The sequence below is a fragment of the Pseudomonas sp. NFACC02 genome (assembly GCF_900110765.1).
Classification (GTDB): domain Bacteria; phylum Pseudomonadota; class Gammaproteobacteria; order Pseudomonadales; family Pseudomonadaceae; genus Aquipseudomonas.
In genome coordinates this window covers 83,675-190,456 of the sequence record NZ_FOEO01000005.1, presented here as the reverse complement: position 1 = coordinate 190,456, position 106,782 = coordinate 83,675, and the positions used below count along the sequence as shown (strand labels likewise).

The window sequence follows — 106,782 nt, the reverse complement described above, 5'->3', positions numbered from 1 at the left end:
GGCATGTAGAAGTCGCGGGAATTGGAATGAACCTTCAGTCATGAGCCATACTCGAAAACCCATATCGCCACCTCAACGGAGAACACCATGGCTCGCCCAACAGCAGAGAAAGCCCAGGACATATTGATGGCAGACTTCCAGACACTGGTTGCCGACACGGAAAAGCTGCTGGCGCACACGGCTTCCCTCGCTGGCGATCAGGCTGACGAGCTGCGTGATCAGATCAACGAAAGCCTGCTCCGCGCCCGTGAAACCCTGGCCGTCGCCGAAGCCACCCTGCGTGAGCGCAGCAAGGAAGCGGTGGTAGCGACTGAGGAATACGTCCAGAACAACCCGTGGCAGTCCGTAGGAATCGCGGCCGGTGTCGGGTTCCTTCTGGGCCTGCTGGCTACAAGGCGCTGATTGCCATGACGCCGGGTACAGGTCCATCCGAGACCGATCACACGTCTTCGCCGCGCCGCTTGGGCGCGGCATTTCTGGGTCTGCTGCACAGTCATGTCGAGTTGTTCGGCATCGAGCTGCAGGAACAGAAAGCCCGCACTGTCAGTCTGCTGTTGTTCGCCGGACTGGCGTTGGTATTTGCCCTTCTGTTGCTCATCGGGCTGTCAGCACTGTTGTTGATTCTGGTGTGGGACAGCTATCGCCTGACCGGCATCATCGGTTTGTGCGTGTTCTATACCCTTGCGGCGCTGTTTTGTGCCATGCGCCTCAAGGCAGCGATTTTCGATGAGTCTTCACCCTTCCACTCGACGCTGGAAGAATTGGCCAACGACCGCGAGCGACTGATGCCATGAGCCTGCCTGAATTACCTCAGACCCATAATCGTCGTGAGCTGCGAAAGGCATTGATTCGCCTGCGCATGGAAATGCATCGCCAGGAGATTCGCCACGAGTCGGCCCAATTGATGCGTCCCTTGCATCGCATGCGCGGCATGGCCCATGACTTCCCCGGTTCACTGGGCATCAAACACGCGCCTTTGTGGGGGGTTGGCATCGTTTCCCTGCTCGGCTTCCTGACCGGCAAAGGTGCGCGGAGCAAGCGTACCGGCAGTGTCACGCGCCTGGTCAAGCTCAGCGCGACGCTGATGCCGTTGATCAAACTCATCCTTCAGGGTAGCGGTCGCCGTTCCTGAGCTGGCCATTTGGCTGCATTCTTGCAAACAAACCTGACCCGCGCCTTTGTCCAATGGTTCACATGGGACAACGGCGCGTTGCTGCGTCTTTAAACGTAGCTGCGTCAGAAAATGTCGTGCCAGAACAACAAAGCCAATAACCATTCATGAGGAGGCCATGTGATCGATGGGCAACCGCTAGCTTGCTTTCAGCCGTTCATCGATACCGCCACGGGCCGTATTGCAGGGGTCGAAGCGTTAGGGCGCTTGCGTCAGGATGACGGTCGACTGCAATCGGTCGGTCCACTGTTTGCCGACCCCAGACAACCCGCTGTCGAATTACGCCAGCTGGATCGCCTGATCCGCGATAACGCACTGGGCCGGTTGCACGAAGCCCCGGGCGACTGGTTTTTGAGCCTCAACATTTCGCCCCGCTGGATCAGCCGTCTGCGGCCCGGGCAAGCCCTGCCGAGCCTTAAACAGTTGCAGCGTCACGGCATCGCGGCTCAACGCATTGTGTTTGAAATCACCGAGCTGGGCGGCGACAGCCAGCGCTTGAGTGACGTGGTGGCGCGTTACCGTGAAGCCGGGGCACGTATCGCCATCGACGACTTTGGCGCCGGTTACTCGCAACTGGATCGTGTCCTCGCGCTACAGCCGGATATTCTCAAGCTCGACATGCGCCTGTTTCAGGCCGCTGCACGGGGCGGCCCCAGCAGCGACGTGGTCAAAGCGCTGGCGCAGATGGCCGAAAAAACCGGCTGCTGGATCATTGCCGAAGGGGTCGAGACCGAGGCCGAACTCCACTTCGCCCTGGAGTGCGGCTCACGGTATGTGCAGGGCTTTCTGTTCGCTCAGGCGGAACTGGCGTTTTTCGCAGCCGATGCATTTGTCGAACGCTTCGCCGAACTGCGCGATCGCTACGTCATGCAGAAGGTGGTCGAGCGCGAACGCTTGATGAACCTGCGCAAACAGCTCAGTCAGCTCATGTTGCGGCTGCAGGCCTGGGCCGAAGGCGACGCGCCGTTGGGCGAGTTGCCGGATGTGCAGGAGTACCCCTGGCTGCTGCGGTTCTATCAGTGCGACCGGCACGGCACGCAACTCACCCCTAACCTGGAGCGACGCAACGGCGCGTGGACGGCGGATACACGCTACCTGGGCCATAACTGGTCGTGGCGTCCGTACTTTTATCATCTGCTTGCCGAGGGATGGCATGAACGTCGGTTGACGCTGTCCAACACCTACCGCGACGCCACCAGCAATCAGTACTGCCTCACCGCCGGCCAGTTTTTCGGCAACGGCCAGCGCCTGTTGCTGATCGATATCGATGCCGTCGGTTTTTAATCCAGCCTGCGGCACCCTCTTCTGCTTGCAGCCAGCATGGCGAACCGGGAAGCTAGCCCCGTAATCACCCGATGGAGTACCGGCCTTGGATTGGCAAACCCTGCTCACCCGCGAGCGCCTTGGCAAAACCCTGCACAGCCCCGAAGAATTGGGGCGCAGCCCGTTCCACAAGGATCACGACCGGATCATTTTCTCCGGAGCCTTTCGCCGGCTCGGGCGTAAGACCCAGGTTCACCCGGTCACCAGCAATGACCACATCCACACCCGCCTGACCCACTCACTGGAAGTCAGCTGCGTCGGTCGCTCACTGGGCATGCGTGTCGGCGAAACCCTGCGCAGTGCCCTGCCTGACTGGTGTGAGCCAAGCGACCTGGGCATGGTCGTGCAATCAGCGTGTCTGGCCCACGATATCGGCAACCCGCCGTTCGGTCATTCCGGCGAAGACGCCATTCGCAACTGGTTCAAACAAGCGGCCGGACGTGGCTGGCTGGACGGCATGAGCGAGGTGGAACGCGACGACTTCCTCAATTTCGAAGGCAATGCCCAGGGTTTCCGTGTCCTGACCCAGCTCGAGTATCACCAGTTCGAGGGAGGCACACGGCTGACCTACGCAACACTGGGCACGTACCTTAAATATCCGTGGACGGCTCGACACGCCGACTCCCTGGGGTACAAGAAGCACAAGTTCGGTTGTTATCAGAGCGAACTGCCGATCCTTGAGCAGATCGCTCACAAACTCGGTCTTCCACAACTGGAAGAACAGCGCTGGGCGCGCCACCCACTGGTCTACCTTATGGAGGCCGCCGACGACATCTGTTACGCCCTGATCGACCTTGAGGACGGGCTGGAGATGGAGTTGCTGACTTACCCGGAAGTGGAATCCCTGTTGCTGGGCCTGGTAGGCGACGACTTGCCCGAGACGTACCGCCAACTCGGGCCAGGCGACTCGCGCCGACGCAAACTGGCCATCCTGCGTGGCAAAGCGATCGAACACCTGACCAATGCCGCCGCGCGCGCCTTCGTCGAACAACAGGACGCTTTGCTCGCTGGCACCTTACAGGGCGATCTGGTGGAGCACATGCACGGCCCGGCCAAGCGCTGCGTCTTGAACGCCAAGGACATGGCCCGCAAGAAAATTTTTCAGGACAAACGCAAAACGCTTCACGAGATCGGCGCTTACACCACGCTGGAAATTCTTTTGAACGCCTTCTGCGGCGCAGCACTCGAGCAATTTGGCGGCCTCACCCCGTCTTTCAAGAGCCGACGCATTCTTGACCTGTTAGGCAACAGCGCGCCGGATCCGAAGGCTCCGCTGCACACCTCTTTCCTGCGCGTTATCGACTTCATCGCGGGAATGACTGACAGCTATGCCAGCGAGATGGCTCGCGAGATGACGGGCCGCTCCAGCCCGACCTGAGCGGCCAGGAACGTAACAAACGAAGCCGGCCATCTGTCCAGTAGCCCAAATTCCGTCAGGAATTTGGGCTTTTCTTTCCATGACATCAGGAAAGGAAAACCGAATCTTCGGATGTTTCCCACACATCAATCAGACTTGTCCTATCGCCGCCTCCACACCTCTACCGAATAATCCGCCAGCTCGTTAACGCCGGCAGACTCAAGTCATTACCTGCTTGCCGACCTCATTCGCACCCATTCCTGTCGAGCGCCCGCCCCGTGGCTGCGCCCGCTCAGGGCGTGTCGCTCAGCCTGGGAAGACCGATGTTCAAACGCAACCTTCGAATCCTGCTGGTAGAAGATCACCCGTTCCAGTTGATCGCGCTGCAGATTCTGCTCAACAACAATGGCCTTTATCTGCTGACACCGGCATTGAATGCGCAGGAGGCCCTCGTCGCGCTTGAGCGCAGCGACAAACCCTACGACCTGTTGCTGTGCGACCAACGTCTGCCAGACATGTGTGGCATCGAACTGGTGGAGAAAGCCAGCCAGCAGGGATTGATCGAGCACGCCGTGCTGCTCAGTGGCCTGGATGCCGCTCAACTGGCGGACATCGAGCATGAGGCCAAGGCCCGAGGCATTCCATTATTGGGGTGCCTGAACAAGCCACTGAACACGCTGGAACTGTTACGACTCATTGCGTATTCAGACAATGACCACTGACGCGTCCTGGATATTCACGGATATTTAACCGCGTCCGTCTCGATAACGACTATGTTGTATGTCGAGTCTGTGTGAAATCTGCGGTAGACCCGTCACCTGAAAAGATCAGCCGCTTAGATGCAAAATCACCGATAAACGCCTGCGCATAATCATGACCGCTCGAAATAAACATATTTATTCTGATAACTTTTTCCAACCCGGAAAACCTCGACTTTTTTAAACATTTATGGGCCCGATGGTTATTGACGTACGTCAATGCGGTAATTTTTGTAGGATCTTTCCCATATACCATCGCAGGCCCTTTCTCTTCATGTGCGCCTTCGAACATCTGGGATATGGTGCGCGCATTCTTCGCTGCTTGTTATGGATTGAATCATGAACTCAGTTTTTATCATTGACGATCACCCGGTCATCCGCATGGCCATCCGGATGCTGCTGGAAAACGAAAATTACGAGATTGTCGGCGAGACCGATAATGGCGTGGATGCCATGCAGATGGTGCGCGAATGCATGCCAGACCTCATTATCCTCGATATCAGCATCCCCAAGCTGGACGGTCTGGAAGTGCTGTCGCGCTTCAATGCGATGAACCTTCCCGCGAAGATTCTCGTGCTGACGGCGCAAGCGCCCAGCCTGTTCGCCATTCGCTGCATGCAATCGGGCGCCGCAGGCTATGTTTGCAAGCAGGAAGATCTCACTGAACTTGTCAGTTCGGTGAAAGCCGTACTTTCCGGCTACAATTATTTCCCGAGTCAAGCGCTCGCCTCAGCGAACGCGCTCGTCGGCGACCCTAACGAACTCGAACGCTTCAAGCTGGTCAATGATCGCGAATTGATGGTATTGCAATTATTTGCCCAAGGACGAACAAACAAGGAAATCGCCAAAGGCATGTTTCTCAGCAACAAGACCGTGAGTACTTACAAAACTCGCCTGATGCAAAAACTCAAAGCCAAGACTCTGGTAGAACTTATCGAGATGGCAAAACGCAACGCGCTAGTGTGAGAAACAGGATGCCGAAGGGGATAAAGGACTATTGGGTAGCGGCCGTACTTGTTTGCCTGAGCATTACAACCCAGGCCGAATCCGTTGCGGCCGAACGCTATACCCTGCTGAGTCGCTCCAATCCCGCGCACATGGACGTGACGCTGGACCGAACCCAATGGCAGTGGGTACGCAACAAACGCGAACTGATTCTGGGCACCTCAGCGCCGGACTACCCTCCTTTTGACATGACCCTGACCGGTCACGACTATGAAGGCTTCACGGCGGATTACGTCGGCATCCTCGGGCGCGCGCTGGACCTGCCGGTCAGGGTCTTGCGCTATGACTCTCGCGACCTCGCCATCGAAGCGCTTTCGCGCGGCGAGATCGACCTGCTCGGCAGTGCCAACGGTTACGAAGCGGCAGCCAAAGGCATCAGGTTGTCATCCCCGTATGCGGTCGATCAGCCGGTACTGGTGACACGTATCGGCGAAAGCCGCCCGCTGACCGACGGCCTCAATGCGCTCCGTCTGAGCATGGCCTACCACTACCTGCCGCCTGAGGAGATATCGGCGCTGTATCCCAAAGCCCGCCTGCAGACCTTTCCCTCATTCCAGAGCGCGATCAATGCGGTGGCCTTCAATCAGGCGGATGTCTTCCTGGGCGACGCCATTTCGACGCATTACGTCATCAACAAGGGCTACCTCAACAACGTACAGATGGCCAACTTCGGCAAGCATGAAGCCAACGGTTTCAGCTTCGCAGTGCGCACCGACAATACCCCGTTGCTGGACATCGTGAACCTGATCCTCAAAGGCATTCCCGTCGAAGAGCGCATCGCCATTTCCAAACGCTGGGGCGCGGGCAGCGACCTGATGCTGACCGATCAAAAGCTGCAACTGACCCAGCGTGAAGAGCGCTGGATCGCCCAGCATCCGACGATTCGGGTGGTGATAAACGATGCCTATGCCCCGCTCACCTTCTTCGACGCCAGCGGCAATTTCCGCGGTGTTACCGCCGATCTGCTCGATCTGATCAGGCTTCGGACCGGATTGCGATTCGAGGTCACCCATGCGCCCAGCATGAGCGACATGATGAACCGGCTCAGTCAGGGTCAGGCCGATCTCATTGGCGCGATAGTCCAAAGCGACGAGCGTGAAAATCGCTTTAACTTCAGCCGCCCCTACATGGACAATCCATTCGTGCTGGTGACACGCAAGGAAACGTCCAGCCCGGCAAACCTTGACCAACTGGACGGCAAACGCGTTGCCTTGACCCTGGGCAGCCCCATCCTGCCCTTCCTGCAGCAGGCATACCCCGGCATTTATCCGGTGGAAGTCGACAACCCCGCGCAGGCCCTGGACATGCTCGCTCACGGCCGGACGGAAGGCGCGATCACCTCGCTGTTCAGCGCCAGTTATTTCCTGTCCTCCCGCGCCCTTCACGACGCCTTGCAAATGCGTGTCACGGTGGGTCAGGAGCCCGCGCGCATCGCCATGGCGACCTCCCGGAATGCCACTGAACTCAGCGCCATTATCGACAAGGCGCTGTCGAGCATCGCGCCGGAAGACCTCGCGGTGATCAACAACCGCTGGCGCACCTACATTCCACCCGGACGCGGAGGCTGGCAGGACTACCAGCTACTGGTCTATCAGATCGTCGCCGGCGCCAGCCTGCTGCTGTTCGGCTCACTCGCCTGGAATGCCTGGATGCGTCGTCAGATCAAAGAACGCGAACGCGCCGAGCGAGCACTGAGTGACCAGTTTGAATTCATGAGCGCACTGGTCAACGGCACCCCACACCCGATCTACGTACGCGACCGCAACGGCCTGTTGCAGATGTGCAACGACAGCTACCTGACGGCGTTCTCCGCCAAACGCGAAGACGTGATCGGCAAAACGATCCTGGACGGCGTGCTGAGCGATGCGCAGGAAGCACAACAGTATGTCGCGGACTACCAGACCGTCATGGAAGAGGACACACCAAGAATTAGGATTTAACCTATACAAATCAACAAATTGAGTAACAAATTACCCGAAAAACAGGGCCCATTTTGCGATCACTACAACCCCAATAAAGTCAGTCCTTTTTGGTTGCTTATTGGGGAAGAAATTTATCCCATGCAGGGCATTGACGTGCCCCCCTCACCTACGGCGTTCTGCCGGCATTCATCCCTTCCCATTCAATTGCATTTAACGGTCCAGAGCTGATCCACCTTGGTGGTGAAGCTCTGACTCATCAGGTCCCGCCGCATCGCCCATCCGGGCGCGGCAGGCACACTCGCCGCGCGCAGCGTTCCTCGCCCCCACTTCGCGTTGATCTCATCGAGGACGTTCATCACCTTCTCCGCTTCTACCGGTTGCGAGTGTGCAAACAGGTCGTCGGTGAATTCGCCGGGCTGTCGCAGATCCATCAACAGAACCTCGGCCTTGCTGTACTTGAAGCCTGGCCGGAACAGTCGGTTGACCGCCTCAGTCGCAGCTTTAGTCATCAGCCTGACGTCGTTTGTCGGATACGGCAGTTCCACCAGGGCGCCGTTGGCGTACTTCGCCTCCTCCGGATTGAACATGCCTGTGCGGATGCTGACCCTGATCTTCTTGCACAGAGAGTTCTGCGCGCGCAGCTTCTCAGCCGCGCGCTGCGTGTAGGTGGCCACCGCCTCTTTGATCGGCTCAATCGTGGTCAGGCGATTGCCGAACATCCGGCTACAGCAAATCTCCTGTTTCGGCGGATCGGCTTCGCCGAGTTCAAGGCAGGGCGTGCCGGCGAGCTCGCGCGCAGTCTTTTCGATGACAACGCTGAATTTCTGCCGCAAGGTCCAGGGATCGGCCTTGGCCAGGTCCATCGCGCTCTTGATCCCCATCGCCTCCAGGTGGGCCTTCATCCGCTTGCCAACGCCCCACACTTCCCCCACATCCGTGTTACGCAAAGTCCAGTCGCGGTTAAACGGGTCACAGATATCGACTACTCCGCCGGTCTTCGCCAAAAGCCGTTTGGCGGTGTGGTTTGCCAACTTCGCGAGCGTCTTCGTCCGGGCGATGCCCACTCCGACGGGGATGCCAGTGCGCTTGTAGATGGAGGCACGGATCTGACGGCCGAATGCAGTCAGGTCACCTGGAATGCCCGTAAGGTCCGCGAAGGCTTCGTCGATGCTGTACACCTCGAGCGCGGGCACCATCGATTCGATGATGGTCATGACCCGCTCGCTCATGTCGCCATACAGCGCGTAGTTGCTGCTGAAGGCCACCACACCGTTCCGGCGAAGGTGGTCTTTGATCTGGAAATAAGGCGCGCCCATCTTCACGAACGGCTTGGCGTCATAGCTGCGCGCAATCACGCAGCCATCGTTGTTCGACAGCACCACGATGGGAGTTTTGGCAAGGTCAGGCCGGAAGACGCGCTCGCAACTGGCGTAGAAGCTGTTGCAGTCGATCAGCGCGAAAACAGGTTCAGGCTTTGTCATGATCGCGGACGCTGTATTTCACCACGCCCCAGATCACCAGTTCGTCCCCTTCCATCACATGGCGCGAGGGGTACTTCGGATTTTCCGATTTCAGGATGACCTCGTTCCCGCGCATATGGAGCCGTTTACAGACCGGCTCAGAGTTCAGGGCAGCGATCACGATGTCGCCATGCTCGGCGTAAAGGCTGCGATCTACAATCACCAGGTCACCGCAGTAGATCCCCGCGCCCTGCATGCTGTCGCCCTCGATTTTCACCAGGTACACGTGCGGCGCGCGAATGTCGAACAGCTCATCGAGTGAGATGTGCTTTTCGATGTGGTCCGCCGCTGGCGACGGAAAGCCTGCCGGCACATGGAAGGAGTAAAGGGGCAGCTTTTCGCCGTGCCCTGACAGCGGGCCGAGGATGGAGACGCTCATGATGCAAGCCTTGTTTTGGTTAACTGTATGTATATACAGTTAACGTTCTTGGTCGCTTGCGGTCAATCTCATGTGTAGGACATTTCGACGGGTGACACCATGTGCGGACGCTACTCGATCTACGAATCGATGGACCATTACCTGAAAGAGCTTGCGCCAAAGCAGTTGGTGATCAATGGCTACGACCTCTGGCCGATTGAACGCTACAACGTCGCGCCGTCGACTCGCGTTGAGATCATCCGACCGACCGGGGAAGGTTTGAGCGTCGATAAGGTGAAATGGGGATGGTCGCCGTTCTGGGCGAAGAAGGATGCGAAGCGCCCCGCGCCCATTAACGCCAGGGTCGAGACGGTGATGACGGGAAAGTACTTCAAACAGCTGTGGCCGAACGGCCGCGCACTGGCGCCGGCGAATGGCTGGTTTGAATGGGTGAAGGACCCGGGTGACCCGAAGAAGAAGCAGCCGTATTTCATCAGGCTGAAAGAGGAAGGACCGATGTTCTTCGCCGCGCTGGCTGAAGTGCATCAGGATCTGGAACCTGACCCGCAGGACGGCTTCGTGATCATCACTGCGGATTCGGATCAGGGAATGGTGGACATTCACGATCGGCGACCGGTAGTACTGAGTCCTGAGCACGCACGGGAATGGGTCGATCCGGAAACCACGTCTGAGCGAGCAGCCGAGATTGCCAAAGAATGCTGCAGGCCGACGGAGGAGTTCAGTTGGTTCAAGGTGGGCAAGGATGTCGGGAATGTCCGTAATCAAGGCCCGCACCTGATCGAATCAAAGGATAAGGAATGACTCTTCGTTTCAGATAGCTCCAAACCTCCTTGTGGGACTCGTCTTCATCAAGACTTCAGCTACACTTTTTCATTGCACGGAGCTTTAAAAGAAAAGGAGGGCTTATGCCGTTCAACACTCGATCCCAGAGACAACTGGCCAGCTTGCGCCGTATGCGCGAATGGCATCTGGACCAAGCATTGCGGGCCAAGGTGGATGGCAAGAAGCAGGAAGCGGATTTTCACTTCCGATACTATGACTTGCTCGGACCGGCGGTCGAGGTACCGCAGCGCGGGGATCGCGATTAGCTGAAGCGCTCAACGTGCTGGGTTGCTCAAGGCCTGATATGCCTTTTCACAAGCAAGTCCAGCTATTCGGGCCGCGTCATAAGCCCTTGCCAGCTCTCCCGCTCGCTTGTCAGCCCGCTGGAACAGGTCGGAGAGCACCATGGCGGCGCGGGTGGCTGACGCGCTTCGGCGGGCAGTTCCGGAATTGACGGTGGCGCAACTTGCTCCGGCAGCCAGTTTTCCTGCTTGGTCCCGCACGCGCTCACCAGCAGCATCAGCGCCAGAAGCATCAACGATCGCAGCAGCCTGTTGTTGTCTCGCATCATTTCCCACCTGGTTGACTGCCGCTTGGCGGCGTTGCTCTTCGGCTCGATTGGCCGTGGTCGCGGCAGCGAGGCCTTTCGCCTGCAAGTTCTGCTGATCCGCAAACTTCAACTGCCAGCGCGCGTCGGCTACTGACTCACCGTGGCGATAAGCACCGTAGAGAACCGCAGCGATGATGAGCAGTATCGCCAGCGCGCCGCCGACCTTCAGGTAAAGCGCAGCGGCCTGGCTCATGGCACGTCCTTGAAGAAGATGTGATTCCCCAGGACGAGAGTCTTCTTCGCACCGCTCGCCCATTTCGGCGCCGATGGCATCGTGGTCGCGTAATAGTGGGTTGCCCCGTTGGTAGGGTCTGCGACTTTTCCGTCAATCACTTGGTCAGCGGCGATACGGCATTGCGCGAGCTCGCGGAACGGGATCTGCTTCGCGCCCGTCAGGTACGGTTGATTCGGATCGCCCTTGTTCCAGCAACTGAACTGGTAGGGCTTCTGACAGACGCCGGCATACCCCTCGCCCCACCATGACTTTTCTTTACCATCCTCGACCCGGTTCCGGATCGACCAGGCCACGGCCACCATTCCAGCCAGCCCTTCCCCACGCGCTTCGCCCCACAGAGTGCGCGCCAGCACATCACGATCTTTTTCCGTTACGGTCATCAATTTTCTCCAGACGAAAAAAAACCCGCGGATGGCGGGCCATTGGATAAACTGCGCTCTCCACGCATGGAGGCATTTATGAAATATCTTTTTACTCTCACGATCGCAGCCTTGATGACAGGTTGCGCACACTACAGCGACAGCACTACCGGCTCTGACAGCGTTAACCGACAAGTCGGGAGCAAGGGCTATAACCACAGTTGCGATGCCGAGCCGAAGAACCAGCCAGGCTGCTATGACCCTGCGCCAATCTTTTCATGGGGACTCGTGGACAAATTCAAACTTAAGCTCGGAGCTGAATAGTCCCGTTGCTATCCCGCAGGCTGATCCTGCTCCGGCACGTCCTCGGCGGTGATGGTCACCTGGGCGCGATAGGTCTTCATCAGTTGCGCAGTGCGGATCAGCGATTGCGGGAATGCCCCGAGGATTTCGCGCGCTTTGGCATCAGCCTCGGCTTCGGTTGCGTACTCGATCTGGTTGTTCGGGTCGAATGAATTGCTGCTGTTGATCACAATGAATGGCATTTCTAATCTCCTGCTGTTTGGAAGAATCGTTCAGTTACATACCGGTAACATCTACAAGCAAGTAATTCCCGCTGGTATTGAGGCCGGCATTCGGGGGAGGCCCCGGAAGCATGGTTAAAGTTCTGGTGGGGAAATACTCAATAACAATTGTCGAACCATTGCTGTTTCGACAGTAGGAATTCCAATAAACAGCATCCCACTTTGAAACATCTCCCGATGGCCCAGCAGATACAGTCCTTGCATTGTTATTGGCTACAACAGCTACGGTCTTGCCTGAATAAGAAAATGTGCCCCCAGGGCTATTGTTGTTGACAACAGTCTGTCCGAGTACTTTGCAGTATCTTGCCGCTGCGGAAAACACAATGACACCTTGAGCATTAAACACCTCGAAGCCAAACCCAGCGGAAGGCGGCGGAGATTGGTCAAATACATAAAGCGTCACTGCTGCGCCATCGTCGTTTTCCACGCGGGCGTAGCGGACCCCATTGGAAACGTAGACCGAAACCCAAGTATTGCTAGTGCAGGTATAGGCCACGAAAGGCATTGTACCCGGCAATTGCACATCGACGCGCCGTTGAAAGCACCAGGTGGCGGTATCGACAACGTTTGGCGACACAGTGACTTTCGTGATCAGGCGCAGATTCGAATAATCCGCATCGATTTGTATTATGTTGTTTTGGTTGAACACCTGAAATCCGGCCGGCATCAGTAGACCCCGAACAAGATAGTTATGGCAGCTCCGTCCTGGGACCAAACAAGGTTCGTTCCCTGGACGGCGACATCCTTCGGCTGAAGGGTGTTTATATCGGTTAGGGCGCCTTCCCTCTGTACGAAATAGAATGGCGTGCCGTTTGCGAATCCGGGGACGCTAATTGAACCCGCCCCCGTACCCGTGTAAACAGATCCCAAAACCCTCTGAAGCCGGTCGGTGATATCCATTACCAATGAACCGTCAGCAGCAAAAACCTGCATACCTTGCGGCATATCACCAAACCCCCATCCTTACGCGAAGGACACCGTCAATCACTACGTTGATGCCGTTATGGTGCATTTGGGTATAAGTGTTTGGACGTGTCGCTTGGCGAGCTAGCACCTGCCCCCCACTCATGTCCAAGGTCAATACCGGAAGTCCTTGCGACGTCAATGCGGACGAAGTTATTGCCGATCCCACTATTGCATTCGCAATAGTGGCCTTCTTGATGACAGCGTCTGCAATAAACACTTGCCCACCGTCCACCGTGAACGGTGAGAAAACCTTTGCATTGCCGTCCAAGGTCGAATTCAGGATCGCAAAACGATCAGCGCTGACAATGAACTGCGACTGAGTTACGCCGTTTTCATTGCCAAGCCCTAGCCCAAAACCAGCAGCAACCTTCACACCGTTACTTGTGGTCATCAACTTCACGGAATACGAAGAATTGATATACCCATTGGTATCAGCGATAGCGTTGGCCTGCACTTGGAGCGCTGCGCTTTGGTTACCCACGGTGGTAGTCAGTCCCGTGATCTGCGTAGCCTGAGAGCTAATCGTTGCCCCTTGCTGGGTGACGGTGGTTGTCAATGAAGACAAGGCCTGCGCAGAGCCTGCCGCAGACCGACGGCCGACCGCGATATAGCCTATATCGACCACCGAGTTCGCATCACCTGAGTTGTTCATGTCCAGGCGAATGGCGTAGATGCCGGTCTTGCCGTTCCAGCCGGTGTGCCCGGACAGGTCCAGTTCGATGTCCTGCCAGTCCTCAGTGTTCAGGTTGATCGGCCAATTGAACCGGCGAGCTTCAGCCAGGCCGCCGTCTTCGTTTGCCCAGTACATCGCCGCCGATGCGCGTGTGGTGTTCTTGCGCCGCAGCCGAATGCGCAGAAACGGGTTCTCCGATCCGTTCAAGTTGCCGAAAGAACTGGTCGCCTGAATCTGGGTGTATTTCGACACTGTTGCAAACAGGACGCCGGCGGTGATGGTCGCGCCCGAGACGTTTGCCACCCAGCCCCGCGTTGAACCTGTCATTTCCCACGCATACCCGGCCACGAAGGGCGCGGCACTGCCAATGGTGTTTTTCAGGTTGGTGATGTCGGAGCTTTGGCTGGTCAACGTCCCTTCAACGCTCGTCACGCGGTTTGTCAGCGCCGCGACGGAAGACGCGCTGGCCTTTGTGGCCAGACCGTCAGTAGGGCTGCTGATCGCGTTTTCCAGCGTGGTGGTCCGCCCAGAGACGCTGGATATTGTCGAGCCTTGCTGAGTTACAAGGGACTGGAGTGATCCGACCGCCGAGGATGTCGCTGCGGCTTGTGTTGCCACCGCCTGAACAGAGGGTGAGTAAGCCGTTAATACTGCACCTTCTTGAAGTTGAAAGTTATCCATCTCTATCCACATATCGGTAGTTATACCGGAACGATTCAAGAGTCGGGCAGGATAGATTTGTATTCGAGCTGCGTTTGCGGGCGCCACGGAGGTAACACTATAACGCGCAAAGTTTGCCCCGATAGAGGTTTCTGGGAGTTGCTGTGTGGTGATCAAAGCACCAGCTTCGGTTAGATACTGGATGTAAATAGCCAATCGCCCGCTAGGACTGGAAATCCGCGCATATGCGCTGAGCGTATAACTTTGTCCGGGTACGCACTTAGGCCGCTCAATTGTGGCCGGATCTAAGGCCAACCCTGTATAGCCGCCATTCGGCAAAGTCGCAGCGATGCGTACAGCCTTGGAACTTAACGACAAAGGCGAATCGACGAATGTCAGGCTGGGGGATACGCCAGAACTGGAATCCAGCTTGTAGTTTAGTGGAACGCTCCCATTTGCGGACGCAATATCAAGCGAACTATTCGCTAGTAAGTTATCCCCTCCCATGCTCCCCAAGCTGTTGTTAAGCGTCGTCAATTGACCGCTAACGCTTGTAATACCGGTTTCTGTTTGCGTCACTCGCCCGGTAAGCGCTGCTGTTGCAGCTGCGTTAGCTTCAATGTTTGCGTCTGAAACTTGGTTGTTATCTCGCCATCCCGTCGCAACGCTTCCAGACTCAAGCTGAACTCGGTCATATTCAATGAACCCTGAAGGAACCGACGCGTTACCGACTATGCGCAAGAGTAGGCTCAGAGCTACGGTGTTAGCGGGCATTACATGGGTAAGACTGATCCTCTGCCAACTGTCCGTTAGCGTACCGCCTACACCCTTGGTACCCGTCGCTGCGAGACTCGCATTCAGAGGGTATTGATACATTTCGTACCGCGCACCTGGTGTCCCCCTGATATACGCGGACAGGGTGAAGGTTGCTCCAACTGCGACTACGGGACGGCGCGAGGCGACCGGCGAAACCTCGACGTATGAACCAGAAATGTTAGTCGCTGTAATGCGCTGAGCTTTCCCGGCAGGGTCCAGAGTGGACTGGACCAGCGAGCCGACAGCGTTGGCCACTGCGCCTTGCAAGATCCAGCCGTCTGCGACGCCGGCAGAGCCAACATCAAACGATGGGTTGAATACCAGATTTTGTGAACCAGACGACGCTATGTTCGCGTTGATCTGGGTAATGGCATTCCCCGCCGTAGTCAGGTCAGCCCCCTGCTGGGTGACGGTGTTGCTCAATGCGGCCACGGTCGAGGCGTCGGCCTTCCCGGCTACGGTGTTTTGCAGTCCCGTGATCGCCGTGCCTTGGCTACTGATCGAGTTTTCAGCAGTCGTGACCCGGCTCGACAGGCTTTGCACGACAGACGAGTCGGCCTTTCCATCGAGTGAGGTTTGCAGGCCGGTGATCTGGTTCGCCTGCGCGGTGTTAACGCCCTCGATGCTGGTGATTTTGGTTTCTGCAGTCGTGACGCGCGCGGCCAGGCCATTTGCTGTCTGCACTGCTTGACCAACGTTCAGCCAGTAGGTCGTGTTCGGCGGCGGGGTTTGAACAGGCACACCCTGGATCGCCTGATAGATGATTCCGTCCGCGCCGAGCACGCCTTGCCCAGCCGTGTAGGTCTGGTCAGGCTTGTACGGCATCGAATCGGCCAGATCTGCAATCTGATCGATCTGGGCCTGCAGCTCGCTCTGCACCTCGGCCACGGTGTTGTTGACACCGGTGATTTGGTCGCTCAGGTCTGAGCGTACTTCGCCTAAGCGCTCGTTCACCGAGCCTGGGCCGTCGCCGCCGATCTTTCCGATTTCGCTCAGCACTTCCTGACCGAGATGGCTTTCGGTGACTCGGCCCGTCAGGTAATCGAGGATGTCATCGCCATCGGCACTGGCTTGACCGTTAACAACGGTTGGGGCCTGCGGGAACCACGGACCAACGTTGCCGGTACGGTCGATCAGACGCACCCAGAAGAAGAACGACTGGCCCGCGCGCAGGCCCTGCATGGTGTAGTCGGACTGCGGGTAAGCCAGATCCGCCAGTTTGGTGGCCGTAGACAGGTCAGGTGCCTGGCTGTACCACAGTTCGGTCCGCTGCGTGTCCTCTGCGCCTGGTGGGAAAGTCCACTTCAGGGCGATGCCCATGATCAGGCTTTCAGTGGTCAGCGACGTGACGGCCGGCGGCAGGCCTTCCTTACCATTCAGCTGAGTCAGGTTCGACGAACGCCAGATCGACGAGATGTCGTAAGCGCTTACGGCACGCACGCGAGCCAGGTAAGCGCCCGAATAAATGCCTGTGATATCCACGCTTGTGCTGCCGGTACGCTGGACCCTGATCCAGTTGCCGTTGTCCTTGCGCCACTCGACGTCGTACCCGACCGCGCCATTCACGGCAGGCCATGTGATGGTCATGGTGGTGACCGCAATGCCTTGGTCAATCGCGGAGTTCGAGGTCAGCGTGACGCTCGCCGGCGCAGGGACGACGGTGATCGGAATGACGCTGATCGGGCGCTCTTCCAGCCGAGCGCCGGTGTCGATGAAAGCGAACTTTCCTGGTTCGAACTGGAGAGCAGCGATTTCGTAATCGCCCTCGGTGGTCCGCTTGGTGCTCAGCACGCGGTACAGGGGGATCGCGAGATCATCTGCATCGAGCGCCCACTGAAGCTGCGCCGTCGGAATTTCACTGTACCCCGTGGTCACAGTAACCGCACGGCCAGCCACCGATTGCACCGTGCGCCCTTCCGCTTTACCGCTGGGCAGGTTGATGATCAAACGATCCCCGGCCTTGGCTTGAGTGTCACGATCCAGCGTCACGACGCGCCCGGCTGCAGCAGAGATGCGCCCGCCAATTTCACGGCCCGCCAGCAACGAGTCAGCAATCGGGATGATGTAGCCAGGCAGAGGAATCGCGCCCTCCATCCCAGTCTTGAAGGTGACGGTGCGGTCTTGGTTGTTGCTCATCACCACCCATTTGCCGCGGCGCTGTGCCTCAGACGCGCGGGTGCAACCGATAGCGCTGATTTCTACGGGCTTGTCACCGAATCGACGCTGCAATACTGGGTCGGAATATGCCGTTACATCGGTGTCGTAGTTGTTCGCTGGATTGTCGTAACTGACGATCGCCCGGGTATAGCGAGTTTGGGAGGAGGCGCTGCCATAGGAGAACTTGCCGTCAATGACGTTGGCACGCGTGAAGACGTAGTCAAAGTCTTGCGCGCGCGGCATATCGGCCTGCATAACGAGCTGACCCTGGGCCCAGTAGGTCATCCCGCGGTAAATCGCCGAGATGTCACGCAGCAGCGTCCAGGCCTCGGCTTTGCCCTGCAGGTTCATGTCACAGAGAAAGCGCGGTTCCTGTCCGCCGATGCCGTTCGGTACCAGCTGATCGCAGTACTGAGCGATCCGGTAGAGCTCCCACTTGTCGATCATGAACGGTTTGATGCGTTTGCCCAGGCCGAAGCGGTCAACCGTGCAGATACCGAACGTCACCCATGCCGGGTTGTTGGTCCATGCCTGCTTGAAGGTGCCATCCCACACGCCTGAGTAGGTGCGCGCGACCGGGTCATAGTTGCTCGGCACCTGCCATTTGCGGCCATTGCAATCGACGGTCACGGCCGGGATGTTGGTGAACTGCTCAGCGTCAAACTCGATGTACAGTAGCGCAGTGGTTGGGTAACGCAGTTTCGCGTCGATGACTTCGGTGTAGCCTGCGACCAACATGGTGTCTGCGATCTTGTTGGTGTTCTGGTTCGGAGTGACGCGGCGAACCCGGATCTGCCAGCCAGAGGTCGCCGGCGGCAGATCGATACGGCGCGACCGTTCATAACGGGTGGTAGTCTTGCCGTCGACAGCCTCATCCAGCACCTGCTGATACGCGCCGCCGTCAGTGGCCACATCGACGGCGTACTCGATCCGATAGCCGCCGACGTTACCGTTATCGTCCTGCTGCTGGAGCGCAGGCCAGGCAAAACGCAGGCGCACGGCAGAGAGCTGGGTATTGGTCAGAGAACGCACCCAAGCGGTGTCGCTGCGCAACTCGACGTTGACGGTCGTTTCATTCTCGACCGACGGGATACCCGGGATATAGGTCTGGTCGACTGCGCCGGTGCGCCATTCCCATTTGACGTTCGGGAAGTTGACGTTGCCGCTGACATCGTTGATAGGCGTGTTGTCCAGATAGATGTTCGCAGCCGTCGGCGTGCCGTCGAATTCACCCTCGCCTACAGCGATCAGAATCTTGGCGACGTTGGTAGAGCGCAGGCTATCCACGGCCTCGATAGGAGCTTTCGGGCTGCTGCTTCCGCCTTTGGCGCCGGTGATGTCGATTGCCTGGGAAGCCATGAAACTCTCCGATATTTATGTATTTTTTTGACGTTATTTAAGAAATGAGCTTTATTTTTCTGGAAGCTGGTTTTTTGCGTTCGGCGGGTTTACCACCAAACGGAGAACACGGCCATGAGCACTACACCAGTAAATGTCGACGAAACGCTTTCCCAAATAAAAAAAGCATTAGAAAATTGGTATAGGTGCTTTATATTATGGGCAGTAGCCCACTATGTTTTAGGGGTTAGCTCAACAATATGCGCAGTAATCGCAGCATCGAATATAAACATCGCCACCAAAGATATATTGGTTGTCTATGTTGCAGTCGCAACGGCCGTACTAACTTTCCTTAAAGCTCAGCAGAAAAATAACGCATACATAATTGCGTGGCGAAGTCTGAATTCTAAGAGGATTGACTACTTCGCTGGAAAAGCGTCACTTGATGAGTTAACGCAATGCTACAAAGAGGGTGAAGACATGATCGGAAAATTTGACTAGCTCTTATAATTTATCTTCGGCGTAAATTGCGGCGCTGATGATCGCGCCGCCCCAGCGCCGGCGGCCAATGCAGATCGGGACCGGGTTGCCGCTGGCGGTAGTGTTCTTGGCGCTACCGAAGGCGTAGGACGGGAGGTTTTCGGGCGCGGCGCTTTGCTTAAGGCCGGAGGCTTGGGGGCTGAGCATCTGGATGACGCCGCCTGCTACCAATCCGATACCTGCACCTATCAGTGGTGTGCCGAAAGGGGTAGTCGATAAAAATGCGCCAGCAACGATCAGCACAGCGCCGACTATCGTCTGAAGAATGCCACCTCGTTTGTTTCCTCCGATGATAGGAACGATGCGCAACTCCGACGTACCACCTAGCTCGAATTCCTTTTCGCCCACGTTCCTGCGGTTTCTGAAAATAGCAAAACGCATTCCCAGGCTGTCCAATCGCTTGATTTCTTCCGCAAAGCCATCAAGGGTTGCTTTGAGGGCTCTGAATGCCTCCCATGCCTGTCCAGAGTCGAGAAGCCGGAAATGGGTCCTGCCAAATTTGGAGGCTAAAGACCCTGAAAGTTTTATCGTGGTCATTGGCTGCATGTTTTCTCCGGTCAACAAAAAACCGCCCGAAGGCGGCTTGATATAAAGACATCACTGATAGTCGACGTATGGCCCTATGAAGAAGCCGCTCATGTCTCCGCTGATGCGGTAGAGGCTCTCTTTTCCGCTAGTTACGTTTGCCGAGATCGTGCGAATGGCGGCTCCGGCACATAGCCCAGAACCCGCAAGACCAGCTCCAATATTGGTAGTACCTGGCGGAAGATAGAACGAGGCGCGCTGCGAAGTGCCGACTTTTGCTGCCTTGCGGCCGTCAATGTAAACGACTATGTCGCAACCAGATCCGACCATTCCAGAATCCCGCACCACAGTGAGCTTACCGCTATCGCCCTTTGGCTTTACTTGGAACGCGTAAAGCTCGTCAGGTGGTACAGAGTCTGCTTGGCTTACTGGTATCGCGGTTGACGCGCACCCGGCCAGCAGGGCAACTGCCAGCGCCCCTATCAGAATTCGCATGATGATCCCTCATTGAGAAAGGGCCGAGGGTAGCACCGGGCTGTCTGCCCATCCAGCGCTGGACAAACGATCAGTAACGGGGCACGTACTCGGCATAGTAGTTTTTTGCCTCCAACGAATAGCCCCGGCCCGTTACCTGCAAGCCCATGGACCGGCTCAATGACTTAAGGAAAAGATATGGCAAATAGCAATAAAGTAGTACACGAGCTTCGTGCTGCTGTGCAGAAGATGAACCAGGCTCTGCGCGGCTACGGATCTGGGAGGCCTGACCCTAAGGCGGCAGCGGACTGCTTCAACCGTCTTATGGCCGCAATTTCCGATATCGACGAAAGGCTTGTGGTACTTGAGGAGGCGCAAAAGGCGCGTTCGGTTAGTGACGAGGCGCCGTGAGGTCAACAGTGAACTCGAAGGTGGTGTCGCCGTAGCCTTCAACATTTGGTAGCAGGGTTTCCAGGTGGGCGGCGGTCATGCTTCCCTCATCAAAAGCAGGATCGCTGCCGTACTTTCTTCGCAAGGCGGCGGTGATTTCCTGCTTACTCAGACTGAATCTCTCGATTTTGCAATGGATTATCTCCGTAGATTTACTCATCTCTTCTCCCACGGCTCCGCCGTTTTAAGTTGGCAATCTTGCGTCTTTGTGCCTTAGGATCAGGCGTGTTCTGTCATGCCAAGGCCCGCCGAATACGATGATCTCGGACGGCCTGCCGTACATGTGGTGCAGCAGAAACGGCCCTGCTCCGTGCACCGCCACCGGCTCTCTGGGCAAATGCGGATCAGCACCAAGGAAAATTCCGGCGTGGTTCGGGTGCTTGGTGCGCCCTACTTCCATCACGATCATGTCGCCGCGCTGCGGCGTGCCGACGCGCACAAATCCAGCGGCCTCGTAGGCCTGTTCGTAAAGACTCGGGCCGTCCGCCCGCTCCCACCAACCGTCCTCACGCTTGAAGGCATCGAACTCAATCCCCCATTCGCGCTTGTACCAGTCAGCGCAGACCTGCCAGCAATCCCAAGCGCCGTGCACAAAAGGACGCCCCAATAGCGGTGTGTCTCCGGTGGGCACGATGGTGCGCAGATCGCCTTCCGGCCAGCTCAGGATGTGCCAGGGCAGTTCGGTCGCTTCGCACATGGCCAAGTCGCGCGGTGACGGCCGGCTGGTGGCGTCTGGATGTGAGTGAACAATGCCGATCACCTCGCCCTGGTCTTCAGCCGCGGCGTAATCCTCCGGCGCAATCAGGAACTCTTCGTTCGGCTCGGTCGCGGTATTGGCGCACGGGATGTACTGCTGCTTGCGGCCGACACGTATCAGCAGTCCGCAGCACTCGCGCGGATACTCTGCGGCAGCGTGCGCCTGCACGGCCTTGAGGATGTGTTTCAGCATGGTCAGCTCCGTGCAATCAGGGATACGGCCGGGAAGCCGCCGAAGGGCAATTCGTTGTTCGCGCCCCAGCGAGGCTCGCAGCCGGTAGTGAGCAGACCGTTGCACTCGTCAAGCTCTGGGTTATCAGTCGGATTTCCGTCCTTGTCGAAGTAAGGCCCGGTGTAGCCGCAGTTCGGACCGCGATACCCGCCGGTCATGCACCAGTGGCACAGGGTGGTCATCTGGCGGCCGATCGATTCACCGCCCACATCACCCGGGCTGGCCAGCTCCCAAGAAACGGTCTCCCCGTCCTCATTGGTTTTCTGGTCCAAGTACCAGACTTCAATGGATTCCTGCGTCGGATCTGCATCGGGATTGCCCTCTGGAAAGTTGACCGCGTCGATGTACCGCACCAGCGTGTGCCGCATGGTCAGCTTGAAGTCGAGCAAATCCTCGAAGGCCAGGCACAGCGCGGTGATGCGCCCATTCACGTTTCCGACGGACAACGTTGGACGCACCGCTGTGCCGTCGCCGTTGGCCTCAATGCCCTCAATCTGCATCGGCCAGGCGCCGTACTCCTCGCCCTGCCACCAGATCGACTTCGCCGGCAGTTGGTCGGCGTCATCACCAGCCGCGATGATCTCGGCTTGGGTGTGCGGAATTGAGTGACCGTGAAACCGAAGAACGTCAGCCCCGTAATCAGAGCCGTCCAACTCGAACAACAGCGCTTCACTGCCAGGTTCAAGAACCTGCAGGTCATTGATCAACGGCATGGTGAATCCTTAGGGGTGAAATGCCTGGTCGAAAGTGGCGGTGAGCTTGAACTGCCCGCCGCCCAGAGGCGTCGGAACTGCCTTTTCACAGGTGTAGAGGCCGACTTCGCCCAACGGCGTTGTCCATTTGAAGGCTTTAGCGCCAGCATGGCGATCAAGGAACGCCATGATCTCCTGCACCTTCGCCTTGGTTCCGGTGTAGGTGACTGGGAACGACTGCATCTTATTATTCGGACCATCGCCGACCTTTTGGGCGTAGCCGTTGCCGAACTGCGACTTGCGAACCCGCCAATCAATGTCTGGCGAATCTCCCGTCTGGGTTGGCCAGGTAAACGTTTCGATTGCCATATCAGGTCCTTGTTTGTCGGAAGCTCACGCCGCCCGGGCGCCACGAATCAGCAACGGCTTTTTCGGCCGCCTGTTTCATCTGGATTTGCAGGTTTTGCGCGAGGGCAGTCTGATCGAGCTCCATGCCTTCAGAGCTGCGGTCCTGTGTGACGATGCTCACCGGCGCACTGATCTGGATGTTCGACCCACCGCCGCCGCCGATAGCCCGAACGCCCAAGGCACCGGTTGAAGTCCGAGTCAGAGGCATGACCGCCTCATCACCGGCCTCACCCATGACGCCCAACTTGCCGTTGGCCATGCCAAAAGCAGTCGGCGAGCTGACGACGCTGTTGGTGAATGCCCCGCCATTGGCGAACATATGCACGCCGTTGAGCCAGGCGCCGCCGTCAGCCTGCGGGAAGTAGGTCGACGAGTACCCTGTCTGCGAAGCACCCAGGCTGGACGACGTTGCCGCCGCCGAGCCCGACGAAAACCCATTAGCCCCTCCCGAGAAGTAGCTCAGGCCAGCCCCAAACAGCGAGCTCAGAAGTGACGACGACGCCTGCCGGGTCGCGATCCGAGCCATATCGGCCAAGATCGATTTCGCGAAGTCGGAAAAGCTCAATTTGCCGGTCATGGCAAAGTTGACGATGGCATCTTCCATGCTGCTGAAGGCGTTGGTGAACAGTGTCTTAGTCTGCCCCGCGATATCCCGCGCGCTGTCGAGGTAGTTTTCCCAGGCAGATGTCGCGCCGTTGGTCCAGTCGCCCTGAGCGGTCTGCACGTCCGCGTAGTTCTGCCGGATCTGGTCAGTCGCCTTTTTGTTGGCGTCGGCTAGTGCCTGGGACTTCTTGGCGAACTCCTCATCCGACATATTTCGCGATGGATCGGATTTCTGATTCGCCAGGTCCAGCGACTGCTGAGCAAACCGATCTTGCTGGCTGTTCAGCTCGGCGTTGAGCGCGTTCTGACGATCGCCACGACCAACTCCCAGCACCGCGCGCTGCCCAGCAAGCTCTAACGCTTTCTGCTGCTGATCCAGCGCTTGAACGTACTGGGAGATCGAGCGCGTCTGCTTGTCGATCCGGCCCTTTTCGTTGTTGGCCAGCACTTCCAGTTGGCTGTCAGCATCCTTCTGCGCCTTGACCATGCTGGCTCGGGCGTCAGCGATTTTCTGATCCAGCTGGATGCGCTGTTGGCCCGTGGTCGAAGACTTATCACGCACCGCCTGCAGCGCTGCAATCTCGGCCTCGTAGGCTGCGGTGACGTCGCCTTTCTCCTGTTCAACGATCGCGACGCGCTGGCTGCTGTAGGACTCAGCCGATACCAGCCCCGCTTTCTGCGCCGAATCCAGCTCTTTTTGCAGGTTCTGGTAGTAGCCGGTGATCGACTTGAGGTTGTTCTGAGCATCGTTGAACCCGGTCAGGTTCAACTGGTTGGCCGGGCCTTTTGGGTCCTTGAACTTGTCGTTGATGTTGGCGATGTTCTTGTCGACGGTCGCCTGGTTGAGCCGGGAGTCATTCGGATCGGTCTTCCGGATGTCGTCGAGCCACTTTTTGTATTCCTTTACCGCCTCGGTGCGCTTCTGCTCATTGGTCCAGGAAGACTTGGTGAGCGCGTCGATCTTGGCCATAGCTCCGATCGAGTCTTGTTGAGCTTTCGCCTGGTCGCCGAGATACTTACTGCGTGACTCATCAGCATCTCGCTGCAATAGCAGGAAATTGAGTTGAGACTGACGAAACTGGATGAGCGCATCTTTGGACTTTTGGCTCTGGAACAGGCCGTCCATGTTTTGCGCTTCGAGTAGGTTGTCTCTCGCATTCTGGATATCGGTGTTTAGGTCGCGGCGACCAGCGTTCTTCAACCCATCGGCGGCTTTTGCAACCAGATTGTAAGCACGTTCCCAGTAGCCCAAGTTTTCAAGGATCTTTGGGGTGCGCTCGTTGATCGCGTCCGCGTATTGATCAGTCGCGAGTTTCACAGCCGCAGCGTGATCCCCCTGCTCTTCCAGCGCGGCAATTTGCGAGTAAACGGACGCTGTCAGGTAGTGATACTGCTCGTTGAGCGCGGCAGACGCCTTCACGGGGTCGTCGGCCAGCTTCACGAACTCGGCGATGGTCGCACTAACGGCGGTTCCGGTCGCTTCCTGCATGCCGACAGCGGCCTGGGTGATCGCGCCGAAGCTGTCGCCCGCGAGTTTGCCGTTGGCCGCAAGGGTGGCAAGCACTTCAGCGGCCGCGCCGGTGGTGCCCACGACGGCGCTGACCTGACGGGCCAGGCCGCCAAGTTGGCTGGCACTGACTCCAGCGGCGTTCCCGGTGGTGATGAGGGCCTTGTTGTAACTGTCGGCTTCCTCGCTACCCTTGTACCAGGCGACGCCAAGCGTGGCGACTATGGCTGCCACCGCAGCAATGGGCGCAAGGATTGCGGCCAGACGCAGCGCCGATGTACCAGCGCTTGTGCCAATCTCCAGCAGATTATGCGCGGCGACGCGGAAGTTACCTTCGGCCAGAGCGTTACCGAGCTGAAGCACGTTCTCACGGGCGCCTTTGGTGTTCAGGCTGAACTTCGATGTCTCGTCGCCCAGGCCCTTGATCTTCTGCCGCGCGGTGTCGATATCGGCCGAGTAGGCTTTGAAGTCATCCTCACCAAGATTGCCGGCCGCGCGATGCTTGTTCAGCAGTTCCTGTTGATCGTCCAGTTTTTGCAGCGCGGCGAGCGTCGGGCTGATCTTGCCCAGCAGCGCCTGCAAACCCTCGGCCTGCACACCGGTGGCCGCGGCCGCATCTTTCGCCGCCTTCGCACCCTGCTGATTCGTGCCGACGAGAGCGTCAGATTCAGCCTGCAGGCGTTTTTGCAATGCTGCGAGGCTGGCAGTCGAATCGCGACTGGCATCCATCGCGCCGGAAGTGCTGGTGACGCTCGTCGTCAGCCGCTGGTAATACTCGCTGTTTTGAAGCGAGGTTCTCGCCACCTCGATCAGCCGAGCCTTTGCGTCGGCAGTTGCCTGGGCGGCACGCGCTTCGGCCTCTGCCAGTTTGTCAGCCGCATCGGCGGTCTTCTTGAAGCCGGTGGTGACATCGTCGGCCGCTTTCTCCGCCTTGGCCCCGGCCTCGGTCAGCTTGTCCAGATCGGTCGCGGCTTGAACGGCATCACCCGAATCCACCGCTATCCCGAGTTCAGCGATTGTGCCCGACATGAGTGCTCCGCTATTTCGATTCGCTCATGACGAGCAACGCCTCGGCCTCCATCACCCGAAGGTCTGGAAAAAGCCTGGCAGTCTGTTTTTTGGTAAATCCGAGGAAGGCGGTCACGTCGCGGATGACGCCGTAGTCCAAGCCGACGGCGCCGCCAAAGCCGGTCCGCCACTGCGTGGACATGGCGTTGAACGCCAGGAAGGCGGGCCAGACGTCAGGGAAAACGTCGAACTCTTCATCTGGCACATCTGCCCGAGTCAGGCCGAAGGCCGCCAGATCGGAATCGGACGGGCCCGCTTCGGACATCCGGCGCGCGACCGCTCTCAGTTTCCCAGGCGAGCGACTGAGAAGGCGTTCTGGTAGGCGGTGACGATGGCATCACCGGCGCCGGCGGACGTTTCGACCAGGGCACGAATCGCTTCGGGCGTGAACTTGTCCTCAAAGCCCCAGCCCACCACCAGTTCGCTAACCTGCTCGATTTGCCGCTCGATGTTCGCGTCGGTGATGTCGACCAGGGTGATGTCCTCGCCCTTTTCCTTGAAGCGCTCCTGATCATCTTTTGCCGCCTGCTGCCAGCCCGCGAATAGCGCGGCCAGTTCCTTGCGATTTCGGTACTTGAACTCGAACGACACCTTCACCGTGGTGCCGCCTACGCGGGGGATCTCCACGTCCGCCTTGAACGTGGCGGACTGAGCGATTTTGAATTTGGTCGCCATGATTTAGGCCGCCTTGTAGCGAGTAGGACGCGATGCCAGGGACAGCGTGATGACGCGGGCCATGACGTTGTTGCGGGTGAGCGTTGGAGTTGGGGTGATCGAGACGTAGGCGTTGTAGTAGATGGTCGCGCCATTCGGCAGCGTCAGGCGCAGCACGCGGGGCTCGCGATCATCGTCGGCCGCTTCCACCGCTGCAACGTACGGCAGGCTGTCGTCGTCGGCCACCGTCAGCGTCAGCGTGATCGGGTTCTTGTTCGTCGGAAGCTGACGGTCGTCGGACTCTTCCAGGAAACCGAATGTAGCAAACTGCTGCTCACCACCGGAGCTGTTGTTGTCGGTAATCTGGCTGATCTGGGCCCAGGCGCTGGCAGCGCGCACAGACCCGAGCCCGGAACCAGCCGTGTAAACGGAAGTTTTGGTGGTATCGATCCCGTCCAGCCCGAAACTGTCAGTGTCGGAGCCAATCACACGGACGACCTTGTCGTTCAGGCGGGTCCAGCCCGATGTCACGACCAGCACATCACCATCATCAAAGCCGTGCGCGGCGGAAGTGGCCTCAGGCGGCTTGGCGTTGGTAATGGCGGTGAAAGCCTTCGGCGCGCTGTAGGCCGTAGCGATTTCGAAAATCGAGCCGTTGGGAAGAATGGCACTCATTGGGGTTTCCTCGTACACAAATGAAAAACCCCGCACTTGGCGGGGTTCAGGGTTGCCCAACGGGCGGGTTATGCTCGGTCGGCCCGGTACTGGAACGAAGCCGATACGGTGAGTGTGGTGTCATCGACGATCGCAGGACCGGGCTCGACCGGCGTCAGCACCATCACTGTGAAGTCACCCTGCTTCAGTCGCAGAAATGTGGGGAACAACTCATCGAGGTCATCGACCAGTCCTTCGGCATCGCCTGTGCCGTTACCGGCCGGCGTGACGACGCTGATCTGGAACACGCCGGTGTAGACACGGTCGGCGCCTTCCAGCGTCTGGGTGTCGGTGCCTGCGGGCAGCGTGAAGGCGCGCAGATAGGTCTCGCCGTCACCGGGATCGAATGCCACGCCCTGATAGGCGATCCGCAAGCCGCGCGGCGCCGCCCAGGCTGCAAGCCGCTGCTCGTAGATGCGTCGGATGATCTGGTGGCTCATACCTGGTTATTCCTGATTGCCTCCAGCACGATCTGCTGGAAGCGCGCGACAGTGATGCGGACCATTCCGCCGGGAGCCTGCTGGGAATGTCCAAACTCCAAAGGGATCGCGTACGGCAGAGAGTTGGTGATATAGGCCGTGTCACCTGCCTTGAACTCGATCGCTCCGTCGACGATCCGCGCGGTGGATTTGCGCCCGCTCGGGTCGACTTCCTCCGTCGTGGTGTTGTCCGGCGTACCGATGCTGAACATCCAGTTGCCACGGAAGCGCCCGCCGACGTAGTCCTTGCCGGACACCAGCCCGTTCACATTGAAGTTCTGCACCCGCTCGGCCTTGGTCAGCGGCTTGGCATACTTCACACCCTTGCGCAGATTGCCGGACTTGGTGAAATTGCTGTCGTTTAGGTTGATCAGCGTGTTCCGGACGGCAACCTTGAAGTCGTAGTCTTCGGCGGCGCGGGTGTTCTTCGCTCGATGCGCCACGTTCGCCGCCCAGATCTCCGGGTTGCCAACGGGCGACATGCGAATAACGCTGCTGCCCAGTTCGATGATAATTTCGCGCAGGCTGGCGTCGATGGCTTCCTTGGCCTGCTCGGCAAACTGGGCGAGGCTCAGCGCGAAGCTGCCGGACTGTCCGGCACCCGCGCGGCTCATGACCGCACCTGCAATTCATACAGCAATGGCGTGCCGGCGGGGTTGATCTCTTTCATGGGAGGGACGATCGACAGGGTTTTGCCCTGGACGATAACCTTGCTGAGCAGGCTCGGCGGCGCACTGAGGCCGCTTGCGGCTATCTTCAGCTTCTTGTCGCCGGTCTTGATCAGGCTGTTGTTCTGGAATTCTTGCCCGGTGAAGTCGAGCAGGATGCCTTGGGCAGTTCGGTCGGTGACCGTATCAGGACCGGTCTTGCCGGTGGCAGGGTCGTAGACGCCTTTCAACGTTTCGCGAAGGGTTACTGGCTGACCAAGCTCAGTAATCAGCTCAAGGGCCATCACGGCCATCTCGTCGTAGAAGGCCATGAGGGCTCCTGAAGAATTGCAGGACTTGTAAGGCGAACCTACCTATCAACCCTGGCTAGAATGTTGTAGCCGCCAGCGCTGTAGCCTTTCGATGTGATTTTTGCACCGCCAAAGTACGCATGAAGCCGAGAAAGAAACATTTGATAGATCTGCGGCCCGGCCTTCACTTCTTCCTGGTCAGTAAGGGTGAAGGAATAGCTTATTGTTCGCCTTCCAGGCTCCCGCTGATCACCCTCTTCCACTTGCCGCATGATGTCGTCAACGATCTTTTGGGCCGAGTCACTCATAACGCGCATCCTTTTGAATGGGACGCTGACGCTACCATTACGCCCTAACCGCGAACAACCCACGCTTTTGAAGGTAATCCGCAAACTGTGTCGCGCTCGGTCGATCCGGCGCCGCAGGCAGCAGCCGCGAACTGGTGGTACTGATTGTCGCGAACTCACGCTCCACCGCGCCTTCGACTCGCTCCTTGATCACAGCGCCTTTGCGCTTATCGATGGGGTCGATGTCGTCAGCGTAAATCTCAGCGGCCAGAGCCATCTGGCCGTACTGAATGCGCGCCGGCAGATACCGCTCCGGCTTGTTCTCGCCATCAAGGCGAACCTCTCGGCGAGGCCAGGCCAAAGCCTGGTCGCCGGAGGACTTGCGGCCTTTCCAGGTCATTCCATCCATCGCCAAAGCGGACCGGCGTAGCAGCGCCTCTTGCGCGAGCTCGTCCGCCGGGATAGCTACACCGAACTTGACGGCGTAGGCAGCCAGATCCTCAGCAGATGCGTAACTTTCGGCATTCGATACGCCGGTACCGTCTTCAACGATGAGCATGGGTCAGTCCTTGGTGTTCAGGCGGTCAGCTTCGGCCTTGGCGGCGGCTTCATCACCGGCGAAGTCGCTGAATCGTACACCGTCACGGGTGATGATGATCCACTGGTTGTCCGCTTCCAGCTTCGGAATGTAGACGGGCTCATCTTCGGTACCGTCGTTCTGGGTGCCGTTTGATTCTTGCTTGCTCTGGCCTTTGCCTGGCTTCGCCGGAGCCTTATCAGCAGCTTTTGCCTTGCCCTTGACCGGGGTCTTGCGAGTTTCGACTTCCACATCCACTTCAAGAGCCTTGTAGGCCTCGACGATCTCAGGGTAGTCGCCGACGACAGTGACCTTGGTCACGCCGCGCTCAACGTTCCGGAACAAGTCCGGGTTGCGATAGCGCTTGTTAGGGTCGAAGTCGGCTTTCTGATTGCTGTATACGAGTTCCATGAAGATCTCCATGGCGGCCATTACTGGCCGCGCCGTTGCGGTGGCTTATGGGGTTGCTGGGGTGAGCTCGATCATCACGCCAGCAGTGACCTTGTCGCTGTTGGAGTGCTTGACCCAGTTGGCGGACGAGCCGACAGCGGCCAACGATGGGTTGGCGCCGCCGGAGGACTCTTTCCAGCTGTAGCCCAGCACGTCGATGTTGACGACGCCCTCCGCGCGGTAGCCGATGCCCAAGTTCTCTTCGTCGTTGACTTCATACGAGCGGAAGCCTGGAGCTTGGGACTCGGTGATGGTCACGGCGTTTGGCAGCAAGCCGAAGATCACGTCGACCGGCGCGGTGTCAGTGACCAGGACAGGTTTGCCGAGCGTGCCCGGCAGACCGCCGTAGATCACGACTCCGGCCTCTTCGTACACCTTATTGGTGATCGCCTCGTCGACGATGTCGAAGTAGGCAGATGAGTGCATGACCCACAGCGCGATACGGCCGAACTTGTCGCCGAATTTACGCATGCCGCGAGTCAGGGTCTTCTTGCCGTCTGTTTCGATGCTGGCTTCCACCACCATGGCGGCGTTGGAACCGATCGATGCACGCAGCGCCGCAGTGGCGTACTGAACGAATCCTTCCAGGGTCGCATCAGCCACGTCCTGGCCGATGATCTGGGAGAACTCTTCCACCGGGCGCCCGCGACGCTTGAACGCTTCTTCGGTGGTCTGGTATGGGCCGTATTTCCACGGCGCCTTGACGCCAACGGCTTCCCCGGCCGATATCTTTTTCGCCACGACCTTGGCTTCGGAGTGGACGTCGCGGTGATCCAGCGAGCCTGCCAGCTTGTAGAAGGCACGCTTACGGAAGTCGCCTTCGATCAACTCGTTGTCGAGGATGATCGCGCCGTTGGACGATTCGTTGAAAACGTCCAGGTTGTCCTGGACACGTTCCAGGTATGCGGTCTGGGCTTCATCGTTGTAGATGATCAGATCGCTGTTCACAGTTGTAGCCATGGATTGGTCCCCTTACTTGGGCAATTGCAGGTATGCGGTTTGGCCGTGCTTGCGCTGGAAGTCGCGCTTTTGCGTGGCTGACATTTCGGAGCGCTTCAGTGCAGCCTGGCCGCCACCCCCGCCCGGGGCATTCGTACCCGAAGCCCTTGGCCACAGGTGAGGTGCGCTTTCGCGCAGAGATTCCGCCCATTCGAGCGGAGTCAGAGGGGTTTTGCCGTCTTTACCGAGGATCGGCGAGCCTTCTTCGTCGACCGCAATCGCTTCACCCTCCGCATTCAGGGAGAACACGCCTTTGGCGCGCAGAATGATGTCGTCAGTGGCTTCTGGGAGAGCGCCAGCTTTGAGTGCAGCACCGCGAACAGCGTCGCCCAGAACTTTGCCCTGGAACTTGGCGGCGAATGCTTCGGCCTTCTCGGCACGCTCCCCCAGAGCCTTGAGTTGCTTGGTGTAGTCACCGCGCAAGCGCTCGGTGCGACGATTAAATACCTCGTCGACTTTGCCCTCGGTCAGGAGCTTGGTCTCTTCGTCCTGGCCAGCCTTGCTTAGAAGCCCTTTCACAGCCTCAATGTCGACGCCTTCGAACTGGCTTTCAAACTGAGTCAACTTGCCGGAGGTTTCTTTCAGCTTGCTCAGCAGTTCTGCGTTTTTGGTTTTCAAACCGGCTACTGACGCTTCAGCTGCTTTTTCAATGGCAGCTTTGATTTCCGGGTTTTCCAAGTCGATGGTGTTTTCTTCTGCCACGGTGATGCACCCCTTGGGTTTGGTCAGCCCGCCTGACGGGCATAAAAAAACCGCCCAAAGGCGGTGAATGAATTCAGATACCGGCCCGCTCGAAGGCCAAAGGCTCAAGCGTCTTCATTTGATCCAGCGTGAGCGGCAGAAAATTCCGATCAAGCTGCAGCTCGGAAAAGCGCTCGAGCGTCAAACCGCCATCCCGGAACAATTTCGCTCGGATCGGACCTAGCGCTTGATCCTGAAAAGCGGACGGCTGGAGCTTGAGCCAATCGTAATAGCTGAGGCTGGCAGCGACCTGATCGCCTCCGTTCGGCCCTACAGAGGCGCGTGTGGCGTCCTTGCTGAGAAACTTGGTCCACTTTGTCACAGGGACAAAAGTCGTCCGACAGTTCGGGTGAAATGGTGGTCGCGGTCCGGAATCTACGGGAAATCTGCGCTTGTCCATGGACCTGCATTGCTGACTCGTCTTACTGTCAAGCGTAGCGACCATCTCGATCTCGGACACCACATCGGTGTTTTCCTTGATCGTCTCCATCCGCGCTTGAGATGCAACGTGCTGAATGGCGGTATGGACGACTGTGCTTGCGTTACGACTCGTCGTAGCGAGGATGCCGTCGCTGTAGCCTGCTGCTTTGGTGCCCCGAATCCTTCGGATCAACTTAAAGTTGGTCTGGCCTTCAAAGAAGCCCTGCCGAATGGCGCCGTTGACGCGGTCGCGCTCCGCTGTTGACCAATCCGTGATGAATGACTTCAGCAGCTTGCCACCGCCGGCCCCCCGTACGCTCAAAGGATTGCTGAAGACTGCTGTCCGGATGGCTGCGGCCGTCGGGATCACCCCATCAAACGTCACGCCAACCGGAGCCGCACGCCCCAATGCAGTGGCTTCGAACTGAGCCTCGTAGTTCGCAAGGTCAATGAGATCCAAACTCAGCTGATCAGTGTATCGATCGAAGATTCCTAGCAGCAGGCTGTCGACCTCATCGAGCAGCTTGTTTAGCCGCTTGACGCTGTACTCGGTCAGGTCTGACTTGGTCAGCTGTTCGCGCACAGCGCGATCAATCTCTTTAAGGAATGGTGCAAACTTCTTGACCTCACCGGCCTTCAGCTTCTCCAAGAACACCGAGTGTCGAATCGTGGCATCAAGTACCGCTTGGTTGACCGCCATTATTCAAGTCCTCGTCATCCAGGCCGAGATTATCGGTCTGTTCTTGCAGCTCGCTGTCGATCTGCTGATCAGTGCGCTCTGGTGCGATCAGACCCAGCTTGCGAAGGTAGCCGCGTAGGTCGGCCTTGGCAAAGCCGCCGCTTTGCCACAACGCCACAAGCGCTGTGATCATCTGCGGATCAGCCGTCAGCTCGACGAACTCTTGGTTCACCTGATACGCCGTCTTACCTGATGCTCCAATGAACTGGCCGCACCACATTAATGCTTGGGTGTAGGCCTCATTGATGTTGGACACGCAGATGGCCAGCACAGATGTTGCTGCGGACTGGTCGCCACGGGACTCCGTAGCGGTTTTGGCAGTAAGCGAAGCCACAACAAGGCGCGCTCCAAGCTCAATCATCATCTGGTTCTTGTCGGCCATCGCCTCTTTCACCAGGGTGTTGGGCTGGGGCTGGGCAAATCCGAACTGCTCGCCCGCGGGGACCGGGATAGGAGCGCGGGAGCCGACGTAGACCCCTTCTTTGCGGGCCATCGCAAGCCACTGCTCATCCACGCCACTGATCCATGGCTGGGCTTGTCCACACCAGAAGACACTGTCTTCGTAGTCGGCGCTGTTGCGGAAGTGGCCCAGGTTGATCATGGCGATATCGTAAAGCGGCGCCTCGTCGATGCTCGGGTCGTTATTCTGGGCGCCGATGAAGGTGAACGGGACCTCCTTGAGGCGACCACCCTTCCCTTTGGGCAGGTATTCCTCGACGACCTCCAGTGGTCCGCCTCCACGGGGCCCTTTTCGACGCCAGACACGGCACACGTAAAGACCGTCCTCACCAATCGCCAATTCGCGAAACTGCTCAGTGCACTTAAGACCGAAGCCGTCAGCCTCTTCTTTCATCTCGCGCAGAATCACCATGGTTAGCACGTTGTGCCCATCTACCATGCCGGTTCGCCAATTGATGATGTCCTCGGCGCTGTAGGTAAGGATCACTGCATGCCCGCCAATGCCGCCGTCTTCGTGGAAGTCCACGAACAGGCCATGTCGGCCGGTCTCCAGCACGCGTTCAAGTGAGGCTTGCGACTGCTGGTAAATGCTGACACCCGCGCCGTTGGCGTCGTCCTGTAGATACTCCAGCGCCTTCGGTACCGTCAGCGTCGGGTCCTTATGGAACGCCAGGCCGATCAACCCGTTCCGGGTGTGCCCAGTGGCGTTCTTGTAGACGGCGCGTTCGCGGTACGACTTGTTGCGCTCGATGTTCTCTTCGGTCTTGTCGTGGCGGTTGATGTACGGTAGCCGGTCCACGACGCGGTGCTGGCCCGCGCAAACGTCCCGAACGGTCATCCAGCGGTCCAGCGCCTCGATGTACTCGGGCCGCTTGAAGGAAACGTCGTTTGTCATCGGGCGTATCCAAGTTTGAGGGAGGTAACCGGTTTGATGACCGGAAAATCTTTGTAGATGAAGTAGCCGCCCGCGTCGTTCGCGTGGTCGTTGCCTTGCGTTTTGTCTGGCTCGCCATTCGGCGCCCATATCTGCTGTTCCAGGCCATCGGCGTAGGTTGGGCATGTGAACGGGTTGACCTTGTAGCGGCGCTCACCTTGTGCATTGCAGAACATGGCGTTCATGGCGTTGATCCGGTCTTTCACCGGCGGGTTTGCTGCTGGCGCAATCACTGTGAACCCGGCCTGCTTGAGCATGGCGATGTCCGTCAGGCTGGCGTTCACCGACTTGCGAGAGTCGCCCGAGGCATCCGGATAAATCCGGATCTCGCAGGTCTTCTCGAAGTCGTTGCCGTTGTAGCGCCAGTAGCGCTCTTTGATGCGCTTGATCATGTCCGGCGTGTCGTAGCCGTTCATGAGCTCGTCAACCGCACGCGGCATGCCTTGATCGCGCTTCACATGAGTGATCGCGGCCATCTTGCCGACGTTGAAGTCCATGCCGATGAACAGCGGCTCACCAGCTTGCACAGTGTCGAAGCACTGATTCAGCTTGCGGTCGTACGCGTGGTAGATCGACCCGGACGTCAGGTTGACGAACTGGCCATTCAGGTAAGCGCGGATTAATTGCGCCGGGTACGACTCCATCAGCGATGGGATGTAGTCGTCGGGCAGGTTCAGTTCGTTATCGAACGTGCTGGCTTGGATTAGGCCATACATGGCAGCGAGCGCGGGTTTCTCGCGGATCTGCTTCATGAACTGCTGATAGACGAACTTGAAGCCCTCGGGCGTCGTCGTGACATCTACACCGTTCTTCAGGCCCGGCACTTTGTAACGCATCCGCGCGATGATCTTGCGCCAGGCATGCTGAGCCTTGAGCGCAGGTAACACGTCGAGCTCGTCGACCAAGGCATGCCCGATCTTGAAGCCGACGATTGTCTGTGGCTTCTCCATCGACCGGCAGATCGTGGTGCTGCGGTACTGCTTGCCGCTGTAAAAATCGACCTCTTTGTCACTTTCCTTGGTCCGGACCTTCAGGCCCCAGTCGTAAGCCACTTCCTCGATGGTCGGAAAGAAGATGTCTCGGATCTGCGGATAAGTCGGAGCGAAGTAGCCTGAGTTGATACCAGGCCATTCCCAGACGTGCTTGCAGAGAGCCGCGCAACCCACCCACGTCTTGCCCGAACCGAATCCTGCAACGAACCCACGAAATTTGTGCGGTAGCTGGAGGAAATCAGCCTGGGGAACGTTCAGGCTCGGCATCCCGCTTCCTCGCATCAATCACATGAACCGACACGGCGGTAGGGACAACTGGTTCATCGTCAGCATCGGCTTTCTTCTGCCGGTTGACGTACATGTCGCCTGTTTCTTTGGCGGCCTGCTCCAGAATCTGCATGGCGAGCACGATGTTCTTCATCGTCTCCGCCTTCTCAACGAACCGGTTCATGGCCCGCAACCGGAACGCACGGTTCGCGATCGGTATATCTGCTGTCTCTTCACGAAACCGCTTCCGGGTGTCCTCGAATAGCGTCACCCAGCGCTTCGCCAGGTTCACGCCTGCTCGCTTGGTTGGGTCGTGCTGTTCAACCTGCTGGCGGGTCACATCAACGTTAAATTCCTGCTTCACCGCCTGTGAGACTTGTGTTGGAGTGTCGAAGCACGCCAAAGCCTGAACGATGAAGGCTTTCACATCGCTTTTCAGGGCTGCCATAGATTTCCATCCGTCTCATGCCTGTCTCACTTCAGGCCGACTTGAGCAGACAGGTTCCGCAGGCCCTCGAAATATTCAGTTTCCCCAACTCGGCGGGTTTGTTTGCAGCGTCGACCATGGCCTGCACCTCAGTGCTCGCCCCATAGCGGCGGACCACGCCGACGAACTCTTCGACGTCGTGCCCTTGAAGCTTCAACTTGGGCGCACCGTCTTGGGTGAATGCAGGCTGACCATATTTGTCAGTGGCTTGGGCCAGGTGATAAAGCTCATGCTCGATCAGCGCGCAGAACTCGGTGTCGCTGCAAGTCGAACAGTAGTCGGCAGCGAGAGTGATGATGAAGGTCGGAACATCGCCGAACCAATCACGCATCTGCTGTTCCATCCGGGCTTTCTGCCAACCGCCGGCGCGGAATGCCACCTGCTCGGCCTGGCCCAATACGAAGCGCCCGGCCTTCTCGAAGCTGGACGATGCCCACATCACCGCGATGTCTGCGTCGACCAGGTGCGCGTGGTCTTCGTTGTGAATGCTGCCGATATCGGCAAGGATCTCGGCCTGAATCCATTCCCACACTTCAGGTGCAGGAGTCAGGCGGATACCGAAGTCAGAGAGCTCCGACAGTTCCAGCAGTGATGCCGGCGGTACTGGTCTGCTCATCTGGTTGCCCTACTGAAAGAATCAACAGACGAACCTGCCCGCCCGTGCTCGTGTCTCGCTTCTTAGCCATCTCCACCGCCTCAGCAGCCGTAGCACCCATGTCCATGGCAGTAAGCGCGTGAGCAGTACCGCTGCCGATGGCAAAACTCCGGTCCTGTCGGATGGCGGCCTTCCATAGCCCGTCGGTATCGTTGTGCCCGACCTGCCAAATCGTTTCGCCATCGAACGCCAACGCATTCGCATCTACGTTCTTCTCGACCGCCCCGAAGTAGGCGCTGATCAACCGGGGAAAATCGCCAGTCGCGCCGGTGAGGATGAACTTCACGCCTTGGGCTTCGACCAGCTTTTCGTAGTCGTCGTAATCGATGATGCTGCCGCGAGTGATGCGGGAGTCATAGGCGATGACGCCGTCTTTGTAGGCGATGGTCGTCACAGGATAGGCCCCTCGCCCATTCGAAATGTTTGATTTGACCGTGCGTAGCCACCGCAGTAGATGACTCTCACCTGGCCCCATTCTGCGTGGATGTCGACAGTCTCCCCGTCGCTCGTTTTCAGCGGCAGGTCATGCGCAACGATTACGCCGGCCTTGACGTCGGCGTAAATCACGCTCTTGCGCAGATCGCCATCCAGGATCACCTCCCGCATACCGCGCCCATCGTCGTACCAATGGACGTGCTCACCGTTTTGATCGCCCATAGCTCAGCCCAGCAGCAGCTGCGTCTGCTTCAACGCATGAGCATGGAGAACTGCGACGATATAGCCGTTGGGCAGACCGCCAGCGACGGCCGCGTTGAGGGCGGTCGTAATGGCTCGGTCGAGATGGCCGACCTCCGCGTTCACATCGATGGCCGCTGAGGGCTCTGGTACCTGGGGTTGGGGTACGGCTTGCGGTGCTCTTGGCATTTGGTTGCTCCAATGTGCGCGCCACGAAATGGGCGTAACTGAATATGTGGCGCGGGTTACCTCGGCTTCCGGCGCTCGACCTTTCCCGGCTCGCTGCCGAATCGATCATCACGCAAGCACCCTTCACAACTGAGTCGGGCGCAGATCCAACGCTTCACCGCTGGCCAATACGTGACCATGAACATGTGACGCAATCCGGCCAAAGCCAACGCAACGTGCATCGTTACCCCCGCTGAGTTCGGCGTGAAAAAGAAACGGTCAGACCGGGCGAGAATGGCGTAACCGCTGATGGCGATCACTGCGTACAGGATCTTGCCGATAACACCATCGCGGACCTTCCCACTTAGCGCGCACCAGGTTGCCCAGAATGCGATGAAGCCAGCGGCATACGCGTTCAGGTATTCGAATGTCATTGGCTTGGTCCTCCGAATTTGCTCCGGATAAACGACCACAGGTCTGCGGCTTTGATCGCTCTGGTGATAGCAGCCATGAGCGAACCGCCGAACGTACCCAACAGAAAGCCCACCCCGGCGACACTGCGTGGCTCGATGATTCCAAAATATGAGCTGACCATTCCAGTCAGGTAGTGCGCACAGGCCATGCCTGTGAAAAGAAACAGGAGCCATGACTTTCGATCAGTCAGGTCATCCTTATGCCAGCGTGTGGCAACGAGGGCCCCGAATAGGCCTGCAATCAGCCAGTCGAACTTGTCGAGCAGGCGATGAAAGAATTCCATGCGCTCGACTCCGTGCGGCCACTATGAAATATTTAGTTGCTATCCGGCCGAGTTGGCTTTGGACAGTAAGTGAGGAAAAAATGACGGACGATACCTACATTCTTGATCGAGCCATCTATAACCACTTGTACTATGCTGCGAAATTTGGAAAGCGGAACGTTCCAATACCACTGACCGAAATATGCAATGGGATTGCCAAAAAGTTTGGCGTTGAAGTGACCGAAAAGGAGGTCGCCTCTCAGATCGCCATGACTAAGTTCGGACAGCATGACCATCAAGGGGTTAAGCACAACATTCCGCCCTATCACTACATATCCGAAAGACAAGGAGGGAACCCTTTTGTGATGACGCATGCCTCCCTTATTGAGCAAGCCGTGGACTTTCCAGCGGAGTGGAAATTCAAACCTTACACTTAGCTCCTTCAAGCCAGCAGATCGTGAAAACATTTGCGGCCTTTCTCGCAGTCCGTCAGAGGCTTCACTATCGCTGGCACCCAACTGCACCAGTCTCGACAGATCTCCTCGCGCAGCAACGAAAGCGTGATGGCGTTGCTCGCGGGCTGCCGGTGTTTTATGCAGCACGGCACTACCGGCATATCCGTGTCCAGATGTCACCCGAAGGGCTGCTCTGGCTGCAGGTCGAAAAAAACGGGCACAAAAAAACCCGCTCGATGGCGGGTCTCTCGGAGCAAGTTGCCGCAGGCAAAATACTCAATGTGGCGAAATGATGCCCTCAGCCGTGCGGGAAGTCAATGTATAGATACGTAACGAGACAGATTTAGACAGAACCGGGCGCTAAGCAGCTTCTTTCATCTGATAAATCACCGCTCCGACCGGGCTCAGTGCCATCCGATCCAGATCCTCGCAGCATTCAAAAATCAGCGTGATCACCGGCTCCCAATCCCGCGCCCATGCACAGGATTCCAGCCGCACGCCGTACTCGGCCATCAACCACGACCGGAACGCCTCGGGCTTGATCATCGGGTCATCATTGGCCGACTGCCCGCCCTGATGCATGTACCGATACCGGCGCATCACGCCCTTCACGACATACTCCAGCTTCTCGCGCTTAGCTGCGGTCATACGCTTGGACTTGGAGACGACCATGCCGAACACCACCTCCTCCGCCGCCTCCCGGATGTCGTCGCTCCGGTGCGCGGCGTACATGTACTCACCGAACACGCGGACTTGAGGGTGCAGCTTGGCAATGACGGATTGAATGTGACCCGCCAGCGCGCTATGCACGGCGTGGTTCGCTGTTGGCCCGCGCTCGGTACTCTGGACCACCACGCCAAGCTGAACGACGTCCGAGCTCTGGCCCGGCGCTGGGTTGTAGGTGCAGTCGTGCCATGCCTGACGTGCCGAATTGATCTTCATGCTGCTCTCCCCTTCAGCTCTTTGGTCTTTGCCCGGTACTCAGCCTTGATGGCCTTCAAATCTTCAACGGTATAGCGCTTCGGCTCATGAGGGCCTTCGAGCCGATCGACGCGCTCCTGGCCAATCTTCTGGATCAGGCGTTCGCGGTAGCCCTGTGCGACCGTTCGGCCCTTGGCGGCATATTTCCCCGACCCTCCGTTGCACGTCTTCAGCTGCTTGTGGCAGTTGTCCTCGTCAAAGCGCAGCTCTGGATAAGCGCCACGACTGAGGAAATGGCCTGCATCCCACTTGCCACCAGTCAACCAGTCTTCGTCTGAGCCGTAGCTGCCGCAGCAAATGCATGGTTGGTCCTTATCCCGCTCGCGAATGAATCTGTTGAACTCGGCCTGAGCCTCTTTGGTGTAGTCGCCGACTGACTTCAGCTTCTCCTTGCGAACCTTGATCTCACGACGTTCACGCTGTGCAAGCGACTTGCGCTGCTTCTCCTTCGCCTGGCGGGCCAGCACTACTGCACAATCCGGCGAGCACCATTTCTGGAAGCTGCGCGTCGGGGTGAAGGTGGCGCCACACCCGGAGACACGGCAGCGCTTCGGCCGCATCGGCTTATCGGAGCGAGGGATCACAGCCCACCCCCAAACTGATGCGCGCATGGGTTGGTGTGGTAGCTGTGCTCGAGCATGGTGGCGATGGCCCTGATGAGGGACTTTGCATACTCAGTCATAGCGGCCCTCCCACAGATCCTTCTGCGACCAGCGCACCTGGTGCTCGGCGCCGAAAGCGGAAACCCACTCGATCAACTCGGCGCACTTACTCACGCTGAGCTTGCTGGTACGCTCGTACAGGACGTCGATGCCCTTTCCGTCGATGGCCGGGATCATCTGGATGGTTTCGCCGCTCTCGCGCAGCCAGGCGGCGGTGCAGAGACGCTTCCAGACCGTCACGTCCCACCTGCGGCCGGCGTGTTCAACCTGGCGGGAGATGTCGGCCAGCATGGCGTGAAGCTTTTTGTTCTGCTCTCCGTTGCGGTCCGGCTCCTTGATCACTATCAGCTTCGGCTTGGTGAAGTCCGTGGCGTGCAGGATGCCCATGAGGCGGCTGGTGTCGTCGCGGCTTCGCATGAGGACTTCAGTCATGGCTTCACCTCACACTTCGGACCGTCGCGCAGCAGCAGGTATTTCGCCGCATCGCTGGTTATTTCGTAGTGGAATGCGATGGGCGCCATTGATTCCAATTCGACGTCGCGCGGGTAGCTATATCCGACACCGAAGCCGGCTGCGCCAACGGTGATAACCAACAGGGCAGCAAGGCGTAAACCTGGCTTTAAATCGGGATGAACGCTCATCGAAACACCTCCTGCAGATTCGCAGGCGCAGTGACCCGCTGAACTTTGTGATGCATGCCGTAACCGGCTACCACGACGATGATGGTCAGGACGATCCAGATCCGGTTGGTCATGACGCCATACCCTTCAACAGCGCCTGCAACTGCTTGAGCTTGCCGAGCGCTTCCGCATTGCTCTCTTGCTCGGCTGCAACAGACAGCGCGACTTCTTCAATGCGGGCGGCCATCGACTTCATGCGCTTGCTGAACTCATCGGAAAGGTTCACCACTTCGCCAGACAGGGCTGCCAGAGCATCCAGCGCGCCTTCAGGCTTCTTGATCGCTACTACGTTCGGCTTGGCTACCTGGTTCATCACTGGCTCCTTCTTGGTCTTTTGGGTTGCTGCGTCACGCTGAAACTTGCCGCCGACTGGCTCGCGGATCAGCCCGGCGTCTTTGAGCTCTCCCAAAGCGCGGCGAACGGCATAGGAAGAAACACCCGTGGCGTTTGCGGTAACGGATGCGTTGTGAATGTCGTGTGTGCTCCATGCGTCCTGAATCGGGACGAACTCGAAGACCTTTCTGGCGATTGAGGATTGGCCTGCGAGCAACTGGAGTTGACGGGATTGGGTGATAGCCATCAGGAAGCCCCCCGCTTTTGAAGCTCTTCGACAGCTGCCAGGTGCTTGATCACGCGCTCGTTGAGGTCGCGACGTTGCCGGCGGCGACGGTGAGCCTCGACCAGCTTGCGTTTGGTGTTTTGCAGGTGCATGGCCTGCTTCAGTTCGCGAAGCTTTTGAGCGACGTTTGCGGATGGCTTCGCGACTGTGCCGGTGAGCAAGCCGGCTATGGCCCGGCCGTCTTCGGTAACCGGCTCATGGCTCATGTCGGCGATCAGCAGTTGTGCGCGCTCTTGCGGAATGCGCTGCAGCTCGGCAGCTTTGTTGATGGCGGCCACGCGGCGGCCAGCGTCAAATCCAAGCGAGATGTGCCAGTTCACCGCCTGAGCATTGGTGCGAGCCCCGGTGACGAACCGGTCGTAAGCGCTGAGAAACGCCATGCGCGCACCGATCTTGTCGCCTACGTCCAGCACCGGGCGGGCGGCATTCAGGGCCAGTTGGATTTCGTCAGTCATCACGACGGTGTCGAATTCATCGTTCGAGGCCAGCGCGATGGCCCATGCCTCATCGCGACCTGGACGGCCGTCCTTGACCTCGATCCGCTGCAGAATCGCTTGCAGCGAAAGCTTGCCAGCCACTTCGCGACGACAAGCCTGCAGCGCGTCGATCAGCGTGCCGACATCGTAGAGCTCAAGATCATTGGCGATCATCGCGGCGGCAGTGGCCGACAGAGTTGAACCCATCGCCTCGGCTGTCGCGCACAGCGCATCAACCAGGCCCAGCTTATCGGCGGAGGAAAGCATTCTGGACGCCCCCGTTCAGGATGATTGCCTTGGCCTGTTCGGCGGCGTTCATGTTGGCCTGGGTGTTTTCCATCTGGCGGGCTGTAGTCCCATTCATTTGGGTCTTGGTGGCCCATTGGGTGTGATAGGCCTCGGCCTTGGCGATCAGGTTGGTCAGGCTATGGCAGTCGTTGATCAGGCGGGCGTCGTTGATGGTCAGGTAGTACGCCGCGACACTGTGGGCGACATCGATGCCGAGACGGTCAACCAGCTTGCCGAGGATTCCGCCAGCGGTAGCGTTCCAAACCGGCCAGCACTGGTAGCGCTTGCGGTAGGCCATGGCGTAGTTCGCCCAAGCCTTGAAGGTTTTGCAGGTCTGATCTTTGGGTCCCGGCATGTCGGCGGGGATCTCGACACGGGGAGCGTCTGGGCGATCAACCACAAGCACCAAACTCCCGGACTGGGTCGGCACCGCCGCACCCTCCGGCAAGTCCTGACTTGTACCCTGATTGGTATCCTGATGATTGGTATCCTGATTTGTCGGAGATTTTTCCGACCCTTGCTCGGATTTTTTTCCGACCTTGCTCGGAGATTTATCCGAGGTAGATCGGATTTTTTTCCGACCTTTGTTTTCAGGTGGGGTCGGATATTTTTCCGACCCATCGAGTTTCTGATTCCACTCGGCAGCTTTCGGGGTCAGGCGGAAAAGCGTGATGTTCGAGGTACTCGACAACTGGATCAAACCTGCCTCGTCCAGCGCCTTCAGCATGCGGTACGCGGTGTCGGGTTTATCGGTCAGCAGCGGCAACTCTTCGACGATCTTCGCTTTGCTCAGCGCAAAGAAAACGCCGTCGTCAGTGGTGACCGGCTTGGTCCAGCTCGGGCAGCCGTAGATGAAGGCGAACAGCAGAGCTTGCTGCGAGTTAAGCCCCCACTCCAACGCCTTCACCTGGTTGATGGTTACGGTGAATTGCATGTCAGGCCTTCCCGACCATTTTGGCCAATTCGAGGAAGCGATCGACGTACCAGTGAGGTTGCGTTTCGCGGGGGGATTGAGGGCTGGTCAGGTTCTTGCCGTAGGCGAGGCCCTTTTCAGTGATCGACCAGAACGGAACGACCTCCTGCTTAGAGTTCTTGCGGGTCAATACCTTGAGGTAGCCGGCGGCTTCGAGCTTCTTGTTGAATGACACGACTGAGCCGCCCAGGCCGAAGTCCTTCAGCAGTGCGGTCGCAGACTTGGTGGGCATGGAAGAGCCGCCAACAGCATCCGGTGCAGCGTCCACGGCATAGCCTGGGAGAAACTTCGGATCAAGGCCGTTGTTCTCGGCGATCTTCGTCAGCATGAGCATCTGGCTGGACGGTGCAGGCTTCAGCAGGCGCGTGAAGCATTCCATGATCGCGATTTCGCCGATGACCTTCGTTCCGTTCGCTGTGACGGCCTCACGTGACGCCGATTGCTGCTCAAGTTCGTGCCAGCGGCGGATGACCTTCATGCGCAAGCCAGCGCTGTAACCAGTGAGCAAGCAGTCTGTGTGCTCACGATCAAGCAGATATTCGGTTTGCTCGCGGTTCCGGCCGTCGAGGTAGATGTGAGCAAAATTGCTCACATTAACTTTCAGCTCGGAAGCCATGGTTTGAATGTCGCGCTTAACGTCTGGATGACGTTTACCGGTCAGGTTCGCAATCTCACGCGAAGACATCGTGCGCGCCACGTTTTGCTGATTATGAAAACGTGGCGCGGCTTCTGGGGTATTGATCAAGGTTTGATGGCTGTGCATACTTGCCTCACTCGTTTTGCAATTAGCCACCCTGCCCGGTGGCTTTTTTGTGTCTGAATCTCAGGCGACCTTCACGGACTGCTTGAACACTTCCAGGCTGACGATCACCTCGTCGGCTTCCTTGATCAGTTCCGACTTCTCACGCGAGCAAACGCGGCCGTCGGCCTGGGCGTCGTAGGCGAGACGAGTCACGTCAGCCAGGTCGACGTGCAGGCGCATCAGCGCGGAGTTGAGGTCGGTAGGTGCAGGCTTCTCTTTCGGAACCAGGTCAAACCCGAAGTGCTCTGCCCAAGCCTTCAGCGGGCGGAAGTCTTCGGTGTATTTCATGATCCGGTGCAGCTCCTGCACGTTCATCTTGTGGCTGTCGTAGTCCGGGTTGGCTTTCTGCGACAACAAAGTGCGCGAGGGGAAGCTCGCGCCTTCGGCGATCCGGCTTGCACCGTGGGTGTCCACCACGTCGTAGATGGCCTTCATCAATTCCTGCATGTCACACCTCGATAATTGTTACGTGGCGTTACGCCACCGGCGACGCGATCATTTGCTTACCGACCGATCAAGGACGTATCCATGACCGACTCTTCCGAACTGCGAGGCGAGATAACTGCCATCTGCTGCTTTGTGGGTGCCCTGGCATCCACCCTGCCCCTGTCTTCTCAGATGAGGCTCTGGCCTGCGTTCGAGCTGAAGGCCAGTCAGTTGCGTGATCAGTTGAGTCAAGAGGCTCTGCGCGGCTTCGAGCAGGCGAAGATCTCGCTCAGCTCGAAGCCCAGCTAGGCAGCGGACTTCTGTGGCGGGAGCTGGCAGGGAAATGGGCGAATCTCTTCCGCCGTTAGCTTCCCGTCTTCATGCTCGATCACCAGGATTTCCCGTGATGCCTTGAGGGCCTTCGAAATGGCCGGAGCACTGACGCCAAGACCTTTGGCGACCGCTGATTGACCAATCCGCTCGACCAGCTCTGGCAATGGCGTCTTTTTCATTTCTTTGCCTCAACAGACGATGTATGTCCGAGATATTAACCGGCGGTTAGCATTTGAGCAATACCGGCGGTTAGCGCAAATAACTTAACCAACGGTTAAATTTCACGGATGACGAAAAAGAAAGAGCTGTCCCCCGAACTCAAGGCTGAATGCGACGCCGCCAAGGCGCTTTTCGTGTCTAAGAAGAACGCCCTCGGCCTGACCCAAGCCAGCTTGGCCGAAGCGGCCGACATCTCGGCTGCGGCGGTTGCTATGTACCTGAACGGTACGAATCCTCTGAACGCGAAGTTCGCCTCAGTGCTTTCGCGCGTGCTCGGGGTGCCGGTTGAGAAATTCAGCAAGCGCCTAGCGAAAGAAATAAGCGGTTTGACCGCCGCAGCCGAGCAGCCAGCCGCTACTAACGAGCCAAGCTCTGCCGCAGAACTGGTTCGACAAATGCTGGCCAAGCAAGGGAAGAATCTTCCGGAGGAAACCCGCCAAGCACTTCTTGCAGTCGCTGAGGGTGATGAGCCAGAAGGCACCAGTGAAGTGCTGGTGAACGACGCCTACAAGCCTGGCATCGGCAAGGTCGGCGACGAAGTGTGGATCGCGCACTATGACGTGCGAGGCGCGCTGGGCGGCGGTGAGGTAGCTCACGACTTCCCGGAAATGCTTCAGGATGTGCGCGTCAGCCCTTCCCAGCTCAGATCGATGGGCGTTGAGTTCAAAGAGCATTACCACCTGAAGGTCATCACCGGCTGGGGTCAGTCGATGACGCCGACGATCAAGCATGGCGACCCGTGCCTGGTGGACATCAGCATCAAGGAATTCATCGGCGACGGCATTTACTACTTCTCGTACCAGGGCTTTCAGTACATCAAGCGGCTGCAGATGAAGGGAAAGGACAAATTCAAAATGATTTCCGACAACCGGAAGCACAAGGCTGAGGACATCTTCATCGACGAGACGTACATCCAGGCACGCGTACTGTTCGTCTGGAACGGGAATCTGGTCTGATCGTCTGCACGTAAAAGACGCCAAGTGGCCGAGTAGGTGCTGGATCGGTGGGCTATGCGAATGGCCTGAGTGAGGGGTGCACCGGCAGGGTACGTAATAGGTAAGCTAGACTTCGATGTTATGCATAAGTTACAAAAACGCACTCGTAATCAAGGAAGCAATATGAGCGATGACGATTTAACATTTGATGACGTACCGGTATTGGCAGATATAGACTCTATTATAGGCCGCCCTAATTATAACGCTTCTTTATATTTCAAGCCGAAGCACAAAGAGCGATCTTTCGGTAGAATCGTTGCACCCTACCACCTGAAAGGCGCACAAATTAAGTGCGGCATCGCAGATTGTGGAACCAAACATCTTCACGGGTACCTGATAACAACCAGCGACAACCTAGAAACAAACATAGGCAAAGACTGCGGAACGCTGCATTTCAAAGCAGACTTTGCAGCCGAAATGAAGCGTCACGATACGCTCTATAATAGAAGACTAAAAGTCAATCGAATACTTGAGTTGAAGAAAGACGCACCATTAATCCTCGCTGAAATGATCGGACTTAAAAGCGAGTTCGATTTCTTGAAGTCACTCAGATTCAAGCTGCGCGGAGCCTTGTCTTCTGCGGAGAGCGCTAGGTTGGCACATAAGATCAAAACCCGAGACCCTGGGGTCTATCGCTACGAGACAAGGACCAAGGAGGAGCGCGAGATTTATTTCGAGACTAATCCAGCCGCTAGAAAGACAGGTTCAGTGCCGCCTAAGGAAATAAAAATAGGCCAGATAGAGGGATTTTCTTTTCTTGCGTCAACCTATAAAGATGAAGATGTCTTTGGTTACATATCAACATTAGAATCGGTAGTGACCTCTAGCGTAGAGGAGATCTATTTATGGCGCGCTGGAGAAATCAACAAACACCACTCATGGATAGGTAATGCATCTAAAGGAATTGAAAATATTAAGAATCTTGTGATTAGCGGAAAGGAACTATTCAATCCTGATAACATAATGCAGCTTTCGTACTTCGACATATCTGCCAAAAGCTTGGAGCACGCGCTTGTGGATATCAAGATGGCAATCCCTAAATCATAGAATAACTTATGATATCATGATTGCAGATCATCATCGCAGATGTGCTATCTGCTCGCTGGTGGGAAGCGCCGCCCAAATCGGGGTTAAGTCATGGGGAAGCGGTTCATAAGTCCCGAATAGATAGAAGCCTTGGTCGCCACCAAGATTCTTCCAGGTGGCAATCATAAACCCCTCGCAAGGGTTATGAATAAGACACTCTTGATAGTCTTCTGGTTTTTCCGCCGCCGTGCGCTTGAAATTGAGCTTGTGTTGAAAACCACGCATAGATAACCACCAGGAATGTTAAACCTATTATTCATTCCAGACAAGAATACATAAATTCCCAGCCCAGCGCCGGGCTTTTCGTACCCGTCTACTGCAGTGTCTGGTTGGTCGGCTTTCTGGCTCGGCTTGTCCTCGCCGGATTGACCAGGGAAGCGTCGAGACTTCCTTCCTCGCCCTCTTTCGCAGCAACCAATGATACCCCCGTTACCGCGATTGCCAGACCAGGCAATCCGGCACCGGCCTGCCCCGTGGGCGAGACCGTGGTGCCGGAAGCATTGAAGTGAACAGTGAGGCCCCAGTGGCCAGCGTGGATATTTTGGTCCCGCAATAGGGCAATGATGAGGTCGCGCACTGGAAAGGTCCTATCCTTTGTCGCCATCTTTCTACCTCCTTTGAATGATGCTCCAAGCGTAGGCAATTTGGGCCGCAGGCGCTTCGGAAAGCGCCGGGCTTTTCGCATCCACTCTCCTCTTCTAACACTTATGCTCGTCAGAAAGGCGCCGGCTCCGCCGCCTCGAATGGGTCCACTACTTCAGTCTGCGTCTCATCGCCCTCCATAGGCTCCCATCTCAGTGTCACTGACTCGTCCTCGTTGAAGGACATGTCGATTCCATCTACTTCAGACAGCACGCCGATCACCTCCCCCCACTCCCTATCCCGGTCCGTATCCAACCGATGGATCGTCACCCAGCGCTGAAGCTGCGCTATCGGGTGATTGATCATGTTCGAGACCCTTAGGCTCAACCTCTCAATCCCCGTCAGCTCAACTCGCTGCTGTTCTTTTTCTTGCTGCATTGCGCCCATGTACACCTCCTTGAATGCTGTACATCCATACAGTTGTATAAAAAGCATACCCCACCCGCAAGAAAAATAAATTAACCGCCGGTATTGACGACGAAGAAACCGGCGGTTAATTTAATCCCATCGCAGCGACACGCCGCTCCGAACCGCTCTTTAACAACCAGCGCCATGAACGACTACCCGGCCAATCCGGTTAGGTCACTCCCGGCACCATCGGTGGGAGGTCAGTAAACCGAAGGGAACAAACCGCTGCGCTTGTGAGGCGACCGGCGCCAGATGAAAGCCATTGAGGGGCTGATTCTGGCGAGGTGATGACCGAACTGTGCGAATGACCCTGACGGGCGCAGTGAGTGACAAGACCGAGAGATTCACTGAAGCACCTGGGCGACCGGGTGCTTTGGGAATATCAGGAGAAGCGAGATGAATGCGTCGGATTTTCAAGCAAGCGAAGAGGTAGTAAACGAGGCTGCGGCCTCATGCGCCAGACTGTTGGAGAAGTGGTTCGGCGGCGTCGACGAGGCGATCGCTGCCCTCGAAGCTGATCCTGCTGACTTGGCTGATCTTGTGATGCGCAGCCACATCAAACAGCGCCACGCCATGACAGTTAAAACGCACATGAACATTCAGGCTTTCAGCCGTGAGGTTTTAGGACAGGTCGCATGACGATTTCACTGGCTGGCCTTCGAGGTTGAGGGCCAGACGGGAAGTCAATTGGAGGATAGAAGACTGAGATTTCGCGAACTGGCCCAGCTAGGAAACGCTGGGCCAGAAGGGTGAGTTAGAGCAATACAGTGGCAAGCATTCCCAAGGCCCCCAAGACGCAGCCAATGAGCGCCCCCCGCCCGGGCGCTTCATGGAAGAGCGACCAGACCACTACAGGCTCGATGAGTAACAGAGACGTGACTGACACCACGGTGACGATCCATATATCACCCACCACGACGTATCCAAGCCAGTAGGCTGCCAAGAGAAACAACCCAGCGAAACACATCAGTACCAACGGCATGACGAATGTTTCCCAGGAAGCGCTTCCTGATTGGGCAAGTTTCGCTACCACTACCTCACTGTAGATTGCACAGAACTCACCGGCCACCATTAACCCTAGAGCAGAAACTCCGAGTAGTTCTTTGGACATATCAAAAACTCCTTTGTATTTAAAGCAACGTTTTTGCGCTGCCAGCTGCTGATCCCGCTGACTCGGACGTCGCGGCACGGATACAAAGGAGCCTTGAATAAGCCTGAATTACCGAAGTTCTTCGCCATGTTTATGCCCTTAATAGGTTGTGAGTCTTGGCTTCAAACCGAGACACCGTTTTGATCATAAGGTCCCCTAAGCGTCTCGCACAATCAGCGGCAACGTCAGCCTAACGAAAATTGCCCGATAACCTGGTACTGCCCAGCACTAGGCCGCATCGGAGAGTGAGCGAAGCGTGCCCGAGCGGGCTGCAGCGCTAGGATCGCAAAGCCCCGTGAATGTCCTGGGCCGGTATGAGCAAGACGGCCAATACCAAAAACGCGGCGGGAAGCAAGCAGGCGTAGCGACCTGGTGTTTCGATCACTCTCCGATGCGGAAGAGCACTCACCGCGAAAGCGGCCCCCTGCTCCGGCTGCCAGAGGATATTCCCGCAGCCGACACCCAAAACGGAGGATTTGCAGCCATGCACCAGTAAGCGATTCACCTGCGTGGCGCCGTAAGCCTGAAGGCGGCGCCCAACACCTGGACAGGCAGCGGAAAGCAGGGGCGTCAATGTCACCGCGCATTGGCCGGAAGGTAGGCCCACCCCTCGAAGAACATCGGAACAGTGCCCGCACATGCGGAACCCCCTCCCTATATCGACCGCATCGACAGGTGCCCGCGTGCTTCACGGCACGGGTTGGTCACCTGCGCGGGCATCTGATCAATGCGGTCCACCTGTTCGCCACGGAGGCGACCATGAACTCATTCGCAAGAGCACAAGCGCGCTGGGACAACATGCAGCCAGATGACGACTCGGGGCATGAAGAAGCGGCGCGAGTTTGGATTGAAAACACGGCTGAGAACCTGATGCGCGGCTGCGACCTGGTGATTCGCCGTCGGTTTTCTTCGCCGATCGTGGTCGAGTATTCAGCCTACCTGAACGCGGTTCAGCTGCATCTCAATCAGCGTCAGATCGACGGAGAGGACAACGAAGACTTCTTCGCGCAGTTGGTCATCGCCGCCATCACCGGCGGGCCAGTGAAGACGTTTGGCGAGGCTCTGCTTGGCGAAGGCGAAACGTCGATGGGCAAGCTGTTCGATATCGCCGTTGCGCTGGTCGAGCCGCACGCCGAGGCAGGCCTTCAGGCTGAAGCAGAGGATGCGGAACTATGAGCCCTCACATCCTGATCGACGTAGCCCTTGAGGGTCTGGCCGATGACGACTGCCCTCCTGGAAACGAGGTACTGGTCCAGCAGATCATCACCAGAATGCTGACCGACTGCCTCATTACCATCCCCGAATTCCACCACTACTGTGAGCGCCTGGTGAAGATTCTCCAGCAGCGCGGGAGGCTTGCAGCATGAGTACGTCCATCGTTCTATCCCTGGTCGACGAACAGATTGCAGAGTTGCCGGATCACATGGCTGTGCCCGCTGATCGCGTGCTGATGGTGTTCAAAGGCCGCACGATGTGGGAAGCCATGCAGGCCGCTGAGCGCGCTCACATCTCTAACCCCGAAGCGTGGAGCCGTCGCGCTTGCCTGTGCGGCGAGTGGACGCTGGCTTATGAGGTGAGAGCGTGAGTTTCTACGAAGACAACGTCGCCGACGGCTCGCACTGCATGAATTGTTGCGAATTCATCGGCGATGACGTGGCCTACCCGCGCACTTGCCGAAACTGCGACGGTGAAGGCAGCGAGCCGAATGAGCCAGGGCATAAAAAGCGCGTCAAGGCTGAGGCAATGGCTCAGTTTGACGGCTGGCTCTCACGTACAGGCATTGCTCACAAGAAGCACAACAACGGCTTCCACGTCGTTCTTATGCTTCCGGATGGCCGATACATCGACGTCTGGCCCAGTACGAAGAAATGGCAACTGCGCGGCGACCGTATCAGCCGAAACGGAAAGGCTCTGCATGAGCTGGTGTTGAAGCAACTGAGGCCGTGGTCATGACTCGCTACCAGCATGCCAAGCGCATCGCATTCTGGCGCGGCAGTTTCTTCACCCTTCTCTTCTGCAGCGTCTGGATGCTCGCAAGCGCCTACGCACCGCATTAATCCCACCCCATTCAATCGCAGCGCCCCGGTAACGGCATGGCGCAAGGAGCTACCGTGTCCGCACACAACCCCGCGCCAGTGGCGCACGAGCAACAGCTTCACATCATTCCACACGCAGCGACCAGCACCAGTGCCCTCGTGCTGGATGGCGACAGCCTGGACAAGATGATGCGCTTGGCAGATGTCATGGCCACCGGCCGCGCAACATTGCCGAAGCACTTCAACGGCAACTCCGCCGACTGCCTGGCTGTGATCATGCAATCGATGCAGTGGAAAATGAACCCCTTCGCGGTGGCGCAAAAAACGCACCTGGTGAACGGCGTCCTCGGCTACGAGGCCCAGCTCGTGAACGCCGTAATCACCACCTGCGCGCCGGTCGTGGATCGTCTGCACTATGAGTGGTTTGGCGAGTGGGAAAGGGTGATCGGCAAGTTCACGATCAAGACTGGCGACAAAGGCGAGTACCGCGTCCCAGGATGGAAGATGCAGGACGAAGAAGGCTTGGGCGTGAAGGTCTGGGCCACCTTCCGCGGTGAAGACGAACCGCGCGTGTTGGAGCTACTGCTGGCTCAGGCACGAACTCGAAACAGCACGCTCTGGGCAGACGACCCACGCCAGCAACTAGCGTACCTCGCGACTAAGCGCTGGTCTCGCCTCTATTGCCCTGATGTGATCCTCGGCGTTTACAGCCCTGACGAGCTGGAGGAAAGCGCCCCGCGCGTTCGCGACGTTTCCCCGACTCGTGAACCAGAGACGGCGGGCATGCCTCCCTACCCTGACGACAAGCTCAGCGAGAACCTGCCCAAGTGGCAGAAGTCCGTCGACGCTGGAAAGTCCTCTCCCGAGCACCTGATCGCAACTATCAGCAGTAAATACACCCTGAGCGAGCAGCAGATCGAGCAGATCAAAAACCTCGCGCCCATCGAAGGAGAATCCGCATGAAGATCCATAACGTCGCCCAGGGGACTCCCGAGTGGCATGCGCTGCGCGCCAACTATCACACTGCATCCGAAGCGCCCGCCATGATGGGTGACTCAAAGCAGATGAAGCGCACCGAACTGCTGCACGCCAAGAAGACCGGGCTTGATCGGGACATTTCGTGGTGGGTTCAGAAATACCTGTTCGATAAGGGCCACGATTCAGAAGCGCGCGCTCGGCCGATCCTTGAAGCGCGTATCGGCGAAGACCTCTTCCCAGTTGTCGGCACCGAAGGCGACCTGCTCGCGTCCCTGGACGGCTGCACCATGCTTGGCGAAATTCTGTTCGAGCACAAAATGTGGAATGAACAGCTCGCCGCTGACGTGCGCGCCGGCGATCTGGACGCCCATTATTACTGGCAGCTGGAACAGCAACTGCTTGTGTCCGGCGCGGAGAAAGTGATTTTCGTCTGCTCCGATGGCACCGAGGAGAACTTCGTGTCGATGGAGTACTTCCCCGTGCCCGGCCGCGCCGAAAAGCTTGTTGCAGGCTGGAAGCAGTTTGAAGCTGACTTGGAGACCTACGAACCTGTCGAGGCCATTCCAGAGGCAGTAGGCACCGCGCCAGAAACCCTGCCCGCTTTGCGCATCGAAGTCACCGGCATGGTGACTGCCAGCAACCTTGAACAGTTCAAGGCGCGGTCATTGGCCGTAATTGGCGCCATTAACACCGACTTGCAGACCGATCAGCACTTCGCCGACGCGGACAAAACGGTGAAATGGTGCGGCGAAGTCGAATCGAAGCTGGCAGCTGCGAAACAGCACGCCCTCAGCCAAACCGAGTCGATCGATCTGCTGTTCCGCACAATCGACCAAATCAGCGAACAAACCCGGACGAAGCGACTGGAGCTCGAAAAGCTGGTCAAGGCTCGCAAGGTTGCGATCCGCGACGAGATCGTCACAAAAGCGCAAGCGGCTCTGAGGTCGCATATCGATCAGATCAACGCATCGCTCGGCGGCCGCGTGCTGCTGCCTCAAGTCTCATCTGACTTCGCCGGCGCCATCAAAGGCAAGAAGTCGATAGCCAGCCTGCGTGATGCTGCGGAAAGTGAACTTGCCCGCGCGAAGATCGATGCCAGCCAAAAAGCCGACGCGATTCGCCTCAACCTCGCCAGCTTGGCTGAACTGGCTGTCGACCATAACTTCCTGTTCAACGATATCCAGCAATTGGTGATGAAGGCCAACGATGACCTGGTGACGTTGATCAAGGTCCGCATCGACGAGCACAAGAAAGCCGAGGAAGACCGGCTGGAGAAACAGCGCCAGCAGATCCGCGAGGAAGAAGCCAAGAAGCTTGCCGATGCCGAGTCCGCAAAGCTTGCTGAGCAAAACAAGGCCGCTGAGGAAGCAGCATCGGCCCTATCGGCTTCAACACCAATGTCAAAACCCCAATCTGCGGCGCGGGTATCGACGGTAGCGCCATCTGCCAAGGTACCGCCGAAGCCAATGAAGCTCGAAGCTCAGGTGACCGATCTCGAGGCGCTGGTAAAGGCTGTCTACGAAGGCCGTGCACCCATTTCGGTGCTCACCGTCCACTGGGGCGCACTCGACGACCTCGTTCACATCCACGGTGAAGCGTTCAGCATGGACGGGGTTGTCCTGCAGCAGGTGGCGGCATGATCAGCTTGAACCTTAGCAGTGTGAAAGAAAAACAGATCGAATCAGAGCGCCTAGCAAATGCGATGAACGATTTCTGGAAGCGTCCTGGTGGGTCATTTCAACTCCTCGAGTCGTTTCAGTCGAAGCCAAGGCCCGCGCGAAGGAATTGGATTGACCCTGAAACGGTGCTCAAGCGCAAACCGCCGCGGATCTCGGCAGCAGAGCGCAAGCGGCTCCGGCAAATGACGGAGTCGATATGAGCAAACGCAAATCCTGCAACCGCAAAGCCCAAATTGAGCGCAGTCTTCGCGCTCTGCTGGGCACCAACCATGCCGCCGTGATCAGCATCGACCCAAGCGGGCTGCAGATCATGATCAACTGGAAAAACGGAAAGCAGATCACGTCGCGGCAGGTCGCCGACGCCCTCTGCGATATCTCGCACCGCTGGACAATGCACATCGCTGGGATCTGCATTCAAAGCGACGGCGCCCAGTACATCAAGATGACAGTCTTCACGCCCGACGGCATTCATCGAGTGGAAAAGCTGTCGGACGTCGTCGAGCACTTCTACGAAGAAGTGAAGGCCGAGTGCAACCCGAACCACCTGGTCGGAATGGGGTGGCTTGCAGTGCCTGGCACGGTCGAGGTGAGCGAAAAGCAAGTCGCTGCCCTGCTCTCTTCAATTGGTGCTTGGAACCAGGTCAAGGCTGCAGCATGAAGCGCCTATTCAAATCCCCGCAACAACGAAAACGCGATCCTCAACACCACCTCCCACCCAGCGGGCTGCAGCCCATCTCGGAGAAAGCACCATGCCCACACCAACGGATACCACCGAGTTCTTCGAAGAACTGAATGGTGGCGCCTTCGCCAGCCAGATCGGCCACGCCCTTTCCGAAGTCGCCGCGGGCGTCGTCGATCACGGCAAGGCTGGGAAGCTGGTCATCACTCTGGACTTCAGCCAGATCGGTGAATCCCACCAGGTAAAGATCAAGCACAAGCTCGACTACAAGGTGCCGACCAAACGCGGCACCCGTAGCGAGAACACCAGCCTCGACACGCCAATGCATGTCGGCACCGGCGGCAAAATCTCGCTGTTCCAGGAGAAGCACGACCAGTTGTTCACGCGCGACGAAGCCCCGATAAAACCGCGCGACTGATCTACCCGCTGCACTCCCTCCCCTCACGAAGAGACCTGACGAATGTCACTGACCAAAGAAGCGATTCAACTCATCACCGACACCGCGCTGGAAGCCACCGGCAAGGCGCTGCCAACTTTCACGCCTACCGCGATTCTGCCGGAAGGTGCGAAGGTTCTTGATCTGGAGAAATATCAGGAGGGGCGTAGCCGCTTCCGCGGCACCTACTCTACTCACGCTCTGGCTGATTTCAGCGATTACGTGGCGGACCGCGCCGAAGCTGGCGCACGTGGCTTCATCAATCAGGACGAGATGAGCTGTGTTCTGTTGTTCAACCTCGGCACCACCGAAGAGCCAGGCCACGCCGACGACCGTGCGGTACTGAAGCTCAAGGCAACCGCCGGTTATGCCGCTGCGCAGGCGATTTCTGACAGTCGACTGAGCCAGAAAGACCTCAGCGACTGGATCGAAGACTGGCACCAGTATCTGACGCCGGTGGACGACGAAGGCAACAAAATCCCGGTCGCCAAGGCCATCGCTGCGGTTCGCACGATCACGGTGAAGGCCACCAGCGAGTCAGAAACCACCGTTGGCGACACCAGCGCCAGCCGCAGCGCCATGGATCAGATCGAGGCGCGCAGCAAAGAAACCCTTCCTGCCGCCCTGCAGTTCCACGTCGTTCCGTTCGAAGGTCTGACCGAGCAGCAGATCACTCTGCGCATTTCTGTGATCACCAGCGGCTCTGTGCCGGTTCTGAAGCTGCGCTGGGTGGGCGAGGAGGTGCAGCGCGAAGCGATCGCGCAAGAGTTCAAAGCAGTGCTGGAAAACGCTATCGGAGAAGCCGCCAAACTGTCGCTGGGCAGTTTTGCTGCCTAAGTGTTACCCATACGTGACATCGGGCATCTGATGTCACGTATAGCTGCCATCAACCTATTCGCCGCCGAGCGTTCGGTGTCTGGAGATAAACCATGGAAAAGCTTCAAGTCCTTACTGAGCGTGGCTGGGAGCTGGTCGTTGGCTACGTTGGTCAGCACATCGAGACGACCCCCAATAGAGTCGATGCCCTACCAAGAAAACATCCCGATATAGCTCATCGAATCCTCGAAGAATTCCAAAAGGATTTTCCGAATCGCGAATTTCGCTTGGCCTGATCACACCATCGCATCCACCGCCACCTCAATCTCACTTATGGCCATCGGCACATGCTGAGCGTCGTATTGCCGGTACTGCAACAACTCATCGGCTGCGGCTTCGGACAGTTCGTCCAAGTCCAGCCCACGCTTTCTTGCGACGCTTAGCACCGCTTTCAGTGCCAACACCAGCGATGCAGCTCTTTCCTCCCTCATGACTCTTTCTCCCCCGTGAAGACTTGAGCGTAGGCCAGTTGGAGACGATCACGTCACTTTCTTTCGCCATGGTCCAGAGCATCTGCGGCAGCTTCGATTTCTCCGATAGCCGCAACAACCGCGGGTGATATGTTTTTGGGTACCAGCGTCAGTGATTCAATTGCCTTCTCACAAAGCTCATAAACGTCCACGTCCAGGCCGCGCGCTGCATTCAGAATAGCTTCTAACGCGATCGACACCGCCAACTCCCGCGTCTCGCTCATCACCTTGCCCCTCCTGAGAAAAGTCGGGTTAAACGAAGTCAATATAAGACTGCTCAATCTTCGGGCGATTGCTGACGCTTGAGGTCGTAAGCCAAGCGCTGAATAGTCGTAGCGGCAAGGGTTGTCCGCTGGTCGTACCCGTAGGTATCGCCGAGCCAATCGACCGCGCCTTCGCATAGCGCGTCGACGTGAATCCCTTGGGTATACGCCGCCTGAAGAATCGCTTTAATCGCAAGCTGCATTGCAACCTCCCTGTCTTCGCTCATGACCCTCTCCCTTCCTGTGGAGAGGTAAGCGTAGGCCATATTCTCCATAGCACGGAATCGGATCAAGACATACGACTGAACCTGGGCGATTGCCTAAACGTGAGGCGCGGCACGACCGCATTGCGTTGTGTCATGCCTTGTTCAAATCCAATAATATCGGCTTTGCTCCGAAAGCCATAGGCTTCACATAAAAGTGCTTCACCTCGAGAGAAATCGAATTTTTGACATCGTAGTTTTTCAATAATGAATATTTTTCAACCATTGACTTCAAAGCCTCGCCATCCGGAGTTACACAGTACAAGAACAACAGATGAAGTTCTGCCGAACTTAGCACAGCCCGTACAATTCTAGCGTACCGCTGGCGGATCTGTGTCTCAGGCGATGGCCCCGTTAACTCGATTATGAAGGGACGGCGCCTGAGTTCTACACGGCCATAGCTATCAACGTAATCTAAGAGCTCCAGTAGCGTTCCAAAGTAATGCGCCATCCTCTCTCCATTCGCGACCATAAACTCTTTCGCTACGACGGCGACCGCTGATGTCTCATCTAACGATTCGGCCGAAAGAAATCTGGATCTAACATCATAGTGATCAGCCACTAGGCTGAAAAAGGCCAACCCAGCCGCCCCATTAGTTTTCCGCCTCATGCTCTCCATATTTTTTGAATGCAACTCTAGCAAGCCAAAGAAGACAGACTCAAAACTTTGCCGTTCATAAACTTTAGTCTGAACATTCTGTGCGTTCAACGACTTAGTCGCCTCTTCACGCGCGGACTTGAGCTCAGTAGTCTGAGATCTGAGACTAAGGCTTACAGCGATTAAGGCAAGAAAGCTGAGAAACGGATTGAGTATGCCGCCAAAAAAATCTCCAATTTGCCCCCAGTATTGAGCGCTCTCAGGATTTTTTATCTCTAGCCAAGGTAAGTTCCCGCCATATTGAAAATGCCAAAACACTGCGACTAACAGTAAAACAAGAAGCGCACCCGCTCCGCCCAGCAACATAGACGAAGTGGTGTCTTCACCGAGTTTCCTTAATAGCTTTTTTATCATCATGCATATTCCGTCAGAAAGCGGACCGGCTCGGCTCTTAGCTTCGCGGGTCAGAAGTGCATGACCAATACCCGAATTTTCTTATCAACGCCACTGGCGAGGATCAGCCATGCCTTCAGACAAACCACGCATCGTCTGCCAGTTCAGTTGCGGCGCTGCCTCAGCAGTCGCAACCAAGCTGGCTATCGCCCAGTACGGCGCCACGCACGAGGTGGTGATCGTAAATGCCTACCTCGCAAATGAGCATCCGGACAATCGCCGCTTTGCGGATGAATGCGAGGCATGGTTTGGCCAGCCGATCACGGTGCTCCGCAACGAAAAATATGGCGCGGACATCATCCAGGTGTTTAACCGTGAGCGGTACATCAAGAACCGCTATGGCGCTTGCTGCACGAAATTGCTCAAGCGACGAGTACTTGATCAGTGGAAACAGCCAGGTGACGTGATGGTGTTCGGATTCACTGCGGAGGAGCGAGGACGGTTCGAAGAGTTCTGCGAACGGAACCCGGACCGACCAGCGATCGCCCCACTGATCGAGCGCGGGCTGGGCAAAGAGGACTGCAAAGCAATGGTCGAGCGCGCCGGGATCGACATCCCGGTCATGTATCGGATGGGCTATGACAACGCCAACTGCATCGGATGCGTGAAAGGCGGTGAAGGATACTTTCGTGCCATCCGCGAGGACTTCCCCGAGCAGTTCGAGGCGCTGTGCAAGGTTCAAGACACGCTTGGCTCTGGCGCTTTCTTGCACCGGCACCGCGATACAAATGTGCGGTTCTCGCTGCGCGACCTTGGCGACGGTCCAGTACGGCGCAACGAGAAAATCCCTGCCTGTTCTTTTTTTTGTGAACTGGCAGAGGCCGACATTATTGCCAGCGCGTAACACACCCCCACTTCCAACCCATCACGCCACTGGCGAGGATCCCGCATGTCTCCCTATAAAATGTCCGGGACGACGGTCGTCAGCTTCTCCGGCGGCCGGACCAGCGCCTTCATGCTGCGCCAAGTGCTGGACAACAACGCCGATCTGAGCGACCTGATCGTAACTTTCGCCAACACCGGCAAGGAACACCCAGCCACTCTGGATTTCGTTCAGGAATGCTCAGTCCGCTGGGGCGTGCCGATTGTCTGGCTTGAGTTCCGGGACGACGAGCGAGGTTTCGCCATCGTCGACTACGAGACAGCCTGCCGCGACGGCGAGCCATTCGAGGCGCTGATCCGGAAGCGCAGCTACCTGCCGAACCCGGTCACTCGCTTCTGCACCATCGACCTGAAGATCAGGGTCATCCACAAATATCTGCGCATGGTTGGCTGTTCGACTGAAGAGACGCCGGTTGACATGATGACAGGCATACGCGCCGACGAGCCCCGTCGAGTCGCAAAGATCCGGCATCGAAAGACGACGAGCGAGAGTAAGCACGCCACGATGGTGATGCCATTGGCGGACGCCGGCGTTGGCGTCCAGGACGTGACTGAGTTCTGGAAGGCTGAGCCGTTTGACCTGATGCTGCCGACCATCAACGGCCGAACGCTGGAAGGAAACTGCGACCTTTGCTTCCTAAAGGGTGCGAACCAGATCTATTCGATCATCGCCAGCGACCGTGGCGAGCCGGTACGCAAAGCTGAATGGTGGGCACGAATGGAACGCACAGCAGTAGCCAGCAGCGGCATCACCGGAAACGGCGCCCTCTTCCGCTTCGACCGGCCGAGCTATCAGCAGATGCTCGACTACTCGGACACACAATTCGACATGTTCGCCGACCACGACGAAGCCATTGCGTGCTTCTGCGGTGATTGAGCCAGGCTTCACCCCTGCACCCACACCCCGTCCCAAACGACATTGGATGTAGTGATGAGTGGAGACTCCACCCCGTCTCGGCGTTGCTCTTCGAGCCATTGTTGGCTAGCAGCAGTATCAAGCCACCTGCCGCGCTCCAGCTGACCAATCACTGTTCCGCTAATACGGTAGCGACCACAGTCGGTGCAATCCACAGCGACGTAATCGCCAACGCTATCGCCCTCTTCCGCCGCCTGATTACAAACGTGGCATTCCATAACCTACTCCATGATTTTTCGGATAACCGGAAAGGATCTTACATGTCCGCTCATCACAAGAAACACCCCTTCGATTTCAAAACTCAGTACGGCCTTGGCTTCGATCCGCAAGACGATGAGATCGTCGTGGACTTCTTCTGCGGCGGTGGCGGCGCCGGTACCGGGCTGGAAATGGGCCTCCGGCGTAAGGTCAGCGTGGCGAAGAACCACAGCGCCAAAGCGATCAGCATGCACACCATCAACCACCCGGGGGCGAAGCACTTCACCACCGACGTGTTCGAGGGTGATCCGGATACTGAGTGCGGCGGCAAAGCAGTCGGCTGGTTTCACATGTCACCGGACTGCACGCACCACAGCCAGGCGGCCGGCGGGCAACCGCGCAAGCGCGAGATCCGTAACCTCTCGTGGATCGGTCTGAAGTGGGCAGGCAAGAAGAAGCCTCGAGTCATCAGCCTGGAAAACGTGAAGCAGATCCTGCAATGGGGCCGACTTATTGCGAAGCGCGACAAGGCTACCGGTCGCGTCATCAAGCTGGGCGGCGCGATCGCCGCACCTGGTGAGGTCGTGCCTGTAGACCAGCAGTTCCTGATTCCAGATCCGAAGCAGCGCGGGCGCACCTGGCGCCGATTCGTCGCCCTGCTTGAAGGCATGGGTTACGTTGTCGAATGGAAAGTGATTAAAGCCTGTGACTTCGGCGCGCCGACCAGCCGGGAACGCCTGTTCATGATTGCCCGCTGCGACGGGCAGCCGATCGTATGGCCGGAGCCAACCCACGCCAAGAACCCCGCCAAAGGCCAGAAGAAGTGGAAAACAGCTGCTGAATGCATCGACTTCACCGACCTGGGCAAAAGCATCTTTGGCCGCAAGAAGGACTTGGCCCCGGCCACCCTGCGCCGCGTTGCCAAAGGCATGAAGAAGTTCGTCATCGACAGCGCGGCGCCATTCATTGTTCCGATCGCCAACTGGTCCGGCGAGGCAGTGCAGTCAGCCGAAGAGCCGCTGCGCACGATCACCTCCTACCCAAAGGGCGGCGCCTTCTCGGTGGTCAGCCCGATCATTGCCCCGGCCACACATCAGGGCAGCGACCGGATCAACAACCCACTCGAACCGCTGCCGACAGTGACCTGCGCGAACCGCGGCGAGCTGACTCTGATCAGCCCGTTGATGGTTGGGGCCGGCGGCCCTGAGTACTCAGGCAAGCCGGTGGGCATAGAGCAGCCGGTGGGAACGCTGATGACGCAGAACCACCGCGCGCTGGCTTCCGCCTGCATCGTCCAGGCTGGGCACGGCGAGGGCTCTGGCGCAAACAAACGCCGATCCCATGGGGTGAACGACATCTGCGGCCCGATCGGCACCGTCACTGCAAGCGGCGGCGGTCAGTCCGTCAGCGCCGCGGTGATGGTTCAGGCCAATGGCGGATTCAACACCACGCACGCCAAGGGCATGCACGAACCCATGACCACGGTAACCAACACCGGCAGCCAGCAGCAGCTGGCCGTGGCGAACCTTGTGCACCTGCGTGGAAACTGCGATGCACGCGACGTTAATGACCCGCTGCACACCGTCAGCGCCGGCGGTCAGCACCACGGGTTGGTCAGCGCATTCATGGAGCGGGCATTCGGCGGCAGCGTGGGCCAAAGCCTGGAAGAGCCGGCGCCTACAATCACCGCCGGTGGCGGCGGCAAGAGCTCGCTGGTGTCGCTCACCCTGTCGCCAGAGCATGAAGCGGGAGCCCTGCGGGTTGCCGCCTTCCTGATCAGCTATTACGGAACAGAGAACATCAGCGCTTGCGGTGCGCCAGCGCCGACGATTACCACCAAAGACCGCCTTGCAATGGTCACCGTGATGGTCAAGGGCACGCCCTACGTGATCGTCGACATCTGCCTACGGATGCTTAAACCGGCTGAGCTATACCGGGCGCAGGGTTTCCCGCCGGACTACATCATCACGCACGGCGCCGATGGCAAACCGTTCACCAAGACTGAGCAGGTCCATATGTGCGGCAACAGCGTCAGCCCGCCGCCGATGGCCGCCCTCGCCCGCGCCAACGATCCATGGCGCGCGGCTCAATGCCAGGCCGTCGCTGCCTGACCAACCTCACAGTAACCTCCAGAGGTTACATCTCGAAAAGTAACCTGTATGGGTTACAGGAATATCGCCATGCCCGTATACGTCGATAACGAAGAGATCCCCTACCGGCGCATGAAGATATGTCACATGCTCGCCGACACCGAGGAAGAGTTGAATGCCATGGCCGATAAAATCGGCGTGGCCCGCCGGTGGCACCAGTTCCCCGGCACGGTAAAAAGTCACTACGACATCTGCCTGACCAAGCGCGCCCACGCTGTCCGGTTGGGCGCCAAGGAAATCGACCGGCACGAACTGGTCGCGCTTATCAAATCTCGCCGCGAGGCAATCATCCAAGCAGCCAACGCCGCCGACCAGTGCGAAGTGGGCACGTATCCGTTGGAGGAGTTATGAGTAAACGATGCCAACAACCACAGGCACATCCAGCTCGGTGCGGCTGTGAGCAAATGCAACAGCGGCTTCTGCCTCCCGCCATCGTCCTACCCCACCCTCCGCGCCACTGGGGCTTCCTTCAGCCTGAACGCGAAGTCCCCGGCTACACGCTTGAGCAGATGAAGGAATACGGCGCCTTGTGCGCTGCTGAAGCCTTGCGCCAGAACAAGTAACCCCGCCGCCCGTTCGGCCCCACCCTATCCCTATCCCTATTGCCTGCTGCGTATGCGGCGAGGAGATCACGTGTCCGCAATAAAAGAACGCCCGATACTTTTCTCGGCGCCGATGGTGCGCGCCATCCTGGAAGGACGAAAGACAGTCACACGGCGGGTGGTGAAGGTTCAGCCACGATCAAAGGCCGGCATCGGCAGCTATGGCCTGGGCCAACCGTTCATCCGTAACGCTGACGTGACGAAGCCAAATCCCGAATGCCCATACGGTAGACCAGGCGACCGGCTGTGGGTGCGCGAGGCATGGGCGGCCGATGCACAACTCAACGCAGTGCCGCCCCACGAGCTAAGTCGAGGCGAACCGATTCTCTATCCAGCCGATGGCGTCACACGCACGTCGGGTTGCTCAATGATCTCTGCCGGCCGGGTCCGCCCTAGCATCCATATGCCTCGCTGGGTGAGCCGCATCCTGCTAGAGATCACCGACGTTCGCGTTGAGCGGCTGCATGACATCACTGGCGATCAGGCAGAAGCGGAAGGTGTCGATGCCGCGATGTGTCAGCAGTTTCTGGAGAGCGCCCCCAGCCGATACGAATGCAAAGAGGCTGTCATTCACGGCTTCTCTGGACTGTGGGCATCTATCAATGGTGCTGAAGCATGGAACGCCAACCCTTGGGTCTGGGTCGTCGAGTTTAAGCGGCTGACACCATGAACCGAAGCTCAGCGCTTATCTTTCCGCTTCATATCAACCAGAAGCGGTTTTGACCTGCTCTGGAACACCGGATCTTTTCTGATATACCGGAGCCAGGACCCAAATGCGTCCTGTTGACGACGATGCGCGATTTGCCACTGCGCACCGCCAAAGAAAATTTCGTTGATCGACATCAGCTCTTCTGTGGCCTGGTTGAGCTCTTTCAGCAGGTCCTCACTGTTTTCCGAGTGCATATCTATGGCAAGCATAATTTGGCTCGTAACAAAGGGTTAACTGTGACCCCGATGTCGACGCTTCATTGCAATACGCCATAAAGACCTGACCGGCGGTAGCCATTTGCCGCTACAAAGCCTTCCCTTCCCATTTCTCAAAATGTCCGCCGGTGTACGGCGGGCGAGGAATTCCTGTGTCCGAGCCAACCTTAGTAAATACGCCCGAGGTGTCGGGTGCGGCACTCTTGATTTTGACTAAGCACGCCAGCGGCTTGAACGTGCCATATCCGCATTGGATCGGCGGCAATGGTGTTGACCAAGGGCCCTCCTACTGCCGCCCTTGTGCCGATGCAAAGGTTGCAGCGGGTGAAGCCGAGTACGTTGATGGCGGATGGCAACAAGAAAACGATGGTTGCTGCCACTGCGAAACCTGCGGTTGCCTACTCGAATACACCCTGACCGAATACGGCGCGGCAGAAGAGATTGATCATTATCTGACGACGGAACTGTCAGCCCCGGTCTCGACAGAAGAGGCATTCCACATCGCCAAAATGCTCGAACACGACGAAACCAATGCTGACGCAATCACAATAGCGATCAAGGCGGCGGAGTTGATCAAGTCAGCAGCAACACTGCAACCACTCAACCCCGCATAGACCCCGGACGGAGGTAGCCAATGCCAAAAATGACACTGGAAGAATGGGCGACAGAGCAATTTAAAACGCCCCCCAGCATGAATACCTTGCGGACCTGGGCGCGAGAGGGCCGGATTTCTCCGACACCGGTCAAACACGGCAAGCGCTATTACGTCGACTCCGACGCCTGCTACCGTGAACCTGATAAACAAGAACGAATCCCGCTCGGCGGGAGCCTGATCAGTCGTATAGAGAGTGCTCGTCATGGTGCCAAGGCCGCGTAACCAAGGATCAAAAGACCTGCCTCCGAATCTCTACCGGAAGACAGATCGCCGTAACGGGATCACCTATTACTCCTATCGAGACCCCGTTACCGGCCGGATATTTGGCCTTGGCAAGGACAAGGAAACCGCTATCCGTGAGGCGGTGGCGGCTAATTACGCCGATGTGTTGAAGCCTTCACTCGCAAGCAGACTGGCAGAGCCTATCAAGGAGAAGGGCCGCACGTTCGCTCAATGGATGATCGAATACAAGGCCATCTATGAAGATAAGGACCTGAGCTCAAGTACTAAGCACAACTTCAAGAGCCGGAGTAAACGCCTTGAGGACGCCTTTGGTCACCTGGAAATTAAATGTGTCAGGACAATGGACGTGGCCACGTTTCTGAACGGCATTACGAAGGACGGGAAGGCTCACATGTCCAAGGCATTGAGGTCGTTGCTGCGCGATGTATTCGTTGAGGCGATCGCTGCAGGTTGGTGTGATCTAAATCCGGTCGATGCCACCAAAGCGGCTCGAACAAAAGTGAAGCGCGAACGACTGAGCCTTACCCTGTGGAAGGCCATGCACGCAGAGGCTGACCGACCTTGGTTGAAGAGAGCGCTGGAACTTGGCGTTCTGACCGGGCAACGGCGTGAGGACATCAGGGAAATGCTGTTCAAAGATGTGCACGACGGCTTCTTGCATGTCATCCAGTCCAAAACAAAGGCGCGGGTCAGGATCAGCACAGAGTTACGCCTGGAAGCAATCGGCCTCGACTTGGCAACAGTTATCAAGGAGTGCCGAGGCAGAACTCTTTCGAAACACCTGATCCACCATGCGAAAAGTATTGGTGGTCACACTAAAGCCGGCGCGCCTCTCAAGCTGGACACGTTGACGAATGCGTTTTCTGAACTGAGGGACCGGGCCGCGGCTAAGCACGGCATTCCAATCAGCGACAGCCCGCCGACCTTCCACGAGATGCGATCGCTGGCGGCTAGGCTTCACGAGGCCGAAGGAAGAGATGCACAGAAATTGCTTGGGCACCGGACTGCCGCGATGACCGATCTGTACAAGGACAGCCGAGGGGCCGAGTGGATCGACGTCGCGTGACCGACGTTGAGTTTTGGCGGGATATTGGGGAGGTTTTGGGGAGGAATTTCTAACCCATGAAATCAAGGGTTTACGCTTCCGATGTATCTTGGAAGAGGACACACCGTTGATCCTTGACCGGTCACTGCACATTGGCGACCGCTCACTGACCATCTATCACTGGATCCTGCCTTTCCGCGACTCGCTCGGAAAGGTGCAGGGCATTATCGGCGGCTGGATAGACATCAGTGAACGACGCGAGTTGATCGAGGAATTGCAGACCGCCAAACAGCAAGCCGATGACGCCAACCGGGCCAAAAGCACATTTCTCGCCACCATGAGCCACGAGATACGCACGCCGATGAATGCCGTCATCGGGATGCTGGAGCTCGCGCTCAAACGGGCGGATCAAGGTCAGCTCGACCGGCCCGCCATCGAAGTCGCCTACAGTTCGGCCAAGGACCTGCTGGAATTGATCGGTGACATTCTCGACATCGCCCGCATTGAATCCGGACGCCTGACCTTGAGCCCCGAGCGAGCCAATCTGCGTCAGCTCGTGGAGTCGGTTGTCCGGGTATTCGACGGGCTCGCGCGTCAGAAGAGCTTGACCTTGCAACTGGATCTGGACAGCCGGATCAACGTCGACGTGCTGATCGATCCACTGCGCTTCAAACAGATTCTGTCCAACCTCATCAGCAACGCGATCAAATTCACCCAACAGGGCCAGATCCGCATCAGCCTGCAGGTTGAGGACGCGCCCCATGAGCAGCAGATCCGCCTTGAAGTCATCATCCAGGACAGCGGTATCGGCATCACCGAAGAGGACCAGTCGCGCCTCTTCGCTCCTTTCGCGCAAGCTGACAACAGCGGTCACCTCGCCAGAACCGGCGCAGGGCTCGGCCTGGTGATTTGCCGTAGCCTGTGCGAGATGATGGGCGGCACGCTCACCCTTAGCAGTCAGCCGGGCCAGGGCACCCAGGTTCGAATGTTGTTCGAACTGACGTCCCTCGACCCCATCTCCAGTCTGGCGCCCGTGCGCGAAACCGAAGAGCCCGCCTCGGCAACGCTGGACATCCTGGTGGTCGACGATCACCCGGCCAATCGCCTGCTGCTGTGTCAACAGCTGGGCTTCCTGGGTCATCGTTGCGACGTCGCCGAACAAGGTGCTCAGGGGCTGGAGCGCTGGCTGGCCCGCCCTTTCGATCTGGTGATCGTCGACTGCAACATGCCGGTGATGAATGGATACGACCTGACCCGGGCCATCCGTGCCCACGAGCGTGAGCACGCGCAGGCACCGTGTACCGTGCTCGGTTTTACCGCCAATGCCCAGCCAGAAGAGACGCAACGCTGCCGGGACGCCGGAATGGACGACTGCCTGTTCAAACCGATCAGCCTGACCGCGCTCAACGACAGACTGTCTCGAGTGAGCGCCAGACCGGGGAGCCAGCACCCAACCGCAGACGCGCCTGCGTTCGACATGGCAAGCATCGTGGCATTGACCGGTAATCGCCCCGAGATGATTCAGCACCTCATCAGTCAGTTGATCACCAGCAGCCGGGATGACGTCGAAGAACTGCGCGAGGTGAGCGCGCGAGGCAGCACCGGAGCGATCAAGGACGTAGCGCACAAGATAAAAGGCGCGGCGCGAATCATCAGCGCTTCCACCGTCATAGACCTGTGTGAGCAACTCGAAGAGGCATGTGACGCCACCGCATCAGCGACGATCATCTCGTCCCAGGTACAGGCGCTGATGACGGCGATGGCCGCGCTCGAACAAGGACTGTTAAAGCACCGGCTGCCGGCAAGCTAACGTTTTACGGGCGGTCCAAATGTGAAAAAGGGAAGCAGGCTCATCGCCTGCTTCCCTTTTTAGCAACGCACCTGCGATCAGACAGGTTTGTTGATGGGCTTTTCCGGGTACCAGGCGTCCAGCAGCGGGCTGACTTCGACCTTGGTCAGCTCTTCACGAGCCTTCAACCAGTTCTCAACAGTCGCGCGTTGCTCTTCAGTGACCGAACCACGGTTTGCGAGGCAGACCAGACCGAAGTCATCGCCACCGACGTAATCCAGACCGTTGGCATCCATCGCTTCTGCCAGGAAGGCGTCGAGGAACGCGTCGATCGCCATGTCGTCCAGGTTCTCCTTGAACTCCAGGTTCAGTTCAAAACCCAGCTCCTGGAATTCATCCACGCAGAGTTTTTTGCGCAGACGGCGGGAACGGTTAGTCGCCATGGAAACATCCTCAAAAGTAAATATCGGGCGGCACTCTACCAGCTTGGGCGCACAAAAGCCCGAAACCGGCGCTATTGGCCGACGACGCAGCCCAGAAAAACGTGTTTTAACGTGCCAATCCGGCGGCATTTAAAAAAATAGCCGGATTTGACGCCGGTCCCCCGGCGCAAGTCACGAAAGCTTGGGGCATAATGCCGCTTTGTGAGGTCGCCATCTTTCAGCCCTTCGGGCACGGAGATTATTTTCGGCTTCCTGTTTTCACGTCACGAGGGAATCCATCCCCTCATGTACTCCCCTCTTCTCGCAGTAGGGTTTTAATGAATGATCAAGTCTTTACGTCCACTGTTTCTCGCCACCCTGCTTCTGCCGATTTCACTCTCTGTTACTGCCGCTCCGATCAACACCGCCCTGCCTCCCAAGGTTCAAGCAGCCCTCAAGGCGAGCAAACTCGATAACAACGCCTTGTCGCTGGTCATGCTGCCTGTCACCGGTCCCGGCACCCCCACCGTGTTCAACGCCGACGTTTCGGTTAACCCTGCTTCGACCATGAAGCTGGTGACCACGTACGCAGCGCTGGAAATGCTCGGGCCGACCCATCAGTGGAAAACCGAGTTCTACACCGACGGGACCCTGAGCAACGGCGTGTTGCGCGGCAATCTCTACCTTAAAGGGGGCGGAGACCCCAAGCTGAACATGGAGAAACTCTGGCTGCTGATGCGCGACCTGCGCGCCAATGGCGTGCAACAGGTCACGGGCGATCTGGTCCTGGACCGCAGCCATTTTGTTCAGCCGCAGTTGCCAGTGTTCGATGACGACGGCAATGACAAGAACAAGCCGTTTCTGGTCCGCCCGGATTCATTGATGGTTAACCTCAAGGCCCTGCGTTTCGTGACCCGCAACGACGGCGGCAAGATACTGGTGTCGGTGGAGCCGCCTATTGCGGCGATCCACATCAACAATCAGGTCAAGGCGCTGTCCTCGAACAAATGCACAGGCGATGTGCTGTACAACCCGGTCCCGGATGCCAATGGCGGCGTCACAGTGACGGTATCGGGTCAGTTGGGCGATGGCTGCAACTCGCAGACCTATTTGTCGCTGCTCGATCATCCGACCTACACCGCAGGCGCCGTGCGCGCGATCTGGCAGGAACTGGGCGGCACGATTCTCGGCAAGGACCGTCTGGATGTCGTGCCTGGCGGCGCCAAATTGCTGGCCAAAGCCTATTCGCCAGACCTGGCCGAGATTATCCGCGACATCAACAAATTCAGTAACAACACCATGGCCCAGCAGTTGTTCCTGAGCCTGGGGTCGGAGTTTCGCAACGAAGCCGACGGCGATGATGCGAAAGCCGCGCAGCGCGTGATTCGGCAGTGGCTCGCGAAAAAAGGCATCATCGCGCCGCATCTGGTCATGGAAAACGGCTCAGGCCTGTCCCGTGCCGAACGGGTGAGCGCCCGAGAGATGGCACAGATGCTACAAGCCGCGTGGAACAGTCCATACCAGGCGGAGTTCATGAGTTCGCTGCCGCTGGCTGGCATGGACGGCACCATGCGCAAGCGCCTGAAGCGGACCGCTTTGCGCGGCGAGGCGCACATCAAGACCGGCACCTTGAACACCGTCCGTGCGATCGCCGGCTTCAGCCGCGACAGCAACGGCAACACCTGGGTCGTCGTCGCCATCTTGAACGACCCACGTCCCTGGGGCGCGTCGTCAGTCCTCGATGAAGTGCTGGTGAGCATGTTCAATCAGCCAAAGCTGGCCAATACCGCCATCTCGCTGCAGCAGTAGGCCTCACGCTCCCTGTGCGCCACTCGCGCGCACTCGAGCGTTTCTGACAGGGATGTCATCCACGCCTCGTGCGGGCAGCGCTAAGCTCAGTGCTCGTCAATCCACAGAGGACTGTGCCCTTCATGAAAACAACCACTGTCAAACGCCTGCGTGACACCTTTCTGATTTCGAGCCTGCTGGTGTCGTCGATGATGCTTGCAAGCCCGTCGCAGGCCGAGGACGCCAAGCCAACCCGGGTACGCGGCGCCATTACCGCCGTCGAGGGCAACCTGCTCAAGATTCATAGCAACCGGGGTGAGGACCTGCAGGTCAACCTGACCAGCGACACTCAGGTACGCGGCGTGACGCTTGCTCAAGTGTCGGACATCAAACCGGGCAGCTACGTCGGTTCCGCCGCGATTCCACAACCGGATGGCACGCTCAAGGCCCTCGAAGTCCACGTCTTCCCGCCAGAAATGGCTGGCACGGGCGATGGTCACCGGGCATTCGATCTGGGTAAGGACAGCACCATGACCAACGGATCGGTGGGCGATCTGGTGACGAGTAATGGCCGCACTATCACAGTGAACTACAAGGGCGGGCAAAAGAAGATCGTCATCCCGGATGACGTGCCAATCGTCAATCTGGTGCCGGCGGACCGAAGCCTGCTCAAGCCTGGCGTAAAAGTCGTGCTGCAGGCGAAGAAAGCCGACAACGGGGCGCTGAACGCCCTTTCGATTTCCGCAGGAGAGCATGGCGTGACGCCGCCGATGTAAGGAGGGCAACGTCACGGGTCAGCAGGAGCGTCGACAGCCGGCCGATGGCCTGGCGGCTGCATTCATTCGCGGGAATCACGATCATGCGATACGCAGACATCGGCGTAGCATGACCCCGCGAATAAACATCATGTGCCTGGAGGGATGATTACAGGCAGGTGGCCAATACGGCACCGCGCTGGTCGACGGCCTTGGTGCCTTCTTTCGCGTAGAAATTGATCGTCGTGGACGCACCTTTACCCATCACGTCGGCGAAGTATTCGCCTTCAGTGGTATAGACGGTGAATTCGCCCGGGTTGCCTTTGTCCATGAATACATCGGCCACGTCACCGAACAATTGCACATTGGCCCAGGTCACTTTGATGCATTCAGCGACCGCAGCGGCTGGTTTCTGGCTGGAATACACCTGCGCCGGGCCCGTCGAACGCGTGTGATTCAAGCTCATGCAACCCGCCAGCATGACCAGCGCTACAGCTCCCGCCCAGTGTTTCATGACAGTCCTTTCGATAAAAAAGGAGCGATAGTAGCAGCAAAGGCCAGGCGCGGCGCTGGCAGGTGCGTCGATTTACAAACTGTCAATCATCGGGCTGCGCGGCAGGCGCCGCCGGAGCAGCCTTGCCTCCCTTGCCGGGTTTCCCGCCCTGCGCTGTCGATTTAGGTTCGGCGGCGGGTGGAACGGGCGCTGGGGCGGCGGCCTCTTTCTCGGCCATCGGCATCTGGTCGATGGTGCTGAAGATTTCCTTGGGATCGATGTTGCCCTTGTGGTCGATCTTGGTTTCTCCGTCCTTGCCGACCAGAATCACCTGCGCTTGATCGCCCGGCCGGGCGCCCAGCTTCAGGTCACGAATCAGCGCCATGGTTGACTGGGCGTCCATGTCTTTGCCGTTACGCTGGCCGATCATGTTGACGATCGTATAGAGAACCATGCTGCGTTTGGCGAAAGCCTCTTTATTGGCTGGCTCGTCAAGGCTCTTCTTGAGGCTCACCAACGTCGGATCTACCGAGCTCGAGGCAATGATGATCAACGGGCGAGTCCTGCCCCGCTCCTGGCCCAGCGGGGTATCACTGTCCGCCGCCAGCAACGGGCTGGACACGGCAAACAGAATAGCGAGGGTCAGTGACCGACTTAACATACGCACCTCCTTTCGATAACCATGCACTGATGATCGCGCATCGTGGCAAAAGGTCCAGTCGATAGCTTGAAAAATCAGGATTTTTTTCTGAAGCACGGGCGGAAAAAACGCAGGAAAGCCGTGAGAGGACCGGCACGGTTGAACGTGGGCGATGAGTATGAGGAGAAAATAGCGGCCAACAAAAAAGGGCGAATCTTTCGATTCGCCCTTTTTTAGACCGCCCAGCAGAGCGGATTTGTTTGGTAGGCGCGATTGGACTCGAACCAACGACCCCCACCATGTCAAGGTGGTGCTCTAACCAACTGAGCTACGTGCCTGCTGTGGGTCGGCATTCTACGGATATTCAGAGGGGTGTCAACGTCTTTTTTCCCACTAACCCTATGAATATGCGAATTTTTTGCAGCCGCCCATGCTTGCCAGGAAAGGCAGCGTCAACCGTGCACACGCCGCCCTGTGCTTTTCGCCTCCTATACTGAAAAAACCGCCGGGCGACACGCTGATCAACGTCGGCGAATCCATGACCCCGACACCTCCAAGGGATGGCCATCGTGAACGTGCGCGCCGAAATGGAAGAGCAACTGCGCAACAGCCTCTATGCCGCGCTCAACGAGAAGAAGCGCACCCTGATCGACAACCCGGTGTTCGGTGTGATGGCCGGGGTATATCACGTAGCGGGTCAGATCGAAGGCAGCCTGGGTGACGCCCCTCTGCTGCCTTCACCGCTGTACCGCGCCAGCACATCGACGGCACGTTGAGCGTGACTGCCGCTGGTCGCCATGATGGCACTATGTAGGAAGTTTGACGGCCCAATGTGCAGTTAGGACCAAAGACATGGAGATCACCTGATGAACAGATCACTGGCCGCATTGGCGCTGGGTTGCACGCTCACGTTGACTTCACTGGCAGCCGTCGCAGGCTCCACCTCACCCGACATGGGTCCCCCGCCGTCGCAAACCGGCCTCGACCCGAGGACGCAGGGCAACGATATCGAACGGCAAGGCACTGACATGGACAAAGGCGACCCCGCCATCGGCATTCGCCGCGGCATGAACACGGGCGCTATGAGCAACGGCACTGGCGGCAGCAATGAGGTTGACTTGCCAGGAGGGGAATCGACCGGAGGCGGCTCGACGGGCAGCGGGTCGAAAGGCTCGTCAGGCGGAGCCTCCTCGGCGGGTGGCGCTGGGGGCTAAAATCGAACAGCGGGCGATCCTGTTACCCTCGATAATCTTTTTCGGAATGGCTACCGCTCAAAACCGACAGCAGGTCGCGTATCATCACGCGTCTGTTATAAAGCGCTGTTAATCAAGGAGTGGGGCGGATTCGGTGCTGCCCCGCCCTTTCGGTTTTGAGGAAGATGACCGTGGGAATAAAGAAATCCGCGCTGGAGCTCAAGCGCGATCTGAACGCGATTGCCGTCAACCTGGAAAGCACGGCTGGCGAGATCAGTCGCCTGGCCGAACGCGTCAAAGACGTGGACGTGGTCGCTGTGCTTCACCTGATGAATCAGCAGTACAAGGACGCAGACCGATTGCGCGCGTACGTCGACGAGATCAAGTCCGGACGGATCACACGCAGCAAAGCAGAGTGATTGCGCGTCGCATGACGCGAATCGACATGAAAAAAGGGCTGCCCTTTCGGGTCGCCCTTTTTTTGTCACCGCCCAGCAGAGCGGATTTTATCTGGTAGGCGCGATTGGACTCGAACCAACGACCCCCACCATGTCAAGGTGGTGCTCTAACCAACTGAGCTACGTGCCTGCTGTGGATGGGCATTCTACGTATATTCAACAGTCTGTCAACCGCGCCGTTTCTATAACCTCATGAAATACCTGATCTTTTAATTACCCTGCTCATCAAGTGGCATATATCTAGGACACTTTATCCTCTAATCCCGCTGGTGGCGGCTTTTTATCTCAGGTAGGATCGGCCCATTCGTAAAATATATTAGACAGGGCTTTCAGGATGACCAACACCGCATACCCGCAGTCCTATTACGCTGCGTCCGCTAATCCCGCCCCTGCTCGTCCGGCGCTGCATGGTGAAGTTGAGACTGATGTGTGCGTCATCGGCGCCGGTTACACGGGACTGTCGAGTGCCCTCTTCCTGTTGGAGAGCGGCTTTAAGGTCACGGTGCTGGAAGCTGCCAAAGTCGGCTTTGGCGCATCCGGTCGAAACGGTGGACAAATCGTCAACAGTTACAGCCGCGACATTGACGTGATCGAGCGTACGGTCGGCCCTCAGCAAGCGCAGCTGATGGGCAGGATGGCTTTCGAAGGCGGTCGTATCATCCGCGAGCGCGTTGCTCAATATCAGATTCAATGCGACTTGAAAGACGGCGGCGTATTCGCGGCGATCACCGGCAAGCAGATGAGCCATCTGGAGTCGCAGAAAAAACTCTGGGAGCGCTACGGCCACACGCAGCTGGAACTAATGGATCAGCGTCGAATTCGCGAAGTGGTGGCGTGTGATCAGTACATTGGCGGCATGCTCGACATGAGCGGCGGCCATATTCATCCGCTGAACCTGGCGCTGGGCGAAGCAGCCGCCGTGGAGTCGTTGGGCGGCGTCATTTACGAGCAGTCCGCCGCGATTCGCATCGACCGTGGCGCCAATCCGGTGGTCTATACGGAGCACGGCAAGGTCCGCGCGAAGTTCATCATCGTTGCCGGCAATGCCTATCTGGGTAATCTGGTGCCGGAGCTGGCCGCGAAATCGATGCCATGCGGCACACAGGTCATCACCACCGAGCCGCTGAGCGAAGAACTGGCCAGCACACTGCTGCCTCAGGATTACTGCGTCGAAGACTGCAACTACCTGCTCGATTACTACCGGCTCTCGGGGGACAAGCGCCTGATCTTCGGCGGTGGTGTGGTCTATGGCGCGCGCGACCCGGCGAACATCGAAGCGATCATTCGGCCGAAGATGCTCAAGGCATTTCCGCAATTGAAGGACGTGAAGATCGATTACGCCTGGACCGGCAATTTCCTGCTGACGTTGTCGCGTCTGCCCCAGGTGGGGCGACTGGGCGACAACATCTACTACTCACAAGGGTGCAGCGGACACGGCGTCACGTACACGCACCTGGCGGGCAAGGTGCTGGCCGAAGCCCTGCGCGGACAGGCAGAGCGTTTCGATGCGTTCGCCGGCCTGCCGCACTACCCCTTCCCGGGCGGACAACTGTTGCGCACCCCGCTGACCGCGTTGGGCGCGTGGTACTACACCCTGCGGGACAAGCTAGGGTTTTGAATCGAGATGCGAAGTAAATAACGCGCATCCTTAATGCGCGTTATTGAGCGCCTTGACCGCTTCCCCTGCCGCCTGCTCCTGTCCGGCCTGGGCCAGATCATTGGCAGCCTTGAGCCAGCGCTCCCGATCGACCGGCACCGGAAGCTGACGAGGGCTTTGCACCAGCACGGCCCAATTCCCGGCGTTGTTCCAATCCGAGGTGAACGCTTCGAAGCTCTCGGTCAGGCGACCCAGCCCGGTGTAGATCAGCACGGTGCGCTTGTTCTGGTCGAAGCCCACCAGCACACCGTAGCGTTGGTCCTTCCACCACATCGAGCCCTCGGAGAACCGCAGCAACACCGGGTAGCCCGCAGACACTTGAGCCAGAAGGTCGGGAAACTGCTGATCGACGGGGTATACGACGAAACCGTATTCGCGTGCCAGATTCGCCATGTTCTGGTCCAGCTTTTCTTCAGCGCCGGGCAGTTTCAACGGTTTCTCCAGCAGCCCTGGCGTCGTTTGTACGCCGTGTACGCTCAGCATGCTCGCGAGCGCGAACGGTCCGCTTTGATAGGCCTTGCCCCTGAAGAAGGGCACTGAGTTGATCTCGACGCGATCTGGCAGGCGCTTGTATTGGGCCGGAACGCCGGGTTTATAGGCGTGCGGGTCTGCGCAACCGGCCAGGGCGAGTACCATGCCCAGCGCCAACCATTTCCTTTTGGTTCCAGAGACATCCGATCGAGACATTCTTCACTCACTTGTCAGGTGCCGGGCAACCCACGACCCAGCCTGGACGCCGATCATAGAGCCGCCAACGCCCCGGGTATACCCTCAGTACGCAGTCAACGCGCGCCGATAGAACAAATCAGTCGTGCGATTCATACCATTGGTCAATTTTCAGCAACAACCGGCGTACTAGACTGTCGGTTACAAAGAGACGAAAGCGAAGAAGCCGGAGGAACCCATGAGCCTCGGAATGACCCTTGTGATGTTGATCGTTGGCTGGCTGGCGGTTGCCGCGGCCATGCTGTGGGGGGTGCTGCGAATTTCGCGCCGCCATCATCCGCAATACCGGAGTCCCGATGCAGCGAAGGCAGCACATACCGTGGACCGTAAACATCGTCACGCCACCGCGCACTGACGACTGCCTCTTTCTTAAAAGCGCCATCAAAAAAAACGGTCGGTGATGAACCTCATCCCCGACCGTTTTTTATTTACGCGCGCTGTCAGGCTTTTTCTGCTTGAGCCTCGGCTTCGAGGCGCCTTTGCCGGGCGCGTCGTACCAACATGTTCAGGACCTCGATCAAGGCAGAGAACGCCATGGCGGTGTACACATAGCCTTTGGGTACGTGTGCGCCAAAACCCTCGGCGATCAGCGTCATGCCAATCATGATCAGGAAACCCAGCGCCAACATGACCACGGTCGGGTTGTCATTGATGAACTTCGCCAAAGGCTCCGAGGCCACCAGCATCACGATCACGGCGGAAATCACGGCGATGATCATGATCGGCAGGTGTTCAGTCATGCCGACAGCGGTCACGATGCTGTCGATGGAGAACACTAGGTCCAGCATCAGGATCTGACCAATCGCAGCGGCCATGCCCATGACGACGGTGTTGGATACCGCTTTCTCTTCTTCGCTCTTGATGTCGACACTGTGGTGGATCTCGGTCGTCGCTTTCCAGACCAGGAACAGGCCACCGGCAATCAGGATCATGTCTTTCCAGGAGAACATCTGGCCGAAGACTTCAACCACCGGCTCGGTCAACTGAACGATCCACGCTACGGTGGTCAGCAGCCCCAGACGCAGGATCAGCGCCATGCTGATACCGATGCGGCGCGCCTTGGTGCGCTGATGGACAGGCAACTTGTTGGTCAGGATGGAGATAAAGATCAGGTTGTCGATACCCAGTACGACTTCCATAACCACCAGGGTCGCCAAGGCTACCCAGGCCGTGGGGCTTGCCGCCAATTCGAGAAGATATTCCATATAACGATTGTCCAGGTTCAGTTGGAGGAGATAAGCCGGCAGTTTAGAGAGACAAACACTTCAGTAAAATTCGTATTTTTAAGGCGTATACTTCGTTTTTTACGAAGTATTCAACCTCTAAGTGAAGACAGATGCTCAATTACCGACAACTGCATTACTTCTGGGTGGTGGCCAAAACCGGCAGCATCGTGAGGGCGTGCGAGCAGTTGAACCTGACACCCCAGACAGTGAGCGGGCAGGTCAGCCTGCTGGAGCAGACCTACGGCGTGGAGCTGTTCAAGCGCGTCGGGCGCCAGCTGGAGCTGACTGAAACCGGTCGCACCGCCCTGCCCTATGCCGAGCAGATGTTTCAACTGGGCGGCGAGCTCGAGGCCTTGCTGCGCGCACAGCCGGAAGAGCAGCAGATCCTATTTCGCGTGGGCGTCGCGGATGTCGTGCCCAAATCGATCGTCTATCGACTGATCGCGCCTACGATGACGCTGAGCGAGCCGATACGCATCACCTGCCGGGAAGACCAACTGGAACGCCTGCTGGCAGACCTGGCCATCCAGCGCCTGGACCTCGTTATCTCCGACAGCCCGATGCCGTCGCACCTGGACATCAAAGGGTATAGCCAGAAACTGGGGGAATGTGGGGTCAGTTTTTTCGCGACCCGCACCCTGGCAGCGACGTATGGTCAGAATTTCCCCCATGGGATGCAGGGCGCGCCCCTCCTGATCCCCGGCCAGCAGACGGTCGTGCGCAGCCGCTTGATGCGCTGGTTCGCCGAGCAGAACGTGCAGCCGAAAATCGTCGGTGAGTTCGATGACAGCGCGTTGATGAAGGCATTCGGCAAGTCCGGGAGCGGCATTTTCATGGCGCCCAGTGTGATCGCGGATGAGGTAATGGAGCAGTACGACGTTGAGCTGATCGGGCAGACCGACGCGGTGACCGAATCGTTTTACGCGATCTCGGTGGAGCGCAAGGTCAAGCACCCCGGCATCGTGGCCATCACCGAGGGCGCACGACGCCAGTTGTTCACCGACTGATCAGGCGCCGCAAGCAGCGGATCTTGGCTTGGCCGCCATCAGCAACAGTGCCAGCAGGATCGACAACAGAATGATCCCGGCAGCCGCGAAGCCCAGACTGGCCAGACCCAGGTGGTCGATGACCCGACCGCCAATGATCGCGCCGATACCAATGCCCAGGTTGGCCCCGGCAATGTTCAGCGACGCGGCGAAAGCCGGGGCCTGGGGCGCAGCCTTCATCAAGCGCACATGGCTGACGAGGAACAAGGCGGCCTGCGTCACGCCCCATACCGCAAGGGCCAACGCCAGCGCCGGGAGGGAATGCATGCTGGGCACCACCATGACCATCCCGCCAATCATGAACGTGCAGAACGTCAGGCTCGCAATCAGCGGATGGCGATCCACCAGGCGTCCGCCCAGGGAGTTGCCCAACAGGCCCACGGCACCGAATCCCATCAAACACCAGCCCACGACAGTACCGTTGAAACCGGCCAGACGCTCGAGCATGTCCGCCAGATAGGTGTACGCGGTGAACATGCCGCTGAACACCAGAACCGATAACAGGACATGGCCTTGCATCACCGGACTGCGCAGGATGCGGAACTGGCTGCGGAACGATGCCTGATCCTTGTGCACACTCTTGGGCAGATAGATGAACAGCAGCAGGGCTTTGGCGAAGGCCACCACCGACAGGATCGCAAACGCGCTGCGCCAGCCGAACGCATCGGAGATCAGCGTACCGACCGGAATGCCGAATACCGTGGCGCAGACGATGCCGAAGCCGATCTTGGCAATCGCACGTCCGGCGTGGTCCGGTCCGACAATGTCAACCGCGGTCTCGCTGGCCAAGGCCCAGAACACCGGGAGGCCGAGCGCCGGTATCAATCGGGCAATCGCCATCACCCCGATGTTCGGCGCTATCGCCGCCACCGCATTGGCGACCCCGAACATGATCAGCACCGAGATAAACAGCCGCTTGCGCTCGAAGCGCGAAAAGTACGCCGTCAGGAAGGGGCCGAAACTGGCCACGGTGAACGCGAACAAGGTGACCAGCAGGCCGGCCTGGGGGATTGTCACGGCCAGATCGCGAGCGATGGCGGGCAACAGGCCGACAATGACGAACTCCGTGGTCAGCACCGTGAAACCGGCCGCCGACAACAGATAGATGGGGAAAAACATTAAAACTCCAGAACGACAAAACGACCCGTCAGTGAAGAGAGGTCGGTCAGGATGACAAATAGCGGAACGCAGAGGGTATCAGAGTCAGGCACCGAGCGGGCCGGCGACTCCAGAGCAGTGAGCATAACCGCCGCCTGAAAAGGTTCAGACGGCGACGCCGTTCAGACGTTCAGTCCGGGCTGCCGGGACAGCCGGTCAGAACGAGCCCATGTAATCACGCTTGCCGACTTCAACGCCGTTGTGGCGCAGCAGGTCGTAGGCGGTGGTGACGTGAAAGAAGAACTGCGGCAGCGAGTAATGCAGCAGGTAGTTCTGGGTGCTCAGACGCTTCTCCTTGTCGGTGCCTGGACGCAGAACGATTTCGCGCTCTTCGTTGCCGTTGACCTGATCAGGCGTGACGGTGTCGAGAAATGCCAGGGCTTTGGACAACAGCGCTTGCAGGTCGGCAAAGGTCGTTTCGGTGTCGTCATACTTCGGCGGCTCAATGCCGGACAGACGCGCGCCTGCGCCCTTGGCGAAATCGACGGCGATCTGCACCTGACGAACCAGCTGGAACATGTCCGGGAACAGGCGTGCTTGCAGCAGTGCGTCCGGCTGGATGTTTTTGGCGGTGGCGTGGGCTTCACCCTTGGCCAGGACAGCGCCCAGCGCGGTCAGCATTTGCTTGAAGACAGGAATCGAAGCGGCGTACAGGGAAATAGTCATGGGCAGTTCCTGATAGAAAAAATTGCATTGATGGGCATGCCGAGCATGCGAACGCGGCTTGTCTTTTACCTCATCCAGCCCCTACCCTCATAGCCTTTTCACCGCTTAGGGAAAGCGCCATGTCAACCGAGCCGGATTTCAACAACAACGCCGAGAACACTGCCGACGGTTCAGACGCGCTGCAACTGAACAGCGTCGAGGTCCGTATACTGGGTTGCCTCATCGAGAAACAGGCGACCAACCCCGAAACCTACCCGCTGACACTCAACGCACTGGTGCTGGCCTGCAATCAGAAAACCAGCCGAGAGCCGGTGATGAACCTCACGCCGGGCCAGGTCGGGCAGAGCCTGCGCGCGCTAGAGAGTCTGCAGTTGACCCGCCTGGTCATGGGCAGTCGCGCCGACCGTTGGGAACACCGGATCGACAAGACACTGGAACTGGTGCCGGCCCAGGTCATCCTGACCGGGTTGCTGCTGTTACGGGGACCACAAACGGTCAATGAATTGCTGACCCGCAGCAACCGCATGCATGACTTCGAAGACACTGACGCGGTCGTTCATCAACTGGAACGCCTGATCGGTCGCGGCCTGGCGGTCCTGATTCCGAAACAGGCCGGCCAGCGCGAAGACCGCTACATGCATGCACTGGGCGATCCCGCCGACCTGGCGGCCATTCTGGCAGCCCGCCAGAACCCGTCCGAGCGCTCAAGCGGCGGTGGCTCGGCGCTGGCGGACAAGGTAGAAGAACTGGAAGCCAGGATTGCGGCCCTGGAAGAGCGACTGGCCCGACTGGAAGGCTGATCACGCGCCGGCACGTCAGGCGACGCGGGTCAGACGCCCCGCGCAAACGCCGCCGCCGCTTGATACTGCGCTTGCGTCGGTGTGACGCCGGTATACAGGATGAATTGTTCCAGCGCCTGGATAGCCGCCACTTGATCGCCCGTAATCAAACGTTTGCCGCACCGCTCGGCGTGGAGGATGAAAGGTGTACGTGCAGGGGTCGCCACGACGTCGAATGCGGTGTCAGCCGCCTCGATGGCCGCCACCTCGAAGGCCAGTGTGTCAGCTTGATCGCCTGCCATTCCCAGCGGGGTAACGTTGACCAGCAACGGCGGCCGTTCACTGCCCAGATCGGCTTGCCATTCGAATCCACAGGTTCGCGCCAGCGCCCTGCCCGCCTGTTCATTGCGGGCCACGATCAGTCCGTCGCTGAACCCCGCATCGCGCATGGCGCATGCCACCGCCTTGGCCATCCCGCCGCTGCCGCGCAGGGCAAACCGCGTGCGTGGCACGTTGTGGGTGTCGAGGAGTTGCGCGACAGCAATGTAGTCCGTGTTGTAGGCCTTTAAATGGCCATCGGTATTGACGATGGTGTTGATCGAGTCGATGGCGGCCGCCGACGCATCCATTTCATCAACCAGGGCAATGCTCGCTTCCTTGAAAGGCATGGAGACGCCGCACCCACGGATTCCCAATGAGCGCATGCCGGCAATGGCGGCGGGCAGGTCGCTGGGCGAAAAGGCCTTGTAATAGAAATTGAGTCCCAACTGTTGATACAGATGGTTATGAAAACGCACGCCGAAGTTACCCGGACGGCCGGCAAGCGACATGCACAACAGCGTTTCCTTGCTTGCAGTAACAGACATGAAATCTCCTGAGCGGTATTAGGTAACGTCTTGAGAAAGGCGTAGAATTCAGTTGCTTGCGCCTGTTCACGCAGCAACGGTCATTATGTTGTCGAATACCTTACACAAAATTTACGCAACGGCTTCGCAGATATTCCGGAATTCGTTGTCTGAGTAGTTATCCCGTGGCAGTGCCTGAGCGTAACGCAGGCTCGCGACAACGGGACTGAAGATCGAGGATTAGTCATGATTCGTCACATCCCCAAGGTTGCCTTGTTGTTAGGTGCCCTCGCCCTCGCAGGTCAGGCTGAAGCCCATGGCGGCGGCCCAGGCTGGGGTGGGGCTGCGGTCATTGGCGCAGTCGTCGGCGGCGTGGTTGGCGCGGCAGTGGCTTCCGGTCCTGTTTATGCTGCACCGGCTCCGGTTTACGCAGCCCCTGCACCTGTTTATGCGGCGCCCGCACCGGTTTATTACGCGCCGCCACCACCACCGGTTTACTACCAGCCAGCTTATGTGGTTGAACGTCCAGTCGTGTATGGTCCCCGCTACTACGGCCCTCGTTACTATGGCCCGCCACACGGTTATTACCATGGCGGCGGTCGCTGGTAACAGCGCCCACGCCATGACAACGGTCGGTCGTCAACCAACAGTCTGAATACATGACCCCGCTAACAGGCGGGGTCATTGTTTTTCAGGCCGTGCGTTCGGGTATTCCTTGAATATCGATAACCGTCGGGATGAAAGAAGTTTCATCTTCCGCACCACAGGCGATCACTGCGATGTCACAGGTCGCGACCAGAACAGTCATGATCGTTTGGAATCTTCATACTCGTGATGGTTGCACTTACTGTTGCCGCTGGATCAGTCATCGTTAAGAAGGGATGCCCATGCCGACCCAAAACCCGCATCGCGCCACCGGACTCTGCACCTCAAGCAAGGTTTACAGCGCCCTCACCGAACTCAAGAGTCTGGAAGGCCATCGCACCGCCAAGTTCGTGTCCCTGCTGACGCAGAATCTGGTGGAAAAAGGCCTGCTGTCCGAACAAGAAGTGATCGCCATGCTGGATCAGGTCGTTGACTGACGGTGTGACACGCTCAGTGTTGAGCTATTCGTCAGCACGGACATTTTCTGAAGTCAGCGACAGGTAACCGTGTGACACCCGGCACATCCTCAGGTGGGGTTCTACCAAAAACCTGACCTCTGGCTCATCAATGACGACTATCGAGCGCAGTGATTTCCTGCACGTTGTCATCGCGCCGTAAAGTAGCCCCATAGATTGATGGAGGCACTTATGACCAAGGTTCAAATCATGTCGGTCGTTGGCAGCGCAGTCCCCGCCCCGCTTCGTGAGCGTGGTCTGCTGGCGTGCTGGTACCTGATGCAGAACGGCGAGCCCGTCAGTGGTCCACTCCTGTCCTTGCCAGCCGCACAAGCGCTGTCACAGCAGATGGAAACCCGCAAACTCGATAGCTGAAACCGAATTCGCTCTTCCTCCTGGAATCGTGCGTTGCTCCGCACATCCCTTTAGCCCGCCTCCCTTGACGCGGGCTTTTTTTTTCCCTGGACTTGAGCGCTTGTCTTCAGATTCTCTCGGCTTGAGTGGCGTTAACCTGGCAACGGTGGGCCAACTTCTGCAAGCGCTTTTCCAGTGCGCCCAGCACCACACGGTCGGAGCGGCCACTTTCCAGTTCTTCGATCATCTCATTCGCCACCAGCCGCAGCTCATGAGCAATGACCACGCGATCGTCGTTCTGGTCAATCTTGTGCGACTCGAACAGACGGTGCAGGTAATCCTCCAGCGTGCGTTGCAGGCGATGGCGATCCGACGCGCGCAGATGAACGAGGTTGACCGTGATTCTGGCCAGCAGCTCATTGAGTTCGCCGCACAGGTATTGCATGCGCCGGGCATAGCCGGTTTCGCGGTCACGTAGCTGTTTCTGCTGCGCTGCCAGCTCCTGACGACGTTGAATCGCCGGCACCGCAACGGCCATCATCAGCCCGACGATCAAGCCGATCGCCTGAATCCAGCCCGCCCAGTCGGAAGGTCTCACGAACAGGCCAGTGACAAGCAAGAGCACCGCAACGATCGCCGCGACGAATACCAATGCGGCGTAATCCTTGCTGATAAACCCTTTGGGCATTGCGCAACTCCTAGGTCAACGTTGAGTGATGAGCATCGATGGCGTGGAATGCTAATGGGTGACCGGCTGCAGTGCCATGAATATCGAAGCCACCCGTTTAAATACAGGCTTTTTGGATCGTTGAGCTGAACGAATGCCATACAACCTGCTTTTATTACTTAAACCGCCTGCCCACCCCATCGACATACTTGGAAACATGCTCCTAAAATGCGCCGATCTTGTTGTTGCTCTTGATAAAAGAGCTACCGTCCACGCTGTCTTCATTCATAAGTGAGCTTTGCTCTTGAAAATTCGCGCAACCCTTATCAGCCTATTATTTGCACTTACAGGCTCCGCACTTTCCACCTGTGCGCTTGCGAACCAACCCGCTGCTTTCAACCGTGACCCCGCCAATCTTCACCTGGCATCCGGCAGCGCGATGATCACCGACCTGAAAACCGGTCAGGTGCTGTACTCGAGCAATCCGGACGTGATCGTGCCGATTGCTTCGGTGACCAAGCTGATGACCGCCATGGTCACGCTGGACGCCAAGCTTCCCATGGACGAGATGATCAAGGTCGACATCTCGCAGACCCCAGAAATGAAGGGGGTATTCTCCCGGGTCAAACTGGGCAGTGAACTCAATCGTCGGGACATGTTGCTGATTACCCTGATGTCCTCGGAAAACCGTGCGGCGGCGAGCCTCGCTCACAGCTATCCGGGCGGCTATCCGGCGTTCATCAAGGCCATGAACGCCAAAGCCAAGGCGCTGGGCATGACCCACACTGTCTATATGGAGCCGACCGGCCTGTCGGTGTTCAACGTGTCCACCGCGCGCGACCTGACCAAGCTGGCGCTGGCCGCACGCAACTATCCGATGCTGAGCGAGCTGAGCACACCCCCCGAAAAAACCGTGACGTTCCGCAAGCCGACCTACAGCCTGGGCTTCAGCAACACCGACCATCTGGTCCGCAAATCCAACTGGGACATCAAGCTGACCAAAACCGGCTTCACCAATCAGGCAGGCCATTGCCTGGTGCTGTTGACCAGCATGGCTAACCGTCAGGTGTCGGTGGTGATTCTCGATGCGTTCGGCAAGTTCACGCACTTCGCCGACGCCAGCCGCATGCGTTTGTGGATGGAAACCGGCAAGAGCGGTCCTGCGCCGGAAGTGGCGCTGCAGTACAAAAAGGAGAAGAACCTGATGATGAAGCAGAAAGGCCTTCAGGCGTCCGAGTGACCGGCCGGGCATGAGCCATGGGGTTTGATTCTGATGGGGGGGTGAACACACTCCCCCACCGGATTTAAACAGTCTCGGCCTTAGCCCACTGTCTCGGCCACCACCGCCAGCGTATCCCCGCACTGCACCAGTCCGGGAAAATGCCGGGCGGCGAGCAGGCCGCCGCGACGGGCACGATACTCCACGGGCGCCGCCCCGGTGCGTTTGATGTCGTGCACGCGCGCGATCACCTCGCCTTTGCGGATCTCCTCGCCCAGATCGCGACACATTTCCAGCAACCCGTCATGTTCACTGGCCAGGAAGCAATCGCCATCGGGCATGTCGAGCATCACGGTGGGGCGCCACGCGATGTCACCCTCCACGATCCCCGCATGCACCAGCAGGTTGCGCACCCCGCGCTCGGCAATGGCCACGCTGCGGGCACTGGACGAACCGCCGCCCCCCAGCTCTGTGGTCACGAACACCTTGCCCTGCCGTTCGGCCGCCGTGTCGTACATCGCGCCGGCGTCAAGCTCCAGCATACGCATGCTGTAAGGTGCATTGAACGCGCGCATGGCCGCTTCGCATTGCTCCTGCTGGTGTTTGTCCGGCAACACATGGCAGGCGGCAAATGGCAGGAAATCCAGGGTCCGCCCGCCAGAATGGATGTCCAGCACAATGTCAGCCAGCGGCACCAGGGTCCGGCAAAAATAGTCGGCGATCTTTTCCGTGACCGTGCCATCCGGCTTGCCGGGAAAACTGCGGTTGAGGTTGCCCTTGTCGATCGGCGAGGTACGCCGCCCCGCATGAAAGGCCGGCGTGTTCATGAAGGGCACGACGATCACGCGGCCACTGACCTCGTCGGCACTGAGCTGCTGCGCGAGCTTGCTCAGCGCCACTGGACCTTCGTACTCGTCGCCGTGATTGCCTCCGGTCAACAGGGCTGTCGGCCCCGCACCGCGCTTGATCACGGTGACTGGAATCATCACCGCGCCCCACGCCGAGTCGTCTCGGGAATAGGGCAGCTTGAGAAAACCGTGCTGCACGCCGTCACGCTCGAAATCGACGGAGGCGCTGATCGGGTTGTCGGTCAAATCATTCATGAATCAGGCCTTCACCAACAATTGACGCGGTACGTTGCATAGAGTTTCGACGCCGGTTTCGGTGATCAGAATGCTTTCGGTGATCTCCAGCCCCCAATCGTCCATCCACAGGCCCGGCATGAAGTGGAAGGTCATGCCCGGCTGCAGCACACTGGTGTCGCTGGGGCGCAGGCTCATGGTGCGCTCGCCCCAATCCGGTGGGTAACTGATACCGATCGGGTAACCGCAACGGCTGTCCTTGTGAATATTGAATTTCTCCAGCACGGCGAAAAACGCCCTGGCGATATCACCTGTGGTATTGCCCGGCTTGGCGGCTTCCAGTCCTGCGGCAATACCTTCGACGACGGCCTTTTCACCTTCAACGAAATGCGCAGGCGGCGTGCCGAGGTAGATCGTCCGCGAGAGCGGGCAGTGATAACGCTTGTAACACCCGGCAATTTCGAAAAAGGTGCCAGCGCCCGTCTCGAACGGCGTGTCGTCCCACGTCAGGTGCGGCGCGCTGGCGTCGGCCCCGGTCGGCAGCAACGGCACGATGGCCGGGTAATCACCACCATGCCCGTCGGCGCCGAGAATACCGGTGCTGTAGATCTCGGCGACCAGTTCGTTCTTGCGCATCCCCGGTTCGATGCGTTCGTAGATGCGCGCATGCATGTTTTCGACGATGCGCGCAGCGATGCGCATGTACTCGATTTCCTGAGGCGACTTGACTGCCCGCTGCCAGTTGACTAGCCCGACAGCGTCGATCAGCGTGGCGTTGGGCAGATGCTTTTTCAGCGACAGATAGGCGGCGGCGCTGAAATAGTAATTGTCCATTTCCAGACCGATGTTCAACGCCGACCAGCCGCGCGGCGCCAGCACTTCCTGGCACAGGTAGTCCATCGGGTGGCGCTCGCGGGACTGCACGTAGAAGTCCGGGTAGCCGACAATATTGTCGTGCTGCATGAACACCGTACGCTTGGCGCCATTGGCGTCCTGACCACGGCCGAACCACACCGGTTCGCCGTCCAAGGCCAGCAACACGCATTGGTGAACGTAGAACGACCACCCGTCATAGCCGGTCAGCCAGGCCATGTTTGACGGGTCGGTCACCAACAGCAACTCGATGCCCTGCGCCTGCATCGACTGACGAACCTTGGTCAACCGCTTGGCATATTCATCCCTTGAGAAAGGGAGATTGACGACTATCTGAGACATGCAGATGCCCTCTGTAAATGACGCACTGATGAAAAGGATTGGAGCGAGTCAGCCACCGAAGCGCAGGCCCTTCCCCGCCTCCAGGGCCCGTTCGAAGGCCAGGTTGGCGATCGCGGTGTCCTGAGCGCCGGTACCGGTGAGGTCGCATAAAGTGATTTGGTCATCATCGCTGCGGCCTGGCTTCTGACCGGCGATGACCTGGCCGAGCTCGGCGAAATTCGACTCATCGCTGACGGCACCGGACACCAGCGCGTGATGCAGCTCGCCCAGCACGCGGGTCTGGCTCAAACGGTCGGCGACATAGCGGTCCACCTGTGCGAGCGCCTTCGGCGATATTTCGTTCTTGTGTTCGGCATCGGAGCCCATGGCCGTGATGTGCAACCCCGGCTGCAGATGGCGTGCGTGAATCAGCGGCTCGCGGCTCGGCGTACAGGTGATCGCGATGTCGACACCGTCCATGGCGTCATCCACGCTCTGGCACACCCGAACCGTCAGGCCGGATTCATCACCCAACTGCGCGGCGAAACCTTCGGCCTTGGCGGGATCCCGCGCCCAGAGGCGGACCTCGTCGATGGACCGTACCAGGCGCAACGCCTGCAACTGCAACGCGGCCTGCTCTCCCGCCCCGATCAGCGCGACGCTGCGACTGTTGTCCCGCGACAACCAGCGAGCCGCAACGGCGCCTGCCGCTGCTGTCCTGACGGCGGTGAGGTAGCCGTTGTCCAGCAGCAATGCGTCCAGCAGGCCGGTGCGCGCCGAGAGCAGCATCATCATGCCGTTCAGGCTCGGCAGACCGAGTTTGGGATTGTCGAAAAAGCCTGGGCTGACCTTGATCGCGAAGCGCTCGAGTCCCGGCAGATAGGCTGTCTTCACGTCGACTTCGCCGTTGTGCTCAGGGATGTCCAGTCGCAGGATCGGCGGCATGGCCACCGCCGCCGTGGCCAGCAGCAGAAAGGCGCGTTCGATGGTGTCTACACTCGCGATATCCAGCGCGATACTGCTGCGCAGATCGCTTTCGCTCAACAGGGTGACTTCGCTCATTGATTGGCTCCGGCCAGTACACGCAGGTGTTGTTCGAGGTCGACATTGCGCCCGCTGACGACCACGACGATCGGCCCGGCCGGTTTGATCAGCCCGTCGAGCAAGGCGCTGATGCCGACCGCCGCGGCGCCTTCGACGACTTGCCGCTCTTGAAAGTAGGCGTGCCGAATGCCGTTGCCGATGGAGGCTTCATCCAGCAGATGAACCTGATCGCACAGCGCGCGAGTCATGGAAAAGGTCAGACGGTTGTCGAGACCCACGCCGCCGCCCAGCGAGTCGGCCAGGGTCGGCAACTCCTCGACGTCAACTGGACGCCCGGCCTGAAGACTGGCGTACATCGCTGCACCGCGCTGCATGGAGAGACCGTGCAGACGAATGTTCGGGCTGGCGGCCTTTAGCGCCAGCGCCACACCGCTGAACAGACCGCCACCGGACAGTGGAATCAGTACCTGCGCCACCTTCGGGACCTGCTCAATGATCTCCAGCCCCAGCGTGCCCTGACCGGCAATGATTGCAGGGTGATCGAATGGAGGCAGCAGGACCGCGCCTTGTTCCCGGGCAATTCGCTCGGCTTCACGCTGAGCGTCATCCTGAGAATGACCGACAATGCAGACCTCGGCGCCGAGATCCCGAATTGCTTGCACCTTGTTGGGCGGTACCAGGTGCGACAGGCAGACGGTGGCTTTGACATTCAGCCGGGAAGCGGCATACGCCAGCGCGCGGCCGTGATTACCCGTCGATGCGGCGACCACGCCTTTGTCACGCTGATCAGCGCTCAGTTGCGCGACAGCGTTGCTCGCCCCGCGCAACTTGAAGCTGCCGGTGATCTGTTGCGACTCCAGCTTCAGATAGACCGGGACGCCTATCCGCTTCGACAGACTTGGCGAGTGCTCCATGGGCGTAACCCGCACCTGCGACCCGATGCGCTGGCGAGCGAGATAAACATCGTTGAGTTGCAACCCTGACATGACCGCGTCCTGACTGGCGTGTTGGTCGCAGTCTAAAAGCGGCGAATTGTGCTGATGAATGTACTAGGGCAATTTTTCGGGAAATCTTTTTTGCATCTCGCGTGGTCTGTCGATAACCGCATTACCACGCGGAGCGTGGGAACGATCAACGCCACCCATCGCGACTTGAGTGCAGGCATGGATGCCGCGAGGGCACGGATGTCACCTTAACCTGTGGGAGTCAGCGTGCTGGCGAAGACGGCAGGTCATTCACCCGTAACATGCCTGACCCAATGCTGGCTAAAAATCATGAATGCTCGGGTACTGCCCGAAGATCTCGCGCATGCTGTCCAGCGCATTGCGCATCTCGTCGTCGGTGCACTCGGCGCCGACACACAGCCTGATGCCACGCGCCCTTGGCACACCGCGCACGGTGAACGGGTCGGGCGAGGCCACGGCGATATGCCGCTGGCGAAGGGTTCGCACCAGACTGTCCACTTCCCAATGCTTCGGAATGCCGAGCCAGGTGTTCAGCGAGTTGGGGTGTTGGCCCTGAATGTATTCGCCCAGGTACTCACTGACCATCGCCTGCCGACCGTTCAGCAGGCGGCGTTGCAGACGCAGCAAGGTGTCGGCGCGACCGTCGCGAATCCAGCGCGCGGCCACTTCGGCCATCATCGGCGTGGCCATCCAGCTGTTCACCCGCAGGATGCTTTCGGTGCGCAGCGCCAGACGCTTGGGCACGGTGAGAAATCCGATGCGCATGCCGGTGAGAATCGACTTGGTCATGCTGGTGCAGTAGAACGACAGCTCCGGCAGGTAATGACTGATGGGCGGCGCGCGGTTTTCGTCGAGCAGGGGACCGTACACGTCATCTTCGATGATGTGCACGCCGAAACGCCGGGCAATGTCAGCGATCTCTCGGCGACGACCGTCGGGCATCAGGCTGGTGGTGGGGTTGTTCAGGTTAGGCGTGCAGACCAGTGCCGTGATGCGTTCGTTGCTGCACATGTCCTCGAAATGCTCCGGATCAATGCCGTGCCGGTCCATTTCCAGGCCCTTGAGCGTAAACCCCAGCACTTGCGAATCACCGATCACGCCGTGGTCGGTCAGGCCTTCACAAAGCACCACGTCGTCGGGACCGGCCAGCGATGCCAGGGCCAGGAAGATACCGTGGGCCGCGCCGTTGGTGATCAGGATGTCCTCACGCTCGACGCTCAGGCCCTGTCGCCCGATCCAGTGCGCAGCGGCCTCACGATGAGATTCGAACCCTGCAATCGGCCGGCAGGCGCGGATCCACGGTTGGTCCTCTTCGGTGCTCAGTTCGGCGCAGGTGTCTCGCCAGAAGCGGTCATGTTCCAGGGTGTGCATGATCCGTGCGGTGGAGAAGTCGACCAGCGCGCGCTCGGGGCTGTCGAGAATGTACGTCGCGACCCGGTCGCTCATGCGTCGCGAGACAAAACTGCCGCGCCCGACCTCACAGCGCACCAGGCCCTGCCGCTCCAGCTCTTTGTAGGCATTGGTCACGGTCTGCACGCTGATGCCGACAGCATCGGCCACCTGCCGCTGCGGCGGCAGGCGCTGATCGTCGACCAGCACGGCCTTTTCAATGTCACTGGCAATGGCCTGCACCAGAATCTTGTATTTGGATTCGCCGCCCCGGGCCTGATCCACGGCTGCCCGCCACTTCTGCATCATTGTCAGCTGCCCTCAGATCATCATGCGCACAGCATCTCCCGAGAGTACGCCTCGGGCAATTGTCCTAGTGCAATGCCATGACTGGCAGACCTTTTGTATGCTCGATCACAGGTCGATGCAAACCTGCCGTCAACGCAGTCAAACAACGTCATATCGACCGGTACTGATACGGCCCCGCCGTACGATCGGCAAACAACCGCCGGCTCCAGTACGTTTTGCGCTTAGCGTCACTGCCTCCTAACACAGAGCCGTTTGCAACGGGTCCACAACAAACAGGAGATTTTATCGATGAGCCATTTTGCACACAGCGTCACCCTTCCCTTGCGTCGCCTGTTCGTGGCTTGTGCGTTGTTCGGCTTGACGGCCGGCGCGGCGCAGGCGGCGACCACGCTGGAAACGGTCATGGCCAACAGCGAAATCCGCATCGGCTATGCCAACGAATCGCCATTCGCTTACACCGAAACCAATGGCAACGTCACCGGCGAATCGCCGGAAATCGCCAAGATCATTTTCGCCAGAATGGGCATCAATAAAGTCGATGGCGTGCTCACCGAGTGGGGCTCGTTGATTCCCGGTCTGCGCGCCGGACGCTTTGACGTGATTGCAGCGGGCATGTACATCACCCCTGCCCGCTGCAAGCAAGTGCTCTTCACCGACCCGCAGTACCAGTTGCCCGACGCGTTGCTGGTCGAGAAAGGCAACCCGAAAAAACTTCACAGCTACGAAGACATCGCCAAGAACCCTGACGTGAAACTGGCGATCATGGCGGGCACCGTCAACCTGCAATATGCCCGCGACAGTGGCGTGAAGGACTCGCAGATTCTGCAAGTCCCGGACACCACCGCGCAGTTGCAGGCCGTACGCGCCGGCCGTGCCGATGCCGCCGTCGGTACTCAACTGACCATGAAAGGACTGGCCAGCAAAGGCGGCGAGAAAGTGATGGCCGAGACCGACTTCAAAGACGATCCATCGCACATCGGTTATGGCGCCCTGGCGTTTCGCCCGGAAGACAAGGACCTGCGCGACGCGGTCAATGCCGAGTTGAAGAAATGGCTGGGCACCGAGGATCACCTCAAGACCGTGGCCCCGTTCGGCTTCGACAAGGACAACATCACGACCAAGACCGCCGCCGAGTTGTGCGGCCAGTGAGCCGGTTGGTCTGAATCCCGCCGGGCGCGGCTCCTGTGAACCGCGCCCATTCCCTGCGTAAACCTGAGCAGTGGTCGAGTCATGGGCGAATTACTACCGTTGTTGCTACAGGGCGCCTGGGTCACCCTCCAGGTCACGTTCTACGGATCGGTGCTGGCGATTGTCGCCGCGATCCTCGCTGCGCTTGGGCGAATGTCGCCCTGGCTGCCGGTGCGCTGGTTCTCCATCGCCTACATCGAACTGTTTCGGGGCACATCGTTGTTGGTGCAGTTGTTCTGGCTGTTCTTCGTGCTGCCACTTCCACCCTTCAATGTCGAGATGAGCCCGTTCGCGGTCGCAATCGTCGGCCTGGGGCTGCACATCGGCGCTTACGGGGCCGAGGTGATGCGTGGCGCTATCAGCTCGGTCGCCAAAGGCCAATATGAAGCCTCGGTGGCGCTGAACTTCACGACCTACACGCGCTTTCGCCGGATCATCCTTCCGCAGGCCCTGCTGGCAGCGATTCCTCCGGGCACCAACTTGCTGATCGAACTGCTGAAAAACACGTCACTGGTGTCACTGATCACCCTGTCGGACCTGAGCTTTCGTGCACGCCAGCTCGATCAGGCCACCTTCGAAACCCTGAAGATTTTCAGCCTGGCGCTGATCATGTATTTTGTTATGGCGCAGCTGATCAACTTCGCGATGCGTCGTCTAGAGGGCCGCTTGAGCCGGGGCCGGATGCGCGGAGGTCTGTCATGAAGAACTTCTTTGACTGGCCGTACGCGATGCAGCTCCTTCCGGAGCTGTTGCGCGCCTCCCTCAACACGCTGGGCATCACCCTGATCGGTTTCCTGATCGCCATCGTGCTCGGCCTGTTCCTGGCCATCGGGCGTCGCAGCAAACACTACTGGCTGTCCTGGCCAACCACACTGGTGATCGAGTTCATTCGCAGCACGCCGCTGCTGATTCAGGTGTACTTCCTGTACTACGTGCTGCCCAACTACGGGGTCAGCATGAGCGCGATGCAAGTGGGCATCATCGGCATCGGCGTGCATTACGCCTGCTACATCGCCGAGGTCTATCGCAGCGGCCTGGACGCCGTTCCTCGCGCTCAATGGGAAGCGGTGACGGCATTGAACATGACGCCCTACATCGCCTACCGCAACATCATCCTGCCCCAGGCGTTCCGGCCGATCCTGCCGCCGCTGGGCAACTACCTGATCGCCATGCTCAAGGACACGCCGGTACTGTCCGCGATCACAGTGGTGGAGATCATGCAGCAGGCGAAAAACATTGGATCGGAAAGCTTCCGTTATCTGGAGCCGATCACCCTCGTCGGCCTGTTCTTCCTGGCTTTGAGCATCGTTCTGGCCTATCTGGTACGGCGCCTCGAATTGCGCCTGGAGCTACGCTAATGACTTCTACCGTATCCAACGCATCGGCCTCGTTCGCGCACCTTCAACAGCGCTCGCCGATTGCGCACCCACATGAGGCCCACGCCATGCCCCTGCCCGACACGGCCCAGCCTCTGGTGAGTTTCAAGGACGTGACCAAGCGTTACGGCAACTTCACCGTGCTGGACACCCTCAACCTGGACGTTGCACCTGGCGAGAAAGTCGCCATCATCGGCCCCAGCGGCTCGGGCAAATCCACCCTGCTGCGCGTGTTGATGACACTGGAAGGCATCGACGAAGGGCAGATTTACGTCGATGGTGAGTCCCTCACACACATGCCGGGTCGCGGCGGGCTGCTGGTCCCGGCCAACGACCGGCACATACGCAAGGTGCGCGGCAAGATCGGCATGGTGTTCCAGAGTTTCAACCTGTTCCCGCACATGACGGCGTTGCAGAACGTCATCGAAGCACCCGTGCATGTGCTGGGCATCAATGCCAAGGAAGCCCGCGAGCGCGCCGCCGACCTGCTGGAACTGGTCGGTCTGGGCGCCAAGTTCGATCATTACCCTTCGCAGCTTTCCGGCGGTCAGCAACAACGTGTCGCCATCGCCCGCGCACTGGCGATGCGCCCCAAGGTGATGCTGTTTGACGAGGTCACTTCGGCCCTCGACCCCGAGCTCTGCGGCGAAGTGCTCAACGTGATTCGCAAGCTCGGCGCCGAGCACAAGCTGACCATGCTGATGGTCACTCACCAGATGGGGTTTGCGCGGGAGTTCGCTGATCGGGTGTGCTTCTTCTACAAGGGACAGATCCACGAGCAGGGTTCGCCGTCGCAGATTTTCGAGAACCCACAACAGGAACGGACGCGCGCATTCCTGAGCGCAGTGAAAGAGGCGAACTGAGCGAAATGTCAGGGTGTGGCGTTTCGGCTTTTAGCGCGATTTCGCCCCCGCGAGTCGCGAGCGGAGTGCCGCCAAACATGACAGATGACAACGATTTGCATCAGACCCTTTCAATAACGACATTGGGCAGGCCGCCACAGGGCATAACCTCAATCACCCGCTAAGCTTGCTCTGTTGACGCTTGCTTTAGACATCGCTCGGGGGAGATGAACCATGCTCATCAAATGGGTTGTGGCTGCGTTGCACGTGTTGGCATTCGGCTTCGCACTGGCGGCGGTTCTGGCGCGGGGACGGGCGTTGCGGCGACTGCGCACCGACGACCCGCGCTCTTTTCGCGATGTGTTCGTGGTCGACAACATCTGGGGCGTGTCGGCCGGCATACTGCTGATCACCGGTGCGTTTCGGGCCTTTGGCGGACTGGAAAAAGGCTCGTTCTACTACCTGCATCAGCCGCTGTTTCATCTGAAAATGACGGCATTCGTCGCGATTCTCGCGCTGGAAGTCGTGCCGATGTTCGCCCTGATCAAATGGCGCATCGCGTTCAAGCGAAACCAGCCCATCGACACCTCACGCTCAAGACGTTTCGCGCGGATCAGCCACATGGAAGCGGCATTGATGGTGGTCATCGTGATCGCCGCGACCGGAATGGCGCGCGGAATTCTGTTGAGCTGATGACGCCGTTTGCTGAGGACGCGGAGCGTCCGGAGCGGCGTTACCACGCGGAGCGTGGGAACGATCAACTCGCCCAGAAAAACATTGATCGTGCCCACGCTCTGCGTGGGCATGCAGCCCCTGACGCTCTGCGTCAACGCGCCTGGGAAGCAGACCGTCCGTACTGGCGTCGCCACGCGGAGCGCGGGAACGATCAGCCCGTCTCAGCTCACCCAGAAAAACATCAACGCCAGGTTCGCGGCCGAGATCAGGCCGAACAGGCCCCAGGCCAATGTTTTGGTCAGGGCATTGTTGGCGAACGGGCCCATCAGTTGTTTGTCGCTGGTGAAGCGAATCAGGGGCCACAAGGCGAAGGGCAGTTGCAGGCTGAGCACGACCTGGCTGAGCACCAGCATCCTGCCCACCGCGCCGTCGCCGAACCAGATGACGCCAGCCAGCGCCGGGATCAATGCCAGTGCGCGGGTGATCAGGCGGCGCTGCCAGCAGGGAATCTTGGTCTTGAGGAAACCTTCAAGTACGACCTGACCGGCGATGGTGCCAGTAAACGTCGAGCTCTGCCCCGCTGCCAGCAACGCGACACCGAACAGCACGCTGGCAAGCGCGCCACCCACCAACGGGTCGAGCAGGTGATAAGCATCCTGGATTTCCACCACATCCGCATGACCGGTCCCATGGAACGCCGCAGCGGCGAGGATCAGGATCGCGGCGTTGATCACCAGCGCCATGCTCAACGAAGCAATCGTGTCGACCCGCGCATAGCGAATCGCACTGGCCTTGCTCTCCACCGATGTGCCGTTGACCCGGGTCTGTACCACCGATGAGTGCAGATACAGGTTATGCGGCATGACGGTGGCGCCCAGAATACCGATGGCAATGTACAGAGGCTCCTGTTGACTCAGTACATCCCATGACGGTTTCAGACCCGCGGCGACGTCCGGCCAGAACGGTTTGATCAGCACCAGTTCGATAAAGAAGCAGGTGGCGATGGTCGCGATCAGGCCCATCACGATAGCTTCCAGACGGCGAAAGTTGGCGCCCTGAAGGGCGAGCACGATCACCGTATCGAAGGCAGTCAACGCCACGCCCGTGGTGATCGACACCCCCAGCAACAAGTGAAATGCCAGCGCCGCGCCGAGCACTTCGGCCAGGTCGGTCGCCAGGATCGACAGCTCGGCGAGCATCCATTGGCCCATCCCTACCCGATGGCTGTAGCGCTCGGCGGACAGTTGGGCGAGGTCGCGGCCGGTGGCGATGCCCAGTCGCGAACACAGGTTCTGCAAGACCATGCCCGACAAGCTGGCTAAGACCACCACGAACAGCAATGCATAACCGAAGCGCGAGCCTGCTTCGATTGCCGTGGCCCAGTTGCCGGGGTCCATGTAGCCGATGGAGATCAGCAGGCCGGGGCCGACGAACAACATCAATTTGCGAAGAAAGGAGGCGTTGGCCGGGATGGCCACGCTGTCAGTCACGGCCGAGGGGCAGAACGGAGCGGTTGCGGTGGTCGGGAGTCTGTATTTCACGGGAGTCCGGCGAATGCAATTCATCAGCCGCGAAGCTTAAACTCGTAGAAATGTTTTGTCTTGAATCTCTGTAAAAGCTCTAACATGCGTCGTCCCACGGATCTGGAAAACAATAAATGTCCTCACCTTCCCAAGCCTTTGGCACCGCTGATGCCCCACAAAAACCCACCGATGGCGTCGACCCGGTTCGCGCCGCACTGATCTCCGCCCGCATTGACCGTCTGCCCGCCGTGGCCACGATCTGGAAGCTGGTCGCGCTGCTCTCCATTGGCGGGTTCTTCGAACTGTACGACTTGTTCCAGACCGCCTACATCAGTCCCGGTCTGATTCGCGCCGGCCTTTTTGCGACCGGTGCGCAAGGCGTTTTCGGTTTCTCCGATCAGGCAGCCTTTGCCTCGGCGACCTTTCTGGGCCTGTTCCTCGGCGCCAGCTTGCTCAGCCCGATCGCCGACCGCTTCGGTCGCCGCGCCATTTTCACCTTCGCGCTGATCTGGTACACCCTGGCCACCGTGCTGATGGGTATGCAGACCTCGGCGTTGGGCATCATCTGCATGCGCTTTCTGGTGGGCATCGGCCTGGGCATCGAGCTGGTGACCATCGATGCCTACCTGTCGGAGCTCGTGCCCAAACGCATGCGCAGTTCGGCGTTCGCGTTTGCGTTCTTCGTCCAGTTTCTGTCGGTGCCCTCGGTGGCGCTGATGTCCTGGTGGCTGGTGCCGCAAGACCCGTTCGGGATTGCCGGTTGGCGCTTCGTGGTGCTGGCCAGCGCGGTGTTCGCGCTGTTCATCTGGTGGCTGCGCTCGCGCTTGCCCGAGTCGCCCCGCTGGCTGGCGCAGCATGGGCGGTTCGCCGAAGCCGAGAAGATCATGGATGACCTCGAAGCCCGCTGCGTGAAAGACCACGGCAAGGCGCTGGACGAGCCGGAAACGCACAACGTTGCGGTGGAAGGCAAAGGCCGCTTCGCCGATATCTGGCAACCGCCCTATCGCCGCCGAGCCCTGATGCTGATCGTGTTCCATGTGTTTCAGGCCATCGGTTTCTTCGGCTTCGGCAACTGGCTCCCCGCGCTGCTTTCGGGGCAAGGCGTGAGCGTGACCCACAGTCTGGCGTATGCCTTCATCATCACCCTCGCCTACCCGCTGGGCCCTTTGCTGTTCGTGAAGTTCGCCAACCGTTTCGAGAACAAATGGCAGATCGTCGGCTCCGCTCTGGGCGCCATGATCTTCGGCACCCTGTTTGCCCAGCAAAGCTCCGCGGCAGGACTGATTGTCTGCGGCGTGATGATCACGTTCTGCAACGCCTGGCTGAGCTTTGCGTATCACTCGTATCAGAGCGAACTCTTTCCCACCAACATCCGCGCCCGCGCGGTGGGGTTCTGCTACTCGTTCAGCCGACTGTCCACGGTGTTCAGCAGCCTGCTGATCGGTCTGTTTCTCGACCACTTCGGCACGCCAGGGGTGCTGACATTCATCGTCATCAGCATGCTGATCGTGATCATCACCATCGGTGCCTTCGGTCCACGGACGCGCAACCTGGCACTGGAAGACATTGCCCATCGCTGATGTTTTTTTATCCCACGACCGGGGCCAGGATGTGCTTGACTCCTCCTACCCTTGTCACCTTTGGCTGGAGGAGATCATGAGCGGTTCACGCCCCGAAAACCCTGACGCAGACGTACAGGACGTGACATTTCCGGAAACGGTTCCCGACCCGGTGGAGACCGACTGCGACCCCGTCGACGAGGGCTGCAATCCCGAGACAGGCTTCGAGCCAGGCACCGAGATGGTCCCGGAGAAAGGGGATTTCCATACCCGACCGGAACACTGAGCATCTTCAAAGCAACGGCACCCTGCCGATAATTCAACTGCTTGCGGCCCTATAGGAGTGAGCTTGGTCTGGGCGGCATTCCGACGAACGCGGTGGGTCAGCGACATCAATGCTGAATGCCCCTCCGCCTTCGCTGCCCTCGTAACCTCGGACGTCTCCCACAGGGTTCGCGTCGTTCCGATTCGGCGGTTGAAGGCACCCGTCATGGTGTCTGGAGAGAATGCGCCTAACGAATACCCAACCGCTTTGCCAGCCGGCTGAGGTTCGCACGATCCAGTTTCAACTCGCGCGCGACCTCGGCCCATTTGCCCTGATGGCGTGCCAACGCGTCGTTGATGACCACCGCCTGAAATGCATCGACGGTCTCCTTCAGCCCTTCCCCCGGCTTGACCACCGGTGAAGCGTCTGCGAGCACTGCCGGCATTGGGGCCGGAATCTGCACACCTTCATCCAGCCCGAGCGCCTCTGGCTCGATGGTGAGGATGCGCGGCCGTTGCGCGTGACGGGACAGCGCCTTGAGGACGGCACGGCTGATCAAATGCTCCAGCTCGCGGACGTTGCCCGGCCACGGATACGCCAGCAGCACCTTCTGCGCCTCGGGGCTTATGCGCAGGCTGCGCAATCCCATCCGTGCGCGGTTCTCTTCCAGAAAGTAACCGGCCAACAGCAAGGCATCGCGGCCACGCTCGCGCAAGGGCGGGACCACCAACGGGTACACGCTCAAGCGGTGATAGAGGTCGGCGCGGAAACGCCCGGCCCGGACTTCTTCGGCGAGGTCACGGTTGGTCGCCGCGATGATGCGCACGTCAACACGATGCTCCTGATCGGAACCGACGCGCTGCAATTGCCCGCTCTGCAACACCCGCAGCAGCTTGGCCTGCACCGGCAGTGGCAACTCCCCGACCTCATCCAGAAAGATCGAGCCGCCATCGGCGAGCTCGAACTTGCCGCTTCGCCCACTCACGGCGCCCGAAAAGGCGCCTTTGACGTGCCCGAACAGCTCGCTCTCGACCAGCATCTCGGGCAACGCGGCGCAGTTCAGGCTGATCAGCGGTTTCTGTGCGCGGGGGGATTGCAGGTGAATGGCCTCGGCGACCAGTTCCTTGCCGACACCCGTCTCTCCGGTAATGAGAACGGTCAACGGGCTGTTGCCCACCAACTGGATCTCTTGTTGCAGGCGCCTATGCACCGCGCTCTGTCCGATCAGCTCACGCGGCCCTCGCCCACCCGCCGCCCGCTTGTAGACCTCGGTCAGTTGCCGCTGGTCTTCGAAACTGCGCGCCAACTGATTGATGCGCTCACTGGCCATGACCGTGGCCGACGCCAGACTGGCAAACGCTTGCAGGTTGTCCAGATCGACGCTGCCAAAACGGGAGGGGTCCAGCGAGTCCAGCGTGATCAACCCCCACAGGGTGTCCTGCACATACAAAGGACAGCCCAGACAGTCATGAACTTCCAGTTGCCCGTGCAGCCCCTCCACCAGCCCGTCATAGGGGTCCGGCAAGTCGCAGTCAGTAGAGAAGCGCGTCGGCTCGCGGTTTTGCGAAATGATGTCCAGACGCGGGTGTTCGCCCAGTCGGAAGCGGCGCCCCAACGTGTCCGGGCTCAGCCCCTCGACCGACAGCGGCACGAACGCATCGCCCTCAAGCTTGAGCAGGGCCACGGCATCACACGGCAACAGCTGACGCAACGAGCGCAGAAGACGGCGGTAGCGTTCGTCATCCGGAAGGTCACGAGACAGGTCGGCCACCAGAGGGACAAGCGCCAGTAACAAGGGATGGGTCATGCGGACTCCAGACACAGCGATCCAGATCAGGAAGGCAAAAACGCGGTCATTATGACACCGGCTCAGGTTAAAACGACAGCGGCCAGCGGCCGTCTTCACAGTCAGTGATCAGTCGCCAATTAACCGCCGCAGGGTGTTGCAAAACTGAAACGAATGAGGCGAATAACACGGTACTGGAAGGCCGTTTTATTCTGACGCCAACCGAACGCCGGGGTTTGGCGGGTCGGTTAATTTAAATGAAGTTGTGAAAAAAAGTTTTTGTTTATAGTCGTGTCGACTCGCTACGGAGCATTCGACATGGCAAGAATTCAGGGAAGAGTTCAAGAGACTTTCCCACCCTTGGTAGTTGATCTGGACGGAACGCTGCTGCGTTCCGATCTGCTCATGGAAACGGCGATGGCTTTCGTCAGAAGCCAGCCATTGAAGGTGTTCAAGCTGCTGGGCTGGCTGCTCAAGGGCAAAGCCGCGCTCAAGGAAGGCCTTGCGCTGGAGACGCAGATCGACGTCTCCGTGCTGCCATACGACCCGCAGATCATTGAGCTGATCAATGCCGAGAAAGCCACCGGGCGGATGATTGTACTTGCCACGGCGAGCCATGTAAGTCTTGCCGAGCGTATTGCCGAGCATTTGCAGTTATTCGACCTGGTATTGGCTTCCAATGCCAACCGAAACTTGTCCGGCAATAATAAGCGCGACCTCTTGGTTGCACATTATGGCGAAGGCGGCTTCGACTACATCGGCAACTCAAAAGATGATTTGCCGATCTGGACTGTTTCGCGCCAGGCCTACGTGGTCAACCCGGATCCCGGCGTGGAACGGCGCGTCAAGGCAATGACTCAAGTCGAGCCGACCCTGCGCACCAACACCGCCAGCCTGCGTGACTGGCGCAGGGCGACGCGCTTGCACCAGTGGCTGAAGAACGCGCTGATCTTCGTGCCCTTGCTGGCGTCTCATCGATTCACCCAGTTTGACCTGATGCGGGACGGTGTCTTCGCCTTCTTGTGCTTCGGCCTCTGCGCCTCCAGCGTTTACATCCTCAATGATTTGCTGGACCTGGGCGACGACCGACACCACAAGAGCAAATGCAATCGTCCTTTCGCCAGCGGCCGCCTGTCGATCAAGGCCGGGCTGATCGCCGTGCCGACGCTGTTGCTCGCGGCCTTCGGCGCAGCGCTGTTGCTTCTGCCGTGGCAATTCTCAGCGGTCATGGCGGCGTACTACGGCCTGACCCTCGCCTATTCGCTGCAACTCAAACGCCTGATGGCCGTGGACGTGATCGTGCTGGCCATGCTGTACACCTCTCGAATCATCGCCGGGGTCGCGGCATTCAACCTGACGCTGACCTTCTGGATCCTCGCGTTTTCAATGTTCATCTTCCTCAGCCTCGCCATGGTCAAACGCTACGCCGAATTACGCGATGCGCGAGTGCGTGAAGTCACCACCATGGCCCGCGGTCGTGGTTACTACCCGGGAGACCTGGACATGATCGCCTCGCTGGGGGCCTCGTCGGGGTACCTGGCGGTGATGGTTCTGGCGCTGTACATCCAGGATGCCAAGACCACGGCCCTGTACGTCACCCCGCACCTCATCTGGCTGGCCTGCCCGTTGCTGCTGTTCTGGGTGACCCGCGTATGGATGCTGACCCATCGTGGCCAGATGAACGAAGACCCGGTGGTGTTCGCGATCCGTGACCGCACCAGCCAGGTGATCGGCGCCGTATTCCTCCTGATGTTCTGGATTGCCGCATGAGCGCACCGCTGTATTCCTGGGGCCGCTTTCCCGACAATCCGCAGCGAGGTCACAGTTGCGTGTGGCTGGACGACCTGCCCACGCACCTGGACAAGGTGATTGGCGAGCACAGCACCAGCCTGCCCTATGGCAACGGCCGCAGTTACGGCGACAGTTGCCTGGCGTCCAGTGATCAAGTCCTGCACATGCGCTCGCTGGATCGGTTGATCGACGCGGATTGGGACACAGGCCTGCTCAAGGTCGAGGCCGGCATCACGCTCGCCGACGTGCTGACGGTGGCCATCCCTCGCGGCTGGTTTTTGCCGGTGACGCCGGGCACTCAATACGCCACGGTCGGCGGCGCCATCGCCAACGATGTGCACGGCAAGAACCACCATGTACGCGGTACCTTTGGCCGCCATGTTCGCAGCTTCGGCCTGTTGCGCCACGGCCAGCCGGAAGTGGTCTGTTCGCCCAGTGTCAACGCGTCGCTGTTTTCAGCAAGCATTGGCGGGCTGGGGCTGACCGGGGTCATTCACTGGGCACAACTTCAGTTGATGCCGATCCGCACCAGCCAGATCGACACCACGACGGTGCGTTTCGCCAACCTGGCGGAGTTCTTCAGCCTGTCCCACGAACTCGACGACCAACATGAATACAGCGTGGCCTGGGTCGACTGTCTGGCCAAAGGTGCCGACACCGGACGTGGGGTATTCATCGTCGGTGACCACGCGCAATACGGCTCGCTTGAAGTCGGTCGGCGGGCAAAGCTCAGCCTGCCGCTCACACCGCCGGTGTCATTGATCAACAAACTGTCGCTAAGCGCCTTCAACAACCTCTATTGGCGCATGCACCCGAGCCAGAGGACGGTTGGACGCAGTGCTTACGAGCCGTTTTTCTACCCGCTCGACCGGATCCTGCATTGGAACCGCATCTACGGTCGTCGGGGCTTTCAGCAGTATCAATGCGTGATTCCAACGGCCAATGCCGAGCCTGCGATGGGTGAACTGTTGCGGGCCATTGCCGATTCAGGCCAGGGCTCGTTTCTCGCCGTGCTCAAGCGCTGCGGTGACGTGGCTTCGCCGGGCCTGCTGTCGTTTCCGATGCCGGGCACGTCACTGGCGCTGGACTTTGCGCAGAGCGAGCACCTGGAAAACGTTGTATTCCCGCGTCTGGACGACATCGTCCGGGCGGCGGGAGGCCGCTTGTATCCGGCCAAGGATGCCCATATGAGCGGCGCGGACTTTCGTCAGGCATACCCTGCCTGGGAGCGACTGGAAGCGCTGCGCGATCCCGCCCTGATGTCCCGTTTCTGGAGCCGCGTACTGTCATGACAAACGCATCGAAAAAAGTGCTGATCATCGGCGCAACCTCGGCCATTGCCAGCGCCTGCGCCCGGTTGTGGGCCAGTGAAGGCAGCGATTTTTTCCTCGTCGCGCGCAACGTCGACAAACTGCAGCAGACCGCCGCGGACCTCAAGTCGCGCGGTGCGAAGAACGTGACCCTGCACGAGATGGACGCCAACGACATCGACGCTCATCCGCTGATGCTCGGGCGATGCCTGACGGCCCTCGGCCAGATCGACATCGCGTTGATCGCCCACGGCACCCTGCCCGACCAGAAAGCCTGTGAGCGCGACGTGAACCTCGCGTTGCGCGAGTTCGCCAACAACTGCACCTCGGTGATCGCCCTGCTGACCTGCCTGGCGATGCAGTTCGAAACCCAGCGGTGCGGCAGTCTGGCGATCATCTCGTCGGTGGCAGCCGATCGCGGACGGCCTTCGAATTATCTGTATGGCAGCGCCAAGGCCGCCGTGTCGACCTATTGCGAAGGTTTGCAGGCGCGCCTGTTCAAGGTCGGCGTTCACGTCACCACGATCAAACCGGGGTTCGTCGATACCCCGATGACCCAAGGCCTGTCTCTGCCCGCCGCACTGCTGGCGCAACCGGCACAGGTTGCCCAACGGATCGTCAAAGGCATCGCCAACAAAGTGCCGACCCTTTACGCACCCGGATTCTGGGCCTTGATCATGCTGGTCATTCGCTCCATCCCGCAGCCGCTGTTCAAGAGGCTCAACCTGTGAACCCCGTTGATGCTCACGAACGGTCGCACTTGTCGGGCTGGCGTTACCGGGCGGTGTTGCTGTCGGTGGTCGGGTCAGCGCTGGGCTATCTGGGCTTTTCGCTCTGGGGCGGCTGGCACGCGGTCGGCGCGGCGGTCAGCGAAGTCGGTCTGGTCGGCATCGTCATTGCGCTGTTCATGTCCTCGGTCAACTACGGCCTGCGTTTCATGCGCTGGCAAACTTACCTCAGGGTACTCGGCCACCCCATGCCCTGGCGCCCTAGCCTGAACATTTACCTTGCCGGATTCGCCTTGACCACGACGCCCGGAAAAGCCGGTGAAGCGTTGCGCGGCGTCCTCCTCAAGCGTTGGGGGGTGCCTTATCCGCAGAGCTTCGCGGCGTTCTTCAGCGAGCGCCTGTCGGACCTGTTCGCGGTGGTGCTGCTGACGCTGTTTGGCCTGTCGCTGTACCCCGAAGCGCTGCCCATGATCGTGGTGGGCGTCGCACTGGTAATGGTCGGTCTACTGGTGCTGTCGCAGCGGCGCTTGCTCGAACGCCTGACCCGGAGTGTGCCGACTGGGGGCGGCAAAGTCATGGGCCTGCTTCGCCACCTGCTGCAGGTGTTGCTGCACGCACAACAGTGTCATCGACTGCGCCTGATGTTCGGCCTGACGATCCTGAGCGTAATCGCCTGGAGTGCCGAAGCCCTGGCCTTTGACTGGATTCTGAAATGGATGGGCGCCGACATTCCGCTGACATTCGCGGTGTTCGTCTATGCGCTTGCAATGTTGGCCGGGGCCGTCAGCTTCATGCCGGGTGGCCTGGGTGGCGCGGAAGCGGTGATGGTCGGCCTGCTGGTCTGGAAAGGCATGAGCAGTGCCGACGCGGTGGCCGCCACCGTGTTGATCCGCCTTGCCACGCTGTGGTTCGCCGTGGCCATCGGCGCCCTGATGTTGTTCAAGCTCAATGGCGAGAAAACGCCGGAAAGCCAACCGCTTCAATCACACGATTCATGAGTAAAACAGGGACAGGAGTGCAGTTCATGGTGGCAGCAGTACGTAATCGAGCAGCGACAGTGATTCCCCTGCTGCTGGTGATCGGGGCAATCATCGCCAGTTTTCTGGCATCAAGCGGGCCCATTCAATGGATGGACAATGGCGTGTTCCTGGCCGATGCCGCGCAAGGCGTGTATTTCAGCCAGACGCTCGGCCCGCTGGACCATCCGCTTTACCTGTTCGTGACCACTGCGCTGTATGCCGGTTTCGGTCCCTTGGTGCTGAGCTTCATGAACTCGCTGCTGCTGATTCCATTGGCGTGGGCGATCTACCGGCTGGCAAAGGGCGTTGGCGCCACGACGCAGCTTGCGCTGCTTTGCGCTGCCGCCGCGATCCTGTGTCATTGCGTGTTCTGGGTCTCGACCAAAGCGGAGGTGTACATCCTCCACGTGGTGTTGGTGACGCTGGCGTACATGCTGCATTTCGACGAAAAGTTCAGGCTGGGCGCGCTGCAGAAGCTGTTCCTGATCGGCATGCTGACCGGCCTCGCCGGGGCGATTCATCAACTGACCTTCATCGTGCTGTTTCCGCTGTACGTGCAACTGCTGTGGCAGCACAAGTGGCGCATGCTGATCACGTTGCCGGGTTTTGCCCTGGGCTTCAGCGTGGCGTTTCCGGGTATCGCCAACGAGCTGCACGCCGGTGTCAGCCTCTACGACATCGGGCATCGTTACCTGATCGGTATCCCTGACAGAACCGCTGAGCAGAGCTGGCAAGGGTCGCTGTTCCGCTTCGATGACATGTGGCACGAGAAGAACTCGGTGGCGCTGATGATGCTGTCGCTGATCGGGCCACAAGTGGTGGGGTTGGTGATGTTTCCCAAAAACCCGAAACTGCGCCTGTTGTGGTGGGCGGCGATGATGAACTTCATCTTCGCGGTTTCGTATAACGTCACCGACCGGTTCACCTTTTTTCTGCCAGGGGCTGTGTTGTTGAGCGTCATTGGTGTGATGCAGTTGCAAGCGCTGCTGCAACGCACCGCAGCGGCCCCGCTGGTGAACGCTGCACCGCTGGCTGCGCCGGTGACCATCCTTGCGGTCTTTGCAATCTATTCCAGTGGCGTCATCGACCTGCCGACGCACAAGGAAGCGTTGCCCTTCAGGGATGACATTCACTATTTCATGGCGCCTTACTTGCGTGACCGCTCCGCCGAGCAGTTTGTCCTCAGCTATGAAAAATCCGCCCCGCAAGGCGCGCTGATCATCTCCGACTGGACCCCCAACGGCGCCCTGCGCTCGGCCCAGGCGGCGGGCCTGTTGCAGAACCGGACGTTCGAGCTGTGTGAGGAAGTGCAAAACATCGACGCCTACCTGAAAGGCCCGGGCGCGTACCTGGCGCGCACCAGCTACTGCGACGTGATTGCTGGCCGGTTTGATTTGCAGACGTTGCCGGTGGGGTACGAGTTAAGGGCCAAGTAGCCCGGACATGCTTCTGCACGAAGGGGTGAGCGACACGTTTCAGGCGTTTGATTCTGGCCGCAGGAACGCGCCTACCCGGAGGGCGTGGTAGGAGCGTGGCTTGTCCCGCGATCTGGCGCGAAGCGGCAGTAACGTCAGGCAACCCGGTGGGTCAGAAAGACCGCATCAGCCGGGTCTGCTGCCGGTGCCCGGCAGATCGCGGGACAACGTGGAGCGCCACCCCGGCACGTCCTACTCCTCCGGCAGAATCAAAAGCGACGCAGCGGTCTGCCTCTGATCTCGCTTCTGATCTGCTTACTGTTTTGAGGTTCGCGGTTGGTGGGTTTGTTGGGTTTGTTGGGTTTGGCATTGGGAGGGTGGGCAGATCCATTTCCTGGGGTGGGGCCGAATCACCTTTCCGCCCCTCCGGCGGGTCACTTTTGAAAAGGCACCAAAAGTAACCAAAAGTGCCCGGCTCCTGGTTGGGCCCTCGTTCCTC

131 protein-coding genes, 2 tRNA genes and 2 pseudogenes are annotated in these 106,782 nt (G+C 58.7%); 65 read left to right on the top strand and 70 right to left on the bottom strand.

The features are described 5' to 3' along the window. Positions 1-87: 87 nt before the first annotated feature. The 8 genes and pseudogenes from BMY73_RS07195 to BMY73_RS07160 all read left to right on the top strand — a co-directional run. Positions 88-402, top strand: coding sequence for an ElaB/YgaM/YqjD family protein (locus BMY73_RS07195; RefSeq protein ID WP_062387415.1), 315 nt, complete (start codon positions 88-90; stop codon positions 400-402). A 5-nt stretch (positions 403-407) separates the two neighbouring features. Beyond that, entirely contained in the window at positions 408-794 is a 387-nt protein-coding gene (locus tag BMY73_RS07190) for a phage holin family protein (protein ID WP_062387418.1), read from the top strand. Continuing rightward, positions 791-1,132: a hypothetical protein gene (locus tag BMY73_RS07185; RefSeq protein WP_062387421.1), complete on the top strand. Its 342-nt coding sequence runs from the start codon at positions 791-793 to the stop codon at positions 1,130-1,132. The genes BMY73_RS07190 and BMY73_RS07185 overlap by 4 nt, the downstream gene beginning before the upstream one ends. Before the next feature lie 159 nt (positions 1,133-1,291). Beyond that, positions 1,292-2,455, top strand: a complete 1,164-nt coding sequence (locus BMY73_RS07180; RefSeq protein ID WP_092406095.1) for an EAL domain-containing protein — start codon at positions 1,292-1,294, stop codon at positions 2,453-2,455. Positions 2,456-2,540: 85 nt separating this feature from the next. Beyond that, positions 2,541-3,872 (top strand): deoxyguanosinetriphosphate triphosphohydrolase, encoded by a 1,332-nt coding sequence (locus BMY73_RS07175; RefSeq protein WP_092406093.1) that lies wholly within the window; start codon positions 2,541-2,543, stop codon positions 3,870-3,872. Positions 3,873-4,174: 302 nt separating this feature from the next. Beyond that, a complete protein-coding gene (locus BMY73_RS07170; RefSeq protein WP_092406091.1) occupies positions 4,175-4,573 on the top strand; it encodes a response regulator in 399 nt (132 codons plus the stop codon). 375 nt (positions 4,574-4,948) lie between these two features. Then, a complete protein-coding gene (locus BMY73_RS07165) occupies positions 4,949-5,575 on the top strand; it encodes a response regulator transcription factor (protein WP_062387433.1) in 627 nt (208 codons plus the stop codon). A gap of 8 nt (positions 5,576-5,583) precedes the next feature. Continuing rightward, positions 5,584-7,545 (top strand): annotated as a pseudogene (locus BMY73_RS07160) (transporter substrate-binding domain-containing protein); the annotation flags it as partial. Between the two features lie 191 nt (positions 7,546-7,736). Here BMY73_RS07160 and umuC read toward each other — a convergent pair. Both umuC and BMY73_RS07150 read right to left on the bottom strand, forming a co-directional pair. Next, entirely contained in the window at positions 7,737-9,017 is a 1,281-nt protein-coding gene (umuC, locus tag BMY73_RS07155; protein ID WP_092406087.1) for a translesion error-prone DNA polymerase V subunit UmuC, read from the bottom strand. Further along, positions 9,004-9,435: a LexA family protein gene (locus tag BMY73_RS07150; RefSeq protein WP_092406085.1), complete on the bottom strand. Its 432-nt coding sequence runs from the start codon at positions 9,433-9,435 to the stop codon at positions 9,004-9,006. Before BMY73_RS07150 ends, umuC begins: the two co-directional genes overlap by 14 nt. Positions 9,436-9,534: 99 nt before the next feature. Between BMY73_RS07150 and BMY73_RS07145 the strand changes: the two genes are divergently transcribed. Continuing rightward, on the top strand, positions 9,535-10,236 hold the full coding sequence (locus BMY73_RS07145; RefSeq protein WP_092406083.1) for an SOS response-associated peptidase: 702 nt from the start codon (positions 9,535-9,537) through the stop codon (positions 10,234-10,236). 104 nt (positions 10,237-10,340) lie between these two features. Continuing rightward, positions 10,341-10,523, top strand: a complete 183-nt coding sequence (locus BMY73_RS07140) for a hypothetical protein (RefSeq protein WP_092406081.1) — start codon at positions 10,341-10,343, stop codon at positions 10,521-10,523. A 9-nt stretch (positions 10,524-10,532) separates the two neighbouring features. On the opposite strand, the gene BMY73_RS07135 is transcribed toward BMY73_RS07140, so the two are convergent. The 5 genes from BMY73_RS07135 to BMY73_RS28760 all read right to left on the bottom strand — a co-directional run bounded on the left by BMY73_RS07135 (position 10,533) and on the right by BMY73_RS28760 (position 18,676). After that, on the bottom strand, positions 10,533-11,060 hold the full coding sequence (locus BMY73_RS07135) for a DUF2514 domain-containing protein (RefSeq protein WP_092406079.1): 528 nt from the start codon (positions 11,058-11,060) through the stop codon (positions 10,533-10,535). After that, complete coding sequence (locus BMY73_RS07130) at positions 11,057-11,482, bottom strand: cell wall hydrolase (RefSeq protein WP_092406077.1); 426 nt, start codon at positions 11,480-11,482, stop codon at positions 11,057-11,059. The genes BMY73_RS07135 and BMY73_RS07130 overlap by 4 nt, the downstream gene beginning before the upstream one ends. A gap of 311 nt (positions 11,483-11,793) precedes the next feature. Continuing rightward, a complete protein-coding gene (locus BMY73_RS07120) occupies positions 11,794-12,006 on the bottom strand; it encodes a hypothetical protein (RefSeq protein ID WP_092406073.1) in 213 nt (70 codons plus the stop codon). A gap of 34 nt (positions 12,007-12,040) precedes the next feature. Beyond that, on the bottom strand, positions 12,041-12,694 hold the full coding sequence (locus tag BMY73_RS27855) for a hypothetical protein (RefSeq protein ID WP_139214143.1): 654 nt from the start codon (positions 12,692-12,694) through the stop codon (positions 12,041-12,043). Positions 12,695-12,991: 297 nt separating this feature from the next. Further along, complete coding sequence (locus BMY73_RS28760; RefSeq protein ID WP_092406069.1) at positions 12,992-18,676, bottom strand: TipJ family phage tail tip protein; 5,685 nt, start codon at positions 18,674-18,676, stop codon at positions 12,992-12,994. 114 nt (positions 18,677-18,790) lie between these two features. Between BMY73_RS28760 and BMY73_RS07105 the strand changes: the two genes are divergently transcribed. Further along, a complete protein-coding gene (locus BMY73_RS07105) occupies positions 18,791-19,156 on the top strand; it encodes a hypothetical protein (protein ID WP_092406067.1) in 366 nt (121 codons plus the stop codon). A 3-nt stretch (positions 19,157-19,159) separates the two neighbouring features. Here the strand turns inward: BMY73_RS07105 and BMY73_RS07100 are convergent, their stop codons facing one another. After that, complete coding sequence (locus BMY73_RS07100) at positions 19,160-19,741, bottom strand: tail assembly protein (protein ID WP_092406065.1); 582 nt, start codon at positions 19,739-19,741, stop codon at positions 19,160-19,162. A 51-nt stretch (positions 19,742-19,792) separates the two neighbouring features. Further along, positions 19,793-20,215, bottom strand: coding sequence for a hypothetical protein (locus BMY73_RS07095; protein WP_092406063.1), 423 nt, complete (start codon positions 20,213-20,215; stop codon positions 19,793-19,795). A 177-nt stretch (positions 20,216-20,392) separates the two neighbouring features. Between BMY73_RS07095 and BMY73_RS07090 the strand changes: the two genes are divergently transcribed. Continuing rightward, complete coding sequence (locus tag BMY73_RS07090; RefSeq protein WP_092406061.1) at positions 20,393-20,605, top strand: hypothetical protein; 213 nt, start codon at positions 20,393-20,395, stop codon at positions 20,603-20,605. On the opposite strand, the gene BMY73_RS07085 is transcribed toward BMY73_RS07090, so the two are convergent. From BMY73_RS07085 to BMY73_RS06980, 22 genes are all read right to left on the bottom strand, one after another. Then, positions 20,586-20,804: a hypothetical protein gene (locus BMY73_RS07085; protein ID WP_092406059.1), complete on the bottom strand. Its 219-nt coding sequence runs from the start codon at positions 20,802-20,804 to the stop codon at positions 20,586-20,588. The two genes, BMY73_RS07090 and BMY73_RS07085, sit on opposite strands and share 20 nt — an antisense overlap. 24 nt (positions 20,805-20,828) lie before the next feature. Next, positions 20,829-21,593 carry a C40 family peptidase gene (locus tag BMY73_RS07080; protein ID WP_092406057.1) on the bottom strand — a complete coding sequence of 255 codons (765 nt, stop codon included), beginning with the start codon at positions 21,591-21,593 and terminating at the stop codon, positions 20,829-20,831. A 2-nt stretch (positions 21,594-21,595) separates the two neighbouring features. Next, positions 21,596-22,345, bottom strand: coding sequence for a phage minor tail protein L (locus BMY73_RS07075; RefSeq protein WP_092406055.1), 750 nt, complete (start codon positions 22,343-22,345; stop codon positions 21,596-21,598). A gap of 9 nt (positions 22,346-22,354) precedes the next feature. Continuing rightward, entirely contained in the window at positions 22,355-22,693 is a 339-nt protein-coding gene (locus BMY73_RS07070) for a phage tail protein (RefSeq protein ID WP_092406053.1), read from the bottom strand. 1 nt (position 22,694) lies between these two features. Next, on the bottom strand, positions 22,695-25,871 hold the full coding sequence (locus BMY73_RS07065) for a phage tail tape measure protein (protein ID WP_092406051.1): 3,177 nt from the start codon (positions 25,869-25,871) through the stop codon (positions 22,695-22,697). A 10-nt stretch (positions 25,872-25,881) separates the two neighbouring features. Continuing rightward, the gene (locus tag BMY73_RS07060; RefSeq protein WP_092406049.1) at positions 25,882-26,175 is read right to left on the bottom strand and encodes a DUF1799 domain-containing protein; all 294 of its coding nucleotides are present in this window, start codon (positions 26,173-26,175) and stop codon (positions 25,882-25,884) included. 17 nt (positions 26,176-26,192) lie between these two features. Further along, complete coding sequence (locus BMY73_RS07055; protein WP_092406048.1) at positions 26,193-26,585, bottom strand: phage tail assembly chaperone; 393 nt, start codon at positions 26,583-26,585, stop codon at positions 26,193-26,195. 3 nt (positions 26,586-26,588) lie between these two features. Beyond that, positions 26,589-27,239, bottom strand: coding sequence for a phage tail protein (locus tag BMY73_RS07050; RefSeq protein ID WP_092406046.1), 651 nt, complete (start codon positions 27,237-27,239; stop codon positions 26,589-26,591). Between the two features lie 68 nt (positions 27,240-27,307). Beyond that, positions 27,308-27,718: a phage tail terminator-like protein gene (locus BMY73_RS07045; protein WP_092406044.1), complete on the bottom strand. Its 411-nt coding sequence runs from the start codon at positions 27,716-27,718 to the stop codon at positions 27,308-27,310. Beyond that, positions 27,715-28,371, bottom strand: a complete 657-nt coding sequence (locus tag BMY73_RS07040; protein ID WP_092406042.1) for a hypothetical protein — start codon at positions 28,369-28,371, stop codon at positions 27,715-27,717. The genes BMY73_RS07045 and BMY73_RS07040 overlap by 4 nt, the downstream gene beginning before the upstream one ends. After that, positions 28,368-28,736 carry a hypothetical protein gene (locus BMY73_RS07035; protein WP_092406040.1) on the bottom strand — a complete coding sequence of 123 codons (369 nt, stop codon included), beginning with the start codon at positions 28,734-28,736 and terminating at the stop codon, positions 28,368-28,370. Before BMY73_RS07035 ends, BMY73_RS07040 begins: the two co-directional genes overlap by 4 nt. Positions 28,737-28,774: 38 nt before the next feature. Beyond that, the gene (locus BMY73_RS07030; RefSeq protein WP_092406038.1) at positions 28,775-29,023 is read right to left on the bottom strand and encodes a hypothetical protein; all 249 of its coding nucleotides are present in this window, start codon (positions 29,021-29,023) and stop codon (positions 28,775-28,777) included. A gap of 37 nt (positions 29,024-29,060) precedes the next feature. Next, positions 29,061-29,561, bottom strand: coding sequence for a DnaT-like ssDNA-binding protein (locus BMY73_RS07025; RefSeq protein ID WP_092406036.1), 501 nt, complete (start codon positions 29,559-29,561; stop codon positions 29,061-29,063). Between the two features lie 3 nt (positions 29,562-29,564). Then, the gene (locus tag BMY73_RS07020; protein WP_256571041.1) at positions 29,565-29,990 is read right to left on the bottom strand and encodes a CTP synthase; all 426 of its coding nucleotides are present in this window, start codon (positions 29,988-29,990) and stop codon (positions 29,565-29,567) included. A 45-nt stretch (positions 29,991-30,035) separates the two neighbouring features. Further along, the gene (locus BMY73_RS07015; protein WP_092406032.1) at positions 30,036-30,989 is read right to left on the bottom strand and encodes a major capsid protein; all 954 of its coding nucleotides are present in this window, start codon (positions 30,987-30,989) and stop codon (positions 30,036-30,038) included. Between the two features lie 12 nt (positions 30,990-31,001). After that, the gene (locus tag BMY73_RS07010; RefSeq protein WP_092406030.1) at positions 31,002-31,730 is read right to left on the bottom strand and encodes a hypothetical protein; all 729 of its coding nucleotides are present in this window, start codon (positions 31,728-31,730) and stop codon (positions 31,002-31,004) included. A 73-nt stretch (positions 31,731-31,803) separates the two neighbouring features. Beyond that, a complete protein-coding gene (locus BMY73_RS07005; RefSeq protein ID WP_092406028.1) occupies positions 31,804-32,889 on the bottom strand; it encodes a minor capsid protein in 1,086 nt (361 codons plus the stop codon). Beyond that, the gene (locus BMY73_RS07000; protein ID WP_092406026.1) at positions 32,864-34,282 is read right to left on the bottom strand and encodes a DUF4055 domain-containing protein; all 1,419 of its coding nucleotides are present in this window, start codon (positions 34,280-34,282) and stop codon (positions 32,864-32,866) included. Before BMY73_RS07000 ends, BMY73_RS07005 begins: the two co-directional genes overlap by 26 nt. Beyond that, positions 34,279-35,580 (bottom strand): terminase large subunit domain-containing protein, encoded by a 1,302-nt coding sequence (locus BMY73_RS06995; RefSeq protein ID WP_092406024.1) that lies wholly within the window; start codon positions 35,578-35,580, stop codon positions 34,279-34,281. The genes BMY73_RS07000 and BMY73_RS06995 overlap by 4 nt, the downstream gene beginning before the upstream one ends. After that, entirely contained in the window at positions 35,552-36,028 is a 477-nt protein-coding gene (locus BMY73_RS06990) for a DUF2280 domain-containing protein (protein ID WP_092406022.1), read from the bottom strand. Before BMY73_RS06990 ends, BMY73_RS06995 begins: the two co-directional genes overlap by 29 nt. A gap of 31 nt (positions 36,029-36,059) precedes the next feature. Continuing rightward, positions 36,060-36,683, bottom strand: coding sequence for a putative metallopeptidase (locus BMY73_RS06985; RefSeq protein ID WP_092406020.1), 624 nt, complete (start codon positions 36,681-36,683; stop codon positions 36,060-36,062). Further along, positions 36,631-37,116, bottom strand: coding sequence for a proteasome subunit beta (locus BMY73_RS06980; RefSeq protein ID WP_092406018.1), 486 nt, complete (start codon positions 37,114-37,116; stop codon positions 36,631-36,633). The genes BMY73_RS06985 and BMY73_RS06980 overlap by 53 nt, the downstream gene beginning before the upstream one ends. A 131-nt stretch (positions 37,117-37,247) precedes the next feature. On the opposite strand from BMY73_RS06980, the gene BMY73_RS28275 reads away from it, so the two are divergent. Beyond that, complete coding sequence (locus BMY73_RS28275) at positions 37,248-37,538, top strand: hypothetical protein (protein ID WP_175500143.1); 291 nt, start codon at positions 37,248-37,250, stop codon at positions 37,536-37,538. Between the two features lie 104 nt (positions 37,539-37,642). On the opposite strand, the gene BMY73_RS06965 is transcribed toward BMY73_RS28275, so the two are convergent. Together BMY73_RS06965 and BMY73_RS06960 are read right to left on the bottom strand one after the other, a co-directional pair. Further along, complete coding sequence (locus BMY73_RS06965; protein ID WP_092406012.1) at positions 37,643-37,999, bottom strand: hypothetical protein; 357 nt, start codon at positions 37,997-37,999, stop codon at positions 37,643-37,645. Then, positions 37,996-38,322, bottom strand: coding sequence for an MFS transporter (locus BMY73_RS06960; RefSeq protein WP_092406011.1), 327 nt, complete (start codon positions 38,320-38,322; stop codon positions 37,996-37,998). Before BMY73_RS06960 ends, BMY73_RS06965 begins: the two co-directional genes overlap by 4 nt. Positions 38,323-38,402: 80 nt before the next feature. On the opposite strand from BMY73_RS06960, the gene BMY73_RS06955 reads away from it, so the two are divergent. Both BMY73_RS06955 and BMY73_RS27845 read left to right on the top strand, forming a co-directional pair. Further along, positions 38,403-38,738, top strand: a complete 336-nt coding sequence (locus BMY73_RS06955) for a hypothetical protein (RefSeq protein WP_092406009.1) — start codon at positions 38,403-38,405, stop codon at positions 38,736-38,738. Further along, positions 38,714-39,049: a hypothetical protein gene (locus tag BMY73_RS27845; RefSeq protein ID WP_139214135.1), complete on the top strand. Its 336-nt coding sequence runs from the start codon at positions 38,714-38,716 to the stop codon at positions 39,047-39,049. The genes BMY73_RS06955 and BMY73_RS27845 overlap by 25 nt, the downstream gene beginning before the upstream one ends. Positions 39,050-39,116: 67 nt before the next feature. On the opposite strand, the gene BMY73_RS06950 is transcribed toward BMY73_RS27845, so the two are convergent. From BMY73_RS06950 to BMY73_RS06910, 9 genes are all read right to left on the bottom strand, one after another. After that, complete coding sequence (locus BMY73_RS06950; protein ID WP_092406007.1) at positions 39,117-39,698, bottom strand: hypothetical protein; 582 nt, start codon at positions 39,696-39,698, stop codon at positions 39,117-39,119. Then, positions 39,695-40,297, bottom strand: coding sequence for a recombination protein NinG (locus tag BMY73_RS06945; protein WP_092406005.1), 603 nt, complete (start codon positions 40,295-40,297; stop codon positions 39,695-39,697). Before BMY73_RS06945 ends, BMY73_RS06950 begins: the two co-directional genes overlap by 4 nt. Before the next feature lie 114 nt (positions 40,298-40,411). Continuing rightward, positions 40,412-40,831, bottom strand: coding sequence for a recombination protein NinB (locus tag BMY73_RS06940; RefSeq protein ID WP_092406003.1), 420 nt, complete (start codon positions 40,829-40,831; stop codon positions 40,412-40,414). After that, entirely contained in the window at positions 40,828-41,040 is a 213-nt protein-coding gene (locus BMY73_RS06935) for a hypothetical protein (RefSeq protein WP_092406001.1), read from the bottom strand. Before BMY73_RS06935 ends, BMY73_RS06940 begins: the two co-directional genes overlap by 4 nt. 109 nt (positions 41,041-41,149) lie before the next feature. Continuing rightward, complete coding sequence (locus BMY73_RS06930) at positions 41,150-41,659, bottom strand: hypothetical protein (protein ID WP_256571026.1); 510 nt, start codon at positions 41,657-41,659, stop codon at positions 41,150-41,152. Then, positions 41,659-42,441: a hypothetical protein gene (locus BMY73_RS06925; RefSeq protein WP_092405999.1), complete on the bottom strand. Its 783-nt coding sequence runs from the start codon at positions 42,439-42,441 to the stop codon at positions 41,659-41,661. Before BMY73_RS06925 ends, BMY73_RS06930 begins: the two co-directional genes overlap by 1 nt. After that, entirely contained in the window at positions 42,422-43,396 is a 975-nt protein-coding gene (locus tag BMY73_RS06920; RefSeq protein WP_092405997.1) for a phage replication protein, read from the bottom strand. Before BMY73_RS06920 ends, BMY73_RS06925 begins: the two co-directional genes overlap by 20 nt. A 1-nt stretch (position 43,397) precedes the next feature. Then, positions 43,398-44,120, bottom strand: a complete 723-nt coding sequence (locus tag BMY73_RS06915; protein ID WP_218190149.1) for a Rha family transcriptional regulator — start codon at positions 44,118-44,120, stop codon at positions 43,398-43,400. 138 nt (positions 44,121-44,258) lie between these two features. Continuing rightward, positions 44,259-44,684: a phage regulatory CII family protein gene (locus BMY73_RS06910; RefSeq protein ID WP_092405993.1), complete on the bottom strand. Its 426-nt coding sequence runs from the start codon at positions 44,682-44,684 to the stop codon at positions 44,259-44,261. Between the two features lie 81 nt (positions 44,685-44,765). On the opposite strand from BMY73_RS06910, the gene BMY73_RS06905 reads away from it, so the two are divergent. Next, a complete protein-coding gene (locus tag BMY73_RS06905; protein ID WP_092405991.1) occupies positions 44,766-44,972 on the top strand; it encodes a hypothetical protein in 207 nt (68 codons plus the stop codon). On the opposite strand, the gene BMY73_RS06900 is transcribed toward BMY73_RS06905, so the two are convergent. After that, positions 44,969-45,175, bottom strand: coding sequence for a Cro/CI family transcriptional regulator (locus tag BMY73_RS06900; protein WP_092405989.1), 207 nt, complete (start codon positions 45,173-45,175; stop codon positions 44,969-44,971). The genes BMY73_RS06905 and BMY73_RS06900 overlap by 4 nt on opposite strands. 108 nt (positions 45,176-45,283) lie before the next feature. On the opposite strand from BMY73_RS06900, the gene BMY73_RS06895 reads away from it, so the two are divergent. After that, positions 45,284-46,171 (top strand): S24 family peptidase, encoded by an 888-nt coding sequence (locus BMY73_RS06895; protein ID WP_092405987.1) that lies wholly within the window; start codon positions 45,284-45,286, stop codon positions 46,169-46,171. A gap of 162 nt (positions 46,172-46,333) precedes the next feature. Continuing rightward, positions 46,334-47,257 (top strand): hypothetical protein, encoded by a 924-nt coding sequence (locus BMY73_RS06890; RefSeq protein ID WP_092405985.1) that lies wholly within the window; start codon positions 46,334-46,336, stop codon positions 47,255-47,257. 30 nt (positions 47,258-47,287) lie between these two features. Here BMY73_RS06890 and BMY73_RS06885 read toward each other — a convergent pair whose 3' ends face one another. The 3 genes from BMY73_RS06885 to BMY73_RS06875 all read right to left on the bottom strand — a co-directional run bounded on the left by BMY73_RS06885 (position 47,288) and on the right by BMY73_RS06875 (position 48,325). Beyond that, positions 47,288-47,521: a hypothetical protein gene (locus tag BMY73_RS06885; protein WP_092405983.1), complete on the bottom strand. Its 234-nt coding sequence runs from the start codon at positions 47,519-47,521 to the stop codon at positions 47,288-47,290. An 88-nt stretch (positions 47,522-47,609) separates the two neighbouring features. Continuing rightward, positions 47,610-47,873 carry a hypothetical protein gene (locus BMY73_RS06880; RefSeq protein ID WP_139214133.1) on the bottom strand — a complete coding sequence of 88 codons (264 nt, stop codon included), beginning with the start codon at positions 47,871-47,873 and terminating at the stop codon, positions 47,610-47,612. A gap of 137 nt (positions 47,874-48,010) precedes the next feature. Further along, a complete protein-coding gene (locus BMY73_RS06875; RefSeq protein ID WP_092405979.1) occupies positions 48,011-48,325 on the bottom strand; it encodes a DUF1654 domain-containing protein in 315 nt (104 codons plus the stop codon). A 417-nt stretch (positions 48,326-48,742) separates the two neighbouring features. Here BMY73_RS06875 and BMY73_RS06870 point away from each other — a divergent pair, with 417 nt between their 5' ends. After that, a complete protein-coding gene (locus tag BMY73_RS06870; protein WP_092405977.1) occupies positions 48,743-48,985 on the top strand; it encodes a hypothetical protein in 243 nt (80 codons plus the stop codon). Between the two features lie 115 nt (positions 48,986-49,100). Here BMY73_RS06870 and BMY73_RS06865 read toward each other — a convergent pair whose 3' ends face one another. After that, on the bottom strand, positions 49,101-49,457 hold the full coding sequence (locus tag BMY73_RS06865; RefSeq protein ID WP_092405975.1) for a hypothetical protein: 357 nt from the start codon (positions 49,455-49,457) through the stop codon (positions 49,101-49,103). Between the two features lie 798 nt (positions 49,458-50,255). Here BMY73_RS06865 and BMY73_RS06860 point away from each other — a divergent pair. The 11 genes from BMY73_RS06860 (at position 50,256) to BMY73_RS06810 (ending at position 56,416) form a co-directional block, all read left to right on the top strand. After that, positions 50,256-50,672 carry a hypothetical protein gene (locus BMY73_RS06860; protein WP_092405973.1) on the top strand — a complete coding sequence of 139 codons (417 nt, stop codon included), beginning with the start codon at positions 50,256-50,258 and terminating at the stop codon, positions 50,670-50,672. Next, a complete protein-coding gene (locus tag BMY73_RS06855; protein WP_092405971.1) occupies positions 50,669-50,863 on the top strand; it encodes a hypothetical protein in 195 nt (64 codons plus the stop codon). The genes BMY73_RS06860 and BMY73_RS06855 overlap by 4 nt, the downstream gene beginning before the upstream one ends. Continuing rightward, a complete protein-coding gene (locus tag BMY73_RS06850) occupies positions 50,860-51,081 on the top strand; it encodes a hypothetical protein (protein WP_092405969.1) in 222 nt (73 codons plus the stop codon). Before BMY73_RS06855 ends, BMY73_RS06850 begins: the two co-directional genes overlap by 4 nt. Further along, positions 51,078-51,449 carry a hypothetical protein gene (locus BMY73_RS28525; protein ID WP_256571023.1) on the top strand — a complete coding sequence of 124 codons (372 nt, stop codon included), beginning with the start codon at positions 51,078-51,080 and terminating at the stop codon, positions 51,447-51,449. Before BMY73_RS06850 ends, BMY73_RS28525 begins: the two co-directional genes overlap by 4 nt. Before the next feature lie 158 nt (positions 51,450-51,607). Beyond that, complete coding sequence (gene recT, locus BMY73_RS06840; protein ID WP_092405967.1) at positions 51,608-52,495, top strand: recombinase RecT; 888 nt, start codon at positions 51,608-51,610, stop codon at positions 52,493-52,495. Then, positions 52,492-54,150, top strand: a complete 1,659-nt coding sequence (locus tag BMY73_RS06835) for a YqaJ viral recombinase family protein (RefSeq protein ID WP_092405965.1) — start codon at positions 52,492-52,494, stop codon at positions 54,148-54,150. The genes recT and BMY73_RS06835 overlap by 4 nt, the downstream gene beginning before the upstream one ends. After that, positions 54,147-54,389: a hypothetical protein gene (locus BMY73_RS06830; RefSeq protein ID WP_092405963.1), complete on the top strand. Its 243-nt coding sequence runs from the start codon at positions 54,147-54,149 to the stop codon at positions 54,387-54,389. Before BMY73_RS06835 ends, BMY73_RS06830 begins: the two co-directional genes overlap by 4 nt. Beyond that, positions 54,386-54,847: a hypothetical protein gene (locus BMY73_RS06825; RefSeq protein ID WP_092405961.1), complete on the top strand. Its 462-nt coding sequence runs from the start codon at positions 54,386-54,388 to the stop codon at positions 54,845-54,847. Before BMY73_RS06830 ends, BMY73_RS06825 begins: the two co-directional genes overlap by 4 nt. A 91-nt stretch (positions 54,848-54,938) precedes the next feature. Beyond that, positions 54,939-55,286 carry a hypothetical protein gene (locus BMY73_RS06820; RefSeq protein ID WP_062382012.1) on the top strand — a complete coding sequence of 116 codons (348 nt, stop codon included), beginning with the start codon at positions 54,939-54,941 and terminating at the stop codon, positions 55,284-55,286. A gap of 42 nt (positions 55,287-55,328) precedes the next feature. Then, on the top strand, positions 55,329-56,141 hold the full coding sequence (locus tag BMY73_RS06815) for a DUF2303 family protein (RefSeq protein ID WP_092405959.1): 813 nt from the start codon (positions 55,329-55,331) through the stop codon (positions 56,139-56,141). A gap of 92 nt (positions 56,142-56,233) precedes the next feature. Further along, positions 56,234-56,416: a hypothetical protein gene (locus tag BMY73_RS06810; RefSeq protein WP_092405957.1), complete on the top strand. Its 183-nt coding sequence runs from the start codon at positions 56,234-56,236 to the stop codon at positions 56,414-56,416. Here BMY73_RS06810 and BMY73_RS06805 read toward each other — a convergent pair whose 3' ends face one another. From BMY73_RS06805 to BMY73_RS06790, 4 genes are all read right to left on the bottom strand, one after another. Beyond that, complete coding sequence (locus BMY73_RS06805) at positions 56,417-56,611, bottom strand: hypothetical protein (RefSeq protein ID WP_092405955.1); 195 nt, start codon at positions 56,609-56,611, stop codon at positions 56,417-56,419. It lies immediately after the preceding gene. 53 nt (positions 56,612-56,664) lie between these two features. Then, positions 56,665-56,874 (bottom strand): hypothetical protein, encoded by a 210-nt coding sequence (locus tag BMY73_RS06800; RefSeq protein ID WP_092405953.1) that lies wholly within the window; start codon positions 56,872-56,874, stop codon positions 56,665-56,667. Positions 56,875-56,927: 53 nt separating this feature from the next. Beyond that, entirely contained in the window at positions 56,928-57,140 is a 213-nt protein-coding gene (locus tag BMY73_RS06795) for a hypothetical protein (RefSeq protein WP_139214131.1), read from the bottom strand. A gap of 130 nt (positions 57,141-57,270) precedes the next feature. Beyond that, positions 57,271-58,191, bottom strand: a complete 921-nt coding sequence (locus BMY73_RS06790) for a putative phage abortive infection protein (RefSeq protein ID WP_092405949.1) — start codon at positions 58,189-58,191, stop codon at positions 57,271-57,273. A 106-nt stretch (positions 58,192-58,297) separates the two neighbouring features. On the opposite strand from BMY73_RS06790, the gene BMY73_RS06785 reads away from it, so the two are divergent. The 6 genes from BMY73_RS06785 to BMY73_RS06760 all read left to right on the top strand — a co-directional run bounded on the left by BMY73_RS06785 (position 58,298) and on the right by BMY73_RS06760 (position 63,645). Beyond that, positions 58,298-59,071 (top strand): hypothetical protein, encoded by a 774-nt coding sequence (locus BMY73_RS06785; protein ID WP_092405947.1) that lies wholly within the window; start codon positions 58,298-58,300, stop codon positions 59,069-59,071. A gap of 45 nt (positions 59,072-59,116) precedes the next feature. After that, positions 59,117-59,986 (top strand): phosphoadenosine phosphosulfate reductase domain-containing protein, encoded by an 870-nt coding sequence (locus BMY73_RS06780; protein WP_092405945.1) that lies wholly within the window; start codon positions 59,117-59,119, stop codon positions 59,984-59,986. 299 nt (positions 59,987-60,285) lie between these two features. Beyond that, positions 60,286-62,334, top strand: a complete 2,049-nt coding sequence (locus BMY73_RS06770; protein ID WP_092405941.1) for a DNA cytosine methyltransferase — start codon at positions 60,286-60,288, stop codon at positions 62,332-62,334. Between the two features lie 69 nt (positions 62,335-62,403). Beyond that, a complete protein-coding gene (locus BMY73_RS06765; protein WP_092405939.1) occupies positions 62,404-62,724 on the top strand; it encodes a DUF4031 domain-containing protein in 321 nt (106 codons plus the stop codon). A 53-nt stretch (positions 62,725-62,777) separates the two neighbouring features. Next, a complete protein-coding gene (locus BMY73_RS28270; protein ID WP_175500142.1) occupies positions 62,778-62,936 on the top strand; it encodes a hypothetical protein in 159 nt (52 codons plus the stop codon). Positions 62,937-63,006: 70 nt separating this feature from the next. Continuing rightward, positions 63,007-63,645 carry a hypothetical protein gene (locus tag BMY73_RS06760; RefSeq protein ID WP_092405937.1) on the top strand — a complete coding sequence of 213 codons (639 nt, stop codon included), beginning with the start codon at positions 63,007-63,009 and terminating at the stop codon, positions 63,643-63,645. An 8-nt stretch (positions 63,646-63,653) separates the two neighbouring features. On the opposite strand, the gene BMY73_RS06755 is transcribed toward BMY73_RS06760, so the two are convergent. Continuing rightward, a complete protein-coding gene (locus BMY73_RS06755) occupies positions 63,654-63,893 on the bottom strand; it encodes a hypothetical protein (RefSeq protein WP_092405935.1) in 240 nt (79 codons plus the stop codon). 158 nt (positions 63,894-64,051) lie between these two features. Here BMY73_RS06755 and BMY73_RS06750 point away from each other — a divergent pair, with 158 nt between their 5' ends. The 4 genes and pseudogenes from BMY73_RS06750 to BMY73_RS06735 all read left to right on the top strand — a co-directional run. Beyond that, positions 64,052-64,513 (top strand): hypothetical protein, encoded by a 462-nt coding sequence (locus BMY73_RS06750; protein WP_139214129.1) that lies wholly within the window; start codon positions 64,052-64,054, stop codon positions 64,511-64,513. 20 nt (positions 64,514-64,533) lie between these two features. Next, positions 64,534-64,776, top strand: a complete 243-nt coding sequence (locus BMY73_RS06745; RefSeq protein WP_092405931.1) for an excisionase — start codon at positions 64,534-64,536, stop codon at positions 64,774-64,776. Then, positions 64,757-65,863 carry a phage integrase Arm DNA-binding domain-containing protein gene (locus BMY73_RS06740; protein WP_092405929.1) on the top strand — a complete coding sequence of 369 codons (1,107 nt, stop codon included), beginning with the start codon at positions 64,757-64,759 and terminating at the stop codon, positions 65,861-65,863. Before BMY73_RS06745 ends, BMY73_RS06740 begins: the two co-directional genes overlap by 20 nt. A 76-nt stretch (positions 65,864-65,939) precedes the next feature. Then, positions 65,940-67,652 (top strand): annotated as a pseudogene (locus BMY73_RS06735) (ATP-binding protein); the annotation flags it as partial. Positions 67,653-67,729: 77 nt separating this feature from the next. Here the strand turns inward: BMY73_RS06735 and BMY73_RS06730 are convergent. Further along, complete coding sequence (locus BMY73_RS06730; RefSeq protein WP_062387438.1) at positions 67,730-68,074, bottom strand: YggL family protein; 345 nt, start codon at positions 68,072-68,074, stop codon at positions 67,730-67,732. Between the two features lie 321 nt (positions 68,075-68,395). Here BMY73_RS06730 and dacB point away from each other — a divergent pair, with 321 nt between their 5' ends. Further along, positions 68,396-69,862, top strand: coding sequence for a D-alanyl-D-alanine carboxypeptidase/D-alanyl-D-alanine endopeptidase (dacB, locus tag BMY73_RS06725; RefSeq protein WP_092405925.1), 1,467 nt, complete (start codon positions 68,396-68,398; stop codon positions 69,860-69,862). Between the two features lie 122 nt (positions 69,863-69,984). Continuing rightward, entirely contained in the window at positions 69,985-70,617 is a 633-nt protein-coding gene (locus tag BMY73_RS06720; protein ID WP_092405923.1) for a DUF5666 domain-containing protein, read from the top strand. Between the two features lie 148 nt (positions 70,618-70,765). Here BMY73_RS06720 and BMY73_RS06715 read toward each other — a convergent pair whose 3' ends face one another. From BMY73_RS06715 to BMY73_RS06705, 3 genes are all read right to left on the bottom strand, one after another. After that, positions 70,766-71,110 carry a hypothetical protein gene (locus BMY73_RS06715; RefSeq protein WP_092405921.1) on the bottom strand — a complete coding sequence of 115 codons (345 nt, stop codon included), beginning with the start codon at positions 71,108-71,110 and terminating at the stop codon, positions 70,766-70,768. 82 nt (positions 71,111-71,192) lie between these two features. After that, positions 71,193-71,750 carry a DUF4174 domain-containing protein gene (locus BMY73_RS06710; RefSeq protein ID WP_092405919.1) on the bottom strand — a complete coding sequence of 186 codons (558 nt, stop codon included), beginning with the start codon at positions 71,748-71,750 and terminating at the stop codon, positions 71,193-71,195. Positions 71,751-71,990: 240 nt separating this feature from the next. Further along, positions 71,991-72,067 (bottom strand) — tRNA-Val (locus tag BMY73_RS06705). A gap of 231 nt (positions 72,068-72,298) precedes the next feature. Here BMY73_RS06705 and BMY73_RS06700 point away from each other — a divergent pair. The 3 genes from BMY73_RS06700 (at position 72,299) to BMY73_RS06690 (ending at position 73,341) form a co-directional block, all read left to right on the top strand. Next, positions 72,299-72,505 carry a hypothetical protein gene (locus BMY73_RS06700; protein WP_139214127.1) on the top strand — a complete coding sequence of 69 codons (207 nt, stop codon included), beginning with the start codon at positions 72,299-72,301 and terminating at the stop codon, positions 72,503-72,505. 90 nt (positions 72,506-72,595) lie between these two features. Next, complete coding sequence (locus tag BMY73_RS06695; protein WP_062387453.1) at positions 72,596-72,943, top strand: hypothetical protein; 348 nt, start codon at positions 72,596-72,598, stop codon at positions 72,941-72,943. Between the two features lie 170 nt (positions 72,944-73,113). Next, entirely contained in the window at positions 73,114-73,341 is a 228-nt protein-coding gene (locus tag BMY73_RS06690; protein ID WP_062387554.1) for a hypothetical protein, read from the top strand. A 92-nt stretch (positions 73,342-73,433) separates the two neighbouring features. Here BMY73_RS06690 and BMY73_RS06685 read toward each other — a convergent pair. Further along, positions 73,434-73,510: transfer RNA gene (locus tag BMY73_RS06685), tRNA-Val, on the bottom strand. A 204-nt stretch (positions 73,511-73,714) separates the two neighbouring features. On the opposite strand from BMY73_RS06685, the gene BMY73_RS06680 reads away from it, so the two are divergent. After that, positions 73,715-74,998, top strand: coding sequence for an NAD(P)/FAD-dependent oxidoreductase (locus BMY73_RS06680; RefSeq protein WP_092405915.1), 1,284 nt, complete (start codon positions 73,715-73,717; stop codon positions 74,996-74,998). A gap of 30 nt (positions 74,999-75,028) precedes the next feature. Here the strand turns inward: BMY73_RS06680 and BMY73_RS06675 are convergent, their stop codons facing one another. After that, on the bottom strand, positions 75,029-75,724 hold the full coding sequence (locus tag BMY73_RS06675; RefSeq protein WP_062387459.1) for a hypothetical protein: 696 nt from the start codon (positions 75,722-75,724) through the stop codon (positions 75,029-75,031). A gap of 217 nt (positions 75,725-75,941) precedes the next feature. On the opposite strand from BMY73_RS06675, the gene BMY73_RS28265 reads away from it, so the two are divergent. Next, a complete protein-coding gene (locus BMY73_RS28265; protein WP_162770546.1) occupies positions 75,942-76,118 on the top strand; it encodes a hypothetical protein in 177 nt (58 codons plus the stop codon). 85 nt (positions 76,119-76,203) lie between these two features. Here BMY73_RS28265 and BMY73_RS06670 read toward each other — a convergent pair whose 3' ends face one another. Next, complete coding sequence (locus BMY73_RS06670) at positions 76,204-76,968, bottom strand: TerC family protein (RefSeq protein ID WP_092405913.1); 765 nt, start codon at positions 76,966-76,968, stop codon at positions 76,204-76,206. A gap of 131 nt (positions 76,969-77,099) precedes the next feature. Here BMY73_RS06670 and nhaR point away from each other — a divergent pair, with 131 nt between their 5' ends. Further along, positions 77,100-77,996 carry a transcriptional activator NhaR gene (gene nhaR, locus BMY73_RS06665; protein ID WP_092405911.1) on the top strand — a complete coding sequence of 299 codons (897 nt, stop codon included), beginning with the start codon at positions 77,100-77,102 and terminating at the stop codon, positions 77,994-77,996. Here nhaR and BMY73_RS06660 read toward each other — a convergent pair whose 3' ends face one another. Beyond that, a complete protein-coding gene (locus BMY73_RS06660; protein ID WP_092405909.1) occupies positions 77,997-79,154 on the bottom strand; it encodes an MFS transporter in 1,158 nt (385 codons plus the stop codon). A 195-nt stretch (positions 79,155-79,349) separates the two neighbouring features. After that, entirely contained in the window at positions 79,350-79,859 is a 510-nt protein-coding gene (locus BMY73_RS06655; protein ID WP_062387471.1) for a DUF1993 domain-containing protein, read from the bottom strand. Positions 79,860-79,978: 119 nt separating this feature from the next. Here BMY73_RS06655 and BMY73_RS06650 point away from each other — a divergent pair, with 119 nt between their 5' ends. Continuing rightward, positions 79,979-80,659 (top strand): YceH family protein, encoded by a 681-nt coding sequence (locus BMY73_RS06650; RefSeq protein WP_092405907.1) that lies wholly within the window; start codon positions 79,979-79,981, stop codon positions 80,657-80,659. Positions 80,660-80,688: 29 nt separating this feature from the next. On the opposite strand, the gene BMY73_RS06645 is transcribed toward BMY73_RS06650, so the two are convergent. Continuing rightward, on the bottom strand, positions 80,689-81,504 hold the full coding sequence (locus tag BMY73_RS06645; protein ID WP_092405905.1) for a shikimate 5-dehydrogenase: 816 nt from the start codon (positions 81,502-81,504) through the stop codon (positions 80,689-80,691). Positions 81,505-81,729: 225 nt separating this feature from the next. Between BMY73_RS06645 and BMY73_RS06640 the strand changes: the two genes are divergently transcribed. The 3 genes from BMY73_RS06640 to BMY73_RS06630 all read left to right on the top strand — a co-directional run bounded on the left by BMY73_RS06640 (position 81,730) and on the right by BMY73_RS06630 (position 82,958). Continuing rightward, positions 81,730-82,092, top strand: coding sequence for a hypothetical protein (locus BMY73_RS06640; RefSeq protein WP_082060937.1), 363 nt, complete (start codon positions 81,730-81,732; stop codon positions 82,090-82,092). A gap of 278 nt (positions 82,093-82,370) precedes the next feature. After that, positions 82,371-82,565, top strand: coding sequence for a hypothetical protein (locus BMY73_RS06635; RefSeq protein ID WP_062387484.1), 195 nt, complete (start codon positions 82,371-82,373; stop codon positions 82,563-82,565). 210 nt (positions 82,566-82,775) lie between these two features. Then, complete coding sequence (locus BMY73_RS06630; protein WP_062387486.1) at positions 82,776-82,958, top strand: hypothetical protein; 183 nt, start codon at positions 82,776-82,778, stop codon at positions 82,956-82,958. 106 nt (positions 82,959-83,064) lie between these two features. Here BMY73_RS06630 and BMY73_RS06625 read toward each other — a convergent pair whose 3' ends face one another. After that, positions 83,065-83,625: a DUF5336 domain-containing protein gene (locus tag BMY73_RS06625; protein WP_092405903.1), complete on the bottom strand. Its 561-nt coding sequence runs from the start codon at positions 83,623-83,625 to the stop codon at positions 83,065-83,067. Between the two features lie 283 nt (positions 83,626-83,908). On the opposite strand from BMY73_RS06625, the gene pbpG reads away from it, so the two are divergent. Next, on the top strand, positions 83,909-84,844 hold the full coding sequence (pbpG, locus tag BMY73_RS06620; RefSeq protein WP_371914953.1) for a D-alanyl-D-alanine endopeptidase: 936 nt from the start codon (positions 83,909-83,911) through the stop codon (positions 84,842-84,844). An 80-nt stretch (positions 84,845-84,924) separates the two neighbouring features. Here pbpG and doeB read toward each other — a convergent pair whose 3' ends face one another. The 5 genes from doeB to BMY73_RS06595 all read right to left on the bottom strand — a co-directional run bounded on the left by doeB (position 84,925) and on the right by BMY73_RS06595 (position 90,803). Next, positions 84,925-85,926, bottom strand: coding sequence for a N(2)-acetyl-L-2,4-diaminobutanoate deacetylase DoeB (gene doeB, locus BMY73_RS06615; protein WP_092405899.1), 1,002 nt, complete (start codon positions 85,924-85,926; stop codon positions 84,925-84,927). Positions 85,927-85,929: 3 nt separating this feature from the next. Beyond that, positions 85,930-87,120, bottom strand: coding sequence for an ectoine hydrolase DoeA (gene doeA / locus BMY73_RS06610; protein WP_092405897.1), 1,191 nt, complete (start codon positions 87,118-87,120; stop codon positions 85,930-85,932). Between the two features lie 48 nt (positions 87,121-87,168). Next, positions 87,169-88,161, bottom strand: coding sequence for an ectoine utilization protein EutC (gene eutC / locus BMY73_RS06605; RefSeq protein ID WP_092405896.1), 993 nt, complete (start codon positions 88,159-88,161; stop codon positions 87,169-87,171). After that, complete coding sequence (gene eutB / locus BMY73_RS06600; protein ID WP_092405895.1) at positions 88,158-89,129, bottom strand: hydroxyectoine utilization dehydratase EutB; 972 nt, start codon at positions 89,127-89,129, stop codon at positions 88,158-88,160. The genes eutC and eutB overlap by 4 nt, the downstream gene beginning before the upstream one ends. A 279-nt stretch (positions 89,130-89,408) precedes the next feature. Next, positions 89,409-90,803, bottom strand: coding sequence for a MocR-like ectoine utilization transcription factor EhuR (locus BMY73_RS06595; RefSeq protein WP_092406153.1), 1,395 nt, complete (start codon positions 90,801-90,803; stop codon positions 89,409-89,411). A gap of 291 nt (positions 90,804-91,094) precedes the next feature. On the opposite strand from BMY73_RS06595, the gene ehuB reads away from it, so the two are divergent. The 5 genes from ehuB (at position 91,095) to BMY73_RS06570 (ending at position 94,905) form a co-directional block, all read left to right on the top strand. After that, on the top strand, positions 91,095-91,955 hold the full coding sequence (ehuB, locus tag BMY73_RS06590) for an ectoine/hydroxyectoine ABC transporter substrate-binding protein EhuB (protein WP_092405894.1): 861 nt from the start codon (positions 91,095-91,097) through the stop codon (positions 91,953-91,955). Between the two features lie 81 nt (positions 91,956-92,036). Then, entirely contained in the window at positions 92,037-92,696 is a 660-nt protein-coding gene (ehuC, locus tag BMY73_RS06585) for an ectoine/hydroxyectoine ABC transporter permease subunit EhuC (RefSeq protein ID WP_062387510.1), read from the top strand. Next, positions 92,693-93,352, top strand: a complete 660-nt coding sequence (gene ehuD / locus BMY73_RS06580) for an ectoine/hydroxyectoine ABC transporter permease subunit EhuD (RefSeq protein WP_062387512.1) — start codon at positions 92,693-92,695, stop codon at positions 93,350-93,352. The genes ehuC and ehuD overlap by 4 nt, the downstream gene beginning before the upstream one ends. Before the next feature lie 86 nt (positions 93,353-93,438). Then, positions 93,439-94,233: an ectoine/hydroxyectoine ABC transporter ATP-binding protein EhuA gene (ehuA, locus tag BMY73_RS06575; protein ID WP_092406151.1), complete on the top strand. Its 795-nt coding sequence runs from the start codon at positions 93,439-93,441 to the stop codon at positions 94,231-94,233. 213 nt (positions 94,234-94,446) lie between these two features. Continuing rightward, the gene (locus BMY73_RS06570) at positions 94,447-94,905 is read left to right on the top strand and encodes a DUF2214 family protein (protein ID WP_062387515.1); all 459 of its coding nucleotides are present in this window, start codon (positions 94,447-94,449) and stop codon (positions 94,903-94,905) included. A 203-nt stretch (positions 94,906-95,108) separates the two neighbouring features. Here the strand turns inward: BMY73_RS06570 and BMY73_RS06565 are convergent, their stop codons facing one another. Continuing rightward, positions 95,109-96,428: an Nramp family divalent metal transporter gene (locus tag BMY73_RS06565; RefSeq protein ID WP_092405893.1), complete on the bottom strand. Its 1,320-nt coding sequence runs from the start codon at positions 96,426-96,428 to the stop codon at positions 95,109-95,111. A 116-nt stretch (positions 96,429-96,544) separates the two neighbouring features. Here BMY73_RS06565 and BMY73_RS06560 point away from each other — a divergent pair, with 116 nt between their 5' ends. Beyond that, on the top strand, positions 96,545-97,990 hold the full coding sequence (locus BMY73_RS06560; protein WP_062387522.1) for an MFS transporter: 1,446 nt from the start codon (positions 96,545-96,547) through the stop codon (positions 97,988-97,990). 76 nt (positions 97,991-98,066) lie between these two features. Continuing rightward, the gene (locus tag BMY73_RS06555; RefSeq protein WP_139214125.1) at positions 98,067-98,255 is read left to right on the top strand and encodes a hypothetical protein; all 189 of its coding nucleotides are present in this window, start codon (positions 98,067-98,069) and stop codon (positions 98,253-98,255) included. Positions 98,256-98,481: 226 nt separating this feature from the next. Here the strand turns inward: BMY73_RS06555 and norR are convergent, their stop codons facing one another. Next, positions 98,482-100,041 carry a nitric oxide reductase transcriptional regulator NorR gene (gene norR, locus BMY73_RS06550; protein ID WP_092405892.1) on the bottom strand — a complete coding sequence of 520 codons (1,560 nt, stop codon included), beginning with the start codon at positions 100,039-100,041 and terminating at the stop codon, positions 98,482-98,484. 297 nt (positions 100,042-100,338) lie between these two features. Between norR and BMY73_RS06545 the strand changes: the two genes are divergently transcribed. The 5 genes from BMY73_RS06545 to BMY73_RS06525 are packed head-to-tail and all read left to right on the top strand — an operon-like array spanning position 100,339 to position 106,304. Beyond that, complete coding sequence (locus BMY73_RS06545; protein ID WP_092405891.1) at positions 100,339-101,790, top strand: UbiA family prenyltransferase; 1,452 nt, start codon at positions 100,339-100,341, stop codon at positions 101,788-101,790. Then, entirely contained in the window at positions 101,787-103,103 is a 1,317-nt protein-coding gene (locus BMY73_RS06540) for an FAD-binding oxidoreductase (RefSeq protein ID WP_092405890.1), read from the top strand. The genes BMY73_RS06545 and BMY73_RS06540 overlap by 4 nt, the downstream gene beginning before the upstream one ends. Then, positions 103,100-103,852 (top strand): SDR family oxidoreductase, encoded by a 753-nt coding sequence (locus tag BMY73_RS06535; protein WP_062387573.1) that lies wholly within the window; start codon positions 103,100-103,102, stop codon positions 103,850-103,852. Before BMY73_RS06540 ends, BMY73_RS06535 begins: the two co-directional genes overlap by 4 nt. After that, on the top strand, positions 103,849-104,847 hold the full coding sequence (locus BMY73_RS06530) for a lysylphosphatidylglycerol synthase transmembrane domain-containing protein (protein ID WP_092405889.1): 999 nt from the start codon (positions 103,849-103,851) through the stop codon (positions 104,845-104,847). Before BMY73_RS06535 ends, BMY73_RS06530 begins: the two co-directional genes overlap by 4 nt. Before the next feature lie 26 nt (positions 104,848-104,873). Next, complete coding sequence (locus tag BMY73_RS06525) at positions 104,874-106,304, top strand: DUF2723 domain-containing protein (RefSeq protein ID WP_092405888.1); 1,431 nt, start codon at positions 104,874-104,876, stop codon at positions 106,302-106,304. The last annotated feature ends 478 nt before the right edge of the window (positions 106,305-106,782 follow it).

Excerpts from the sequence above, each read along its gene's own strand:
- BMY73_RS07195 (WP_062387415.1), top strand. The coding sequence starts at position 88 with ATGGCTCGCCCAACAGCAGAGAAAGCCCAGGACATATTGATGGCAGAC.
- BMY73_RS07190 (WP_062387418.1), top strand. The coding sequence starts at position 408 with ATGACGCCGGGTACAGGTCCATCCGAGACCGATCACACGTCTTCGCCG.
- BMY73_RS07185 (WP_062387421.1), top strand. The coding sequence starts at position 791 with ATGAGCCTGCCTGAATTACCTCAGACCCATAATCGTCGTGAGCTGCGA.
- BMY73_RS07170 (WP_092406091.1), top strand. The coding sequence starts at position 4,175 with ATGTTCAAACGCAACCTTCGAATCCTGCTGGTAGAAGATCACCCGTTC.
- BMY73_RS07165 (WP_062387433.1), top strand. The coding sequence starts at position 4,949 with ATGAACTCAGTTTTTATCATTGACGATCACCCGGTCATCCGCATGGCC.
- umuC (WP_092406087.1), bottom strand. The coding sequence starts at position 9,017 with ATGACAAAGCCTGAACCTGTTTTCGCGCTGATCGACTGCAACAGCTTC.
- BMY73_RS07150 (WP_092406085.1), bottom strand. The coding sequence starts at position 9,435 with ATGAGCGTCTCCATCCTCGGCCCGCTGTCAGGGCACGGCGAAAAGCTG.
- BMY73_RS07145 (WP_092406083.1), top strand. The coding sequence starts at position 9,535 with ATGTGCGGACGCTACTCGATCTACGAATCGATGGACCATTACCTGAAA.
- BMY73_RS07140 (WP_092406081.1), top strand. The coding sequence starts at position 10,341 with ATGCCGTTCAACACTCGATCCCAGAGACAACTGGCCAGCTTGCGCCGT.
- BMY73_RS07135 (WP_092406079.1), bottom strand. The coding sequence starts at position 11,060 with ATGAGCCAGGCCGCTGCGCTTTACCTGAAGGTCGGCGGCGCGCTGGCG.
- BMY73_RS07130 (WP_092406077.1), bottom strand. The coding sequence starts at position 11,482 with ATGACCGTAACGGAAAAAGATCGTGATGTGCTGGCGCGCACTCTGTGG.
- BMY73_RS07120 (WP_092406073.1), bottom strand. The coding sequence starts at position 12,006 with ATGCCATTCATTGTGATCAACAGCAGCAATTCATTCGACCCGAACAAC.
- BMY73_RS28760 (WP_092406069.1), bottom strand. The coding sequence starts at position 18,676 with ATGGCTTCCCAGGCAATCGACATCACCGGCGCCAAAGGCGGAAGCAGC.
- BMY73_RS07105 (WP_092406067.1), top strand. The coding sequence starts at position 18,791 with ATGAGCACTACACCAGTAAATGTCGACGAAACGCTTTCCCAAATAAAA.
- BMY73_RS07100 (WP_092406065.1), bottom strand. The coding sequence starts at position 19,741 with ATGCAGCCAATGACCACGATAAAACTTTCAGGGTCTTTAGCCTCCAAA.
- BMY73_RS07095 (WP_092406063.1), bottom strand. The coding sequence starts at position 20,215 with ATGCGAATTCTGATAGGGGCGCTGGCAGTTGCCCTGCTGGCCGGGTGC.
- BMY73_RS07090 (WP_092406061.1), top strand. The coding sequence starts at position 20,393 with ATGGCAAATAGCAATAAAGTAGTACACGAGCTTCGTGCTGCTGTGCAG.
- BMY73_RS07085 (WP_092406059.1), bottom strand. The coding sequence starts at position 20,804 with ATGAGTAAATCTACGGAGATAATCCATTGCAAAATCGAGAGATTCAGT.
- BMY73_RS07080 (WP_092406057.1), bottom strand. The coding sequence starts at position 21,593 with ATGCTGAAACACATCCTCAAGGCCGTGCAGGCGCACGCTGCCGCAGAG.
- BMY73_RS07075 (WP_092406055.1), bottom strand. The coding sequence starts at position 22,345 with ATGCCGTTGATCAATGACCTGCAGGTTCTTGAACCTGGCAGTGAAGCG.
- BMY73_RS07070 (WP_092406053.1), bottom strand. The coding sequence starts at position 22,693 with ATGGCAATCGAAACGTTTACCTGGCCAACCCAGACGGGAGATTCGCCA.
- BMY73_RS07065 (WP_092406051.1), bottom strand. The coding sequence starts at position 25,871 with ATGTCGGGCACAATCGCTGAACTCGGGATAGCGGTGGATTCGGGTGAT.
- BMY73_RS07060 (WP_092406049.1), bottom strand. The coding sequence starts at position 26,175 with ATGTCCGAAGCGGGCCCGTCCGATTCCGATCTGGCGGCCTTCGGCCTG.
- BMY73_RS07055 (WP_092406048.1), bottom strand. The coding sequence starts at position 26,585 with ATGGCGACCAAATTCAAAATCGCTCAGTCCGCCACGTTCAAGGCGGAC.
- BMY73_RS07050 (WP_092406046.1), bottom strand. The coding sequence starts at position 27,239 with ATGAGTGCCATTCTTCCCAACGGCTCGATTTTCGAAATCGCTACGGCC.
- BMY73_RS07045 (WP_092406044.1), bottom strand. The coding sequence starts at position 27,718 with ATGAGCCACCAGATCATCCGACGCATCTACGAGCAGCGGCTTGCAGCC.
- BMY73_RS07040 (WP_092406042.1), bottom strand. The coding sequence starts at position 28,371 with ATGAGCCGCGCGGGTGCCGGACAGTCCGGCAGCTTCGCGCTGAGCCTC.
- BMY73_RS07035 (WP_092406040.1), bottom strand. The coding sequence starts at position 28,736 with ATGGCCTTCTACGACGAGATGGCCGTGATGGCCCTTGAGCTGATTACT.
- BMY73_RS07030 (WP_092406038.1), bottom strand. The coding sequence starts at position 29,023 with ATGAGTGACTCGGCCCAAAAGATCGTTGACGACATCATGCGGCAAGTG.
- BMY73_RS07025 (WP_092406036.1), bottom strand. The coding sequence starts at position 29,561 with ATGCTCATCGTTGAAGACGGTACCGGCGTATCGAATGCCGAAAGTTAC.
- BMY73_RS07020 (WP_256571041.1), bottom strand. The coding sequence starts at position 29,990 with ATGGAACTCGTATACAGCAATCAGAAAGCCGACTTCGACCCTAACAAG.
- BMY73_RS07015 (WP_092406032.1), bottom strand. The coding sequence starts at position 30,989 with ATGGCTACAACTGTGAACAGCGATCTGATCATCTACAACGATGAAGCC.
- BMY73_RS07005 (WP_092406028.1), bottom strand. The coding sequence starts at position 32,889 with ATGGCGGTCAACCAAGCGGTACTTGATGCCACGATTCGACACTCGGTG.
- BMY73_RS07000 (WP_092406026.1), bottom strand. The coding sequence starts at position 34,282 with ATGACAAACGACGTTTCCTTCAAGCGGCCCGAGTACATCGAGGCGCTG.
- BMY73_RS06995 (WP_092406024.1), bottom strand. The coding sequence starts at position 35,580 with ATGCCGAGCCTGAACGTTCCCCAGGCTGATTTCCTCCAGCTACCGCAC.
- BMY73_RS06990 (WP_092406022.1), bottom strand. The coding sequence starts at position 36,028 with ATGGCAGCCCTGAAAAGCGATGTGAAAGCCTTCATCGTTCAGGCTTTG.
- BMY73_RS06985 (WP_092406020.1), bottom strand. The coding sequence starts at position 36,683 with ATGAGCAGACCAGTACCGCCGGCATCACTGCTGGAACTGTCGGAGCTC.
- BMY73_RS28275 (WP_175500143.1), top strand. The coding sequence starts at position 37,248 with ATGCGCAACGATTACGCCGGCCTTGACGTCGGCGTAAATCACGCTCTT.
- BMY73_RS06965 (WP_092406012.1), bottom strand. The coding sequence starts at position 37,999 with ATGACATTCGAATACCTGAACGCGTATGCCGCTGGCTTCATCGCATTC.
- BMY73_RS06960 (WP_092406011.1), bottom strand. The coding sequence starts at position 38,322 with ATGGAATTCTTTCATCGCCTGCTCGACAAGTTCGACTGGCTGATTGCA.
- BMY73_RS06955 (WP_092406009.1), top strand. The coding sequence starts at position 38,403 with ATGACGGACGATACCTACATTCTTGATCGAGCCATCTATAACCACTTG.
- BMY73_RS06950 (WP_092406007.1), bottom strand. The coding sequence starts at position 39,698 with ATGAAGATCAATTCGGCACGTCAGGCATGGCACGACTGCACCTACAAC.
- BMY73_RS06945 (WP_092406005.1), bottom strand. The coding sequence starts at position 40,297 with ATGCGGCCGAAGCGCTGCCGTGTCTCCGGGTGTGGCGCCACCTTCACC.
- BMY73_RS06940 (WP_092406003.1), bottom strand. The coding sequence starts at position 40,831 with ATGACTGAAGTCCTCATGCGAAGCCGCGACGACACCAGCCGCCTCATG.
- BMY73_RS06935 (WP_092406001.1), bottom strand. The coding sequence starts at position 41,040 with ATGAGCGTTCATCCCGATTTAAAGCCAGGTTTACGCCTTGCTGCCCTG.
- BMY73_RS06930 (WP_256571026.1), bottom strand. The coding sequence starts at position 41,659 with ATGGCTATCACCCAATCCCGTCAACTCCAGTTGCTCGCAGGCCAATCC.
- BMY73_RS06925 (WP_092405999.1), bottom strand. The coding sequence starts at position 42,441 with ATGCTTTCCTCCGCCGATAAGCTGGGCCTGGTTGATGCGCTGTGCGCG.
- BMY73_RS06920 (WP_092405997.1), bottom strand. The coding sequence starts at position 43,396 with ATGCAATTCACCGTAACCATCAACCAGGTGAAGGCGTTGGAGTGGGGG.
- BMY73_RS06915 (WP_218190149.1), bottom strand. The coding sequence starts at position 44,120 with ATGTCTTCGCGTGAGATTGCGAACCTGACCGGTAAACGTCATCCAGAC.
- BMY73_RS06910 (WP_092405993.1), bottom strand. The coding sequence starts at position 44,684 with ATGCAGGAATTGATGAAGGCCATCTACGACGTGGTGGACACCCACGGT.
- BMY73_RS06905 (WP_092405991.1), top strand. The coding sequence starts at position 44,766 with ATGACCGACTCTTCCGAACTGCGAGGCGAGATAACTGCCATCTGCTGC.
- BMY73_RS06900 (WP_092405989.1), bottom strand. The coding sequence starts at position 45,175 with ATGAAAAAGACGCCATTGCCAGAGCTGGTCGAGCGGATTGGTCAATCA.
- BMY73_RS06895 (WP_092405987.1), top strand. The coding sequence starts at position 45,284 with ATGACGAAAAAGAAAGAGCTGTCCCCCGAACTCAAGGCTGAATGCGAC.
- BMY73_RS06890 (WP_092405985.1), top strand. The coding sequence starts at position 46,334 with ATGAGCGATGACGATTTAACATTTGATGACGTACCGGTATTGGCAGAT.
- BMY73_RS06885 (WP_092405983.1), bottom strand. The coding sequence starts at position 47,521 with ATGCGTGGTTTTCAACACAAGCTCAATTTCAAGCGCACGGCGGCGGAA.
- BMY73_RS06875 (WP_092405979.1), bottom strand. The coding sequence starts at position 48,325 with ATGGGCGCAATGCAGCAAGAAAAAGAACAGCAGCGAGTTGAGCTGACG.
- BMY73_RS06870 (WP_092405977.1), top strand. The coding sequence starts at position 48,743 with ATGAATGCGTCGGATTTTCAAGCAAGCGAAGAGGTAGTAAACGAGGCT.
- BMY73_RS06865 (WP_092405975.1), bottom strand. The coding sequence starts at position 49,457 with ATGTCCAAAGAACTACTCGGAGTTTCTGCTCTAGGGTTAATGGTGGCC.
- BMY73_RS06860 (WP_092405973.1), top strand. The coding sequence starts at position 50,256 with ATGAACTCATTCGCAAGAGCACAAGCGCGCTGGGACAACATGCAGCCA.
- BMY73_RS06855 (WP_092405971.1), top strand. The coding sequence starts at position 50,669 with ATGAGCCCTCACATCCTGATCGACGTAGCCCTTGAGGGTCTGGCCGAT.
- BMY73_RS06850 (WP_092405969.1), top strand. The coding sequence starts at position 50,860 with ATGAGTACGTCCATCGTTCTATCCCTGGTCGACGAACAGATTGCAGAG.
- BMY73_RS06835 (WP_092405965.1), top strand. The coding sequence starts at position 52,492 with ATGAAGATCCATAACGTCGCCCAGGGGACTCCCGAGTGGCATGCGCTG.
- BMY73_RS06830 (WP_092405963.1), top strand. The coding sequence starts at position 54,147 with ATGATCAGCTTGAACCTTAGCAGTGTGAAAGAAAAACAGATCGAATCA.
- BMY73_RS06825 (WP_092405961.1), top strand. The coding sequence starts at position 54,386 with ATGAGCAAACGCAAATCCTGCAACCGCAAAGCCCAAATTGAGCGCAGT.
- BMY73_RS06820 (WP_062382012.1), top strand. The coding sequence starts at position 54,939 with ATGCCCACACCAACGGATACCACCGAGTTCTTCGAAGAACTGAATGGT.
- BMY73_RS06815 (WP_092405959.1), top strand. The coding sequence starts at position 55,329 with ATGTCACTGACCAAAGAAGCGATTCAACTCATCACCGACACCGCGCTG.
- BMY73_RS06810 (WP_092405957.1), top strand. The coding sequence starts at position 56,234 with ATGGAAAAGCTTCAAGTCCTTACTGAGCGTGGCTGGGAGCTGGTCGTT.
- BMY73_RS06805 (WP_092405955.1), bottom strand. The coding sequence starts at position 56,611 with ATGAGGGAGGAAAGAGCTGCATCGCTGGTGTTGGCACTGAAAGCGGTG.
- BMY73_RS06800 (WP_092405953.1), bottom strand. The coding sequence starts at position 56,874 with ATGAGCGAGACGCGGGAGTTGGCGGTGTCGATCGCGTTAGAAGCTATT.
- BMY73_RS06795 (WP_139214131.1), bottom strand. The coding sequence starts at position 57,140 with ATGAGCGAAGACAGGGAGGTTGCAATGCAGCTTGCGATTAAAGCGATT.
- BMY73_RS06790 (WP_092405949.1), bottom strand. The coding sequence starts at position 58,191 with ATGATGATAAAAAAGCTATTAAGGAAACTCGGTGAAGACACCACTTCG.
- BMY73_RS06785 (WP_092405947.1), top strand. The coding sequence starts at position 58,298 with ATGCCTTCAGACAAACCACGCATCGTCTGCCAGTTCAGTTGCGGCGCT.
- BMY73_RS06780 (WP_092405945.1), top strand. The coding sequence starts at position 59,117 with ATGTCTCCCTATAAAATGTCCGGGACGACGGTCGTCAGCTTCTCCGGC.
- BMY73_RS06770 (WP_092405941.1), top strand. The coding sequence starts at position 60,286 with ATGTCCGCTCATCACAAGAAACACCCCTTCGATTTCAAAACTCAGTAC.
- BMY73_RS06765 (WP_092405939.1), top strand. The coding sequence starts at position 62,404 with ATGCCCGTATACGTCGATAACGAAGAGATCCCCTACCGGCGCATGAAG.
- BMY73_RS28270 (WP_175500142.1), top strand. The coding sequence starts at position 62,778 with ATGCAACAGCGGCTTCTGCCTCCCGCCATCGTCCTACCCCACCCTCCG.
- BMY73_RS06755 (WP_092405935.1), bottom strand. The coding sequence starts at position 63,893 with ATGCTTGCCATAGATATGCACTCGGAAAACAGTGAGGACCTGCTGAAA.
- BMY73_RS06745 (WP_092405931.1), top strand. The coding sequence starts at position 64,534 with ATGCCAAAAATGACACTGGAAGAATGGGCGACAGAGCAATTTAAAACG.
- BMY73_RS06740 (WP_092405929.1), top strand. The coding sequence starts at position 64,757 with ATGGTGCCAAGGCCGCGTAACCAAGGATCAAAAGACCTGCCTCCGAAT.
- BMY73_RS06730 (WP_062387438.1), bottom strand. The coding sequence starts at position 68,074 with ATGGCGACTAACCGTTCCCGCCGTCTGCGCAAAAAACTCTGCGTGGAT.
- dacB (WP_092405925.1), top strand. The coding sequence starts at position 68,396 with ATGATCAAGTCTTTACGTCCACTGTTTCTCGCCACCCTGCTTCTGCCG.
- BMY73_RS06720 (WP_092405923.1), top strand. The coding sequence starts at position 69,985 with ATGAAAACAACCACTGTCAAACGCCTGCGTGACACCTTTCTGATTTCG.
- BMY73_RS06715 (WP_092405921.1), bottom strand. The coding sequence starts at position 71,110 with ATGAAACACTGGGCGGGAGCTGTAGCGCTGGTCATGCTGGCGGGTTGC.
- BMY73_RS06710 (WP_092405919.1), bottom strand. The coding sequence starts at position 71,750 with ATGTTAAGTCGGTCACTGACCCTCGCTATTCTGTTTGCCGTGTCCAGC.
- BMY73_RS06695 (WP_062387453.1), top strand. The coding sequence starts at position 72,596 with ATGAACAGATCACTGGCCGCATTGGCGCTGGGTTGCACGCTCACGTTG.
- BMY73_RS06680 (WP_092405915.1), top strand. The coding sequence starts at position 73,715 with ATGACCAACACCGCATACCCGCAGTCCTATTACGCTGCGTCCGCTAAT.
- BMY73_RS06675 (WP_062387459.1), bottom strand. The coding sequence starts at position 75,724 with ATGTCTCGATCGGATGTCTCTGGAACCAAAAGGAAATGGTTGGCGCTG.
- BMY73_RS28265 (WP_162770546.1), top strand. The coding sequence starts at position 75,942 with ATGAGCCTCGGAATGACCCTTGTGATGTTGATCGTTGGCTGGCTGGCG.
- BMY73_RS06670 (WP_092405913.1), bottom strand. The coding sequence starts at position 76,968 with ATGGAATATCTTCTCGAATTGGCGGCAAGCCCCACGGCCTGGGTAGCC.
- nhaR (WP_092405911.1), top strand. The coding sequence starts at position 77,100 with ATGCTCAATTACCGACAACTGCATTACTTCTGGGTGGTGGCCAAAACC.
- BMY73_RS06660 (WP_092405909.1), bottom strand. The coding sequence starts at position 79,154 with ATGTTTTTCCCCATCTATCTGTTGTCGGCGGCCGGTTTCACGGTGCTG.
- BMY73_RS06655 (WP_062387471.1), bottom strand. The coding sequence starts at position 79,859 with ATGACTATTTCCCTGTACGCCGCTTCGATTCCTGTCTTCAAGCAAATG.
- BMY73_RS06650 (WP_092405907.1), top strand. The coding sequence starts at position 79,979 with ATGTCAACCGAGCCGGATTTCAACAACAACGCCGAGAACACTGCCGAC.
- BMY73_RS06645 (WP_092405905.1), bottom strand. The coding sequence starts at position 81,504 with ATGTCTGTTACTGCAAGCAAGGAAACGCTGTTGTGCATGTCGCTTGCC.
- BMY73_RS06640 (WP_082060937.1), top strand. The coding sequence starts at position 81,730 with ATGATTCGTCACATCCCCAAGGTTGCCTTGTTGTTAGGTGCCCTCGCC.
- BMY73_RS06635 (WP_062387484.1), top strand. The coding sequence starts at position 82,371 with ATGCCGACCCAAAACCCGCATCGCGCCACCGGACTCTGCACCTCAAGC.
- BMY73_RS06630 (WP_062387486.1), top strand. The coding sequence starts at position 82,776 with ATGACCAAGGTTCAAATCATGTCGGTCGTTGGCAGCGCAGTCCCCGCC.
- BMY73_RS06625 (WP_092405903.1), bottom strand. The coding sequence starts at position 83,625 with ATGCCCAAAGGGTTTATCAGCAAGGATTACGCCGCATTGGTATTCGTC.
- doeB (WP_092405899.1), bottom strand. The coding sequence starts at position 85,926 with ATGAATGATTTGACCGACAACCCGATCAGCGCCTCCGTCGATTTCGAG.
- doeA (WP_092405897.1), bottom strand. The coding sequence starts at position 87,120 with ATGTCTCAGATAGTCGTCAATCTCCCTTTCTCAAGGGATGAATATGCC.
- eutC (WP_092405896.1), bottom strand. The coding sequence starts at position 88,161 with ATGAGCGAAGTCACCCTGTTGAGCGAAAGCGATCTGCGCAGCAGTATC.
- eutB (WP_092405895.1), bottom strand. The coding sequence starts at position 89,129 with ATGTCAGGGTTGCAACTCAACGATGTTTATCTCGCTCGCCAGCGCATC.
- BMY73_RS06595 (WP_092406153.1), bottom strand. The coding sequence starts at position 90,803 with ATGCAGAAGTGGCGGGCAGCCGTGGATCAGGCCCGGGGCGGCGAATCC.
- ehuB (WP_092405894.1), top strand. The coding sequence starts at position 91,095 with ATGAGCCATTTTGCACACAGCGTCACCCTTCCCTTGCGTCGCCTGTTC.
- ehuC (WP_062387510.1), top strand. The coding sequence starts at position 92,037 with ATGGGCGAATTACTACCGTTGTTGCTACAGGGCGCCTGGGTCACCCTC.
- ehuD (WP_062387512.1), top strand. The coding sequence starts at position 92,693 with ATGAAGAACTTCTTTGACTGGCCGTACGCGATGCAGCTCCTTCCGGAG.
- ehuA (WP_092406151.1), top strand. The coding sequence starts at position 93,439 with ATGCCCCTGCCCGACACGGCCCAGCCTCTGGTGAGTTTCAAGGACGTG.
- BMY73_RS06570 (WP_062387515.1), top strand. The coding sequence starts at position 94,447 with ATGCTCATCAAATGGGTTGTGGCTGCGTTGCACGTGTTGGCATTCGGC.
- BMY73_RS06560 (WP_062387522.1), top strand. The coding sequence starts at position 96,545 with ATGTCCTCACCTTCCCAAGCCTTTGGCACCGCTGATGCCCCACAAAAA.
- BMY73_RS06555 (WP_139214125.1), top strand. The coding sequence starts at position 98,067 with ATGAGCGGTTCACGCCCCGAAAACCCTGACGCAGACGTACAGGACGTG.
- norR (WP_092405892.1), bottom strand. The coding sequence starts at position 100,041 with ATGACCCATCCCTTGTTACTGGCGCTTGTCCCTCTGGTGGCCGACCTG.
- BMY73_RS06545 (WP_092405891.1), top strand. The coding sequence starts at position 100,339 with ATGGCAAGAATTCAGGGAAGAGTTCAAGAGACTTTCCCACCCTTGGTA.
- BMY73_RS06540 (WP_092405890.1), top strand. The coding sequence starts at position 101,787 with ATGAGCGCACCGCTGTATTCCTGGGGCCGCTTTCCCGACAATCCGCAG.
- BMY73_RS06535 (WP_062387573.1), top strand. The coding sequence starts at position 103,100 with ATGACAAACGCATCGAAAAAAGTGCTGATCATCGGCGCAACCTCGGCC.
- BMY73_RS06525 (WP_092405888.1), top strand. The coding sequence starts at position 104,874 with ATGGTGGCAGCAGTACGTAATCGAGCAGCGACAGTGATTCCCCTGCTG.